The 112,565-nt window shown below is 73.6% G+C and carries 102 protein-coding genes and 2 pseudogenes (2 of these 104 cut by a window edge); 57 read left to right on the top strand and 47 right to left on the bottom strand.

Features of this window, described 5'->3' with window-relative positions; genetic code table 11:
• Positions 1-337 carry the 3' portion of a DUF2637 domain-containing protein gene (locus tag ACIQFU_RS26005; RefSeq protein WP_402554580.1) on the top strand. Its footprint begins 728 nt before the window's first position, so the window shows 337 of its 1,065 coding nt (coding positions 729-1,065); its start codon lies beyond the left edge, outside the window; the stop codon is at positions 335-337.
• 46 nt (positions 338-383) lie between these two features.
• On the opposite strand, the gene ACIQFU_RS26000 is transcribed toward ACIQFU_RS26005, so the two are convergent.
• From ACIQFU_RS26000 to ACIQFU_RS25990, 3 genes and pseudogenes are all read right to left on the bottom strand, one after another.
• The gene (locus ACIQFU_RS26000; RefSeq protein ID WP_402554579.1) at positions 384-797 is read right to left on the bottom strand and encodes an ATP-binding protein; all 414 of its coding nucleotides are present in this window, start codon (positions 795-797) and stop codon (positions 384-386) included.
• A gap of 128 nt (positions 798-925) precedes the next feature.
• On the bottom strand, positions 926-2,668 hold the full coding sequence (locus ACIQFU_RS25995; RefSeq protein WP_402554578.1) for a pyruvate dehydrogenase: 1,743 nt from the start codon (positions 2,666-2,668) through the stop codon (positions 926-928).
• A 142-nt stretch (positions 2,669-2,810) separates the two neighbouring features.
• Positions 2,811-4,121, bottom strand: a pseudogene (locus ACIQFU_RS25990) (protein phosphatase 2C domain-containing protein); the annotation flags it as partial.
• A 1,472-nt stretch (positions 4,122-5,593) separates the two neighbouring features.
• Here ACIQFU_RS25990 and ACIQFU_RS25985 point away from each other — a divergent pair.
• Positions 5,594-6,577 (top strand): helix-turn-helix domain-containing protein, encoded by a 984-nt coding sequence (locus ACIQFU_RS25985; protein ID WP_402554577.1) that lies wholly within the window; start codon positions 5,594-5,596, stop codon positions 6,575-6,577.
• 61 nt (positions 6,578-6,638) lie between these two features.
• Positions 6,639-7,121: a DUF456 domain-containing protein gene (locus tag ACIQFU_RS25980; RefSeq protein ID WP_402554576.1), complete on the top strand. Its 483-nt coding sequence runs from the start codon at positions 6,639-6,641 to the stop codon at positions 7,119-7,121.
• On the opposite strand, the gene ACIQFU_RS25975 is transcribed toward ACIQFU_RS25980, so the two are convergent.
• The 4 genes from ACIQFU_RS25975 to ACIQFU_RS25960 all read right to left on the bottom strand — a co-directional run bounded on the left by ACIQFU_RS25975 (position 7,084) and on the right by ACIQFU_RS25960 (position 11,779).
• On the bottom strand, positions 7,084-7,611 hold the full coding sequence (locus ACIQFU_RS25975; RefSeq protein ID WP_402554575.1) for a methylated-DNA--[protein]-cysteine S-methyltransferase: 528 nt from the start codon (positions 7,609-7,611) through the stop codon (positions 7,084-7,086). The two genes, ACIQFU_RS25980 and ACIQFU_RS25975, sit on opposite strands and share 38 nt — an antisense overlap.
• Entirely contained in the window at positions 7,608-9,089 is a 1,482-nt protein-coding gene (locus ACIQFU_RS25970) for a bifunctional transcriptional activator/DNA repair enzyme AdaA (RefSeq protein WP_402554574.1), read from the bottom strand. Before ACIQFU_RS25970 ends, ACIQFU_RS25975 begins: the two co-directional genes overlap by 4 nt.
• A 21-nt stretch (positions 9,090-9,110) precedes the next feature.
• Entirely contained in the window at positions 9,111-10,214 is a 1,104-nt protein-coding gene (gene rsgA / locus ACIQFU_RS25965; protein WP_402554573.1) for a ribosome small subunit-dependent GTPase A, read from the bottom strand.
• A 245-nt stretch (positions 10,215-10,459) separates the two neighbouring features.
• Positions 10,460-11,779, bottom strand: coding sequence for a radical SAM protein (locus ACIQFU_RS25960; RefSeq protein ID WP_402554572.1), 1,320 nt, complete (start codon positions 11,777-11,779; stop codon positions 10,460-10,462).
• Positions 11,780-11,886: 107 nt separating this feature from the next.
• Here ACIQFU_RS25960 and ACIQFU_RS25955 point away from each other — a divergent pair, with 107 nt between their 5' ends.
• The gene (locus tag ACIQFU_RS25955) at positions 11,887-13,143 is read left to right on the top strand and encodes an FAD-binding protein (protein WP_402554571.1); all 1,257 of its coding nucleotides are present in this window, start codon (positions 11,887-11,889) and stop codon (positions 13,141-13,143) included.
• A gap of 225 nt (positions 13,144-13,368) precedes the next feature.
• Positions 13,369-13,947, top strand: coding sequence for a TetR-like C-terminal domain-containing protein (locus tag ACIQFU_RS25950; protein WP_402554570.1), 579 nt, complete (start codon positions 13,369-13,371; stop codon positions 13,945-13,947).
• Here ACIQFU_RS25950 and ACIQFU_RS25945 read toward each other — a convergent pair.
• Together ACIQFU_RS25945 and ACIQFU_RS25940 are read right to left on the bottom strand one after the other, a co-directional pair.
• Positions 13,944-14,720, bottom strand: a complete 777-nt coding sequence (locus ACIQFU_RS25945) for an isocitrate lyase/phosphoenolpyruvate mutase family protein (RefSeq protein ID WP_402554569.1) — start codon at positions 14,718-14,720, stop codon at positions 13,944-13,946. The genes ACIQFU_RS25950 and ACIQFU_RS25945 overlap by 4 nt on opposite strands.
• Positions 14,717-15,187, bottom strand: a complete 471-nt coding sequence (locus ACIQFU_RS25940) for a hypothetical protein (RefSeq protein ID WP_402554568.1) — start codon at positions 15,185-15,187, stop codon at positions 14,717-14,719. The genes ACIQFU_RS25945 and ACIQFU_RS25940 overlap by 4 nt, the downstream gene beginning before the upstream one ends.
• Positions 15,188-15,294: 107 nt before the next feature.
• On the opposite strand from ACIQFU_RS25940, the gene ACIQFU_RS25935 reads away from it, so the two are divergent.
• A complete protein-coding gene (locus ACIQFU_RS25935; RefSeq protein WP_402554567.1) occupies positions 15,295-15,831 on the top strand; it encodes a hypothetical protein in 537 nt (178 codons plus the stop codon).
• Positions 15,832-15,857: 26 nt separating this feature from the next.
• On the opposite strand, the gene ACIQFU_RS25930 is transcribed toward ACIQFU_RS25935, so the two are convergent.
• The 3 genes from ACIQFU_RS25930 to ACIQFU_RS25920 are packed head-to-tail and all read right to left on the bottom strand — an operon-like array spanning position 15,858 to position 18,513.
• A complete protein-coding gene (locus tag ACIQFU_RS25930; protein ID WP_402554566.1) occupies positions 15,858-16,520 on the bottom strand; it encodes a response regulator in 663 nt (220 codons plus the stop codon).
• On the bottom strand, positions 16,517-17,674 hold the full coding sequence (locus ACIQFU_RS25925; RefSeq protein ID WP_402554565.1) for a sensor histidine kinase: 1,158 nt from the start codon (positions 17,672-17,674) through the stop codon (positions 16,517-16,519). The genes ACIQFU_RS25930 and ACIQFU_RS25925 overlap by 4 nt, the downstream gene beginning before the upstream one ends.
• Complete coding sequence (locus tag ACIQFU_RS25920) at positions 17,671-18,513, bottom strand: lysostaphin resistance A-like protein (protein ID WP_402554564.1); 843 nt, start codon at positions 18,511-18,513, stop codon at positions 17,671-17,673. The genes ACIQFU_RS25925 and ACIQFU_RS25920 overlap by 4 nt, the downstream gene beginning before the upstream one ends.
• A 163-nt stretch (positions 18,514-18,676) precedes the next feature.
• On the opposite strand from ACIQFU_RS25920, the gene mmuM reads away from it, so the two are divergent.
• The 7 genes from mmuM to dacB all read left to right on the top strand — a co-directional run bounded on the left by mmuM (position 18,677) and on the right by dacB (position 26,298).
• Positions 18,677-19,597, top strand: a complete 921-nt coding sequence (gene mmuM, locus ACIQFU_RS25915; RefSeq protein WP_402554563.1) for a homocysteine S-methyltransferase — start codon at positions 18,677-18,679, stop codon at positions 19,595-19,597.
• 647 nt (positions 19,598-20,244) lie between these two features.
• Positions 20,245-21,210, top strand: a complete 966-nt coding sequence (locus ACIQFU_RS25910; protein ID WP_402554562.1) for a DUF4129 domain-containing protein — start codon at positions 20,245-20,247, stop codon at positions 21,208-21,210.
• Positions 21,207-21,803 carry a hypothetical protein gene (locus tag ACIQFU_RS25905; RefSeq protein WP_402554561.1) on the top strand — a complete coding sequence of 199 codons (597 nt, stop codon included), beginning with the start codon at positions 21,207-21,209 and terminating at the stop codon, positions 21,801-21,803. Before ACIQFU_RS25910 ends, ACIQFU_RS25905 begins: the two co-directional genes overlap by 4 nt.
• Positions 21,800-22,798: an AAA family ATPase gene (locus ACIQFU_RS25900; protein WP_402554560.1), complete on the top strand. Its 999-nt coding sequence runs from the start codon at positions 21,800-21,802 to the stop codon at positions 22,796-22,798. The genes ACIQFU_RS25905 and ACIQFU_RS25900 overlap by 4 nt, the downstream gene beginning before the upstream one ends.
• A complete protein-coding gene (locus ACIQFU_RS25895; RefSeq protein WP_402554559.1) occupies positions 22,795-24,159 on the top strand; it encodes a DUF58 domain-containing protein in 1,365 nt (454 codons plus the stop codon). Before ACIQFU_RS25900 ends, ACIQFU_RS25895 begins: the two co-directional genes overlap by 4 nt.
• Positions 24,156-24,749: a hypothetical protein gene (locus ACIQFU_RS25890; protein WP_402554558.1), complete on the top strand. Its 594-nt coding sequence runs from the start codon at positions 24,156-24,158 to the stop codon at positions 24,747-24,749. The genes ACIQFU_RS25895 and ACIQFU_RS25890 overlap by 4 nt, the downstream gene beginning before the upstream one ends.
• A 193-nt stretch (positions 24,750-24,942) precedes the next feature.
• Complete coding sequence (gene dacB / locus ACIQFU_RS25885) at positions 24,943-26,298, top strand: D-alanyl-D-alanine carboxypeptidase/D-alanyl-D-alanine-endopeptidase (RefSeq protein ID WP_402554557.1); 1,356 nt, start codon at positions 24,943-24,945, stop codon at positions 26,296-26,298.
• Between the two features lie 111 nt (positions 26,299-26,409).
• On the opposite strand, the gene ACIQFU_RS25880 is transcribed toward dacB, so the two are convergent.
• Positions 26,410-27,915 carry a carboxylesterase/lipase family protein gene (locus tag ACIQFU_RS25880; protein WP_402554556.1) on the bottom strand — a complete coding sequence of 502 codons (1,506 nt, stop codon included), beginning with the start codon at positions 27,913-27,915 and terminating at the stop codon, positions 26,410-26,412.
• A 144-nt stretch (positions 27,916-28,059) separates the two neighbouring features.
• Between ACIQFU_RS25880 and ACIQFU_RS25875 the strand changes: the two genes are divergently transcribed.
• Positions 28,060-28,377 (top strand): STAS domain-containing protein, encoded by a 318-nt coding sequence (locus ACIQFU_RS25875; RefSeq protein ID WP_402554555.1) that lies wholly within the window; start codon positions 28,060-28,062, stop codon positions 28,375-28,377.
• A gap of 5 nt (positions 28,378-28,382) precedes the next feature.
• Here the strand turns inward: ACIQFU_RS25875 and ACIQFU_RS25870 are convergent, their stop codons facing one another.
• Complete coding sequence (locus ACIQFU_RS25870; protein WP_402554554.1) at positions 28,383-29,036, bottom strand: hypothetical protein; 654 nt, start codon at positions 29,034-29,036, stop codon at positions 28,383-28,385.
• A gap of 65 nt (positions 29,037-29,101) precedes the next feature.
• Between ACIQFU_RS25870 and ACIQFU_RS25865 the strand changes: the two genes are divergently transcribed.
• On the top strand, positions 29,102-29,686 hold the full coding sequence (locus tag ACIQFU_RS25865) for a GNAT family N-acetyltransferase (protein ID WP_402554553.1): 585 nt from the start codon (positions 29,102-29,104) through the stop codon (positions 29,684-29,686).
• Here the strand turns inward: ACIQFU_RS25865 and ACIQFU_RS25860 are convergent.
• The gene (locus tag ACIQFU_RS25860) at positions 29,683-30,021 is read right to left on the bottom strand and encodes a hypothetical protein (RefSeq protein WP_402554552.1); all 339 of its coding nucleotides are present in this window, start codon (positions 30,019-30,021) and stop codon (positions 29,683-29,685) included. The genes ACIQFU_RS25865 and ACIQFU_RS25860 overlap by 4 nt on opposite strands.
• A 133-nt stretch (positions 30,022-30,154) precedes the next feature.
• Here ACIQFU_RS25860 and ACIQFU_RS25855 point away from each other — a divergent pair, with 133 nt between their 5' ends.
• Positions 30,155-30,553, top strand: coding sequence for a VOC family protein (locus ACIQFU_RS25855; RefSeq protein WP_402554551.1), 399 nt, complete (start codon positions 30,155-30,157; stop codon positions 30,551-30,553).
• Here the strand turns inward: ACIQFU_RS25855 and ACIQFU_RS25850 are convergent.
• The 5 genes from ACIQFU_RS25850 to ACIQFU_RS25830 form a co-directional block, all read right to left on the bottom strand.
• The gene (locus ACIQFU_RS25850; protein ID WP_402554550.1) at positions 30,539-31,222 is read right to left on the bottom strand and encodes a helix-turn-helix domain-containing protein; all 684 of its coding nucleotides are present in this window, start codon (positions 31,220-31,222) and stop codon (positions 30,539-30,541) included. The two genes, ACIQFU_RS25855 and ACIQFU_RS25850, sit on opposite strands and share 15 nt — an antisense overlap.
• A 10-nt stretch (positions 31,223-31,232) precedes the next feature.
• The gene (locus tag ACIQFU_RS25845) at positions 31,233-32,183 is read right to left on the bottom strand and encodes an AraC family transcriptional regulator (RefSeq protein WP_402554549.1); all 951 of its coding nucleotides are present in this window, start codon (positions 32,181-32,183) and stop codon (positions 31,233-31,235) included.
• 34 nt (positions 32,184-32,217) lie between these two features.
• A complete protein-coding gene (locus tag ACIQFU_RS25840) occupies positions 32,218-33,006 on the bottom strand; it encodes a copper homeostasis protein CutC (protein ID WP_402554548.1) in 789 nt (262 codons plus the stop codon).
• Positions 33,003-34,526: a M81 family metallopeptidase gene (locus tag ACIQFU_RS25835; RefSeq protein ID WP_402554547.1), complete on the bottom strand. Its 1,524-nt coding sequence runs from the start codon at positions 34,524-34,526 to the stop codon at positions 33,003-33,005. The genes ACIQFU_RS25840 and ACIQFU_RS25835 overlap by 4 nt, the downstream gene beginning before the upstream one ends.
• Positions 34,527-34,627: 101 nt before the next feature.
• Complete coding sequence (locus ACIQFU_RS25830) at positions 34,628-35,848, bottom strand: ROK family protein (RefSeq protein ID WP_402554546.1); 1,221 nt, start codon at positions 35,846-35,848, stop codon at positions 34,628-34,630.
• A gap of 209 nt (positions 35,849-36,057) precedes the next feature.
• Between ACIQFU_RS25830 and ACIQFU_RS25825 the strand changes: the two genes are divergently transcribed.
• Genes ACIQFU_RS25825 through ACIQFU_RS25805 form a run of 5 tightly spaced genes read left to right on the top strand, consistent with a single transcriptional unit; the run spans position 36,058 to position 42,421 of the window.
• A complete protein-coding gene (locus ACIQFU_RS25825) occupies positions 36,058-37,866 on the top strand; it encodes a peptide ABC transporter substrate-binding protein (RefSeq protein WP_402554545.1) in 1,809 nt (602 codons plus the stop codon).
• A 55-nt stretch (positions 37,867-37,921) separates the two neighbouring features.
• A complete protein-coding gene (locus ACIQFU_RS25820; protein WP_402554544.1) occupies positions 37,922-38,881 on the top strand; it encodes an ABC transporter permease in 960 nt (319 codons plus the stop codon).
• Positions 38,878-39,771, top strand: a complete 894-nt coding sequence (locus tag ACIQFU_RS25815) for an ABC transporter permease (protein WP_402554543.1) — start codon at positions 38,878-38,880, stop codon at positions 39,769-39,771. The genes ACIQFU_RS25820 and ACIQFU_RS25815 overlap by 4 nt, the downstream gene beginning before the upstream one ends.
• Positions 39,768-41,498 carry a dipeptide ABC transporter ATP-binding protein gene (locus ACIQFU_RS25810; protein ID WP_402554542.1) on the top strand — a complete coding sequence of 577 codons (1,731 nt, stop codon included), beginning with the start codon at positions 39,768-39,770 and terminating at the stop codon, positions 41,496-41,498. Before ACIQFU_RS25815 ends, ACIQFU_RS25810 begins: the two co-directional genes overlap by 4 nt.
• A complete protein-coding gene (locus ACIQFU_RS25805; protein WP_402554541.1) occupies positions 41,495-42,421 on the top strand; it encodes an ROK family protein in 927 nt (308 codons plus the stop codon). The genes ACIQFU_RS25810 and ACIQFU_RS25805 overlap by 4 nt, the downstream gene beginning before the upstream one ends.
• 21 nt (positions 42,422-42,442) lie before the next feature.
• Here ACIQFU_RS25805 and ACIQFU_RS25800 read toward each other — a convergent pair whose 3' ends face one another.
• Entirely contained in the window at positions 42,443-43,606 is a 1,164-nt protein-coding gene (locus ACIQFU_RS25800) for a YihY/virulence factor BrkB family protein (RefSeq protein WP_402554540.1), read from the bottom strand.
• Between the two features lie 101 nt (positions 43,607-43,707).
• On the opposite strand from ACIQFU_RS25800, the gene ACIQFU_RS25795 reads away from it, so the two are divergent.
• The 15 genes from ACIQFU_RS25795 to ACIQFU_RS25725 all read left to right on the top strand — a co-directional run bounded on the left by ACIQFU_RS25795 (position 43,708) and on the right by ACIQFU_RS25725 (position 59,522).
• Positions 43,708-45,351, top strand: coding sequence for an acyl-CoA dehydrogenase family protein (locus tag ACIQFU_RS25795; RefSeq protein ID WP_402554539.1), 1,644 nt, complete (start codon positions 43,708-43,710; stop codon positions 45,349-45,351).
• A 242-nt stretch (positions 45,352-45,593) separates the two neighbouring features.
• Positions 45,594-46,886 (top strand): GAF domain-containing protein, encoded by a 1,293-nt coding sequence (locus ACIQFU_RS25790; protein WP_402554538.1) that lies wholly within the window; start codon positions 45,594-45,596, stop codon positions 46,884-46,886.
• 980 nt (positions 46,887-47,866) lie between these two features.
• Positions 47,867-49,180, top strand: coding sequence for a hypothetical protein (locus ACIQFU_RS25785; protein ID WP_402554537.1), 1,314 nt, complete (start codon positions 47,867-47,869; stop codon positions 49,178-49,180).
• A 77-nt stretch (positions 49,181-49,257) separates the two neighbouring features.
• Complete coding sequence (locus ACIQFU_RS25780) at positions 49,258-49,830, top strand: GNAT family N-acetyltransferase (RefSeq protein WP_402554536.1); 573 nt, start codon at positions 49,258-49,260, stop codon at positions 49,828-49,830.
• 68 nt (positions 49,831-49,898) lie between these two features.
• Positions 49,899-50,063, top strand: coding sequence for a putative leader peptide (locus ACIQFU_RS25775; protein ID WP_402554535.1), 165 nt, complete (start codon positions 49,899-49,901; stop codon positions 50,061-50,063).
• Between the two features lie 151 nt (positions 50,064-50,214).
• Complete coding sequence (locus ACIQFU_RS25770; RefSeq protein WP_402554534.1) at positions 50,215-51,912, top strand: nitrite/sulfite reductase; 1,698 nt, start codon at positions 50,215-50,217, stop codon at positions 51,910-51,912.
• On the top strand, positions 51,909-52,088 hold the full coding sequence (locus tag ACIQFU_RS25765) for a hypothetical protein (RefSeq protein ID WP_061441935.1): 180 nt from the start codon (positions 51,909-51,911) through the stop codon (positions 52,086-52,088). The genes ACIQFU_RS25770 and ACIQFU_RS25765 overlap by 4 nt, the downstream gene beginning before the upstream one ends.
• Positions 52,085-52,795: a phosphoadenylyl-sulfate reductase gene (locus ACIQFU_RS25760; protein WP_402554533.1), complete on the top strand. Its 711-nt coding sequence runs from the start codon at positions 52,085-52,087 to the stop codon at positions 52,793-52,795. The genes ACIQFU_RS25765 and ACIQFU_RS25760 overlap by 4 nt, the downstream gene beginning before the upstream one ends.
• A 43-nt stretch (positions 52,796-52,838) precedes the next feature.
• The gene (cysC, locus tag ACIQFU_RS25755) at positions 52,839-53,375 is read left to right on the top strand and encodes an adenylyl-sulfate kinase (protein ID WP_402554532.1); all 537 of its coding nucleotides are present in this window, start codon (positions 52,839-52,841) and stop codon (positions 53,373-53,375) included.
• Positions 53,372-54,319: a sulfate adenylyltransferase subunit CysD gene (gene cysD, locus ACIQFU_RS25750; protein WP_402554531.1), complete on the top strand. Its 948-nt coding sequence runs from the start codon at positions 53,372-53,374 to the stop codon at positions 54,317-54,319. Before cysC ends, cysD begins: the two co-directional genes overlap by 4 nt.
• 2 nt (positions 54,320-54,321) lie before the next feature.
• Entirely contained in the window at positions 54,322-55,704 is a 1,383-nt protein-coding gene (locus tag ACIQFU_RS25745; protein ID WP_402554530.1) for a sulfate adenylyltransferase subunit 1, read from the top strand.
• A gap of 233 nt (positions 55,705-55,937) precedes the next feature.
• Positions 55,938-57,041: an aliphatic sulfonate ABC transporter substrate-binding protein gene (locus ACIQFU_RS25740; RefSeq protein ID WP_402554529.1), complete on the top strand. Its 1,104-nt coding sequence runs from the start codon at positions 55,938-55,940 to the stop codon at positions 57,039-57,041.
• 33 nt (positions 57,042-57,074) lie between these two features.
• The gene (locus ACIQFU_RS25735) at positions 57,075-57,869 is read left to right on the top strand and encodes an ABC transporter ATP-binding protein (RefSeq protein ID WP_402554528.1); all 795 of its coding nucleotides are present in this window, start codon (positions 57,075-57,077) and stop codon (positions 57,867-57,869) included.
• A complete protein-coding gene (locus ACIQFU_RS25730; RefSeq protein ID WP_402554527.1) occupies positions 57,856-58,767 on the top strand; it encodes an ABC transporter permease in 912 nt (303 codons plus the stop codon). Before ACIQFU_RS25735 ends, ACIQFU_RS25730 begins: the two co-directional genes overlap by 14 nt.
• A gap of 8 nt (positions 58,768-58,775) precedes the next feature.
• Entirely contained in the window at positions 58,776-59,522 is a 747-nt protein-coding gene (locus tag ACIQFU_RS25725) for a sirohydrochlorin chelatase (protein WP_402554526.1), read from the top strand.
• A 2-nt stretch (positions 59,523-59,524) separates the two neighbouring features.
• Here the strand turns inward: ACIQFU_RS25725 and ACIQFU_RS25720 are convergent, their stop codons facing one another.
• Positions 59,525-60,073 (bottom strand): DUF1697 domain-containing protein, encoded by a 549-nt coding sequence (locus tag ACIQFU_RS25720; protein WP_402554525.1) that lies wholly within the window; start codon positions 60,071-60,073, stop codon positions 59,525-59,527.
• 409 nt (positions 60,074-60,482) lie between these two features.
• Here ACIQFU_RS25720 and ACIQFU_RS25715 point away from each other — a divergent pair, with 409 nt between their 5' ends.
• Positions 60,483-62,753 (top strand): MMPL family transporter, encoded by a 2,271-nt coding sequence (locus ACIQFU_RS25715; protein ID WP_402554524.1) that lies wholly within the window; start codon positions 60,483-60,485, stop codon positions 62,751-62,753.
• Between the two features lie 79 nt (positions 62,754-62,832).
• On the opposite strand, the gene ACIQFU_RS25710 is transcribed toward ACIQFU_RS25715, so the two are convergent.
• From ACIQFU_RS25710 to ACIQFU_RS25690, 5 genes are all read right to left on the bottom strand, one after another.
• Positions 62,833-64,086 carry a glycosyltransferase gene (locus ACIQFU_RS25710; protein WP_402554523.1) on the bottom strand — a complete coding sequence of 418 codons (1,254 nt, stop codon included), beginning with the start codon at positions 64,084-64,086 and terminating at the stop codon, positions 62,833-62,835.
• Positions 64,083-64,862, bottom strand: coding sequence for a 23S rRNA (adenine(2058)-N(6))-methyltransferase Erm(O) (gene erm(O), locus ACIQFU_RS25705; protein ID WP_402554522.1), 780 nt, complete (start codon positions 64,860-64,862; stop codon positions 64,083-64,085). The genes ACIQFU_RS25710 and erm(O) overlap by 4 nt, the downstream gene beginning before the upstream one ends.
• A 344-nt stretch (positions 64,863-65,206) precedes the next feature.
• Positions 65,207-66,499: an ABC transporter substrate-binding protein gene (locus ACIQFU_RS25700; RefSeq protein ID WP_402554521.1), complete on the bottom strand. Its 1,293-nt coding sequence runs from the start codon at positions 66,497-66,499 to the stop codon at positions 65,207-65,209.
• Positions 66,499-67,332 (bottom strand): carbohydrate ABC transporter permease, encoded by an 834-nt coding sequence (locus ACIQFU_RS25695; RefSeq protein ID WP_402554520.1) that lies wholly within the window; start codon positions 67,330-67,332, stop codon positions 66,499-66,501. Before ACIQFU_RS25695 ends, ACIQFU_RS25700 begins: the two co-directional genes overlap by 1 nt.
• Complete coding sequence (locus ACIQFU_RS25690; protein ID WP_402554519.1) at positions 67,329-68,276, bottom strand: carbohydrate ABC transporter permease; 948 nt, start codon at positions 68,274-68,276, stop codon at positions 67,329-67,331. The genes ACIQFU_RS25695 and ACIQFU_RS25690 overlap by 4 nt, the downstream gene beginning before the upstream one ends.
• Positions 68,277-68,463: 187 nt before the next feature.
• Here ACIQFU_RS25690 and ACIQFU_RS25685 point away from each other — a divergent pair, with 187 nt between their 5' ends.
• Entirely contained in the window at positions 68,464-69,330 is an 867-nt protein-coding gene (locus tag ACIQFU_RS25685; protein ID WP_402554518.1) for a phosphotransferase enzyme family protein, read from the top strand.
• Between the two features lie 41 nt (positions 69,331-69,371).
• Here ACIQFU_RS25685 and ACIQFU_RS25680 read toward each other — a convergent pair whose 3' ends face one another.
• Both ACIQFU_RS25680 and ACIQFU_RS25675 read right to left on the bottom strand, forming a co-directional pair.
• A complete protein-coding gene (locus ACIQFU_RS25680) occupies positions 69,372-70,106 on the bottom strand; it encodes a 3'-5' exonuclease (RefSeq protein ID WP_402554517.1) in 735 nt (244 codons plus the stop codon).
• A gap of 114 nt (positions 70,107-70,220) precedes the next feature.
• Positions 70,221-71,468, bottom strand: a complete 1,248-nt coding sequence (locus ACIQFU_RS25675; protein WP_402554516.1) for an SAV2148 family HEPN domain-containing protein — start codon at positions 71,466-71,468, stop codon at positions 70,221-70,223.
• Positions 71,469-71,833: 365 nt separating this feature from the next.
• Here ACIQFU_RS25675 and glgX point away from each other — a divergent pair, with 365 nt between their 5' ends.
• Together glgX and treY are read left to right on the top strand one after the other, a co-directional pair.
• A complete protein-coding gene (gene glgX, locus ACIQFU_RS25670) occupies positions 71,834-73,939 on the top strand; it encodes a glycogen debranching protein GlgX (RefSeq protein ID WP_402554515.1) in 2,106 nt (701 codons plus the stop codon).
• 94 nt (positions 73,940-74,033) lie between these two features.
• Positions 74,034-76,469 (top strand): malto-oligosyltrehalose synthase, encoded by a 2,436-nt coding sequence (gene treY / locus ACIQFU_RS25665; protein ID WP_402554514.1) that lies wholly within the window; start codon positions 74,034-74,036, stop codon positions 76,467-76,469.
• Positions 76,470-76,497: 28 nt separating this feature from the next.
• Here treY and ACIQFU_RS25660 read toward each other — a convergent pair whose 3' ends face one another.
• Together ACIQFU_RS25660 and ACIQFU_RS25655 are read right to left on the bottom strand one after the other, a co-directional pair.
• The gene (locus ACIQFU_RS25660) at positions 76,498-77,823 is read right to left on the bottom strand and encodes a M14 family zinc carboxypeptidase (protein WP_402554513.1); all 1,326 of its coding nucleotides are present in this window, start codon (positions 77,821-77,823) and stop codon (positions 76,498-76,500) included.
• 142 nt (positions 77,824-77,965) lie between these two features.
• Positions 77,966-78,517, bottom strand: a complete 552-nt coding sequence (locus ACIQFU_RS25655) for an FHA domain-containing protein (protein WP_402554512.1) — start codon at positions 78,515-78,517, stop codon at positions 77,966-77,968.
• A 178-nt stretch (positions 78,518-78,695) separates the two neighbouring features.
• Between ACIQFU_RS25655 and treZ the strand changes: the two genes are divergently transcribed.
• Complete coding sequence (gene treZ, locus ACIQFU_RS25650; protein ID WP_402554511.1) at positions 78,696-80,441, top strand: malto-oligosyltrehalose trehalohydrolase; 1,746 nt, start codon at positions 78,696-78,698, stop codon at positions 80,439-80,441.
• A 22-nt stretch (positions 80,442-80,463) separates the two neighbouring features.
• Here treZ and ACIQFU_RS25645 read toward each other — a convergent pair whose 3' ends face one another.
• Together ACIQFU_RS25645 and ACIQFU_RS25640 are read right to left on the bottom strand one after the other, a co-directional pair.
• Positions 80,464-81,408 (bottom strand): aminoglycoside phosphotransferase family protein, encoded by a 945-nt coding sequence (locus ACIQFU_RS25645; protein WP_402554510.1) that lies wholly within the window; start codon positions 81,406-81,408, stop codon positions 80,464-80,466.
• 62 nt (positions 81,409-81,470) lie between these two features.
• Positions 81,471-82,601, bottom strand: a complete 1,131-nt coding sequence (locus ACIQFU_RS25640) for an aminopeptidase P family protein (RefSeq protein WP_402554509.1) — start codon at positions 82,599-82,601, stop codon at positions 81,471-81,473.
• Positions 82,602-82,773: 172 nt separating this feature from the next.
• Between ACIQFU_RS25640 and ACIQFU_RS25635 the strand changes: the two genes are divergently transcribed.
• Positions 82,774-83,529, top strand: a complete 756-nt coding sequence (locus ACIQFU_RS25635; RefSeq protein ID WP_402554508.1) for a metallophosphoesterase — start codon at positions 82,774-82,776, stop codon at positions 83,527-83,529.
• Here ACIQFU_RS25635 and ACIQFU_RS25630 read toward each other — a convergent pair.
• From ACIQFU_RS25630 to ACIQFU_RS25615, 4 genes are all read right to left on the bottom strand, one after another.
• A complete protein-coding gene (locus ACIQFU_RS25630; RefSeq protein WP_402554507.1) occupies positions 83,522-84,142 on the bottom strand; it encodes a PDZ domain-containing protein in 621 nt (206 codons plus the stop codon). The two genes, ACIQFU_RS25635 and ACIQFU_RS25630, sit on opposite strands and share 8 nt — an antisense overlap.
• Positions 84,143-84,217: 75 nt before the next feature.
• Entirely contained in the window at positions 84,218-86,428 is a 2,211-nt protein-coding gene (cyc2, locus tag ACIQFU_RS25625; RefSeq protein WP_402554506.1) for a germacradienol/geosmin synthase Cyc2, read from the bottom strand.
• Between the two features lie 140 nt (positions 86,429-86,568).
• Entirely contained in the window at positions 86,569-87,786 is a 1,218-nt protein-coding gene (locus ACIQFU_RS25620) for a damage-control phosphatase ARMT1 family protein (RefSeq protein WP_402554505.1), read from the bottom strand.
• Between the two features lie 109 nt (positions 87,787-87,895).
• Positions 87,896-88,543 (bottom strand): ScbR family autoregulator-binding transcription factor, encoded by a 648-nt coding sequence (locus ACIQFU_RS25615; RefSeq protein ID WP_402554504.1) that lies wholly within the window; start codon positions 88,541-88,543, stop codon positions 87,896-87,898.
• Positions 88,544-88,945: 402 nt separating this feature from the next.
• On the opposite strand from ACIQFU_RS25615, the gene ACIQFU_RS25610 reads away from it, so the two are divergent.
• From ACIQFU_RS25610 to ACIQFU_RS25590, 5 genes are all read left to right on the top strand, one after another.
• Positions 88,946-89,959, top strand: a complete 1,014-nt coding sequence (locus ACIQFU_RS25610; protein ID WP_402554503.1) for a substrate-binding domain-containing protein — start codon at positions 88,946-88,948, stop codon at positions 89,957-89,959.
• Positions 89,960-90,028: 69 nt separating this feature from the next.
• The gene (locus tag ACIQFU_RS25605; RefSeq protein ID WP_402554502.1) at positions 90,029-92,641 is read left to right on the top strand and encodes a nitrate- and nitrite sensing domain-containing protein; all 2,613 of its coding nucleotides are present in this window, start codon (positions 90,029-90,031) and stop codon (positions 92,639-92,641) included.
• A complete protein-coding gene (locus ACIQFU_RS25600) occupies positions 92,638-93,057 on the top strand; it encodes a roadblock/LC7 domain-containing protein (protein ID WP_402554501.1) in 420 nt (139 codons plus the stop codon). Before ACIQFU_RS25605 ends, ACIQFU_RS25600 begins: the two co-directional genes overlap by 4 nt.
• Before the next feature lies 1 nt (position 93,058).
• Entirely contained in the window at positions 93,059-93,418 is a 360-nt protein-coding gene (locus tag ACIQFU_RS25595) for a DUF742 domain-containing protein (protein WP_402554500.1), read from the top strand.
• Positions 93,405-94,025, top strand: coding sequence for a GTP-binding protein (locus ACIQFU_RS25590; protein WP_402554499.1), 621 nt, complete (start codon positions 93,405-93,407; stop codon positions 94,023-94,025). Before ACIQFU_RS25595 ends, ACIQFU_RS25590 begins: the two co-directional genes overlap by 14 nt.
• A 24-nt stretch (positions 94,026-94,049) precedes the next feature.
• Here the strand turns inward: ACIQFU_RS25590 and ACIQFU_RS25585 are convergent, their stop codons facing one another.
• The 4 genes from ACIQFU_RS25585 to ACIQFU_RS25570 form a co-directional block, all read right to left on the bottom strand.
• Positions 94,050-95,012 (bottom strand): ABC transporter substrate-binding protein, encoded by a 963-nt coding sequence (locus tag ACIQFU_RS25585; protein WP_402554498.1) that lies wholly within the window; start codon positions 95,010-95,012, stop codon positions 94,050-94,052.
• Positions 95,013-95,089: 77 nt separating this feature from the next.
• The gene (locus ACIQFU_RS25580; RefSeq protein ID WP_402554497.1) at positions 95,090-95,755 is read right to left on the bottom strand and encodes an ABC transporter permease; all 666 of its coding nucleotides are present in this window, start codon (positions 95,753-95,755) and stop codon (positions 95,090-95,092) included.
• Positions 95,752-96,453: an ABC transporter permease gene (locus ACIQFU_RS25575; RefSeq protein WP_402554496.1), complete on the bottom strand. Its 702-nt coding sequence runs from the start codon at positions 96,451-96,453 to the stop codon at positions 95,752-95,754. The genes ACIQFU_RS25580 and ACIQFU_RS25575 overlap by 4 nt, the downstream gene beginning before the upstream one ends.
• On the bottom strand, positions 96,450-97,604 hold the full coding sequence (locus ACIQFU_RS25570; RefSeq protein ID WP_402554495.1) for an ABC transporter ATP-binding protein: 1,155 nt from the start codon (positions 97,602-97,604) through the stop codon (positions 96,450-96,452). The genes ACIQFU_RS25575 and ACIQFU_RS25570 overlap by 4 nt, the downstream gene beginning before the upstream one ends.
• A 250-nt stretch (positions 97,605-97,854) precedes the next feature.
• Here ACIQFU_RS25570 and ACIQFU_RS25565 point away from each other — a divergent pair, with 250 nt between their 5' ends.
• On the top strand, positions 97,855-98,562 hold the full coding sequence (locus ACIQFU_RS25565; RefSeq protein ID WP_402554494.1) for a response regulator transcription factor: 708 nt from the start codon (positions 97,855-97,857) through the stop codon (positions 98,560-98,562).
• Positions 98,559-100,031, top strand: coding sequence for an ATP-binding protein (locus ACIQFU_RS25560; RefSeq protein ID WP_402554493.1), 1,473 nt, complete (start codon positions 98,559-98,561; stop codon positions 100,029-100,031). Before ACIQFU_RS25565 ends, ACIQFU_RS25560 begins: the two co-directional genes overlap by 4 nt.
• Positions 100,032-100,055: 24 nt before the next feature.
• Here the strand turns inward: ACIQFU_RS25560 and msrB are convergent, their stop codons facing one another.
• From msrB to ACIQFU_RS25540, 4 genes are all read right to left on the bottom strand, one after another.
• Positions 100,056-100,472, bottom strand: coding sequence for a peptide-methionine (R)-S-oxide reductase MsrB (msrB, locus tag ACIQFU_RS25555; protein WP_402554492.1), 417 nt, complete (start codon positions 100,470-100,472; stop codon positions 100,056-100,058).
• Between the two features lie 14 nt (positions 100,473-100,486).
• On the bottom strand, positions 100,487-101,875 hold the full coding sequence (gene murC / locus ACIQFU_RS25550) for a UDP-N-acetylmuramate--L-alanine ligase (RefSeq protein WP_402554491.1): 1,389 nt from the start codon (positions 101,873-101,875) through the stop codon (positions 100,487-100,489).
• 64 nt (positions 101,876-101,939) lie between these two features.
• A complete protein-coding gene (locus tag ACIQFU_RS25545) occupies positions 101,940-102,413 on the bottom strand; it encodes an indole-3-glycerol phosphate synthase (protein WP_402554490.1) in 474 nt (157 codons plus the stop codon).
• A gap of 216 nt (positions 102,414-102,629) precedes the next feature.
• Positions 102,630-103,424 carry a pyrimidine reductase family protein gene (locus ACIQFU_RS25540; RefSeq protein WP_402554489.1) on the bottom strand — a complete coding sequence of 265 codons (795 nt, stop codon included), beginning with the start codon at positions 103,422-103,424 and terminating at the stop codon, positions 102,630-102,632.
• A gap of 906 nt (positions 103,425-104,330) precedes the next feature.
• On the opposite strand from ACIQFU_RS25540, the gene zapE reads away from it, so the two are divergent.
• The 6 genes and pseudogenes from zapE to ACIQFU_RS25510 all read left to right on the top strand — a co-directional run bounded on the left by zapE (position 104,331) and on the right by ACIQFU_RS25510 (position 110,016).
• The gene (gene zapE, locus ACIQFU_RS25535; protein ID WP_402554488.1) at positions 104,331-105,446 is read left to right on the top strand and encodes a cell division protein ZapE; all 1,116 of its coding nucleotides are present in this window, start codon (positions 104,331-104,333) and stop codon (positions 105,444-105,446) included.
• Between the two features lie 52 nt (positions 105,447-105,498).
• Positions 105,499-105,753, top strand: a pseudogene (locus ACIQFU_RS25530) (slipin family protein); the annotation flags it as partial.
• Positions 105,754-105,843: 90 nt separating this feature from the next.
• Complete coding sequence (locus ACIQFU_RS25525; RefSeq protein WP_402554487.1) at positions 105,844-107,226, top strand: PhoX family protein; 1,383 nt, start codon at positions 105,844-105,846, stop codon at positions 107,224-107,226.
• Positions 107,227-107,292: 66 nt separating this feature from the next.
• Positions 107,293-108,816, top strand: coding sequence for an FAD-dependent oxidoreductase (locus tag ACIQFU_RS25520; RefSeq protein ID WP_402554486.1), 1,524 nt, complete (start codon positions 107,293-107,295; stop codon positions 108,814-108,816).
• Positions 108,817-108,906: 90 nt separating this feature from the next.
• The gene (locus ACIQFU_RS25515) at positions 108,907-109,779 is read left to right on the top strand and encodes a polysaccharide deacetylase family protein (RefSeq protein ID WP_402554485.1); all 873 of its coding nucleotides are present in this window, start codon (positions 108,907-108,909) and stop codon (positions 109,777-109,779) included.
• Between the two features lie 18 nt (positions 109,780-109,797).
• Positions 109,798-110,016, top strand: coding sequence for a hypothetical protein (locus tag ACIQFU_RS25510; RefSeq protein ID WP_402554484.1), 219 nt, complete (start codon positions 109,798-109,800; stop codon positions 110,014-110,016).
• On the opposite strand, the gene ACIQFU_RS25505 is transcribed toward ACIQFU_RS25510, so the two are convergent.
• Both ACIQFU_RS25505 and ACIQFU_RS25500 read right to left on the bottom strand, forming a co-directional pair.
• Positions 110,008-110,682 (bottom strand): ABC transporter, encoded by a 675-nt coding sequence (locus ACIQFU_RS25505; protein ID WP_402554483.1) that lies wholly within the window; start codon positions 110,680-110,682, stop codon positions 110,008-110,010. The genes ACIQFU_RS25510 and ACIQFU_RS25505 overlap by 9 nt on opposite strands.
• Positions 110,679-111,533: an ATP-binding cassette domain-containing protein gene (locus ACIQFU_RS25500; RefSeq protein WP_402554482.1), complete on the bottom strand. Its 855-nt coding sequence runs from the start codon at positions 111,531-111,533 to the stop codon at positions 110,679-110,681. The genes ACIQFU_RS25505 and ACIQFU_RS25500 overlap by 4 nt, the downstream gene beginning before the upstream one ends.
• 66 nt (positions 111,534-111,599) lie before the next feature.
• On the opposite strand from ACIQFU_RS25500, the gene ACIQFU_RS25495 reads away from it, so the two are divergent.
• Together ACIQFU_RS25495 and ACIQFU_RS25490 are read left to right on the top strand one after the other, a co-directional pair.
• Positions 111,600-112,349 carry a peptidyl-tRNA hydrolase gene (locus tag ACIQFU_RS25495; protein ID WP_402554481.1) on the top strand — a complete coding sequence of 250 codons (750 nt, stop codon included), beginning with the start codon at positions 111,600-111,602 and terminating at the stop codon, positions 112,347-112,349.
• A gap of 136 nt (positions 112,350-112,485) precedes the next feature.
• Positions 112,486-112,565: the beginning of a DUF692 domain-containing protein gene (locus ACIQFU_RS25490; protein WP_402554480.1), read on the top strand. 1,282 nt of this gene lie beyond the right edge of the window; 80 of the gene's 1,362 nt are visible here — the first part of the coding sequence; the start codon lies at positions 112,486-112,488; the stop codon falls past the right edge of the window.

The raw sequence follows: 112,565 nt of genomic DNA, 5'->3' as shown, positions 1-112,565 counted from the left end.
GCGGCGCGAGCAGGAGCGGCTGGAGCGGGCGCAGCTCAAGGCGATCAGCCGGGGCCACGGCCACCGCGGCTTCCCGGGCCGCGGCGGCCGCCCGGTCGAGGTCGAGGTGCAGCAGGTCGAGCGGGGCTCGGAGCGTGCCACCGCGGAGCCTGCCATATCGACCCCGGAGCAGCTGCCCGCGGCGAGCCCGCGTCCCTCCCTTCAGCCCGTGCGGAGCGGATCTGAGCACAGGACCGTGGAGACCGTGGACCTCACCGCGGAGGACGACACCCAGGCCCTGCCCCGCCTGGACTCCCTGGAGCGCAAGCTCAAGGACCTGGAGCAGCAGTTCGGTTAGGCCGGGTCGGGGCACGGACGATCCGAGGCGCCGGTTCTCCGGCGCCTCAGGCCGCTTCCGCCTCCGCTTCCGTGCCCAGTTCGAACCAGACCGACTTGCCCACCTCGCAGGGCCGTACGCCCCAGTCGTCGGCGAGCGACTCGACCAGGACCAGCCCTCTGCCGTTGGTGCTCTCCTCCCGCGGGGCACGCGGCCGGGGCTGTCCGACCCGGCCCACGAAGTCCCGTACCTCCACCCGCAGGGCGTGCGGCCCGACCGTCGCCGTCAGGACGGCGCCCTCGTCGGTGTGCACGAGCGCGTTGGTGACCAGCTCGCTGGTGAGCAGTTCCGCGACCTCGGACTGTCCGGGCCCGCCCCAGTGCCGCAGCAGCTCACGCAGGGCCCGCCGGGCCTCGGGCACCGCCCGCAGGTCGGCCCGGCCGAGCCGTCGCCTGAGCTGTGACACCGCCTCCTCCTTCATGTCCCCCGTCGGCGCGCTGATGTCGCTTCCCCCCGTCTGTCGCGCTTGGGTCGAACAACTTCACGGGGAAAGCCTTGCCCGTTCGGGCCCCCGGCAGTCATCGAGTTTCCTGCCGGCGGTCCGTTCGGTCACGGCCGGGGGACGTTGCGCAGGTTGGAGCGGGCCATCTGGAGCATGCGTCCGACGCCGCCGTCCAGGACGATCTTCGAGGCGGACAGGGCGAAGCCGGTGACCATGTCGGCGCTGATCTTCGGCGGGATGGACAGGGCGTTGGGGTCGGTGACGATGTCGACGAGGGCGGGGCCCTTGTGCTTGAACGCCGCCTTCAGCGCCCCCGGCAGGTCCTTGGGCTTCTCCACCCGTACGCCGAAGACGCCGCAGGCCTCGGCGACGGCGGCGAAGTCGGGGTTCTTGTTGGCCACCCCGTGCGAGGGCAGGCCCGCGACGAGCATCTCCAACTCGACCATGCCGAGCGAGGAGTTGTTGAAGAGGACGACCTTCACCGGCAGGTCGTGCTGGACGAGGGTGAGGAAGTCGCCCATCAGCATGGTGAAGCCGCCGTCGCCGGACATCGAGACGACCTGCCGGCGCCGGTCGGTGAACTGGGCGCCGATCGCCATCGGCAGCGCGTTGGCCATCGAGCCGTGGGAGAAGGAACCGATGATGCGGCGGCGTCCGTTGGGCGAGATGTAACGAGCCGCCCAGACATTGCACATACCGGTGTCGACGGTGAACACGGCGTCGTCGTCGGCCATTTCGTCGAGCACGGCGGCGACGTACTCGGGATGGATCGGGACGTGCTTGTCGACCTTGCGGGTGTACGCCTTGACGACGCCCTCCAGGGCGTCCGCGTGCTTCTTCAGCATCCGGTCGAGGAAGCGGCGGTTCTTCTTCTCCTTCACCCGCGGGATCAGGCAGCGCAGCGTCTCCCGGGCGTCGCCCCACACCGCGAGGTCCAGCTTGGAACGCCGGCCCAGGTGCTCGGGCCGGACGTCGATCTGCGCGATCTTCACGTCGTCCGGCAGGAAGGCGTTGTACGGGAAGTCGGTGCCGACCAGGAGCAGCAGGTCGCACTCGTGGGTGGCCTCGTAGGCGGCGCCGTAGCCGAGGAGCCCGCTCATGCCGACGTCGTAGGGGTTGTCGTACTGGATGAACTCCTTGCCGCGCAGCGCGTGCCCCACCGGTGCCTTGAGCTTCCCGGCGAACTCCATGACCTCGGCGTGCGCGCCCGCGGTGCCGCTGCCGCAGAACAGGGTGACCTTGTCGGCGTCGTCGATCATCCGCACCAGCCGGTCGATCTCCTCGTCGCCGGGCCGGACGGTGGGCCGGGAGGTGACGAGCGCCGTCTCGGCGACCCCCTGCGGGGCGGGCTCGTCCGCGATGTCGCCGGGCAGCGAGACGACGCTGACGCCGCCCTGGCCGACGGCGTGCTGGATCGCGGTCTGGAGCAGCCTCGGCATCTGCTTCGGGCTGGAGATCAGCTCGCTGTAGTGACTGCACTCGCGGAACAGCTGGTCGGGGTGGGTCTCCTGGAAGAAGCCCAGGCCGATCTCGCTGGAGGGGATCTGCGAGGCGAGGGCGAGGACGGGGGCCATGGAGCGGTGGGCGTCGTAGAGCCCGTTGATGAGATGGAGGTTGCCGGGTCCGCAGGAGCCCGCGCACGCGGCCAGCTTCCCGGTGATCTGGGCCTCCGCGCCGGCGGCGAAGGCGGCGGTCTCCTCGTGCCGGACGTGCACCCATTCGATGCCGGAGTGGCGGCGCACGGCGTCCACGACCGGGTTGAGGCTGTCCCCGACCACTCCGTAGAGGCGCTTCACCCCGGCGCGGGTGAGGATGTCGACGAACTGTTCCGCGACGTTCTGTTTGGCCATGGCTCCAGCTATGCCACAGCGAGCGGCCTCACGCCTCCCAAACGGCGGCGGCCGTACGGTCGTCCGCGTACCCCTTGACCCGGACGCCGCTGTCGGTGAGGAACTCCCCGAGTCCCGGCGCCGGACGGCCCGTCCATCTGCGGGCGAGGAGTTCGCCCAGCTCGGGCTCGGTCAGCAGCGGCTCGGCGAGGCCCGCGGTGCACATCAGGAGCACGTCACCCGGGCGGGCTACGGAGGCCCGGAAGCGGAAGGGCTCGCGGGGCGGCCCGACGGGCGGTCCGTCGTACGGCCCCGGGGCCGTGGTGATGCCGAGGTCCATGGTGAGCCGGTCGCCGTCGGGCGTCTCGCCCGGCGCGTCGTCGGGCGTGCTCCTCGGATCGGAGCCGAAGCCGAGGACGGGCTCACCGGTGACGTCGCCGACGTCCGGCTCCATGTCCCGCCAGGTGCCGTCGCGCAGCCGGAGCAGTCCGCCCGCGCCGACACCGAAGAACACCCGGGTGCGGCACTCCGGGTCGGCGGGCAGCAGCAGGCAGCGCAGGGTGGCCGCGTACTCGTCCGGGGCGAGGCCCTGTTCGGCGGCGCCGGCGCGGAGCCGGCCGAGGCTGCGGTCGGTGAGGCGGTGCAGGCCGGACTTCAGGTCGCCGCGCCGGGCCGCCCGCAGGTCCTCGGCGAGCCGCGCATGACTGCGCCCCACGGCCCGCCCCATCCACCGGCACACCTCGGCCGCCGCCCGGTGTGCCCCGGCGGTCGCGCGGGCGCCGGTCGCCATCGCCACCAGGACCAGCGCCTGCTCGCCTGCGCCGAACCGGGCGACGAGCAGCGCGTCGCGCCGCGGTTCGCCCCGGTAGCGCGCGGAGTCCCCGCGCACGGAGACGGCCCGCAGCGTGCACGTCCCGTACCGGGCGCCCTCCAGCACGGTGTCGGGGACCAGCCCGTCGAGGCCGTCGGGATCAGCGGGCGGCAACGCGGTGGGCTCGGCGTCGTAGGTGGGCGGCCCGGAGCCGACGTAGCCCCGGTCGGCGCCGTCCGGTCCGGCGGGCGTCGAGGGCAGGAACTGCGGCGGAAGCGGGGGCAGGCCGGACCCGGTCCGGGGCGGCGGAACGTCGGCGGGCGGTTCGGTGAGGTCGGCGGCTCCGATCCCCGAGGTGGTGAGTCCCCGCGGATCACCACCTCCACCCCGGCCACCGGACACCGCGGACGGCGGCGGAACCGACGCCTCCGGGACGACCGAGGACGGCCCGGAGCCGAGCCACCCGGCACCCGCCGGCGACACGGCACCGGGGCACCCACTCCCCGGCGGCACAGTACCGCGACGCTCAGCCCCCGGCGGGGCAGTGCCGGCGCGCTCACCCCCCGGCGGCACACTGCCGGGCCACTCACCCCTCGGCGGGGCAGTGCCGGCGCGCTCGGGACCCGGCGCCACGGTGCCGGACCACTCACCCCCCGGCGACATCGTCCCGAACCGCTCGGGACCCGACGGCGGCACAGCACCGGCGCGCTCACTCCCCGGCGAGGCAGCGCCGGGCCACTCACCCCCCGGCGGCACAGTGCCGGACCGCTCACCCCCCGGCGGCACCGTGCCGGACCGCTCACCCCCCGGCGGCACAGTGCCGGACCGCTCGTCGCCCGGCGGCACGGTGCCGAACCGTTCGGGACCCGACGGCGGCACAGCACCGGCGCGCTCACTCCCCGGCGGGGCAGTGTCGCGGCGCTCGTCGCCCGGCGACACCGTCCCGAACCGCTCGGGACCCGACGGCGGCACGACACCGGCGCGCTCACTCCCCGGCGAGGCAGCGCCGGGCCACTCACTCCCCGGCGGCACAGTGCCGGACCGCTCACCCCCCGGCGGCACCGTGCCGGACCGCTCACCCCCCGGCGGCACGGTGCCGAACCGTTCGGGACCCGGCGGGAAGTTCGCCGGGCCGGTGGGAAACGCGGAGGGGGGTTCCCACGGGGCTGTCGGGCGGGGTGGGGCCGGGGGGTGCGGGGGTGCGCTGTCGCGGGGGTCGATGTTTTCGTCTCGCCGCACAGGTGCCGGGGGGCGCGGCGGGACGGAGGCACCCCGGGGCCCGCCGGATTCGTCGCCGACCCGCGAGGGGTCTGCCGCGCCCGTCGACCCGCTGCCGCGGGAGGCGTCGCCGCCGACGTGCGGCGCGGACTCGGGGCCCGACGCTCGCACGTCACGCGGGGCATCGTCACCGACCCCAGGTGGGCCCGTGGGGCGCGGCGGCCCGCCGACCCGCGTGGGATCGTCACCCGCCCGCGTCGGTCCCGGCGTAAGCGGCGGCCCGCCGGCACGCGAAGGCTCGTCACCGGCGCGCAGGGGCCCGGTGCCGCCCGCCGGCCCCGCGGTGCGGGGGCCGGGGACGCCCGGGGGACGGGCCGTGGCCCACCAAGGGGCCCCGGGGTCGGGCGGGGTGGGGACCGACGCGGGCCCCGTCGCCTGGTCCTCGGTGCCGGGACCGGGGCGGCCGCTCACCGTGCCGGACGCCGAGGCGAAGCGGTCGTCCAGGGAATCGGGTGCGGCCGTGGGGCCGGTGTCGTCGGTGGAGTCGTCGTACAGCTGCCCCCACCAGTCGTCCTCAGGACCGGTGGGACCGGTGGGACCGGTGGGCCTTCCCCCCTGCTGACTCATGCTCCTGATTGTCCACCGACGGGCCCGGATGAGAACGGGGCATCGGAAAATTCGGGCGGTCCGGCGCGCGCCGGGCGGCGTGTCGGGGGACGCGTCGAACGGTTCTCCGAGGTGGGGTGGCCGAGCGGCCCCACCCCCCACGGGAGGACCGCTCGGCGACGCCACCTTGGCAGAGTGACCGGCGGTACGGCGATGATGTCCACGGGCGGGTTTACGCCGTGGCCGTTTTCCGCCACATGCGGGCCCCCGCCGCTGGTGATGACCATGGTTCCAGGGAGGGGCGACGCCTGATGCTGGGAGTGCTGGGGCTGGAGGGCACGCAGGAGGCGGCGTACCGGGCGCTGGTGTCGGTGGGCGCGGCCGACGTGCCCGACCTGGCGCGGCGGTTGGAGCTCGGCGAGCAGGACACCGAGCGCGTGCTGCGCCGGCTGGAGCAGAACGGGCTGGCCGCCCAGTCCTCGGCCCGCCCGGGCCGCTGGGTCGCGGCCCCGCCGGGCGTCGCACTGGGCGCGCTGCTCACCCAGCAGCGGCACGAACTGGACCGGGCGGAGCTGGCGGCGGCCCTGCTGGCGCAGGAGTACCGGGCGGCTGCCGCCGAACCCGCCGTGCACGACCTGGTGGAGGTGGTGACCGGCGCCGCGGCCGTCGCCCGGCGCTTCCTCCAGCTGCAGCTCGGCGCGAGCGACGAGGTCTGCGCGCTGGTCACCGACCGGCCGGTGGCCGTGACCGGCATGGAGAACGACGCGGAGGAGCAGGCCACCGGACGCGGTGTCCGCTACCGCGTGGTGGTCGAGCGCTCGGTGCTCGACCTGCCGAGCGGCATCACCGAGCTGACCGCCGCGCTGGGCCGCGACGAGCAGGTCCGGGTCGTGGACCGGGTGCCGACCAAGCTGGTCGTCGCCGACCGGTCCCTGGCCCTGGTGCCGCTCACCGCGCGCTCCTCGGAGCCCGCCGCGCTGGTCGTGCACGCCAGCGGCCTCCTCGAGCTGCTGTCGGGCCTCTTCGAGGCCGTGTGGCGGGACGCCCTCCCGCTGCGTCTGGGCGCCTCCGGCGTGACCGAGCACGGCCCGGACGGCCCCGACGGCACCGACCTGGAGATCCTCTCGCTGCTGCTCGCCGGGCTGACCGACGCGAGCGTCGCCAAGCAGCTCGACCTGGGCCTGCGGACCGTACAGCGGCGGGTGAAGCGGCTGATGGAGCTGACCGGGGTCACCACCCGGCTCCAGCTGGGCTGGCACGCCTACGAGCGGGACTGGGTGGCCAGGAAACCCTGAGGGCCACCACCCGCCGCGCCGTACTTCTGCGGACCGCGCCGGACTCCTGCACCCTGGACAGATGGGAGCGTGGGACCTCCTGCTGACCGGCCTGGTCGTTCTGCTCGGGCTGTGCGGCGTCCTGCTCCCCGGCGTGCCCGGATCGTGGCTGGTGTGGGCCGGGGTCCTGTGGTGGGCGTTGAAGGATCCGCAGCCGCTCGCGTGGGCCGTCCTCGTCGGCGCCACCGTCGCCCTGCTGCTGTCCCGGGCGGTGCGCTGGGCGCTGCCGAACCGCAGGAGACGCCGGGACGAGGCCATGCGCCGGCTGACGGCGTACGGGGGCGCCGGCGCCGTCCTCGGCTTCGTGGTCGTCCCGGTACTGGGCGCGATCCCCGGCTTCATGGGCGGCATCTACCTCGCAGAGCGGCTGCGGCTCGGGCGGCACGGCGAGGCGATGGCGTCGCTGCGGACGGCGATGCGGCACGGCGGCGCCGACCTGCTGACGGAGCTGTTCGCGTGCCTGCTGATCACCGGGGCGTGGCTGGGAGCGGTGCTGGCCGGCTGACCGTGGCGCCCTCCAGGGCCAGCAGCCGCGTCTTGCGTTCCAGACCGCCCGCGTACCCGGTCAGGGAGCCGTCGGCGCCGACCACCCGGTGGCAGGGGCGCAGGATCAGCAGGGGGTTGGCGCCGATCGCGCCGCCGACCGCGCGTACCGCCGGGCGCGAGGCCCCGATGCGGGCGGCGATCCGGCCGTACGTCGTCGTCGCCCCGTAGGGCACGTCGTCCAGGGCGGCCCACACGCGCTCCCGGAAGGCGGTGCCCTCGGCGCGCAGCGGCAGCCGGAACTCCGTCAGCTCCCCGGCGAAGTAGGCGGCGAGCTGCTCCTCGACGGCCCGGAAGGGCCCGGCGTCGTGCAGCCAGCCGTCCTGGACGCTCCGGCCGCCCTTCTGCCCGGGGACGGACAGGGAGGTGATCGCGCCGTCGGGGCCGGCGGTGAGCAGCAGCCGCCCGACGGGACTGTCGGTCTCGTGCCAATAGGTGGCGGGGGTGGTCATCGGTCGTTCTCCCACTCTCCTGCTGCGCGCAGGTGGTTCAGTGCGTACGAGCGCCAGGGGCGCCAGGTGTCGGGGACGGCGGGGCCGGGCGGGGCGACGTCCGGGTCGCCGAGGGCGCGGGTGCGCACGACGGCGACGGTACGGGCGTCCAGGCCGGGCACGGCGAGCAGGGCGCGCTCGGCGTCGTCCCGGTCGGCGCCGGGGTCCAGCCGTACGGCGCCGTCGGCGAGGGCGGCGGCGAGCGCCCCCGGGGTGCCGTCCGGCAGGGCCTCGGCGAGGGCGGCCGGTTCGGGGAAGAGGTGGGTGAGGGTGCCGCAGGGCGCGTCGAGCGCCTTGCCGTACCGCCGGACGAGCCGCTCGGCCTCCGCGCGCCCCACCAGGGCCCGCACCGCGAGTTCGTCGGGGTCGGCGGTGCCCGGTGAGCGCAGCCCGGGTCGGGCGGCGACCAGTGGGGCGAGCCGGGGGTCGGCGCCGAGCCGCTCGTCGACGGCGTACGGGTCGGCGTCGAGGTCGAACAGCCGCCGCAGCCGCTGGACGGACGTGGTCAGGTCGCGCAGGTCGGTCAGGTGGAGGCGGGCGTCCAGCCAGCCCCCGCCCCCGGTGCCCGCCCGGTCCGGCCGGCCCGGCCGTTCCCGGACGGCGACGATCCCGGTGCCGTGGGGCAGGCGCAGGGTGCGCCGGTGGACGCGCCGGCCGGGTGCGCCGCTCACCTCCTCGATCCCGGCGACGGCCTCCCGCTGGAGCAGGTCGAAGACGGGGCCGGGCTGGTAGGGGCCGCGGTGGGCGAGGCGCAGCGGGACGCCGGCGGAGGGGGTGGCCGTGTGCCGGGCGGCCCGGTCGCGGGCCGGGGCGGCGGCGCGCAGCCCGCTCGGGGTGGTCGCGTACACGGCCCGGACCGTGTCGTTGAACTGCCGCACGCTGGCGAACCCGGACGCGAAGGCGATCTCCGTGACCGGCAGGCCGGTGGTCTGCAGCAGGACGCGCGCGGTGTGCGCCCGCTGGGCGCGGGCGAGGGCGACGGGTCCGGCGCCCACCTCGGCGGTGAGCTGGCGCTGCACCTGCCGGGCGCTGTAGCCGAGCCGTCCGGCGAGTCCGGCGACGCCCTCCCGGTCGACGACGCCGTCGCCGATCAGCCGCATGGCGCGGCCGACGACGTCGGCGCGGACGTTCCAGTCCGCGGAGCCCGGCACGGCGTCGGGACGGCACCGCCGGCAGGCCCGGAAACCCGAGCCCTGCGCGGCGGCGGCCGTCGCGAAGAACCGCACGTTGTGCCGCTTCGGGGTGACCGCGGGGCAGCTGGGCCGGCAGTAGATGCCGGTCGTCTCGACGGCGAAGAAGAACGCGCCGTCGAACCGGGCGTCCCGGCTCCGCACGGCCTCGTACCTGCCGTCGTCGCGTGTCTTCTCGTGCTCCGCTGTCCGTGTCACGCCGTCCAGTCTCCGCCAGACCGGAGGACCGGGCTGGCGGAAATCGGACATCACGCTGGAGGGACCGCCGGACTACCGCAGGCCGCCCCGCTTGGCCTCCATCGCCGCCTTGCCGATGGCGCCCCGGCGCTTCCACTCCTTGCGGATCTCGGCGCGCAGCCGGGCGTCGGTCTTGGCGACGATGCGCTGGTTCTCCCGCACGAGCTTGCGGTAGCTCTCCAGCCGCCGCTCGGGCAGCACACCGCTGCCGACGGCGTCGAGGACGGCGCAGCCGGGCTCGCTCTCGTGGGCGCAGTCGTGGAACCGGCACTCCTCGGCCAGCTCCGCGATCTCGGCGAACACCTGGTCCACGCCGCTGCCCGCGTCGAACAGCCCGACGCCCCGCAGCCCGGGGGTGTCGATCAGCACTCCCCCGCCGGGCAGGGCGAGGAGGTTGCGGGTGGTGGTGGTGTGCCGTCCCTTGCCGTCGACGTCGCGGATGGCCTGGACATCCATGACGTCGTCGCCGAGCAGCGCGTTGGCGAGGGTGGACTTGCCGGCGCCGGACTGCCCGAGCAGCACGGCGGTGCCGCCGGAGACGACGGCGGCGAGCACGTCGAGCCCTTCACCCTGCTCGGCGCTGACGGACAGCACCGGCACGCCGGGCGCGGCGGTCTCCACGTCCTGGACGAGGTACGCGAGCGTCACCGGGTCGGGGACCAGGTCGGCCTTGGTGAGGACGACCAGGGGCTGCGCCCCCGACTCCCAGGCGAGGGCGAGGAACCGTTCGATCCGGGCGAGGTCCAGCTCGGCCGCGAGCGACACGGCGACGACGGCGTGGTCGACGTTGGCCGCGAGGATCTGCCCCTCGGACCGTTTGGAGGAGGTGGAGCGCACGAAGGCGGTACGGCGCGGCAGACACGTCCGTACGTAGCGCGGGTTGCCGCCCTCGGGGTCGACGGCGACCCAGTCGCCGGTGCAGACGACGCGCAGGGGGTCGTTGGGGGTGACGAACGCGGTGTCGGCCCGCAGCACACCGGCCGCGGTGACGACGTCGCACTGCCCGCGGTCGACCCGGACGACCCGGCCGGGCAGCAGCCCTTCGGCGGCGTACGGCGCGAACGCGTCGGCCCAGGTGTCGTCCCAACCGTAGGAGGACAGGGCGGAGTAGGGGGAGGTGGAAAACGTGGAAGTCAAGGGGTGACCCTTCAGGGTGCGGCCCCGGCGCGAGAACTCAGGGAGCGGCTGGGATCAGCCGGTGGCCGCGGAGGTGGACTCGATGGACTCCTGGATGCGGGCAGCGCCCGTCACAGTGACAGCCATTGGTCGACACCTCCTCAGCAAGACCCCTGTCGGCGGCCGCTGGGGCCGCCGCTCGGACTTCGGTCACCTTAGTCGCGCGCTCGGAGGCCGCGCCACCGAATAACCACGACCCCGTCCGCTCACACCTCCACGGGCGCGTCCTCCGGCAGGCTGTCCATGAAGGAGCTGACCGAGAAGACCGCGTTGCCGGCGCCGGGCGGGCCGTAGCCGGGGGGCGAGGAGAGGCCGAAGTCCTCCATGGTCTGGCGGTAGGCCTGGAGCAGGCGGATGTGGTACTCCAGCGGGGCGCCGTCGGGGTTGGTCTTGCCGAGCGGGGTGGTGGGCTCGGGGCACCAGGTGGTGAAGCGGGGCGTGATGCCGTGCGACATGAAGAAGCGCAGGCCCTCGGTGGTGGACGCGATGGCCTCGTCGACGGTCTTGAAGCCGAAGGGCTCGGCCATCTCCACGCCCGCGACGAAGTTGGGGATGACGTTGCGCGCGCCGAAGACCTCGGTGGAGTCGAGGATGCGCTTGTGCCACTCGTCGCGGCCGACGTACCGCTCCTTGCCGGGGCAGTACATCTTGAACAGATACTCGTCCCACACCTCGAAGTTGGGGTGGTAGATCTGCACGCCGTAGTCCTTGAAGCGCTGGACGTCCGGCTTGGGCAGGGCCTGGGCCACGACCTTGCCGATCCAGCGGCCGGGGAAGTGCTCCTCGATGGCCTTGGCGTACCGCCCATAGAAGTCGGCCTCGTCCAGGCCCTGGACCTTCGTCGTGATCGCGCCGCCGGTGAGGGTGTACGCGGTGGAGATCTTGGCGGTGTCGTACTTGTCGATGATCTCCAGCGCCTCAAGGACCTCGTCGACGTCCTTCACGCCGGTGTACGGCCGTCCCGCCGCCTTGTGCTGGCGCCAGTTGTGGTTGATGTCGCAGTACTGGCACTCCTCCTTGGCGCCGAAGTACTGGCAGACGCGGAACGCGGTCAGGTAGATCAGGTAGCCCCACTGGATGGTCGGGGCCACCTCCATGACCGACTTCCCGTTGGAGAGCTTGTGCCGGTAGTACTCCGGCATCGGCGGCACGCCGACGTCGGAGATCCGCCTGCCGTCCAGGTAGAGGCCGAGGACACCGTCCTCGTTCGCGGCGACCCGGTAGGGGGAGGCCGGGTTCACGCGGACCGAGACGACGGTGCGGCGCAGGTCGTAGGGGCCGCCGGTGAGGATGATCTCCTCGGGCGGGCGGCGCAGGGCGGCCTCGCCCAGCTCGGGCAGGGTGCCGTGGTCGAAGGAGAAGATGAAGTACGACTTCGGCTTGACCTCGCCGTCCTCGTTGTCACTCAGCGCGGAGGGGTCGAAGGCGACACCGCCGCGCAGGAGGTCCTCCTTGAAGACGGCCTCGCGCGGTACGTTCGGGAACCGCTCCATCAGATCCTCGACCAGCGCGGTACGGCTGTCCATCCCGTGTCTCCTCCCAGCTCCGGCGTTCGACTTCTCACGGTATGCCCCCGCGACAGCGGCTTCCCGCCCGGGGCCCCTCCCAGGCGCGCCGGGTAGGTTTCCGCGGTATGAGCGACGTCACGGTCACCAACTGGGCCGGAAACATCACGTACACGGCCAAGGAACTGCTGCGGCCGCACTCCCTGGACGCCCTGCGGGCCCTGGTGGCCGACGGCGACCGGGTGCGGGTGCTGGGCAGCGGGCACTCCTTCAACGAGATCGCGGAGCCGGGCGACGGGGGCGTCCTGCTGTCGCTGGCGGACCTGCCGTCCGAGGTGGACGTCGACACCGCGGCCCGTACGGTGCGGGTCGGTGGCGGCGTGCGGTACGCCGAGCTGGCCCGGCTGGTGCACGCGCGGGGGCTCGCGCTGGCGAACATGGCGTCGCTGCCGCACATCTCCGTCGCCGGGTCCGTGGCGACCGGCACGCACGGCTCCGGGGTGGGCAACGGTCCGCTGGGGTCGGTGGTGCGCGAGGTGGAGCTGGTCACGGCGGACGGTTCGACCGTGGTGATCGCCCGCGGCGACGAGCGGTTCGGCGGGGCGGTGACCTCGCTCGGCGCGCTGGGCGTGGTGACCTCGCTCACCCTCGGCCTGGAGCCGGCCTACGAGGTGGAGCAGCACGTCTTCACCGAGCTGCCGCTGGCCGGCCTCGACCCGGCGACGTTCGAGACGGTGATGGCGGCGGCGTACAGCGTGAGCCTGTTCACGGACTGGCGGGCGCCCGGCTTCCGGCAGGTGTGGCTGAAGCGGCGCTCCGACCGGCCGCTGCCCGACTTCCCGTACGCGGCACCGGCCGTCGAGAAGATGCACCCGGTGCCGGGCATGCCCGCGGTCAACTGCACGGAGCAGTTCGGCGTGCCGGGGCCCTGGCACGAGCGGCTGCCGCACTTCCGGGCCGAGTTCACGCCCAGCAGCGGCGCCGAGCTGCAGTCGGAGTACCTGATGCCCCGCGAGCACGCACTGGAGGCCCTGCACGCGATGGACGCGATACGCGACGTACTCGCGCCGGTGCTGCAGACCTGCGAGATCCGTACGGTCGCCGCCGACGAGCAGTGGCTGAGCCCGGCCTACGGGCGGGACACCGCGGCGGCGCACTTCACCTGGGTCGAGGACACGGCGGCGGTGCTGCCGGTGGTGCGGCGGCTGGAGGAGGCGCTCGCGCCCTTCGCGGCCCGCCCGCACTGGGGGAAGGTGTTCACGACCCCGGCGGACGAGCTGCGCGCGCTGTATCCGCGGCTCGGCGACTTCCGGGCGCTGGCCGGGGAGCTGGACCCGGCGGGGAAGTTCACCAACGCGTTCGTGCGGGGGGTGCTGGCGGGCTGACGGACGGCAGGCGGGCAGGGCGCCGGTGGCCGGCGCGGGCGGCACGGTGCGGCAACCCGGGTCGAGGTGAGACGCGTTGGGCGGCCGCCCTTCGGAACATCCGTGTCCGCGATGACGTGTCCGGACGCGACCGGCCGGGGGCCCGACGGCCCTGCGGTGGCCGTTCCCCGCCGGGCCCGGCATTAGGCTTGCGCAGGAAGATCCCGGGTTGCGGAAGGTGGTCCCATGCCCCGACTCGGCCTCACGACCGAGCGTGTCGTCGCGGCTGCCGCCGACCTCGCGGACGAGCAGGGCCTCGACGGCGTCACCGTCTCCGCCCTCGCCCGGCGTTTCGGAGTAAGGGACGCCAGCCTGTACACGCACGTCAGGAACCTCCAGGACCTGCGGGTCCGGGTCGCGCTGCTGGCCGGCGGCGAGCTGATCGAGGAGATCGCGCAGGCGGTGGCCGGCCGGGCCGGGAAGGAGGCGCTGGCCGCCTTCGCGGGCGCCTACCGGGCGTACGCCCTGCGCCATCCGGGGCGCTACGCCGCCACCCAGATCCGTGTCGACCAGGCCCTGGTGGCCGACTCCCCCGCCATGCGCCGCACCGCCGAGATCACCTACGGCATGCTGCGCGCCTACGGCCTGACCGAACCCGACCTCACCGACGCCGTACGCCTGCTGCGCTCCACCTTCCACGGGTACTGCGCGCTGGAGGCCGCCGGGGGCTTCGGCGCCCCGCGCGACGTACAGGCGTCCTGGGACAAGGCGGTCGACGCCCTCCACGTGGCGCTGGAGCACTGGCCGCGGGCAAGCGTGGGCTAAGGCCGTGGAGGTGCGGGCGCTGGGCCGGTCAGCGCGCGCACCTCGTCGTACGTCGGTGCCGGGCCGCCCGTGTCCCGGCCCGCCCGGAGGTCCGCGGCCGTCTCCAGGGCGGCGCCCAGGGCCCGCCGGTAGAGCAGTGAGCCGAGGCTGACCCGGGCCACGCCGAGGTCGGCGAGGTGTGCGAGGGAGGGTCCTGCGGGCGAGTACAGGACGTTGAGGGGGACGTCGAAGCGGGCGGTGAGGGACGCGATGCGGGCGGGGTCGGTGAGGCCGGGGACGAAGACGCCGTCGGCGCCGGCCTCGCGGTAGGCATCCAGGCGCCGCAGGGTGTCGGGCCAGTCGCCGTCGCCCGACCAGTACGTGTCCGTACGGGCGTTGACGAACAGGCCGGGAGCGGCCCGGCGGACCGCGGCGATCTTCGCGGCGTGCCGGCCGGCGGACCCGAGGGCGTCCTCCAGGTTGATGCCGACGGCGCCGACCGCCGCCAGCTGCCGCGCCAGCTCGCCCACCTCGTCGGGGTCTTCACTGAAGCCGCCCTCCGCGTCGACGGAGAGAAGGAAGGGGGCCGAGCCGAGCGTGAGGGCCAGCCGCAGGGTCTCGTCGCGGGTCGCCGAGGCTCCGTCGGGCAGCCCGGCCGCCGCCGCGACGCCGAGGCTGGTCGTGCCGACGGCGCGGAAGCCCTGTCCGGCGAGGGCGAACGCGGAGGCGTGGTCCCAGGCGCACGGCAGGAGCAGGGGCTCGCCGGCGCGGTGCAGGTCGGTGAAGGCGGTCACGACAGGTCACCCACGGCGTCGGCGTAGTACACGGATTCCTTCAGGTGGGCGGCGAGTTCGCGGAAGCTCCAACCCTCGCCGGGCGAGTGGTCGAGCTGCTCGTCGGTGAGCGCGTCGAGGCGGTTGGCCCAGATCCGGGCGAGCCGGGTGAGCCGGCTGCGTGCCTCGTCGAGGTCCTCGTCGGTGAAGCGTGCGCGGTCGGCGTCCGTGGTGACCGCGGAGGCGTGCCAGTGGTCGGGCTGCGTCTCCTCCCCCGCCAGCCGTGCCTCCAGTTCCGCGAGGTGGTCGACCATGTGGTCGGCCACGCGGCGGATCGCCTTGTGCGGGGTGTGCACGCGGCCGTCGGCGTGTGCGGGCCGTCCGTCCCAGTGGGTCCAGGTGGCGGCGAGGGCGAGGACGTGGTCGACCATGCCGGTGACGGCCGCGGCGGGCGTGAGGGTGCTCGTGGCGGTTCGCGTGTCGTTCATGTCCCGCACGCTATGGGCCGGTTGGTTCGGCGCCGGCCGAAGTGTCCCGGGCGAACGCGGGTACCCGGTGTGCACCGTTCTTCCACGTCTTCCACAGCAGAGGTGACATGTCCCGCACGGAGAGAAGCGACGACCGTCCGCGGCCTCGGTGGCGGGACAGCCTGTGGGGCGTCGGTGTGATCGCCCTGGTCGTGGGTGCCGGGGTCCGCCTGGTCCTGCACGGCGCGTCGGCGTGGCCGTCGGCCGTGGTGGGCTCGGTGCCGGTCGCCGTCCTGCTCGTGTGGTGGACCCGCCGCCGGCGGCGGCAGGACGCGGAGGCGGTGGGCACCGAACCGGACGACGTGCCCGGCATGGACCGGCGGATCCTGAGGGGCGGGCCGGTGCCCCGGGACCCGGAACGGCGGCGGGCGATGGCGGCGCTGGTCGACTCGCGCCAGGAGCGGCTGCGGCGCAACCGCTGGTGGGCGTTCCCGACGCTGTTCCTCGTCTTCTTCGGCACGTCGGCCCTGTGGTTCGCCTCCGGATCGGTCGGCGCCGGAAGCATGATGCTCGGCCTCGCGATCGTCTTCATGAGCTGGCTGACCTGGTACAACCTGCGCTTCGACCGGCGCCTGTCGCAGATGCGCGGCCGGCTGCGGGACTGAGGACCGCCCGTCCGGCACCGCGCGCGTCAGGTCACCAGCCCGTGGCGGTAGGCGAAGACGACCGCCTGGACGCGGTCGCGCAGGTCGAGCTTGGTCAGGATGCGGGAGACGAAGGTCTTGACGGTCTCGGGGCTGATCACGAGGGCCGCGGCGATCTCGCTGTTGGAGAGCCCGTCCGCGATCAGGCGCAGGACCTCCGTCTCCCGGGGGGTGAGCGGGATGTCGCGGGTGGTGCCGCCCTCGGCCGGCCGGATGCGGGCGGCGTAGCGGCCCACGAGGCGGCGTGTCACGTCGGGGTCGAGGAGCGCCGCGCCCATGGCCACGGTGCGGATGCCGTGCAGCAGCCGGTCCGGCGGCGCGTCCTTGAGCAGGAAGCCGCTCGCACCGGCGCGCAGCGCCTCGTAGACGTACTCGTCGAGGTTGAACGTCGTGACCACGAGCACCTTGACGGGGTGCTCCACCCCGGCGCCGGCCAGCAGGCGGGTGGCTTCGAGGCCGTCGAGCACCGGCATGCGGATGTCCATCACCACGACGTCCGGGAGCAGTTCGCGGGCCAGGTCGACCCCGGCCCGCCCGTCCCCGCACTCGCCGACCACCTCCAGGTCGGGCTGGGCGTCGACGATGGTCGCCAGACCGGTGCGGATCAGTGCCTGGTCGTCGCAGATCACGACCCGGACCGGCGCGCTCATGCCGTGCTCCCCCCGGGTATCCGGGCCCGGACGACGAACCCGCCGCCCGCCGGGCGGTCCGTGCTGAACTCGCCGCCCAGTACGTCGACGCGTTCGCGCAGGCCGGCCAGGCCCCGCCCGCTTCCGCCGGGGGACGCCGCCCCCGTGCCGGAGCCGTCCGTGCCCACTTCCACCGTGATCTCTCTTTCTCCGTGGCGTACCAGGACCGAGGTCTTGGCGCCGTGGTCGTACTTGAGGGCGTTGGTCAGGGCCTCCTGCACGACGCGGTAGGCCACGAGGTCGGAGCTGCCGGTGGCCGTCGCCGGGGTGCCCTGCTCGGTGAACTCCACCGGCTGCCCGGCCCGGCGCGTCTGCTCGACCAGCGTGAGCACCCGGCCGACGGGGGGCGTCCTGGGCTCGGCGGTGCCGTGGTCAGGGTTGAGGAGGTCGAGCAGGTGCCGCAGGTCGGTGATGGCGCGGCGGCCGGTGTCGCTGACGGCGGCCAGCGTCTCGTCGAGCCGGTCGGGTGCGGCGGTCAGATAGCGGGCCGCCTCGGACTGGACGACCATCGCCGTGACGTGGTGGGTCACGACGTCGTGCAACTCGCGGGCGATCCGCGCGCGTTCGGCATTGCGGGCGTCCTCGGCGACCCGGCTGCGGCGCTCGGCCTCGGCGGCGCGCGCGGAGCGCATCCAGGCGCCGATGCCCCAGGTGAGGGCGAGGATCAGGTAGAAGCTCACGAACTCGACCGCCGGTTCGCCCGGTCCGCGCCGGTACAGCTCGGCCGACAGGGCCGCGAAGGCCACCGAGGCGGCGATCAGGGTGGTGCGCCGGTACTTCTCCAGGTACGACCCCGCGCTGATCAGTGCGATGGGCAGTGCGGTGCCCGCGAACAGGTGGTAGCCGCGGAGCTGGTCGACGGCGAAGCCCAGCGAGACCAGGGCGAGGCAGACGATCGTCCACCGCCGGCGCAGGGCCAGCGGGAGGGTCTGGAGGACCGCCGCCACGCCGGCCAGTGCGTCGGCGGGGCGGGTCGCCAGGCCGCCGACCTCCGTGCCCTGACCGCGCAGCGCGGGCAGGAGCGACGCCACGAGGAGCAGCACCCCGAAGGGGAGGTCCCGGACCGTGACGTCGAGCCGGTGCCACCGCTCCACGATCCCTCGGCGATCGATCATCGGGGCAGTGTAGCGGCGGAGTTGGCGCCCGCGGCACGCCGTCGCGAGCCGAACGGCACGATGTTCCCCCGCCGGTGCGCCAGCCACAGGAAGACCAGGGTGAGCAGCGCCCCGAAGCCCACCGAGTACACGCTGCCCTCCGGGCCGAAGTCGCCGCCGGTGAGCAGCTTGGGACCCGACATCGTGGCGTCCAGCAGGCCCTCGCTGCTGCCGTTGCCCGAGACGACGGTGCTGAAGACGCCGCCCGCGGCGAAGTTCCAGCCGAAGTGCACGCCGATGGTCAGCCACAGGTTGCGGGTGGCGGCGTAGGCGGCGGCGAGCATGAACCCGGCCTCGATGGCGATGGCGACGGCTCCCCACAGGGTGGCGTCCTCGTTGAGCAGGTGCGAGAGCCCGAAGACGAGGCCGGTCAGCGCCAGTGCGAGGTAGGTGCCGATGTGTTCCTCGATGATCCGGAACAGCACCCCGCGGTAGACGACCTCCTCCGTCGCGGCGGCCCCGGCCATGAAGCCGACCAGTCCGATCGCGCCCTGCACCGAGCCCAGTCCGTTCACCTCGTAGTGCCCGGAGGTGAAGAGGTTCACGATGACGGCCGAGAACATCCCGACGCCGATCAGCGTCCCCCAGCCGAACTTGGTGCCGGCGCCCTCCAGGGCCACGTCCAGGGCCTGCCGGCGCTCGGTCCGCCGCACCACCCACCCGTACACGAACAGCACCAGCGCGGCCGCCGTGAGTCCGACGACCAGGGTGAGCCAGTCGTTGTCCTTCACCGCCTGGATGGCGGCACCACCGGCGGCGTAGGCCGCCAGCACGGCCAGGAACTGCCAGACAAACCTCACGTGAACTCCTCGGTCGGGCCCGTGACTTCGGCGCCTCGGGCTGATGCACCGGACGCTACGGATCCGGCGGCCGGAGATCGTCCCCTCACGGTGGACACCTGGCCGTAGCTCGCACGGGGGACAAGGTCCGGGAGCCGGGTGGGCACGTCGTAGTCTCGGAGGCGTGACCAGCGACTTCGCCGACGCCCTCGCCTCGGGCCCGCTCGTGCTCGACGGCGGGCTGTCCAACCAGCTGGAGGCCGCCGGGCACGACCTGGGGGACGCGCTGTGGTCGGCCCGGTTGCTCGCCGACGACCCGGAGGCGATCACACGGGCCCACCTCGCCTACTTCGAGGCGGGCGCGGACGTGGTGATCACCTCCAGCTACCAGGCCACCTTCGAGGGCTTCGCCCGGCGCGGCATCGGCCGCAAGCGGGCCGCCGGACTGCTCGCGCTCAGCGTGGAGTCGGCCCGGGAGGCCGCCCGCCGGGCGCGCGCGGGCCGCCCGGAGCGTCGCCTGTGGGTGGCGGCGTCGGCGGGTCCGTACGGGGCGATGCCGGCGGACGGTTCCGAGTACCGGGGACGGTACGGCCTCGGCGTGGGCGCGCTGGAGCGTTTCCACCGGCCCCGCCTGGAGGTCCTGGCCGCCGCACGGCCCGACGTCCTCGCGCTGGAGACGGTCCCGGACACCGACGAGGCGGCGGCGCTGCTGCGGGCGGTGCGCGGACTGGGCGTGCCCGCCTGGCTGTCGTACACCGTCGACGGGGACCGCACCCGCGCCGGTCAGCCGCTGGAGGAGGCCTTCGCCCTGGCCGCCGAAGCCGACGAGGTCGTCGCGGTGGGCGTCAACTGCTGTGCCCCCGGGGACGTGTCCGGCGCGGTCCGGACCGCCGCCCGCGTCACCGGGAAGCCGGTCGTCGCCTATCCCAACAGCGGGGAGAGGTGGGACGCGCGGGCCCGGGCATGGCGAGGGCGTTCCCTGTTCGCCCCCCGGCTGGTGCGGGAGTGGCGGGCGGCCGGGGCCCGGCTGGTCGGGGGGTGCTGCCGGGTGGGGCCCGACGCGATCAGGTCGATCGCGTCGCCCTCGGCGTCCTCGTCGCCCTGACCGGTGACGCGGTCCGCTCCCGTCTCGTCGCGAACCACGACGATGCGGCGCGGCGGGTCTTCGGCTGTGCCGCGGCCGACCGGTCGGTGCCCGCGCCGGTGGCCTGCGCCCTGCTGCTCGGCGGCGGCCGGCCGTTCATGCACTCCGCGATCCGGTCCTGGGCCACCGCCCTGTCCCCGGCGGTCCGTGCGACCGGGGTCGCGATGTCCGGGGGCGGCCCTCCATGCCGGTAGTGGGGGGGGGGGGGGGGGGGGGGGGGGGGGGCGGCGGCCGGGCCCCCCGCCCGGCCCCCCCCCCCCCCGGGCCCGGGGGGCGGGGGGGGGGGGGGGGGGGGGGGGGGGGGGGGGGGGGGCGGCCCCGGGCGGGGGGGGGGGGGGGGGGGGGGGGGCCCCCCCCCCCCCCCCCCCCCCCCCCACGCCTGCCACAGCCTGCTCCTCACCGCCGCGGTTCTCACCTCCCGCTGACGGTGGCCGCCGCCGTGGGCCGCGCCCGCTACCGGGGGTGAACGCCCGTGCCGCCGCCGGGCGTGCCCGCCGGCGATCACGTCGGCCACCGAGGCGACGTCCCCCGGGCGGCCGGAGCGGCATGTGCCAAGATGGCGCTGAACAGGCGTTCGGGGACGACGGGTTCGGCGGGGGGCGAACGGCATGGACGCGGAGGAGCGGACCGGACACCGCGCGGCGCCGGGGGCGGTGATCGCCGTCGGAGTCGTCGGGGCGCTGGCGGTCGCCGCGCTCGCGCTGCGGCCCGCCCAGGGGCTGCTGCACTCCGGCAGGGGGCCGCTCGGCCAGTGGGGCATCGTGGCGATCGGGGCGTCCGCCGCCTGGACGATCGGCGCCTGGACGGCCGTCCGGCGCCTTCGCCCCCGGTTCGGCGCCGAGCGCATGGATCTGCCGCCGGTCGAGGAACGGCTGCGGGAGGTCGCCGCGCCCCTGCTGCTCGCCGCGACGGGCGTCATCGGCGTACTGGCCCTGGTCCTGCACCGCTTCTCCACCGGTGACGACGCGTCCGGCCCACCGCCGCCCCCCGCCACGGAACCGGCCCCGGAACCGACGTTCGCCACTCCCCCGCTCCAGGAGCGCCCGCCCGGTTCGACGGGTCACTCCTCCCTGCCGCTGCTTCTCGTGCTCGCCGTGTCGGCCGCGGTCGTCGTCGTGCTCGTCGTGGTGGCCGTCGTACGGCGGCTGCGACGCTTCGGGCTGAGCGTGCCGCACCGTCCCGGCACGCCGGGCGCGGCGCCGCAGGACGACGACGCGCGGCTGCTCCTGTCAGCCGTGCACTCGGGCCGGCGCGCCCTGGCCGGCACCGATGACGACGCCCGCGCCGCCGTCATCGCCTGCTACGCCGCGATGGAGGACGCCCTCGCGGCGTCCGGCATACCGCGGCACGCCTCCGACAGCCCCGCCGACCTGCTCACCCGCGCCGCCGCCGCGGGCTTCGCCCCGGGCCCGGCCGCGCCGCGCCTCACCGCCCTCTTCCGCGAGGCCCGTTACTCCTCGCACCCGATGGACCGCTCGCACCGGTCGGCCGCGGCCGCCGCCCTGGAGGAGATCGCGTCCCTGCTCGGGGACCGGGAAGCGGACGCGGTCGGGGACGGGGAGGCCGAGCGGTGAACCGGTCCCTGGAGGCCCGCGGGCAGGAGATGCTCCCACTGCGCCGGCTCGGGCTGCTCGCCGGCGCGGTCGTCGGCTCGGGTGTCCTGCTCGTCCTGCTCCTCGACGGCCCCGGGGCGGCCGGCGCCCTGGTGGCCCTGGCCGTCGCCGCGGCCCTGCTCGTCGCCCGGTACGCCATCGGGGCGGGCGCCGTCGACTCCGTGTACCGGGACGAGGTGCGGCTGTTGCGGACGCGGGCCCCGGGCATGGGCGAGTGGCGCCGCAACGTGAAGACCTCCACCGGTCCCGACGGCGCCCTGTACTACCGCGCGGTGCTCCGGGTCGAGCTGCGCCGCCTGTACGCCGCCGCGCTCGCCGAGCACCACCACGTGTCCCTGGAGCACCAGCCCGAGCGGGCCGCCGAGTTGGTCGGCCCCGAGCTGTGGCCGTGGCTGGGGCCCGTACCGCCGGACACCGGGCCAGCGGGCGAGGTGCCGGTCGACGTGCTGCGCCGCCTCGTCGACCGCCTCGAAGCACTCGGTGCGCCCCGCGACAGCGACGGCGCCCCGACCCGCACCCGCACATCCCGCACCGGTAAGGACCAAGCGAAGTGACGACTACCTCCACGCCCCCGCTGCGCACCGCCGAGCAGGTCGGCGAGCAGGCCGGTGCCGTACTGCGCGAGATCGGCCGTGCCGTCGTCGGCAAGCAGGAAGCCCTCCAGCACGTGATGCTGAGCGTGCTCGCCGGCGGCCACGTGCTCGTCGAGGACCTGCCCGGTCTCGGCAAGACGCTCCTCGCCCGCTCCTTCGCCACCACCCTCGGACTGGACTTCCGCCGCATCCAGTTCACCCCCGACCTGCTGCCCTCCGACGTCACCGGGACGCCGCTGTTCGACCAGCGCACCGGCGAGATGGTGTTCCACCCCGGCCCGGTCTTCACCCACCTCCTGCTGGCCGACGAGATCAACCGGACGCCGCCCAAGACGCAGGCCGCGCTGCTGGAGGCGATGGCCGAGTCGCAGGTGACCGTGGACGGCGAGACACGGCCGCTGGCCGACCCGTTCCTGGTGATCGCGACCGCCAACCCGGTGGAGTACGAGGGCACTTACTCCCTGCCCGAGGCCCAGCTCGACCGATTCCAGCTGCGGGTGCGGATGGGGTACCTGGCCGCCTCGGAGGAGCTGGCGATGCTGCGGGCCCGCATCGACCGGGCCGCGCCCGAGGCCGTGCTCGAAAGGCTCGCCGGGCCGGACGACGTGCTGGCGTGGCGGGCCGTCGTCGAGCGGGTGGAGATCGACGACGACCTGCTGGAGTACGCCGTCGCGCTCGTCGGCGCGACCCGTGAGCACCCCCAGATCAGCATCGGTTCCTCGCCGCGCGGCGGACTCGCCCTGGTCCAGCTCGCGCGCGCCCGCGCCGTGCTGGACGGGCGCGACTACGTCGTCCCGGAGGACGTCAAGGACCTCGCGGTGCCCGCGCTGGCCCACCGGGTGTCACTGCGGCCGGAGTTGTGGGTGCGCGAGATGTCCACGGACGACGTGCTGCGCGAGGTGGTGGCCGGCGTCCGTACGCCGACGACGCGGCGTACGGACGCGGTGCCGTCGTGACCCGGCCCGCACCGGCGGCGCCACCGGCACCCGAGCCCCGGCCGGACGCGGCGGTGGTCCGCGCCCTGGAGGGCCGCACCGCCCCGGCTCAGCCGCCGCCCCCGCCGCCCGGCGGCCCGCGTCCGGGCGAGCGCACGCTGCGTCTGCTGACCGTGTCCGCCGTGGCGCTGGCCGCCGCGCTGCTCACCGGCCGCGGGTGGCTGCTCGCCCTCGCGGCGGCGCCGCTGGTGCTGCTCGCCCTGGCGCTGCCCCGCGCCCCCGCCCGCCGTATCGAGACGTCGGTGACCGTCGAGCCGGGGCGCTGCTTCGAGGGCGACACGGTCACCGTCCGCGTCGAGGTGGCCCACGACGGCGACGTCGTACGCCTGGACCCGGGCGTCACGCTCGGCCCCGGCCTGCGTCTCGACGAGGTGGTCACCGGCCGGTCCGCCGTGACGCTGCGCCACACGGCGCTGCACTGGGGCCGCTGGTCGCTCGGTCCGGTGGACCTGGACGTGTACGACTCCGGCGGCACCGTGCGCCGCACCGTGCGGGTCGGGGCGCCCGAGGTGTCGGTGTTCCCGCACGCCGCGCAGGCGAGGTTCACTCCGATCCCGGTACGGCTGCCGCAGCGGCTCGGCGAGCACGCCTCGCCGCAGTCCGGGGAGGGCGTCGAGGTCGTCGGGGTGGGGCCGTGGGTCCCCGGGGAGCGGCAGCGGCGCATCCACTGGCCGTCGACGACCCGGCGCGGCACCGTGCAACTGCACCGGTTCGCCGCCGAGCGGGCCGCCGACACCGTGATGCTGCTCGACGCGTTCGCGGACGTCGTCGACCCGGTGACCGGGCTGTCCTCCCTGGACGAGACGGTACGCGCCGCCGCCGGGCTCACCCGGGCCTACCTGCGCACCCACGACCGGGTGGGGGTCGTCTCGACCGGCGGCACCACCCGCTGGCTGGCGCCGGGCACCGGGGACGCGGCGTTCTACCGCATCGTCGAGAGCGTCCTCGACGTCCGCAAGGACCGCACCTTCGGCGGCGACGGGCTGCAGCGGGTCCCGCCGCCCGCGCTGCCGGAGGGTGCCCTGGTGTACGTGTTCACCCCGCTGAGCGACGCCCGGATCCTGGCGGTGCTCCGGGACCTCCGGGCCCGGGGGCGCCGCCCGGTCGTGGTGGAGATCCCCGGCGGAGACCCCCGGGTGCAACCCGGCGACGAGGCGGGCGATCTCGCCCTGCGCCTGTGGCGCGCGGAGCGCGACGCGATGCGGTTCGCGCTGCGGGACAGCGGGGTGCCGGTGCTTCGGCACACCGCGGGCGAGTCACTGGATCTGGCGCTGGCGCCGCTGCTGTCGGGACGGGTCGGCGGAAGGGGGCGGGCCGGATGACGACGCGGACGCGGGTCGGGCTCCGGGAGTACCTGGGGTACTGGGCCGGCACCCTGCCGGTACGGGTGATCGCGGTGGCGGCCGTCGTGCTGGCGTGGCGGCCGTGGGCCGCGGTGGGCACGGCGGGGGAAGCGGTGCCGCTCGCCGGGGCGGTCGCCGTCGCGGCGTGGGCGGCACCCTCGCCGGACCGGCGGCCGTCGGTGGCGTCCGACTGGTCCGCCCGGCTGCTGCGCCACCGGACGACGCTGCTCGCGGCGGGCGTGGTGGTGATCGCGGCGTTCGGCGACCCGGCCTGGTGGGAGGCCGCCTGTGTGGTCGTACTGCTGGTCGCCTACCTGGTGACGAGTGAGACGTGGCCGTGGCGGTGGGGGCGCGGCACTGCACGTGCGTGGGGTGAGGCACTCGCGGCCTGCGCGGGAGCGGGCGTCGTGGCGGCCGCCGCCGCGGTTCCGGTGAGCGGAGCCGGCTCCGGGCTCGGGCGGGTGATCGCCGCCGGGGCGCCGGCGGCCGTGGCGGTGGCCGGCGGCTGGACGGTGCGCGCCCGGTGGCGGGGCGACGATGCCCCGGAATCCCGTGTCCCGGCGCCCTGAAGGGCAGCAGGAATTGCCCGTTCGGTGCCGGGAGAACCCTCTTCACGAAAGCGCTGGGACAGCGATTCCCCAGTTCCGTCGCAAGACATTCACACCCCGTCAATTTCCGTCCCGGCCCTTCATATGACGGCTGGTAGCGTGCCCAGCGCTTCACCCCCACAGAACGAAGTAACCGATCTTTGGACTTCACTTCATGACTGGTACGCCAGACGGAACCCCCACCAACACGTTCACGCCGGGCGGACGGCGCCGGCACCGCAGGGCGAGAGTGAGCCGCGTCGGCGCGCGACGTGCCCTCGTGCTCGCGATGGCCGTGCCCGTGGCCTCCGCCACGCTGGCCGGGACCTCTGCCTTCGCCGCCGACGACAACACCCCGCAGGCGCAGGGCATCTCGGTCGACGACCTCGCCGCCGACGACGCGCGGCTGGTCGAGAACCTCAACGAGCGCCTCGCCGACGAACGGCTGGGCACCGACGTCAGCGGCGTCGTGCTCGACGCGGACTCGGACACCGCCCTGTGGGACCACAACGGCTCCACCGCCCTCATGCCCGCCTCCAACGCCAAGCTGGCCACGGCCACCACGGCCCTGACGCTGCTGGGCGCGAACCACGAGTTCACCACCAGGGTCGTGTACGGCGAGGGCACCCTCACCCTCGTCGGCGGCGGTGACCGCACCCTCACGAGCGAGGACGTCGCCGCGCTGGCCAAGACCGCCGCCGACGGGCTCAAGGCGGCGGGCCGCACGGACGTCGGGGTCCGGGTGGACGACAGCCTGTTCGCCGACCCGAGCCTCGCCGAGGGCTGGAACGAGGGCTACTACCCCACCGAGGTCGCGCCGGTCCGTTCGCTCGTCGTCGACGGGGCGGCGGTCGAGGACACGTCGATCGACGCGGGCAAGGTCTTCGCGGAGAAGCTCGCCGCGCAGGGCATCACCGTCGGCGGCGAGGTGGGCCGCGCGACGGCCAAGCAGTCCGACGTGCCGGTGGCGCAGCACAAGTCGGCGCCGCTGTCGGACATCGTCAAGACGATGCTCAAGACGAGCGACAACAACATCGCCGAGACCCTGCTGCGGATGACCGCGGTGGAGCTGGGCAAGCCGGCCACCTTCGAGGGCGGCGTCGAACTCGTCCGCCAGGTGCTCAGCTCGTACGGCATCTCCCTCGACAACTTCGAGATGCACGACGGCAGCGGCCTGTCCCGGGCCGACCGCATCCCGGCCGCGACCCTCGCCCAGATCCTCGACGCGATCACGGAGTCCCCGGCCCTGGGATCGATCCTGGAGGGCCTGCCCGTCGCCGGCGAGGCCGGTTCCAGCCTCGGCCCGGAGTGGGGACGCTTCGACGACCCCGACTCCGAGTGCGCGGTCGGCAAGGTGCACGCGAAGACCGGCACGCTCACCGGTGCGATCGCCCTGAGCGGTGTCACGCGGACCGACGACGGAGACTGGCGGATCTTCTCCTTCATCGAGAACAACTCGACGGCCGACCCGAGCGACATCAAGGACGCCATGGACGGCCTCGCGGCGACCGTGAACGGCTGCTGGGCCTGACGGCCCGCACACCGGCGGGTGTCCGCGCGTCGCCCACCGGCGGCGCGCGGACGGTCGCAGGGGGAGATTCGGTGAAGGCCCCTCCGGGCAGCCGGCGGGGCCGCCCGCACCTCACCGTCGCACCAGCCGCCTGGCCCGCGCTCCCCGCTCGGTGACGTCGGCCTTCCACAGGTCGTACTCGGCGTCGAGCGGGCCGTGGTCCGTACGCGGGGCTCCGTCGCCGAAGACCCGGACGGGATGCGCGGCGTCCCAGGGAGCCCAGCCGGGGTCGCCGGACTCCGCGAACCGCACCCACGCCCCGTGCATCGCGTCGGCCAGGTCCTGCGGGGCGCCCTCGCCCGCGAGTCTGCGCGCGTCGGGGCCGTCGCCGGAGTCGAAGACGAAGCCCAGTTCCAGGGCGTGGCAGGCGCCGAGGCCGGGCAGGCCGGACGGCCAGGCGAACTCGTAGAGGTACGAGGAACCGGGCCGCGCGTCGGCCAGGCGGTGCATCGGGACGCGCAGCAGGTGGTCGGTGACCAGCTGGCCCACGGTTTCGGCGGCTCCCGCGCCGGGACGCAGCGCGCGGTAGCCGCGGACGACCTCGTTGCCGCAGTGGCAGCGGGCGCGGGCTCCCGCGAGGGCCACCGCGCCGAGCCGGTCCACGCGTTCGAGGAGGCCGCCGGGGACCAGCCAGAGCCGGTACTCGTCGCGGGTCCAGCCCATCATGAGGTCGACGTCCGGTGCCGCGTCGCCGTCGAGGAGTGCCTCCAGCGGATCGCGGGGCAGCACGTCGCCGTCGACGACCAGCCCGAAGCCGGGGCCGCCGAGTACGGGGCTGCTGAAGCGCCCCACCTCGGCCTGGGCCCGCAGCAGCTGGTCGCGGTCGGCGGCGGCGAAGGCCTCGGCGGTGGCGGGGATCTTGAGGCGGGCGGCCATGCGGCGGACCATGCGCCGCACCTTGTCGCGGTCGGTGGCCTCGGGTGCGCCGCTCTGGAGCACGGCCCGCCGGAACAGCCCCCGGGCCGCGGGTGCGGCGAGGAGCGCGCCGGTGCTGATGGCGCCCGCGGACTGGCCGGCGACGGTGACCCGGTCGGGGTCGCCGCCGAAGGCCGCGATGGAGTCCCGCACCCACTGGAGGGCGGCGATCTGGTCGCGCAGGCCGGCGTTGGCGGGGGCGTCCGGGAACAGGCCGTAGCCCTCCACACCCAGTCGGTAGTTGATCGACACGCACACCACGCCGTCCCGGGCGAAGGTGTGGCCGTCGTAGACCGGCACGGCGGAGGAACCCCTGGTCAGCGCGCCGCCGTGTAGCCAGACCAGCACCGGCAGACGGGCGCCGGGGCCCGGCTCGGGGGTCCAGACGTTGAGGTTGAGGCAGTCGTGGCCCGGGATCGTCGGGTCGGAGAGGTACCGGGCGAAGGCCTCGGAGTATGGCGGTTTCGGTGCCGTGGGGCCGTAGGAGCCCGCGTCGCGGACGCCGTCCCAGGGCTCGGGCGGCAGCGGCGGACGGAACCGGCCCGGCCCGAAGGGGGGTGCGGCGTAGGGGATGCCCCGGAAGACCGCGACTCCGTGTTCGTACCTGCCGCGCACCGCGCCGTGGACCGTTGTGACCACGGGGTTCGTCCGGCCTGACCGCATGCGCCCACCAGCCCTTCGCCGCACCGATGTACCGCGCAAGGCACAGCGCCGCACCGGCCGGATCTATTCCGGACTCCCCCGTCGCCGGGGTTGCGGGACAATGGAGGCCACGCATGCCCGCACCGTGCCATCGAGGAGGTTGTCGTGACGGACGACGTACCCGTGAGGATCGCCGAGGCCGACGGGCGGCACGCGGTACTGGCCTTCTCCGGGACCCTGGACGCGCCCGCGCTGGGCGTGCTGGAGGAGCTGCTGCTCGACCCGCGGCTGCGGGAGCCGGGGGAATGGACCCTGGAGATGAGCGGCCTGGAGCACATCGACCTGGCCTGCGCCTACGCGCTGCTGCGGACGGTGACCCGGACGCCGGAGCCGGTGGCCCTCACGGTCCGGGGTGCCCGCCCCGCCGTGCACCGGACGCTGCGGCAGGCGGGGCTCGACACGGTGGCCGCCTTCACGGCGTAGGCGGGTCAGCCGCCCATGTCCACGCGGTTGTCGGGCGCCCCGTCGCCGTACCGGGGCAGGTCGCCGCGCTCGACCGGTGTGGCGGGCGCCGGGTCGGCGGAGGGCAGGAGGCGGTCGGTCTCGGCGGCGTCGGGGCGGTGGGCGGCGAGGGCGGCGGCGCGCAGGACGTCGCGCGGGACGGCGTCCGTCTCGGCGGAGACCCGGACGACGTGGCCCTTCTCGGGCAGGGCGTACTCGTGGCGTCCGGCACCGGTGCGGTACCAGGTGCTGCCGTCGCGCTCGCAGGTGGTGTGCTCGCCGGACATGTCGCCGACGGGCTGCTCGGGGCAGGTGCCGGCGGTGATGGTGCCCCGGTCTACGGCGAGGAGTAGCAGCGCGTTGGTCTCGCCGTCGACCCAGGTGGCGGAGAAGCCCTCGTCACCGAGGACGCCGACGGACTGCTGGGCCAGGGTGAACCCGGGTGCCTCGGTGACGTAGACCAGTTCCGGGGCCACGCCCATCGCCCGGGCGCGGGCCGTGAGTTCGCTCCCACCGGTGTCCGGGGCGGCGGCCGACGGGGAGCCGGACGGGCGGTCGGCGCCCGCCTTCTCGGAACCGCAGGCGGTGAGCAGCAGCGGGGCCAGCAACAGCGCCGGCAGGACGCGCGCGTGACGGATCATGCGGCCATCCTGCCGCACGGGAGTTCTACGGCTTCGGCGGTTTCGTGATCGATTAGAGTTGCGCGATGCTCGAAGAGAAGTTCGAAGGAAAGCTGGTCGGGCTGCGCGCGCTGCGCTCCGAGGACGCGGAGCACCATCTGCGGTGGCGCAACGACCCGGAAGTGGTGCGCTGGGCCACGGCCGGCGACCCGTGCTTCGGCCCGGTCACGGCGGAGGCGGTCGCTCTCGGCTTCGACACCATGCTGCGTCTGAACCCGAGGGAGTCGGCCGTGTTCACGGTCGAGGACCTGGCGGGCGGCGCCGTGATCGGCATGGCCGACTACCGGGACCTGGACCCGTACGCCGGGGTGGCCACGCTCGGGGTCACCATCGGCGAGCGGGAGTTCTGGGGCCTCGGTCACGGCAGTGACGCGCTGCGGCTCCTCGTGGACCACCTGTTCGGCGCGTATCCCCTCAACCGGCTGGAGCTGGACACCTGGAGCGGCAACGAGCGGGCCGTGCGCGCCTTCACCCGGCTGGGCTTCCGCGAGGAGGGCCGCCGTCGGTCGGCCGTGCTGCTGGACGGGAATCGCTACGACAGCGTGCTCTTCGGGATGCTCCGCGAGGAGTGGCCGAACGGCACGCGCGACGCGGTGAACGCGGCCGTCTAGGTCCCCTCGGGGCGGTGGGCCGCGGCCGCCTTCGTCAGCTGGACGGCCTGGCGCAGGCCGAGCCCGGGGGCCGATTCGCGCAGGACCTTCACCGCGCGGACGGAGTCGACGGGGCCTTCGTAACCGGCCGAGGCGAGCCGTTCGTGGACCCAGCGGGCGAACAGTGCCGCGTCGGGGGCCGCGGCGGCCCGCTCGACCAGGGCGGCGGCGCGTTCGAGTCCGGGCCGCTCCTCGGGCGTCGCCTCGGCGAGCGCCCGACGCAGGTCGTGGGCGACGACGTCCGCGTCGCGCAGGACGAGGACGTTGAGTTCCGGTGGGGCGAGTCGTCCGAACATACGGCCATGATCGGCTCGACGCCCCATGGTGTTCAACGGACTTGAGGAGCTTCTGAGGGACGGCGCGGCGGTGGCCACCCCCCGTGTCCGTTTCCTTCAAGACGAGGAAGCGCGGCCCGCCTACGGTGGCCCCATGACCGCACGATTCAACGCCATCGGCCTCGTCGTCTCCGACATGGCCGCGTCCGTGACCTTCTACCGCCGGCTCGGTTTCGCCTTTCCCGAGGGAGCCGGGGACGAGCCGCACGCCGAGGCGGAGTTGCCGGGCGGGATCCGGCTGCTGCTCGACACCGAGGACTCCGTCCGTTCGTTCACGCCCGGATGGCAGCCGCCGGCCGGGGGCGGGCGGCACTCGCTGGCCCTGCTGTGCGACACACCCGCCGAGGTGGACGCCTTCTACGCCGAACTGACCGGTGCCGGGTGCAAGGGCGAGCGCGAGCCCTGGGACGCCCCGTGGGGGCAGCGGTACGCCGTCGTCGAGGACCCCGACGGGCACGGCGTCGACCTGTTCGCGCCGCTAGCCGCGCAGTAGTTCGCCGGGCGTCGCGCCTGCCAACTCGCGTACGTCCCGCGTCAGATGGGCCTGGTCCGCGAAGCCGGTCCGGGCCGCCGTCTCGGCGAGGGGCGTGCCGTCCCCGGCCAGGGCGAGGGCGCGTTGCAGCCGCAGGACGCGGGCCAGCGTCTTGGGGCCGTAGCCGAAGGCGGCGAGTGAACGGCGGTGCAGCCGGCGGGCCGGGATGCCCAGTCCGTCGGCGGTCTCGGCGACCGGGCGGCCCGCGTCGAGGGCGGCGACGATCCGGGCGAGGAGCGGGTCGGGCGGACCGGTCTCGGCGGCGCGGGACAGCGCGGCCTCCTCCAGGCCGCTCGCCGGGTCGGGGGCCGCGTTGACCCGGTCGGCCAGGCGCCGCGCGCGGCCGGCCGGCCAGAGGTCGGTGAGGTCGACGCGGCGGTCGCGCAGGGCGTCGGCGGGGACGCCGAGGAGGGTGGGTGCGGTGCCGGGGTAGAAGCGGACTCCGGCCCAGGGCCCCTCGCCGTCCCCGGTGACGTGGGCGCGGGTGTCGGGGCCCGCGACCAGGAGCCGGCCGTCGTGCCAGAGCAGGTCCATGCAGCCGTCGGGGAGGACCCGCCCGGGACCGGGCCCGGCCGGGGTGCTGGTCCACACCACCGCGCCGGTCAGCCGGGACGCCCGTTCCGCGTACACGCGTGCCAGGTTACGCCCGGGCCGCAGCGGCAGCCGGGGTCCGGTACTCCTGCGGGCTGACGCCGTACACCCGCTTGAAGGCGGTGGACAGGGCGAAGGCGCTGCCGTAGCCGACCCGACGGGCGATCGCGCCGAGGGTGTCCTCGCTGTCGCGCAGCCGGTCGGCGGCCAGGGCGAGCCGCCAGCCGGTGAGGTAGCCCATGGGCGGTTCGCCGACCAGGTCGGTGAAGCGGCGGGCGAGCGCGGCGCGGGACACCCCGGTCCTGGCGGCGAGGTCCGCGACGGTCCAGGGGTGGGCCGGGTCGTCCTGGAGCAGCCGCAGCGCCCGGCCGACGACCGGGTCGCCCAGGGCCAGGTACCAGGCGGGTGCCTCGGCCGACGGCCCGGCGAACCAGGCCCGCAGCGCGGCGATGACCAGCAGGTCCAGGAGCCGGTCCAGGACGACCTCCTGGCCCGGCTCGTCCCGCGTGACCTCGGTCGTCAGCAGCGGTGTGAGGGGGTTGTCCCACGTGTCGGAGGTGAGGGACAGCAGCGGGGGCAGGGCGTCGAGGAGCCGCCCGCCGATCTCGCCGCGGACCAGGTAGGTGCCGATGAGCAGGACCGCCTCGCCGTCGGCGCGGTCGCCCCAGGTGCGGACGCCGAGGTCCATGGAGCCGTTGAGGGGGCGTCCGTCGGGGTAGCTGCACGCGCCGCCCGGCAGGATCACCGCCTGCGGGTCGGTGGCGGGGTCGTCGGCGCAGACGTACGGGTCGGGGCCGCGCGCGATGGCCAGGTCCCCGGCCCGCAGTCGCAGCCGCTCCCCCGTGTCGGGCACGACCCAGGCGTCGCCGCGGACCATCAGCATCACGGTCAGCGGCGCCCGGTCCTCGACCCGCACCGCCCAGGGCGGATCGAAGCAGGCGCGGATCATGAAGGCGCCACGGGCCCGGGGGCCCTCCAGCAGTCCGGCGAGTGCGTCCACGCCCGCCAGTGTCCCGGTTCGGCCCACGGGCCGTTCACCGAGGGGTGCCCCGGGCCTCCTCCCCGCGTCCGACGGCCGCGTCGAGGGCTCTCCTGGCCGCCGTGACGACGGTGCCGTCGGTGCGGAAGTGGGTGTCGTCGTCGGCGGAGGTGCCGCCGGCGCCGAGGGGCACCCAGCCGGCCGCGCGCCGGGGCGTCGCCCGGGTCTTGGCGGACAGGTGCACCGAGGTGGCGCCCGCCGCCAGCAGCCCGGCGATGTCGCCCGGCCGCACTCCCCCGCCGGCGGCCACGTCGATCCCGGGGGCCGCGGCGGCCATCGCGGTGAGCGCGGCGCCTCCGTCGGCGGCGGTGGGCGCGCCGCCGGAGGTGAGGACGCGGGTGATGCCGAGCCCCGGCAGAGCCGCGACGGCGGCCACGGGGTCGCTCGCCTGGTCAACGGCCCGGTGGAGCGTGATCTGCGCCGCGGGGTCGGTCTCCCGCGCGGCGCCGACGAACGCGGCGAGGGCGTTCGTGTCCAGGGCGCCGTCCGGGGTCAGCGCCCCGACGACGACGCCGCGGGCGCCGGCGCGCACGGCGGTGCGCACCTCGGCGGCCATCAGGGCGACCTCCTCGGCGTCGTACACGAAGTCGCCCGGGCGGCAGCGGACGAGGACGTGGACGGGCGGCCCGGCCCCGACGGCCGCCTCGACGGTCGCGGTCGAGGGGGTCAGGCCGCCGAGTTCCAGTCCGGTGCACAGTTCGACGCGGTCCGCCCCGTTCTCACGGGCGGTGCGGGCGCCGGCCGGGGACACGACGGCGATCTCCAGGCTGGGGCGGGGGCTCATTCGTCGGCCCCGGTCAGCGGCTGGTCGGCGGCCGGGATCAGGCGGGCGGTCAGGTCCGGGTCGGCCATGGCGGGGTCGAAGGGGAACATGGGCCGGCGGATGCGGTGGTGGCCGAGGCGGACGAGGTCCTGGTCGACGCCGCCCGGGGTGAGGGCCATCTTCCAGTCGGCGGCCATCGCGAACAGTTCGGGTTCCAGGTAGCCGATCTTCACGACGACGACGTCGGCGCCGCGCGGGTCGAGGTCCAGGTCGGTGAAGTCGTGCTCGTGGTGGTAGGGCTTGCGCAGTTCGGTGAGGATCACGTAGGCGCTGCCGACGCGTACGACGACCTCGGTGCGGGCGTCGCGGTCCCCGTGCCGGACGGCGTGCACGACGCCGGTGAGGGTGACGGGGCCGGCGTGCCGGTCGTCGACCTCGGCGCCCGCCGTCACCGTCACCGTGGCCCCGACGCCCGCCTCGGCGGCCTGCCGGACGGCCTCCGGTCCCGGCACCGAGGCGTACAGGACGGTCGGCCCGTCCTCCTTCTGGAACTCGGGGCGGGCGAGCAGCCGTGTCAGTCCCCAGGTCACGTCGCCGGCGCCGCCCGCGGTCGGGTTGTCGCCGGTGTCGCTGACGTAGTACGGGCGCCGCTCGCCGGCCAGGGCCTCGTCGAGGATGGCGTCGAAGGTGCCGGTGGGGGCGACGAAGTCGAAGTCGTGGCGGGCGTCCCAGAAGCCGCGGGCGAGCCGTTCGGCGCCCTCGGCGACGGCCCGCTCGTCGTGCCCGGTGACGACGACCGCGGCGCGGTTGCGGGGTTCGTCGGCCCAGGCGTAGCCGACCCAGATCGCCGCGTCGATCACGCCCTCCCGCGCCTCGACCCCGGGAACGGCTCCGTACACGCTCTTCGCCGGCTCGATCCGGGTGGAGGTCTGCTCCCCGGCCAGCAGGACGGGGACCGGCACCCATGCCTTCAGCGGGCGGGGGGCGCCGGAGGCGAGGTGCGCCAGCAGGTTGCGGACGGCGCGTTCCTTGGTCTCCATGTGGTCCTCGTGCGGGGCCATCCGGTAGCAGGTGATCAGGTCGCTGCGGTGGACGAGGGCGCGGGAGACGTTTCCGTGCAGGTCCATGGAGGTGGAGACGATCACGTCGTCGCCGACGGCGGAGCGCACCCGCTCCAGGAGCACTGCCTCGGCGTCGTCGACGCCCTCGACGGTCATGGCGCCGTGGATGTCGAACCAGAGGCCGTCCAGCGGCGGGAGGGCGGCGAGCCGGGTGAGGAGCTCACCGGTGAGTTCCTCCCAGGCGGCTGCGGTGACGGTGCCGCCCGGCAGCGACTTGCCGACCAGGGCGCCGTGCCAGTCGGCCGCCTCGCGCAGTTCCTCACCGGCGGCGAGGAAGGGGTAGCGGTCCAGGACCTCCTGGCCGCGGGAGGGGTGGAAGGCGGGGGCCTCGGTGCGGGCGGGCGAGAAGGTGGACGACTCGATGCCGAGTCCGGCGACGGCGACGACGGGGCGGCGGGAAGGGGTGCTGGGGTGCGACATGGCTCCTCGTTCGTGCGGGTGGTGCGGAGGTGCGTGGTGCGGGGGTGCGTGGTGCGGGGGTGGCGCGGAAGGTGCCTGGTGGGGGGGTGCGTGGTGCGGGTTCAGGGGGTGGGGGTCCGGAAGCGGTCCGGGTCCAGTTGGGCTCCGCCGACCTCGCGCAGGGCCTGCGAGAGCGCCCGCTGGAGGGCGAACTGTCCGGCGCCCAGGAGCCCGGCGTCGGCGCCGAGGACGGCGCGTTCGATGGCGAGGTGTTCGGTGACCAGCGGGTGGCAGCTCTCGTAGAGCTGGCTGCGGACGGCGGCGACGAACGGCTCGACGGTGGAGAGGATGCCGCCGAGGTAGACGGCGTCCGGGTTGAAGAAGTTGACGTTGGCGGCGAGCACCTGGCCGAGGTAGTCCCCGGCCCTGCGCACCGCCCGGTTGGCCTCCGGGTGCGCGTCGGTGGCCAGCCGCACCACGTCCTCGGCGCTGGTGACGTCGACCCCCTCCTCCCGCAGCACCCGGACGAGGGCGGCGCCCGAGGCGACCGTCTCCAGGCAGTCGGTGTTGCCGCAGGAACAGGGCACATTGTCGCCGCGGGCGATGCGGATGTGGGTGATCTCCCCGGCCGCTCCCGTGCCGCCGCGGTAGAGCCGGCCGTCGACGAGGGCGGCGGCGCCGATCGCGGTGCCCGTCTTCACCATGATCACCTGCTGGTGGCGTCCCTTGCGGGCGGTGTGCTCGCCCACGGCCATGCAGTTGGCGTCGTTGTCGGCGACGGCGGGGACGGCAAAGCGCTCCCGGAGCCAGGACTCGGCGGGGAAGCGGTTCCATCCCGGCATGCGGGAGGGCTGCACGACGCGCCCCGTGGCGGTGTCGACCGGGCCGGGCAGGGAGAGGCCGACACCGCGCAGCCGTGCCCTGCCGTGGCGTTCCACCAGCTCGTCCAGGGTGGCGGCGAGGCCGGAGAGGGCCGCCTGCGGGCCCTCGGCGACGACCAGCGGCACGGTGGAGACGTCACGCAGCTCGCCGCCCGGCAGGACCACTCCGACGCGGGCGTGTCTGCCGCCCAGGTCGGCGGCTACGGCGAACTCGTCCTGCCCACCGAGTCTGAGCACCTTGCGCGGGCGGCCGCCGGTGGAGGACTGAGTGCCCTCCTCGGCGACGAGGCCGTGCTCCACGAGCTGGGCCACGGCCACCGAGACGCTGGAGGCCGCGGCGCCGAGCAGCTCGCCGAGCTGGGCCCGGGAGGTCGCCCGGCCGGAGGCGATGAGTTCGAGCGCTCGCGCCGCCAGCGCCGAGGTGCCGGCCGTCTTCCGGCCCCGGGTACTTATTTCGTTCATCTCCGTGCTTACTTCCGCATGACTGGTCCGGTGCCGACAGTACGCCTGAAAAGCCGTTCCGTGAATGGCGGTTCGCCCGGCAATTCGGGGATTCGGTGGCGCCCGGACTTTTTTCAGAAACGGAGATACTTATTTGTTACGCAACTTTGTTTGTACCTGCACCGAGTCAGGCGTTAGCTGACTCCACGCCATTCACCTGGAGGAGATACATGTCCCCTGCTCGCACAGCGACACGCCGACGCCGGGCGCTCGTCGTCGGCGCATGCGCGGCCGTGGGCGTGCTGCTCAGCGGCTGCGCGGGCGGTGTCTCCGCCCCCTCCGGCTCGAAGAACGAGATCAACTACGCCCTCCCGGCCAACTTCACCCCCAACTGGATCGTCCCGATCGGAACGCCGGGGCACCTCAACACCAACAACTCCTCCATATCCCAGGCCATGTGGGAGCCGTTGATCGCCTACGACGGCTCCGCCGGCGAGATCGGCTGGAACAAGGACAACTCGCTGGCGACGGACGCGGTGTTCGCCGCGGACAACAAGAGCGTCACCATCACCCTCGGCGACCGCCACTGGAGCGACGGCGAACCGGTCACCTCACGGGACGTCGAGTTCTGGTACAACCTGGTCAGGGAGAACAAGAAGGCCTGGGCCAGCTACAGTCCGGGCAAGGCCCCGGACGTCTGGACCTCCTTCAAGACCCTCGACGACCGGCACTTCACGCTCGACTTCGACCGCGCCTACAACCGGCAGTGGATGCTCGCCAACGAGCTGAGCATGATCCGCCCGATGCCGCAGCACGTGTGGGACAAGACCGGCGACTCGGGGACGGTCTCGGACCTCGACCGCACCGCGGCCGGCGCCAAGAAGGTCTGGACATACCTGATCGACGCCGGCAAGAAGATCTCCCACTACGCGAGCGACCCGCTGTGGAAGACGGTCAGCGGACCGTACCGGATCAAGTCCTTCTCCACCTCGGGCCGGGTCGAGCTCGTCGAGAACGAGAAGTACGACGGCCGGGGCGCGGCCCACGTCCGGCAGATCAACCTGCTCTCCTTCACCACGGTGGCCGCCGAGGAGAACGCGCTGCGGGCCGGCACCGTCGACTACGGCTACATCAGGGCCTCCGACCTCGGCATCAAGAAGTCCTTCACGGACCTCGGCTACCACGTCGAGCGCTGGTCCGGCTGGGCCGTCACCTACATGCCCTACAACTTCAACAACCCGGAGATGGGCGCGGTCTTCCGGCAGTCCTACGCGCGGCAGGCCATCCAGAAGTCCGTCGACCAGAAGACGCTGGCCAAGGTGCTCTACAACGGCACCGCGGTACCCACCTACGGCCCCGTCCCGCAGGGGCAACCGTCCGGCTTCCTCTCCGGCGAGCAGAAGGCGGAGCCGTACCCGTTCTCCAACTCCGAGGCGCGCAAGCTGCTGACGGACCACGGCTGGAGCGAGCGGGACGGCACCATGGTGTGCACCTCGCCGGGCGAGGGCGAGGGGCACTGCGGCGAGGGCGTGGACAAGGGCACCGAGTTCAGGATGCGGGTGCTGTCCCAGTCCGGCTCCACGGAGACGGACAACATGATGAGCGCCCTGCAGTCCTCCTTCGAGGAGACCGGCATCGACTTCGACATCAAGACGGCCCCGGTCAACTCGGTCCTCTCGCAGACCGGGCAGTGCGAGGCGGACGACCCCGCCTGCGACTGGCAGCTCTCCTTCTTCGGCAGCGCGGGCAGCTGGTACTTCCCCGCCTACCCCAGCGGTGACGCGCTCTTCGCGAGCGGCGGCGGCTCCAACTTCGGCAGCTACTCCGACCCGGAGGTGGACGAGCTGATCGACCGGACCACCACCTCCTCGTCCTCCGACGCCATGCTCGCCTACAGCAAGGCCCTCGCCGAGGACCTGCCCGTGGTCTGGCTCCCCGAGCCCGACTACCAGGTCTCCGTGATCAGGGACGGGCTCGGCGGGTTCGCCCAGGACTCCCTCGCCAACTTCCACCCCGCCATGTGGGCGTGGACCGAGTGAGCCCGGGCCCGACCCGCCTCACCCGCCCCGTCCCCACCCAGCCACCCGGAAAACCATGAGCACTTACTCCTTCCTGATCAGGCGGGTCCTGCAGGCCCTGGCGGTGGTCCTCCTCGTGACCGTCGTGGTGTTCTGCCTGCTGCACGCCCTGCCCGGTGGTCCCGCCCGCGGCATCCTCGGCCCCCAGGCCACCGCCTCGCAGATCGCCGCCTTCAACCACGAACAGGGTCTCGACAAGCCGATGCCGGTTCAGTACGTCTACTACCTGAACCAGCTGATCCACGGCGACCTCGGCATGTCCTACACCCTCAACGAGCCCGTCTCCCAGCTGATCACCGAACGGCTGCCGAAGACGCTGCTGCTGACCGTCCTCTCGGCCGCCGTCGGCCTGCTGTTCGCGGTGCCGCTCGGCGTGTGGCAGGCCGTCCGCCGCAACAAGCCGGTCGACTACGCCATCACCACGCTCAGCTTCATCGCCTACTCCACCCCGGTGTACTTCCTCGGGCTGATCCTGGTCCTCGTCTTCAGCCAGGTCCTGCCCTGGTTCCCGGCCCAGGCGCCCCAGGGCAACGATGTCGCGGACATCCTCGCCCAACCCCAGGGCCTGGTACTGCCGGTGGTGGCCGGCGCGGCCACGATGGTCGCCGTGTTCAGCCGCTACATGCGCTCGGCCACGCTGGAGAACCTCACCGAGGACTACGTGCGCACGGCGCGGGCCGGCGGCTCCCGCCCCCGGGCCGTCCTGACGCGGCACGTCTTCCGCAACTCGCTGACCCCCGTGGTGGCCATGCTCGGCTACTACGTACCGGTCCTCTTCGGCGGCGCGCTGGTGGTGGAGCAGCTCTTCAACTACCCCGGAATGGGTCTGCTGTTCTGGACCGCCGCCCAGTCCTCCGACTATCCCGTGCTGCTGGGATGCGTCCTGGTCATCTCGATCGCCACGGTGACCGGGACCCTCCTGGCCGACATCCTGCAGCGCGTCATCGACCCCCGAGTGAAGGCAGGTCGGGCATGAGCTCCCTCACCTCCCTGGACACGCTCGCCCCGAAGCCCCCGGCCGCCGCGTCCGGCACCCGGCTCGCGGTCCGCCGCTTCCTGCGCAACCGCCTGGCCGTGGTGGGGCTCGGCGTGGTGGTGTTCTTCGTGCTGTTCTGCTTCGTGGGCCCGCTGGTCCACTCGACCGACCAGACGCACACGCTGCTCCAGCAGGTCAACCAGTCGCCGAGCGGCGCCCACTGGCTCGGCACCGACGCGGTCGGCCACGACGAGCTGGGCCGGCTGATGTACGGCGGCAAGGTCTCCCTGATCGTCGGTCTGTCGGCCGGTGTCCTCGCCACGGTCATCGGCACCCTGTGGGGCGCCGCGGCCGGATACGCGGGCGGCTGGATCGACGCGGTGATGATGCGCGTGGTGGACGCGGGCATCGCCATCCCCGCCCTGTTCATCCTGCTGGTGGTCTCCGCGATCACCACTCCCGACCTGACCGGCCTCGTCCTCATCCTCGGCCTCATCTCCTGGCTCGTGCCCTCACGGCTGGTGCGGGCGGAGACCCTGACGCTGAAGAACCGGGACTTCGTCCTCACCCTCCGCGCGATCGGCGGCACCCACGCGCGCGCCATCGTCCGGCACATCCTGCCGAACTCGGTGTCGACCGTCATCGTGGCGGCCACCTTCCAGATCGCCGACGCGATCCTGCTGGTGGCCTACGTCTCCTACCTCGGCCTGGGCGTCCAGCCCCCGTCCACCGACTGGGGCGGCATGCTCTCCACCGGGATGACCGCCGCCTACTCGGGCCACTGGTGGCTGATCCTGCCGCCGGGCCTCGCCATCATCCTGGTGGTGTGGGCGTTCAACGCGATCGGAGACGGACTCCGTGACGCATTCGACGTGAGGGGCCGCGCATGAGCGCCGTTCGACGACCGGCCGCTCCCGCCGCCGGAGAGCACATCCTCGACCTCGACGGCCTGGGCGTCGTCTTCACCACGGAGACCGGCACGGTGCACGCGGTGCGCGGCGTGTCCCTGCACGTCGCGCCCGGCGAGACGCTCGCCCTGGTCGGCGAGTCGGGCTCGGGCAAGTCCACCGTCGCGCTGGCGGCCATGGGACTGCTCGCCGGCAACGCCCGCGCCACCGGAAGGGCCGTCGTCGACGGCACCGACGTCGTCGGCGCCGACGAGGAGCGGCTGTCGGGGCTGCGCGGCTCGACCGTCTCCATGGTCTTCCAGGAACCGGCCACCGCACTCGACCCGCTCACCCGGGTCGGCAAGCAGATCGCCGAGGTGATCCGCAACCACCGGCGGGTCTCCGCCGCGGACGCCGCCGCGCGCGCCGTCGAACTGCTCCGCCGCGTCGGCATCCCCGAGCCCGAGCAGCGGGCCCGCTCCTACCCGTTCCAGCTCTCCGGCGGCCAGCGCCAGCGCGTCGTCATCGCCATGGCCATCGCCAACGAACCGGCGCTGCTGATCGCCGACGAGCCCACCACCGCGCTCGACGTGACCGTGCAGGCCGAGATCCTCGACCTGCTGCGGCGCCTCGCCTCGGAGACCGGCACGGGTGTCCTGCTGGTCACCCACAACATGGGCGTCGTCGCGGACTTCGCCGACCGGGTCGCGGTGATGTACCAGGGCGCCGTCGTGGAGACCGGCCCCGTCGAGGACGTACTGCTGCGCCCCTCGCACGACTACACCAAGCGGCTGCTGTCCGCCGTACCGAGGCTCTCGGTCGCCGAGGCCGGTGAGGCCCGCGCGGCCGGTGAGCGGGGGGCCGAGGCGCCCGGGGCCGTGTCCGAGGGACAGCCCGCGGTGGAACTGAAGGACGTCTCGGTGGTCTTCGGCCGCGGGAAGCGGGCGGTGCACGCCCTGAAGGGTGTCTCCTTCGCCGTCCACCCCGGGGAGACGCTCGGTCTGGTGGGCGAGTCGGGCTCCGGCAAGTCCACCGCCTCCCGCGTGGCACTCGGCCTGATCGCCCCCGCGGCGGGCTCCGTCACCCTCTTCGGTGCCGGCCTGGCCGCCACCCGTGCGCGGGCCCGGCGTGCGCTGCGCGCCGGCATCGGCGTCGTCCTCCAGGACCCGGTCGCCTCGCTCGACCCCCGGATGACGGTCGGCGAATGCGTCGCGGAACCGCTGCGGATCCACCGCCGAAACCTGTCCGGGAAGCAGCGGGAGGCCCTGGTCGCCGACGTGCTGGACCGGGTCCGGCTGCCGCGGGAAGTGGCCCGGCGCGCTCCGCGCGAACTGTCCGGCGGCCAGCGCCAGCGCGTGAGCCTCGCGCGTGCCCTGGTCCTCGAACCGCGCCTGCTGGTGGCGGACGAACCCACCAGCGCCCTGGACGTGAGCGTGCAGGAGGCGGTCCTCGAAGTGATCCGCGAGCTGCAGGAGGAGCTGGGCTTCGCCTGCCTCTTCGTCTCCCACGACCTGGCCGTCGTGCAGCGGTTCGCGCGCCGGGTGGTGGTGATGCGGGCCGGCCGGGCCGAGGAGCAGGGGCTCACGTCGGACACCCTGCTGCACCCGGAGACCGACTACACGCGGCGCCTGCTGGCGGCGGTGCCCGTGCCCGACCCCGTCGTCCAGCGCGCCCGCCGGGCCGAGCGGCTGGCGACCCTCGCCGCCGGGCGGACGGAGGAGCAGGCGTGAGCGGTCGCGACACGCCGGTCTTCGCCGGCGTCGACATCGGCGGCACCACCACCCAGGTGGTGCTCTGCGACGAGGGCCTGAAGGTGCTCGACCGCGCGGAGACGGCCACTCCGGCCGGTTCCGGCGGCCGGGCGATGATCGCCGCGGCGCTCGACGCGCTCGCCGAGGTGCGGGCACGCACACCCGGCAGGCTGGCCGCCGTGGGGGTGGGCGCGGCCGGGGTGGTCGACACCGCCTCCGGCCGCGTCCTGGTCGCGAGCGACTCCTTCACCGACTGGGCCGGCTTCCCCGTGACCGCCGCCCTGCGCACCGCGCTGGGCGTCCCCGCCTTCCTCGACAACGACGTCAACGCCTTCCTGCGCGGCGAGGTCGCGTGCGGAGCGGCGGCCGGCGAGACGGACGTCCTCGGCATGACCCTGGGCACCGGTGTCGGCGGGGCGCTGTGGACGGGCGGCGCGCTGCGCGCCGGAGCCCACGGCGCGGCCGGCGAGATCGGCCACATCCCCGGCTTCGGCGACCTGCCGTGCACCTGCGGCGGCCGCGGCCACCTGGAGACGCTGGCCTCGGCCCGCTCCCTGCGGGCCCGCTACTTCGAGCGCACCGGTCGGGAGCTGACCGCACGCGAGGTGGCCGAGGCGGCCCGGCACGGGGACGGCGACGCCCACGCCGTGTACGCGGCGGCGGGCGCCGGTGTCGCCCGCGCGATCGTGATGACCGCCGGCCTCGTCGACATCGGCACGGTCGTGGTCGGGGGCGGCGTCAGCGGCGCCTGGACGCTGCTCGAACCGCTGATCCAGGAGCGGCTCGCCGCCGAACCGCCGATCAGCGGGCACCCCGTCGAACTGCTGCGGGCGGCCCTGGGCACCGACGCCGTGCCGCTGGGCGCGGCGGCCCGGGCGCGCCACGAGCTGACCGCCCGCTGAGCCCGGGCCACGGCCGGCCGGTCAGGAGGCCTCCGGCTTGTCGTGCCCGGGGCCGTGGCCGCCCTCCTGGTGGTGGTTCGCGGACGGCGGGTTCTTCGGGTGGGTGCGCAGGCGGGCCGTGACGTCCTCGGGGGGCAGGAAGCGGGACCAGCGCTCCGGGAACTCGGAGGGCATGTCGGGGTCGCCCTCGTCGCTCACGGAGGTGCGGGCCACGTACTCGGCGACCTGGGCCTGGCGCAGCCGCTCGTTGGCCTCGCGGGCGGCGGCGGTGGCCGCGGCCGGCCACACCCGGTCGATGGCCGCGTTGACCGCCGCGCCGACGAGCACCGCGAACGCCGACACACCGATCCACAGGAGTACGGCGACGGGCGCGGCCAGGGAGCCGTAGATGGTGGGGCCCTCGACGGTGCTGGTGAGGTAGATGCGCAGCAGGAAGCTGCCCAGCACCCACATCGCGAGGGCGACCAGCGCGCCGGGGACGTCCTCGATCCACGGGGAGCGCACCGGTACGGAGACGTGGTACAGCGTGGTCAGGAAGGCCACGGACAGGACGATGACGACCGGCCAGTACAGGACCTGTACGACCGTCGTCGACCAGGGCACGACCCGCACCACGGCGTCCGGCCCGGCCACCATCAGCGGCAGCGCGATCGACCCGATCAGCAGGGCCACGATGAAGAGCAGGAAGGCCATCAGCCGGGTCCTGACGATGCCCCGGACGCCGTCGAGGCCGTACATCACGGTGATGGTGTCGATGAAGACGTTCACCGCGCGGGAGCCCGACCACAGGGCGAACAGGAAGCCGATGGAGATGACGTCGGGCCTGCCGCCCTTCATCACGTCGTCCAGGATCGGCTCGGTGATCTGCTTGACGCCCTTCTCGGAGAGCACCGCGCGGGAGGCGTCCAGGATGTTGTTGCGCAGGCTCTCGGTGGTGTCGGCGCCGATCCAGGAGTCGACGTAGCCGAGCAGGCCGAGGAGGCTCAGCAGCAGGGGCGGCACCGAGAGCAGGGTGAAGAACGCGGCCTCGGCGGCGAGGCCGAGGATGCGGTACTCCATGCACGAGTTGACCGTGTCCTTGAGCAGCAGCCAGGCGGTCCTGCGTTTGGAGACGTTCCGGTACAGAACTCGGGCACGGTGGAGCCGGCCCGAGGGCCGTTCGGGGGAGTCACTTGCTGGCTGCACGCCCTAAAGGTATCCGGCACTCGGGGCGGCACTCATCCGCGGACGCCCGGTGATCGCGGACCGGGCCCGTCGGGGCCCCGCGGCAGGGTAGGTTCACGTCCATGGCAGGCAGTACCCACACCGTGACGAATCAGGCGCCGCCGCTGACCGGCTACGACGTCTTCGCCGCCGACCGGGCCCTGACGGAGGCCGTCGAGCGGCACCTGGCGGCGGAGCTGCGCGAGGAGGCGGCCGCGGAGCTGTCCGGGACGGGCCGCGGCTGCGGGGCGCTCCAGACCCAGGAGTGGGGCGCGCAGGCCGACGCGAATCCACCGGTGCTGCGCACCCACGACCGGTACGGCCACCGCGTCGACGAGGTCGAATTCCATCCCGCCTGGCACCGGCTCCTCGGCAAGGGCGTCTCGGCGGGTCTGACCGACGCCTGGTCGCGGCCGGGCGGGCACGTGCGGCGTGCGGCGGCGTTCGTCCTGTGGACCCAGGTGGAGGCGGGCATCTGCTGTCCGCTGACGACGACCCACGCGGCGGTGCCCGCCCTGCGCGCCGACCCTGAGCTGGCCGCCGACTGGGAGCCCCGGCTGACCTCCCGGGTCTACGACCGGGAGCTGCGGCCGGCCCGTCTGAAGGCCGGGGTGCTGTTCGGGACGGACGTGACGGAGAAGCAGGGCGGCAGCGACGTACGGGCCGGCAGCACGTCGGCGCGGCCGCTGGCCGAGGCCGGGGCGTACGAGCTGACCGGGCACAAGTGGTTCTGCTCGGCGCCGATGTCGGACGCCTTCCTGGTGCTGGCGCGGGCTCCCGGGGGACCGACCTGCTTCCTGGTGCCGCGCGTGCTGGCGGACGGCACCCGCAACGTGTTCCTGATCCAGCGGCTCAAGGACAAGCTGGGCAACCGGTCCAACGCCTCGGCGGAGGTCGAGTTCGCCGGGACCTGGGCGCGCCGGGTCGGCGAGGAGGGGCGCGGGGTGGCCACGGTCGCCGAGACGGTGGCGGCGACGCGGCTGGACTGCGTGCTGGGCTCGGCGGGTCTGATGCGGCAGGCGGTGGCGCAGGCGGTGCACCACTGCACGTACCGGGAGGCGTCCGGCGGGAAGCTGGCCGACAAGCCGCTGATGCGCAACGTCCTCGCGGACCTCGCGATCGAGTCGGAGGCGGCGACCGTCCTCGGGATGCGGCTGGCGGCGGCCTGCGACGCCGCCGGCGAGGGCGACGAGCGGGAACGGGCGCTGCTGCGCCTCGCGGTGCCGGCGGCCAAGTACTGGGTGGCCAAGCGGTGCGCGCCGGTGGCGGTGGAGGCGGCCGAGTGCCTGGGCGGCAACGGGTACGTCGAGGAGTCCGGTCTGCCCCGGCTGGTGCGCGAGTCGCCGCTGAACTCGATCCGGGAGGGCGCCGGGAACGTGCAGGCACTGGACGTGCTGCGGACGCTGGGGCGGGAGCCGGCGGTGCTGGACGCGTACCTGACGGAGGTGGGCGCGGCGCGCGGGGCCGATCACCGGCTGGACTCGGCGATCCGGGGTCTGCTGACGGATCTGGCCGACCTCGCGGCCGCCGAGGGGCGGGCGCGGCTGCTGGCGGAACGGCTGGCGCTGGTGCTCCAGGGCGCGCTGCTGGTGCGGTACGCGCCGCCGGAGGTCGCCGACGCGTTCTGCGCCTCGCGGCTGGGCGGCGACGGGGGCGCGGCCTTCGGCACGCTGCCGCCGACGCTGGATCTGGCGGCGGTGGTGGAGCGGGCCCGGCCGGTGGCCTGATTCCGGCCGCGTGGCGCGGGGGTGGTGCTGCGCCGACACGGCACCACCCCCGCCACACGGGCCCGTTCAGGCCGCGTACGCCGCTCGGGACGGCGCGGTTCAAGTTTGGACACGCTCAGTGTCGTCCACCAGGGTTGCAGGGGGTTGCAACTTGCGGTCGGCTGTGTGCGGACTGTGCCCGCCCGGGGTGGGCAACCGGTCACTATGAGACGAACATTCGGCTTCCGGAAGGACGAGGTCCCGTGGCGCTCTCGCCCATGGACGTGACGCAGTTCGCCGCCGTCGACACGGCACGTGCGGCCCGGATGCTCAGCGAGATCCGCTCCGCGAGACTCTCGGGCGGTCGGGTTCCGGTGGCGCCGCGTCCGGTGATCGAGCAGTCCTGGGACCGGATGCTGCGCAGCGGCGTCGATCCGGAACACGACTTCCGCTCCGGGCTGCTGGCGCCGGAGGAGGTACGGCGGCGGCGCGAGGCCTCGGAGTTGCGGCATGTCGTGCCGGTGCTGCGGGAGGCGCTGCTGTCGGTCGCGGACGTGGCGCACCACATCATGGTGGTCGCGGACGAGGACGGCCGGGTGCTGTGGCGGGAGGGCAGCGCGCGGGTGCTGCGCCGGGCCGACGGGCTCGGGTTCGAACTCGGGGCGGACTGGCGGGAGGAGGTGGTCGGCACCAACGGCGTGGGGACGCCGGCGGTCACCCGGCGACCCGTACAGGTCTTCGCCTCCGAGCACTTCGTGCGGTCCCAGGCGACCTGGACCTGCGCCGGCGCGCCGATCACCGACCCGCGCAGCGGACGGCTGCTCGGTGTGGTCGACGTGAGCGGGCCGCTGGAGACGATGCATCCGGCGACGCTGGCCTGGGTGGACTCGGTGGCCAAGCTGGCGGAGGCCCGTCTGCGGGAGTTGCACACGCGGTCGCTGGAGCGGTTGCGGGCGGTGGCGGCACCGGTGCTGGCCCGGCTGGAGGGGCGGGCGCTGGTGGCGGACCGGGACGGCTGGACGGCGGCGGTGACGGGGATGCCGTACCTGGACCGGGTGGTGCTGCCCAAGTCTCCGGAGGCGGGGGCGCGGTGGCTGCCGGCGTTCGGGGCGTGCACGGTGGAGCCGCTGGCGGAGGGCTGGCTGGTGCGGGCCGCGGCGGGGCCGGTGCCGCAGGGTGCCGTCCGGATCGTCCTCGACCTCGGGCAGCCGCGCCGCTGGTCGGTACGGGTGCTGGGGGGAGCGGAGGACTGGGCGCGGGAACTGAGCCCGCGGCACGCGGAGTTGCTGTACCTGCTGGCGGTGCACCGGGGCGGGCGCAGCGCCGCCGGGCTGGCCGAGGACATGTTCGGCGACCCCGCCCGCACGGTGACGGTACGGGCGGAGATGTCGCGGGTGCGGCGGTACCTGGGGGCCTACCTGGAACACCGGCCGTATCGTTTCTGCGAGGACGCGGAGGTCGAGGTCCTGCTCCCGGCCGACCCCCGCGACCTGCTCCCCCACTCCACGGCACCGGCGGTACTGAAGGGGCGGACATCGGCGGACGCACTGCCGTAACGGCCACCGCCCCCGAACACCGACACCCACCCACGGCGACACCCCCCCCGTCGGGCCGCACCCCGAGCCGGCAACCGGGCCTGCGCCGACGGTCGGAGCCCGATCCCGCACTGGCGGTCGGAGCCCGGTCCGTACTCGCCACCCGCGGCCGACCCGCCGGGCCACCACCCGCCAGCCCCGCGCCCGGCCTCCTTGAGCAGCCTGCGTACGGCCTTGTCGTCGTCCGGCAGGGTGTTGACGCCCCGCAGCCGCAGTCCCGTGGCGGCGTCCCGGTCCCACGTGACGTCCGGGTCGTCCGGCCAGAACACGGTGGCGGGAGAGGACCAGGCCGGGTCCCAGGCGTCCTCGGCCTCCGCGAGCAGCGTCCACTCCTGCCCGCCCGCCGAGGCCGGCTCCAGGATCAGCCTGGCCGAGACAGCAACCGGCCCCGCACCGGCGAGTGGAGCCCGATCCGTACCGACAACGCCAACCGGCGACCGACCCGCCGCACCACCACCCGCCAGCCCCAGCTGCCGTGCCCCAAGACGGCAAACGGGCGGCCCGCGCCGACGGTCGGAGCCCGATCCCGCAACGGCGACGGCGCCCGAAAACCGACCGCCGGACCACCACCCGCCGACCCCGGCCGCCGAGCCCCGAGACGGCAACCCGCCCCGCACCAACGGTCGGAGCCCGATCCCGCACCCGCGGACGGAGTCCCGGCGACGGCACCCGGCGGACGACCTGCCGGGGCGCTGCCCGCCTTTGCCGGGGGACTCGCCCCGCGACTCTGCTCCCGGCGCCCCCACGGCGTGCCCGTCGCCCCCAGAGCGTCGTACAGGCGGGTCGATTGGTCGTAAAGGCGGGTTGATTTCGCATATTTGCAGCGTCCGCGTCCGCCGGGCCGTCCGTCTGCCGTAGCATCCTCTACGGACCGCCTCATCCGCTCCTCGGTCAACGCGACCACCGTCGAGCACAGTTGGTCCGGTGTCCGTGGAGGTTCTATGAAGCAGCGCGGCAGACACCGCCGGCGCAGACGGGGCAGGGCGCTGCGCGCGGCCCTGACCGGCGCGGCTCTCGCGCTGACCGGCGCGGCGACGCTGATCAGCGCCTCGCAGGCCACGGTCGCCGACGACCCCGGCACCCTCAAGCCCCTCACCTCCGCCGCCGACGCCGAGGCACTGCGGCTGACCGAGCACCGGGTGCCGACCGCCTGGCTCGACCGGCTCTCCACGGCGATGGGCGACCCGGTGGGCGTCGACACCGTCCTCGACTCCGCCGACCGCACCCTGCGCGACGCCGCCGACTGCACGGCCGGGGAGCGCGAGTCGCTGCCGGTCTCCCCCGCCGCCACCCGCGCCTACTGCTGGGACGACGCCGACACCGACGGCTGGCGCCCCGGTGCCGTCACCACCTCGGGAGAGGCCGAGGAGGACGGCCGCTGGGGCGGCCACCACGTCATCCTCTCCGCCTGGTCCCGCGACGACGGCACTCCTCAGGGCGGTCTCGCCCGGGTCTCCTTCGTCAACGCCGACGACCCCGGCCGGCTCGGCTACACCTCGGCCCTCCTCGCCGTACCGGTCGCCGGCGGCCACGACTACCGGGGGCTCGCCTCCCCCGTCACCGGCATGGTCTGGTACCAGGACAAGCTGCTCGTCACCACGGCCGCCGGGGACCGCGACGCGCTGTACGTGTACGACGTGGACCGGGTCCAGCGCGCCACCACCGCGGCGGACGCCGTCGGACGGGTGCCCGGCGGCTGGGCGGCGGGCGGCCACCGGTACGTACTGCCCGCCGTCGCCTCCTACCGGCTCCCCGACACCGACGACGCGGCCCGTCCCGGCGCGATCTCGCTGGACCGTGGTACGTCCCCCGCCAGCCTGGTGGCGAGTGAGCACGTGGAGGAGGACGGCGACCGGCCCACCCGGCTGTGGCGCTACCCGCTGCGCACCACCGCGGACCCCGAGCGCGGCGGACTGCCCGTCACGGACTCCGCCGGGCGCGTGAACGCGGTCGAGGCGTACGAGACCGGGGCGGCCGAGGTCGGCGGTGTGCTGTCGTACCGCCCGCCCGGCACGGCACGGACCGACTGGTACCTGGGACGCGCGGCCGGCGGACAGGACGGACGCGGGACGCTGTGGCGCCAGGACACGGAGGGCGCCCGGGTCTCGGAGTGCGGGGCGGACCAGTCCCAGCAGTGCTGGAGCGGCCGGGCGGGCTCGCTGTCGTACTCGGTGGCGACCGGCGAGGTCTGGTCCCAGTCCGGCCGGATGCTGTTCGCGCTGCCGCTGTCCTCGATCGAGGACGCGCTGGACTGACACGCCGTCGCGGGCACCGCCCGGGCCGCGCGGGCGGGGATCGACAGATCCGCGGAGCGGATGATTCCCTGACCGGCATGACCAACATCGCCGTGACCACATGGTCCCTGGAGCAGACGGCGCCCGCCGATCTGCTGCCGGCCGCCGCACCGGAGGGGGACGTCCGGATCGTCCGCTCCGAGGTGCCCTCCCCCGAGTTCAGCCGTTTCCTGTACGCCTCGGTCGGCGGCGACATCCGCTGGACGGACCGGCTCGGCTGGAGCCACGCGCGGTGGCGGGAGCACCTGGAGCGGCCGGGCGTGGAGACCTGGGTCGCCTACGACCGGGGCACGCCCGCCGGGTACGTGGAGCTGACGCCCGGGGACGACGGGGTCGTGGAGATCGAGTACTTCGGCCTGATCGCGGCCTTCCGCGGACGGCGCATCGGCGGCCACCTCCTCTCGTACGGCACCGCCCGCGCCTGGGACCTGGCGGATCGCTGGCCGGGGCTGGCCGGCACCAAGCGGGTGTGGCTGCACACGTGCAGCAAGGACGGCGAGTACGCCATGGACAACTACCAGCGCCGCGGCTTCCGTCTGTTCGACACCAAGGTGGAGGAGGAGGCGGACGTGGCCACCCCGGGACCGTGGCCCGGGGCTTTCCCCGCCTGACCTGCGCCGACACATCTGTTTTCGGCCGTCCGCCCAGCAGGTCACCGCGCATGTGACCAACGACACCCATGTCTCGCGCTACGAGACAAGGGTGTCCACATTTTGGATTAAGCTGGACCTGGTCCAGATCGCCGTGCCAGTCTTCCGTCATGCCTGGAACTGGAATTGCCTTGGTGAGTCGGCGGCACGTCGACCTCGGCCGCATGTCCAGCGCCATCTGTCCGGGCCGCTGAGAGCACCCTCCAGCACCTCCGGATTCCCCGCATTCGCCTCGCTCCCGCGCAATGACGCGCACGCGTGTCTCACGTACGCCCACGTAGTGCCATGCGCCATGCGCGCAGGTCAGAGCCGCATTCCGCCTGTTTCCAAAGGACGTGTCAAACCATGGCCGCCACTTCGCCCAAGCCTGCTGCCGCGAGCCCCCGCCGCAAGGTGAGCCGTCACCGCGGCGAGGGCCAGTGGGCGGCCGGGCACTTCACCCCGCTCAACGGCGCCGAGCAGTTCAAGAAGGACGACGACGGTCTCAACGTTCGGACACGTATTGAGACGATCTACTCCAAGCGCGGCTTCGACTCGATCGACCCCAACGACCTGCGCGGACGCTTCCGCTGGTGGGGCCTGTACACCCAGCGCCGCCCCGGCATCGACGGCGGCCGCACGGGTCTGCTGGAGCCGGAGGAGCTCGAGGACGAGTACTTCATGATGCGCGTGCGCATCACGGGCGGGCGCCTCACCACCGAGCAGCTGCGGACCGTCGGCGAGCTGTCCGAGTCCTACGCCCGCGGCACCGCCGACATCACCGACCGGCAGAACATCCAGTTCCACTGGGTCCGCATCGAGGACGTGCCCAGCATCTGGGAGCGGCTGGAGGCCGTGGGCCTGTCCACCACCGAGGCATGCGGCGACTGCCCGCGCGGCATGCTCGGCTCCCCGGTGGCCGGCGTCGCCGAGGACGAGATCATCGACGGCACGGCCGCCCTGGACGAGATCGCCCGCCGCTACCTGGGCGACCCGCGTTTCTCCAACCTGCCGCGCAAGTACAAGACCGCGGTCTCCGGCTCTCCGCTGCTCGACGTCGCCCACGAGATCAACGACATCTCCTTCGTCGGCGTGGTCCACCCCGAGCACGGCCCGGGCTTCGACCTGTGGGTCGGCGGCGGCCTGTCCACCAACCCCAAGTTCGGTGTGCGGCTGGGCGCCTGGGTGCCCGAGGCCGAGGTCCCGGACGTGTGGGAGGGCGTCACCTCGATCTTCCGCGACCACGGCTACCGGCGGCTGCGCAACCGCGCCCGCCTGAAGTTCCTGGTCGCCGACTGGGGCCCGGAGAAGTTCCGCCAGGTCCTCGAGGACGACTACCTGGGCCGCAAGCTGATCGACGGCCCGGCGCCCGAGATGCCGGCGCAGCAGTGGCGCGACCACATCGGAGTGCACCGCCAGAAGGACGGCCGCTTCTACGTGGGCTTCGCGCCGCGCGTGGGGCGCATGGACGGTTCGCTGCTCACCAAGGTCGCCGAGGTGGCCGAGAACCACGGCTCGGGCCGGGTCTCCACCACCGTCGAGCAGAAGATGATCGTCCTCGACGTGCCCGGCGACCGGGTCGACTCGCTCGTGGAGTCGCTGGAGGCGCTCGACCTGCGGGTCAAGCCCTCGCCGTTCCGGCGCGGCACGATGGCCTGCACCGGCATCGAGTTCTGCAAGCTCGCCATCGTCGAGACCAAGGAGCGCGGCAGCGACCTGATGGACGAGCTGGAGCGCCGGATGCCGGACTTCGACGAGCCCCTCACCATCAACATCAACGGCTGCCCGAACGCCTGCGCCCGCATCCAGACCGCGGACATCGGTCTCAAGGGCCAGCTGATGACCGACTCGGAGGGCCGTCAGGTCGGCGGCTACCAGGTCCACCTGGGCGGCGCCCTCGGCCTGGAGCCGAGCTTCGGCCGCAAGGTGCGCGGACTGAAGGTGACCTCCGACGACCTGCCGGACTACATCGAGCGCGTCCTCACCCGCTTCCAGGCCGAGCGCGAGGACGGCGAGCGCTTCGCCGCCTGGGCGGCCCGGGCCTCCGAGGAGGCCCTGTCGTGAGCGAGCGCGCCGCGCCCTTCTACTGCCCCTACTGCGGCGACGAGGATCTGCGTCCCGGTGAGCAGGGCCACGGGGCCTGGGAATGCGGGGCCTGCAACCGCGCATTCCAGCTGAAGTTCCTCGGGCTGCTCGCCCGGGGTCTTCAGCCCGACTCCACGGGAGGGGAACCGACATGACCGCGGTTCAGGAAGAACGTACGACCGAGGACCTCAGGGCACTCGCCGAGCGGGCGGGCCGCGAGCTGGAGGACGCCTCCGCGCTGGAGATCCTGCAGTGGGCGGCCGAGACGTTCGGCGACCGGTTCTGCGTGACCTCCTCCATGGAGGACGCGGTCGTCGCCCACCTCGCCTCGCGCGCCCTGCCCGGGGTGGACGTGGTGTTCCTCGACACCGGCTACCACTTCCCGGAGACCATCGGCACCCGCGACGCGGTCGAGGCCGTGATGGACGTGAACGTCGTCACGCTCACCCCGCGGCAGACGGTCGCCGAGCAGGACGCCGAGTACGGTCCGCGGCTGCACGAGCGCGACCCCGACCTGTGCTGCGCGCTGCGCAAGGTGAAGCCGCTGGAGGAGGGGCTGGCGGGCTACCGGGCCTGGGCGACCGGGCTGCGCCGCGACGAGTCCGAGACGCGGGCGAACACGCCGGTCGTCGGCTGGGACGAGAAGCGGGGCAAGGTGAAGATCTCGCCCATCGCCAAGTGGTCACAGGAAGATGTGCAAACGTACGTCACCGAGCACGGCGTCCTCACCAACCCGCTGCTCATGGACGGCTATGCCTCCGTGGGCTGCGCGCCCTGCACCCGTCGTGTGCTGGAGGGCGAGGACGCCCGCGCCGGACGCTGGGCGGGCCGCTCCAAGACCGAGTGCGGACTGCACGGCTGACATGACGACCATCACCGGACCATCGAGATCCAGGGAGAACCACGTGACGACCGGAGCCACCGTCTGGCTCACGGGGCTGCCCAGCGCCGGCAAGACCACCATCGCCCGCGAGCTGGCCGACCGCCTGCGTGAGGAGGGCCGGCGCGTCGAGCTGCTCGACGGCGACGAGATCCGCGAGTTCCTCTCCGCGGGCCTCGGCTTCGACCGCGCGGACCGGCACACCAACGTGCAGCGCATCGGCTTCGTCGCCGAACTGCTCGCCCGCAACGGCGTCACGGCCCTCGTCCCGGTGATCGCGCCGTACGCGGACAGCCGCGACGCGGTGCGCGGGCGTCACGAGGCGAACGGCACGGCTTACGTGGAGGTGCACGTGGCCACGCCCGTCGAGGTGTGCTCGGTACGTGACGTGAAGGGCCTGTACGCCAAGCAGGCCGCGGGCGAGCTGACGGGCCTCACCGGGGTGGACGACCCCTACGAGGAGCCCGTCAAGCCCGACCTGCGCATCGAGTCGCAGGACCAGACCGTGCGGGAGTCCGCCGCGGCGGTCCACGCCCTGCTCACCGAAAGGGGACTGGCATGACGACGTCCGTGACGTCCGCGGCCGCGGTGGAGGAGGGCAAGGGCAGCCCGTACGCCCTCTCCCACCTGGACGCGCTCGAGTCGGAGGCGGTGCACATCTTCCGTGAGGTGGCGGGCGAGTTCGAGCGGCCGGTGATCCTCTTCTCCGGCGGCAAGGACTCGATCCTGATGCTCCACCTGGCGCTGAAGGCCTTCGCCCCGGCGGCGGTGCCGTTCTCCCTGCTGCACGTGGACACCGGGCACAACTTCCCCGAGGTCCTGGACTACCGCGACCGCACCGTCGCCGAGCACGGGCTGCGCCTGCACGTGGCCTCCGTGCAGGACTACATCGACCGGGGTGTGCTGCGCGAGCGTCCCGACGGGACCCGTAACCCGCTGCAGACACTGCCGTTGACCGAGAAGATCCAGGCGGAGAGGTTCGACGCCGTCTTCGGCGGCGGACGCCGCGACGAGGAGAAGGCGCGGGCGAAGGAACGGGTGTTCTCGCTGCGGGACGAGTTCTCCCAGTGGGACCCGCGCCGCCAGCGCCCCGAGCTGTGGAACCTGTACAACGGCCGGCACGCCCCCGGCGAGCACGTGCGCGTCTTCCCGCTGTCCAACTGGACCGAGCTGGACGTGTGGCAGTACATCGCCCGCGAGGGCATCGAACTGCCCGGCATCTACTACGCCCACGAGCGCGAGGTCTTCGCCCGGGGCGGCATGTGGCTGACCGCCGGCGAGTGGGGCGGCCCCAAGGACGGCGAGACGGTCGAGAAGCGCAAGGTGCGTTACCGCACCGTCGGTGACATGTCCTGCACCGGGGCCGTCGACTCGGACGCCGACGGCATCGAGAAGGTGATCGCGGAGATCGCCGTCTCCCGCCTCACCGAGCGCGGCGCGACGCGCGCCGACGACAGGATGTCCGAGGCCGCGATGGAAGACCGCAAGCGCGAGGGGTACTTCTAACCATGACCAGCACCACCGAACCCGTCGAGCCCGCCCGGTCGGCCGAGTCCGCCGAGGCGCTGTCGGTGTGGCAGCTGTCGGAGACGACCCTGCTGCGCTTCGCCACCGCCGGATCCGTCGACGACGGCAAGTCCACACTGGTCGGCCGTCTCCTGCACGACTCCAAGTCGGTCCTCACCGACCAGCTGGAGGCCGTCGAGCGCGCCTCGGCGAGCCGCGGCCAGGAGGCGCCGGACCTCGCGCTGCTCACCGACGGCCTGCGCGCCGAGCGTGAGCAGGGCATCACCATCGACGTGGCCTACCGCTACTTCGCCACCCCGCGCCGCCGCTTCATCCTCGCCGACACCCCCGGGCACGTGCAGTACACCCGGAACATGGTCACCGGTGCCTCCACGGCCGAGCTGACGGTGATCCTCGTCGACGCCCGCAACGGCGTCGTGGAGCAGACCCGCCGGCACGCCGCGATCGCCGCCCTGCTGCGAGTCCCGCACGTCGTCCTCGCCGTCAACAAGATGGACCTGGTCGACTACAAGGAGTCCGTGTTCGCGAGGATCGCCGAGGAGTTCACGGCGTACGCCACCGAGCTGGGCGTCCCGGAGGTCACCGCCATCCCCATCTCGGCGCTCGCCGGGGACAACGTGGTCGAGGCCTCCGCGGTCATGGACTGGTACGGCGGCCCGACCGTCCTCGAACACCTGGAGACCGTGCCGGTCAGCCACGACCTGGCGCACTGCCACGCCCGGCTGCCCGTGCAGTACGTGATCCGGCCCCGCACCGCCGAGCACCCCGACTACCGCGGCTACGCCGGCCAGATCGCCGCGGGCACCTTCCGCGTCGGCGACGAGGTCACCGTGCTCCCCTCCGGGCGCACCTCGAAGGTCTCCGGCATCGACCTGCTGGGCGAGCCCGTCGACGCCGCCTGGACGCCGCAGTCGGTGACGCTGCTGCTGGAGGACGACATCGACGTCTCCCGCGGCGACCTGATCGTGCCCCGCCAGGACGCCCCGGCCACCAGCCAGGACGTCGAGGCCACCGTCTGCCACGTCGCCGACGCACCGCTCACCGTGGGCCACCGGGTGCTGCTCAAGCACGGCACTCGCACCGTCAAGGCCGTCGTCAAGGACATCCCGGCCCGGCTCACGCTGGACGACCTGTCCCTGCACCCGCACCCCGGGCAGCTCGCCGCCAACGACATCGGCCGCGTGAAGATCCGCACCGCCGAGCCGCTGCCCGCCGACTCCTACGCCGACTCGCGGCGCACCGGCTCGTTCATCCTCATCGACCCCGGCGACGGCACCACGCTCACCGCTGGCATGGTCGGCGAGTCCTTCGCCGCGCCGGAGCCGGTCAAGGACGCCGCCGACGACGACGGGTGGGACTTCTGAACATGGGCTCTCCCGATTTCTACTCCACGTTCGCCAAGGAGGGCGGCCGCGTCGGCAGCGGTGCCCTCGGCAGCGGGCAGGGCGGAGTGGCGCGATGTGCGCGGTGACGTACGCGCACTGCCCGCGCGCCCTCACCCCCCACAGCCGAAGACCTGCCGACCTCCCGGCCACGACCTGAGACATCGGACCAACCGACAGGCGTGAGAGCCGGGCCAACGAGAGGAACACCTCCCGTGCCTGCCACCACCGCCCTGCGCCGCACCCTCGCGGTCATAGCCGCCCTTCCCCTGCTCACCCTGGCCGCCTGCGGGTACGGCTCCGAGTCGAAGGACGACGACACCGCCAAGGTCGCCGACGGCGCCGAGAAGATCGACGGTCTCGACTCCGTGCGGATCGGCTACTTCGGCAACATCACGCACGCCACGCCCCTGGTCGCCAACCAGAAGGGCTTCTTCCAGAAGGCGCTGGGCGGCACGGAGGCCAAGTACGCGGTCTTCAACGCGGGTCCGTCGGAGATCGAGGCGCTGAACTCCGGCTCCATCGACATCGGCTGGATCGGCCCGTCCCCGTCGATCAACGGCTACACCAAGTCCGGTGGCAAGAACCTGCGCATCATCGGCGGTTCGGCCTCGGGCGGCGTGAAGCTCGTGGTGAACCCGGACAAGATCAAGACCCTGAAGGACGTCAAGGGCAAGCGCATCGCCACCCCGCAGCTGGGCAACACGCAGGACGTGGCGTTCCTCAACTGGATCGCCGAGCAGGGCTGGAAGGCCGACGCCCAGAGCGGCAAGGGCGACGTGACGGTCGTCCGCAGCGACAACAAGGTCACCCCCGACGCCTACAAGTCCGGTTCCCTGGACGGCGCCTGGGTGCCCGAGCCCACCGCCTCCAAGCTGGTCGCCGAGGGCGGCAAGGTGCTGCTGGACGAGTCGGACCTGTGGCCCGACAAGAAGTTCGTGATCACGAACATCATCGTGTCGCAGAAGTTCCTCAAGGAGCACCCGAAGGCCGTGGAGGCCGTCCTCGGGGCGTCGGTCGACACCAACGAGTGGATCGCGGCCAACCCGGACGAGGCGAAGACCGCGGCGAACAAGCAGCTGGAGAAGGACTCCGGCAAGGCGCTGCCCGCCGAGGTGCTGGATCCGGCCTGGGAGTCGATCAAGCTCACCGACGACCCGCTGGCCTCCACCCTCGACGCCCAGGCGGAGCACGCCGTCAAGGCCGGCCTGCTGGAGAAGCCCGACCTGAACGGCATCTACGACCTGACGCTGCTCAACAAGGTCCTCAAGGCCAAGGGCAAGCCCGCGGTCGACGACGCCGGGCTCGGCGTCGAGTAAAGCCCGGATCCGACCACCCAGGAGGTGACGACCATGGCCACGACCACGACCCTCGCCAAGGCCGCCGACGGCACCGAGCCGGCCACGTACGCCGCCCGGATCGAGCACGTCTCGAAGTCCTTCGCGGGCCCCGCCGGGCAGCAGCTCGTCCTGGACGACATCACCCTCGATGTCGCGCCCGGCGAGTTCGTCACCCTCCTGGGCGCCTCCGGCTGCGGCAAGTCCACGCTGCTGAACCTGGTGGCGGGCCTGGACAAGCCCAGCGCGGGCGGCATCAGCACGGACGGGCGGCCGGCCCTGATGTTCCAGGAGCACGCCCTGTTCCCGTGGCTGACCGCGGGAAGGAACATCGAACTCGCCCTGCGGCTGCGGGGCGTGCCCAAGTCCGAGCGCCGGGACAAGGCCGAGGAGCTGCTCGAACTCGTCCGCCTCAAGGGCGCGTACGGCAAGCGGGTGCACGAGCTGTCCGGCGGTATGCGCCAGCGGGTCGCGATGGCCCGCGCGCTCGCCCAGGAGAGCAAACTGCTGCTGATGGACGAGCCGTTCGCCGCACTCGACGCCATCACCCGCGACGTGCTGCACGACGAACTGACCCGCATCTGGCGCGAGACGAAGCTGTCCGTCCTCTTCGTGACCCACAACGTCCGCGAGGCCGTGCGCCTGGCCGAGCGGGTCGTCCTGCTGTCCTCCCGCCCCGGGCGCGTGGCACACGAGTGGACGGTCGGCATCCCGCAGCCGCGCCGCATCGAGGACACCGCCGTGGCGGAGCTGTCCGTCGAGATCACCGAAGAACTGCGTGGGGAGATCCGCCGACATGGCCAGCACTGACACGACGCGTCCCGCCGGGGACGCAGCCGCGAAGGACGCGGGCGACCTCGCCGGTCTGGAGGCGGGCCTGGACGCACTGGAGTCGGTGCAGCAGGGACGCACGCCGCTGCGGCAGACCTTCGTCGAGAAGATCCTGCCGCCCACCGTCGCGGTCCTGCTGGTGCTGGCCGTGTGGCAGGCGCTGGTCTCCTTCGAGGTCGTCGACGATCCGACCAAGCTGCCCGCCCCCTCCGACGTGTGGGACGTGGTCCAGCGGGCCTGGCTCGAGGGCGAACTGCTCGGCTACATCTGGACCAGCGTCTCGCGCGGCCTGCTCGGCTTCTGCTTCGCGCTGGTGATCGGCACCCCGCTGGGGCTGCTGGTGGCGCGGGTGAAGTTCGTGCGCGCGGCGATCGGCCCGATCCTGTCCGGCCTCCAGTCGCTGCCGTCGGTCGCCTGGGTGCCCCCCGCCGTGATCTGGCTGGGCCTGAACAACTCCATGATGTACGCCGTCATCCTCCTCGGCGCGGTGCCCTCCATCGCCAACGGCCTGGTGTCCGGCGTCGACCAGGTGTCCCCGATCTTCCTGCGCGCGGGCCGCACCCTGGGCGCGACCGGACTGAAGGGCACCTGGCACATCGTGCTGCCCGCCGCGCTGCCGGGCTACGTCGCCGGCCTCAAGCAGGGCTGGGCGTTCTCCTGGCGCTCCCTGATGGCCGCCGAGATCATCGCCTCCTTCCCCGACCTCGGCGTGGGCCTCGGGCAGTTGCTGGAGAACGGCCGCAACGCCAGCGACATGGCCATGGTCTTCGAGGCCATCCTGCTCATCCTGATCGTCGGCATCGCCATCGACCTGCTGATCTTCAGCCCGCTGGAGCGCCGGGTGCTGCGCAGCCGCGGTCTGCTGGTGAAGGGCTGAGGCACGTCATGAGCGCGCCGGTCCGCCCCGTACTCCTGGTCGTCGCCCACGGCAGCCGCGACCCGCGGCACGCCGCGACCGTGCACTCCCTGGTCCGCCGGGTCAGGGCGCTGCGTCCGGACGTACGGGTGGAGACCGGCTTCCTGGACTTCAACGTCCCCTCCGTACAGGGCGTGCTGGAGTCCCTGGAGACGGAGGGCGTGCGGGAGGTCGTGGCCCTTCCGCTGCTGCTGACCCGCGCCTTCCACGCCAAGGCGGACATCCCCGCGGTCCTGGCGGCGGCGCCGCCGCGGCTCAGGATCCGGCAGGCCGAGGTGCTCGGACCCTCGCCGCTGCTGGTCTCGGCGCTGGAGCGGCGCCTGTACGAGGCGGGCCTCACGCCCGCCGACAAGTCCTCGACCGGGGTCGTGCTGGCCTCGGCGGGGTCCTCCGACCCGGAGGCGATCGCAGTGATCGCTGAAATCGCGCGGGAGTGGCGGCACACCGGTTGGTGCGCCGTGCGGCCTGCGTTCGCCTCCGCATCCCTTCCGCGCACCGAGGACGCGGTACGGCAGTTGCGCGAGCTGGGCTGTGCCCGCGTCGCCGTCGCTCCGTACGTCCTGGCGCCCGGTTTCCTGCCGGACCGTATCGCCCGGGGCGCGGCCGGCGCGGACGTGCTGGCGGACGTCCTGGGCCCCGCGCCCGAGGTGGCGCGGGTCCTGCTGGAGCGGTACGACGCGGCGCGGATGCCGGTGGCTCTGGCGGTCGGGGCCTGAGGTCAGGCGCCCGTCAGCGCCACGAGCCTGGTGACGGTGTTCCAGTTGCGGCTGGTGGCGATCAGGCCCTTGTTCACGCGGGGTCTGGCTAGGGCCTCGGCGAGCTTGGAGCGGCCCAGGCCGTCCGGCGCGTAGAGGTACAGGGCGCGGTCGCCGAGGCGGAACTCCTCGGGGCGGAAGGCCGGGGCGTCGATCCCGGTGAAGCGGTCCGCGTCGACGGGGGCGGAGAAGTAGGTGACGTGCAACTGCTTGGCCTCCAGCTCGGCGGCCGGGAAGGGGCAGGCCTCGACGACCCCCTTCAGATAGGCGTGGTCGCGCACGATCACGTCCACCGGGAATCCGAACCGCTGCTCGATCGCCGCCCGCAACTCCGCGGCCAGGGAGTCCTCGTCGCCGTGGGCGGAGGCGAAGACGGCCTGTCCGCTCTGCAGATGGGTGCGTACGGCGTCGTGGCCGAGGGAGGTCAGCAGCGCGCGCAGGTCGGCCATCGGGACCTTCCGGCTGCCGCCCACATTGATCCCGCGCAGCAGCGCCGCGTACATCGTCGTCATCCGCACACCATAGAACGGCCGTCGTGCCCCGTGGGGGCGGGCACGACGGCCGGGTCCGCGCGCGGGGCGCACGTGCGCGTCACTCTCGCCGATGCGGTGTACGGGGTTCAACCGCTACACACACCTGTGACTCAACCAACAAGTCTTCGAAAGGGTTCCGTCGCACCCCCGGTGCGGCCCGGTGCCGGTCCGGTGTGACCCCGGACCCTGATGCAACACCCTTGGTGTCCCCGGTAGATGTAAGGGGCCGGGATCCTCCTCAGCGGTGACCGCGGCGGTACGGAGGGATGAGGCCGGCGCCGCCGCACGTCACCGGAGAGCACGACGCGACGGCCTTATGCGGGCCATACCTTCGAAACGCAAGGTGGCGGCAGGGGGCCGGCACCGCTCACAAGGGGGCAGGCCGGTCATGCGGAACCGAGAGACACGGGTGCGGGGCATAGCAGCCCGGGCGGGCGGCTGGAGCGCCCGGCACCGATGGGCCGCCGTCGGGATCTGGGTGCTCTTCGTCGTCCTGGCGACGGGGCTCGGTTCGGCGGCGGGCCGGGTCGACGTCAAGGACAGCGACCAGATAAGCGGCGAGACGCACACCGCCGCCAGGATCGTCGAGGACGCCGGGATCGACGAGCCGGCCAGTGAGACCGTCCTGATCCAGGCGAAGGACGGCGGCGTCAAGGCCACGGACGCCGAGTTCCGGTCGGCGGTCGACGCGGTCGTCGCGGCGGTGGAGGGCACCGGGAAGGTCACGGGCGTCACCTCGCCGTACGACGCGAAGACGATCTCGAAGGACGGCCGCAGCGCGCTGGTGCAGTTCGACATGCGCGGCGAGGCGGACACCGCGGGCGAGCGGGTCGAGCCGGTGCTGAAGGCGGTCGAGGGCGTCCAGAAGGAGCACGGGTCGCTGCGGATCGAGGAGATCGGCGGCGCCAGCATGATGAAGACGTTCGACGACGCGTTCGGCGACGACTTCAAGAAGGCCGAGTACTCGGCGGTGCCGGTGGCGCTGGGCATCCTGCTCGTCGCGTTCGGCGCGCTGGTGGCGGCGCTGGTCCCGGTGGCCCTGGCGATCACCGCGATCGTCGCGACGATGGGTCTGATGGGTCTGGTCAGCCACCTCCAGCCGATGAGCGAGACCGCGAACTCCGTGATGCTGCTGGTCGGTCTGGCCGTCGGCGTCGACTACTGCCTGTTCTACCTGCGCCGCGAGCGCGAGGAGCGCGCCGCGGGCAGGGACGCGCAGACGGCGCTGCGGATCGCCGCCGCCACCAGTGGCCGGGCGATCGTCGTCTCCGGTGTCACGGTGTGCGTGGCGATGGCGGGCATGCTGTTCACCGGCATCGCCGAGTTCGAGGCGATGGGCCTGGCCTCGCTGATGGTGGTCGCGGTCGCCATGGTCGGCTCGGTGACGGTGCTGCCGGCGCTGCTGTCCCTGCTGGGCGAGCGGGTGGAGAAGGGCCGCGTGCCGTTCCTGCGCCGCCGCCGGCCGAGCGGTTCCGCGGGTGAGGGCAGCCGGTTCTGGACGGCCGTGCTCAAGCGCGTACTGGCCAGGCCGGTGCTGTCCGCCGCGGTCGCCGTCGGCGCGCTGCTGGCCGTCGCCGCGCCCGCGCTGGGCATGAAGACGCAGAACCTCACGCTGGACCAGGAGTTCGGCGACTCGCTGCCCATCGTGCAGACGTACAACCGGGTCAACGAGGCCTTCCCGGGCGGTTCCGACCCGGCCGAGGTGGTCGTGAAGGCCGACGACATCAACGCGCCCGAGGTGCGGGCCGCGCTCGCCGACTTCCGGGAGCGGGCGATCAGTTCGGGTGCCTCGCGCGGTCCGGTGGACATCACGACGCACGACGAGCAGAACGTCGCGCTGGTGTACGTCCCGCTGGTCGGCGGCTCCGACCAGGACAAGGCGGGCGAGAGCCTGGACAAGCTGCGGGACGACGTGCGTCCCGCGACGCTGGGCAAGGTCGAGGGCGTCGAGGCGCCGATCACCGGTCAGGTGGCCGGCAACAAGGACTTCAACGACCAGCTCGTCGGTTCGGTCCTGCCGGTCTTCGCGTTCGTCGTGGTCTTCGCCTTCCTGCTGATGCTGCTGTCCTTCCGCTCGCTGACGGTCGCGGTCACCTCGATCGTGCTCAACCTGCTGTCGGTGGGCGCGGCGTACGGCATCCTGGTCGCCGTCTTCCAGCACGGCTGGGGCGCGTCGCTGGTGGGCGCGGAGGGCGTGGGCGCCATCATCACGTGGCTGCCGCTGTTCCTCTTCGTGATCCTTTTCGGCCTGTCGATGGACTACCACGTGTTCGTGGTCTCCCGGATCCGCGAGGCGCGGCTGCGCGGACGCTCCACCCGGGACGCGATCCAGCACGGCGTGGTCACCACGGCCGGGGTCGTCACCAGCGCCGCCGTCATCATGGTCGCGGTGTTCGCCATCTTCGGCACGCTGTCCATGCAGTCGATGAAGCAGATGGGCGTGGGCCTGGCGGCGGCGGTGCTGATCGACGCGACGGTCATCCGGGGTGTCCTGCTGCCGGCCGTGATGTCGCTGCTCGGCGAGCGCAACTGGTACCTGCCGAAGTGGCTGCACCGGCTGCCCGACCTGACCCACGACGAGTCGCCCGAGGCGATCGCGCCGACGGTCCGGGACGGCCAGGGCGAGCGCGGGGAGCGGGGTGAACCGGTCGGCGTCTGACCGGCTCCGGCCGGAGCGCCACCACGGTCGAAGGGCCCGTCGGTTCCGGGGGAACCGACGGGCCCTTCACCGTGCCGGGTCAGGCGCGCGCGGCGGCCAGCTCCGCCTCGATGAGGTCGGCCGCCCGGCGGGTGCCGCCCTCCTGGGCCATCTGCGCCCGGATCTCCTTCAGACGCCCGGCCGCCTCCGGATCGCCGACCAGGGCGAGGGCGGCGGTGCGCAGCGCCTCGGCGGTGGCCTCCTCGGTCGGAAGCGTACGGGCGACGCCCAGGCCCCGGAGCATCTCGGCGTTGCCGAACTGGTCCGCGGCCTGCGGTACGGCGATCATCGGGGTGGCGGTCGCCAGGCCCTCCTGGCTGCCGCCCGCGCCCGCGTGGGTGACGAACAGGTCGGCCTGCTGGAGGATCGCCAACTGCGGCACCCAGGTGCGCACTTCCACGTTGTCCGGTACGTCTCCCAGCTCGGCGGGGTCGACGTGCCGGCCGACCTGGAGCACGGTGTGCCAGCCGGGCAGCTCGCCGAAGGCCCTGACGCACTCCCGGTAGAACGCGGGCTGCTTGGTGAAGGCCGACCCGAGGGACACGAGGACGACCTTCTCAGCGCCCTCGGGACGCGTCCAGTCGCCCTCGGCGGTGCGGTCCCCCTGGCAGGCGCCGACGAAGGTGTACGCCTTCTCGTCGACCCTCTCGGCGTTGGGCTGGAGCGCCTTGGGGATCAGCACCAGGGAGCGGGCGGGGCGGCCGAGGAACGGGTCGGGGTGGTCGGTGATCCCGTTCTCCTCCAGCCAGGCGTGGAAGCGGGCGTAGTACGCCTGCCCGCGCTCGGTCTTCAGCGGCTCCTCCCACATCGGCTCGGCGACCTCCTGCTCATAGCCCTCCCAGGCGACCATGCACGGCGACAGGGAGACCGCGGGCACCTGCCAGCGGCGGCCGAGGACGCGGGCGGTGTAGGAGGCGATGTCGTGCAGGATCAGGTCCGGCTCGTCCCCCTCGTAGGCCTCGGCGAGCTGCGGGAGCGACTGGATCGCGTCGTCGAGGAAGGGCTCGACGTTGTCCAGGAGGGTGCTCCCCCACGCCTCCGGGTCGGCGTCGGGGCCGGGCAGCGTGCTGTTCCAGAGCTTGGGTTCGGCGCCCGTCTCGGCGACCTTGTCCGCGAGGAGGGGCGGGATCGCGTACGTCACCCGGTGCCCCCGCGCCACGAGCTCGCGGATCACCTCCAGGCTGGGGTTCACGTGGCCGTGGGCGGCGATGGAGAACATGGCGATGTGCGCGGGACTGGTCATGTCCGCACCGTACGCGAGACGAGACGTCTCGTGCAACTCTTTTCCCTTCATGCCGCCAGCTCCTCGTGCAGCCGCAGCCACCGCTCGGGCGCGACCTCGCCGACGAGCACGCCGGGATCGAGCCGCGCGGCCCGGAACGCCGCGTCCACCCGGCGCCGGGGGTGAGCACGGCGCAGGGACGCGTGCAGCGAACCGCCGACGCCCGAGAAGCCCAGCTCGACCAGGTCCGCCCAGCCGCGGCGGCCGGCGGCGGTGAGCAGCGGGGCGGGGCGGCGTTCGATGCGGAGGATGCCGGCGTCGACGCGCGGCGCCGGCCGGAAGCGGAGGCGGCCCACCCTGCCCGCCAGCCGCCATTCGTGGCGCGGCCAGGTCAGGACCGTGAGCAGGGTCCAGCGGCCGTAGTCTCCGGTGCGTCTGCGGGCGTACTCGAGCTGGGTGATGAGGGTGGCGTCGGTGAGGCCGGGTGCGGTCAGGCACCAGTCGACGATGTCGGCCGTGCGCGAGAAGGGCACGTTCCCGGCGACCGCGAAGGCCCCGCCCGGGGGCCGGGCGGCGAGGAAGTCGCCGGGGACGACGCGGACGTGCGGGCTGCGCGCGAACCGGGCACGGAGTCCGGGGACGAGCCGGGAGTCGATCTCGTAGGCGTGCAGCTCGCGGCTGCGGCGGGCGAGCGGCTCGGTGAGGGCGCCCTTGCCGGCCCCCACTTCGAGCACGAGGGGCGGGCGCCCCCGGTCGGGGGCGGCGAGCCGCGCGACCCGTTCGGCGGTGGCGCGGTCGGCGAGGAAGTTCTGCGAGAGCGTGCGGGCACGCTGGGCGGGGCGGGCCATGGCCTCTGGTCCTTGTCTTCCGTGACAGGAGGGGAAAAGGGCAGCCGAAGGCCCTGACCGGAAGACGAAGGCAAAAGGGAACGCGGAGGCTCAGCCCCGCCGCGCGTGCGTGGTGCGCGTCGGACGCGTCGGACGCGTCAGCGGCGGGGGGACCCCGGGCCGGTCAGGGCTCCGGGGCCACGACGCATCCTGATGGAGTACGCGCAGCCCCGGCCGAGACCGGAGTTGTTGATCGCGTTGAAAGCTGCCACGGAGGCGACGCTAGGCGGGCGCGTGCCGGGCGGGCAACGGGTTTTCGCCCGGCCGCCGCGGAAGGCCCGCCCCCGGGGCCTTCCGCGGGGGCGTCAGCGCTGGTAACGGGCGAGTACGAGGTTGCCGTCGTCCTCCAGTCTGTGGCGCAGTTCGTCCATGCCGATCGCCCCGCTGTAGTACTCCTGGAGCGCCGGTGTCGCCACCTTGTCCTTCCACTCGGCGTAGCCCCGCACGGACTGCGCGGGCGCGGAGCGCAGGTGCCCGGCGAGCGCGGTGCCCGTGGCCCAGCCCCGCTCGGCCGTGTGCAGGGCGGGGTCCTCGAGGGCCTGCTCACCGGTGGGCAGCATCCAGTCGCCGAGCGCGAGGCGCACCATGTTGTCCGGCTGGAGGAGGAAGTCGACGAACGCGGCGGCCTCCTTCTTGTGCGGGCTGTCCTCGGCGACCGACAGGGTCTGCGGGCTCACTCCCTGGGCGAGCCCGTCGGCACCGGCGGGGGCGGGCAGCACCTGCCAGTCGAAGCCCTCGGGCGCCTGCTGCTCGATCTGCTGGCGGTAGGAGAAGCCGAGCGGCACCATCGCGTACTTGCCCGCGAAGAAGCCGGGCAGCGTGTCGGAGCCGCCGCTGCCCAGGGTGGTGGGCGAGGCGCTGCGGTCGGTGCCGACCTGGTCGTGGATGGTGCGCGGCACCACCTGGTCGCCCTCCTCGAAGCGGACGGTCACCTTGCCGTCGGCGCCGCGGTGGAAGAGCCGGCCGCCGCTGGACAGGGAGAGGTTGAGCGTGGCGGAGACGGGCTCCTTGAGCGGCCAGGCCACCCCGTACTTGCCGTCGCCGCTCAGCTCCTTCGTCACCTGCCGGAACTCCGCCCAGGTCCAGGGGTGTCCGGGTGTCGGGATCCGGACGCCGGACTTCTTCAGCAGGGCCGCGTTGGCGATCAGCACCCGCGGCTCCTGGAGGAACGGCACGCCGTAGACGCCGTCGCCGAAGGCGACCGTCTCCCAGCTGTGGCGAGGTATGTCCGACTTCAGCCGCGCGGGCAGCAGCTCGGTGAGGTCGGCGAGGTAGCCGCCGTAGGCGAAGTCGGCGAGGTCGTCGGAGGCGTCGTGGATGATGTCGGGCGCCTCGCCGCCCTCGAAGGAGGTGAGCAGCTGGTCGTGGACGCTGTCCCAGCTGCCCTGGACGTACTCGACGCGCACGTCCGGGTGGGTGGCGTTCCACTCCCGCACCAGGTCCTTGTTGGCCTTCACCGACTCGTCCTGCCAGGCCAGGGACTGGAAGCGGAGGGTGATCCGGCCGCCGTCCGCCCCGTCGCCGCCACCCGAGCAGCCCGCGAGCAGCAGGACAGCGGAGAGGAACAGGGCCGTGATCCTCGAAGTACGCGTGCGCATCAGCTCTTCACCGCCCCGGCGAGCATGCCGCCCGTGATCCGCCTCTGGATGAGGGCGAAGACCAGCAGCGAGGGCAGCGTGGCGAGGAAGGCCGCCGCGGCGAGCGGTCCGAGGTCGGCGACGCCCTCGGCGCCGATGAAGTGGGTGAGGATCACGGGCAGGGTCTGTTTCTCCGGTGTCTTCAGCAGCACCAGCGCGAAGAAGAACTCGTTCCACGCGGTGATGAACGCGAACAGGGCCGTCGCCACGATCCCCGGGGCGAGCAGCGGCGCGGTCACCGAGACCAGGGTCCGCAGCCGCCCGGCGCCGTCGACGGCGGCCGCCTCCTCCAGCTCGCGCGGCACGGCGCGGACGTATCCGGCGAGCATCCACAGCGCGAACGGCAGGGACCAGACGACGTACACCATCACCAGGCCGGGCACGGAGTTGATCAGGCCGAGGTTCTTGAGGACCAGGAACAGCGGGATGATCAGCAGGACGAAGGGGAAGGCCTGGCTGACCACGACCCACCCGGTGGCCGCCTTGGTGAGCCGGCCGCGCCTGCGGGCCATGACGTATGCCATCGGGGTCGCGATCAGCACCGCGATCACGGCGGCGCCGAGGGCGGCGAGCAGGGAGTTGAGCCCGGCGTGCAGCAGCGGCTGCTCGTCGAAGGCCTGCCGGAAGTTGTCGAGGGTGGGGTCCTTCGGGATCCAGGTGGGGTGCAGACTGGCCAGCTCGCGCGGCGGTTTGAAGGCGATGGAGATGAGCCAGAGGAACGGGAAGGCCAGGAAGACCAGATACCCGAGCAGTGCCGCGTACTGGCCCGTGCGGGCCGCGGTCGAGGTCCTCACGCCTCGTCACCTCCCTTGTCCGCGCCGCGGAGCCGGCCGACGAGGAAGACGGCCAGCAGGATCGAGATCACGGCGACCATGACGCAGCCCATGGCCGCCGCATAGCCGAACTGCCCGTAGCGGAAAGCCTCTTCGTAGGCGAAGAGCATGGGCAGCCGGGTGCGGCCGCCGGGCCCGCCGTTGGTCAGCACGTAGACCAGGGCGAAGGAGTTGAAGTTCCAGATGAGGTTGAGCGCGGTGATGGCGAGCGCTACGGGTCTGAGTGCGGGCCAGGTGACCGTGCGGAAGCGGCGCCAGGCTCCGGCGCCGTCCACCGCGGCCGCCTCGTGCAGCTCGCGCGGGGTGTTCTGCAGTCCGGCGAGCAGGGCGACCGTGGTCTGCGGCATGCCGGCCCAGACGCCGACGACGATGACGGCGGGCAGCGCGGTGCCGAGTCCGCTGAGCCAGTCGTGGCCGTCGCCGAGGCCGAGGTCGCGCAGGGTCTCGTTGAGGATGCCCGCGTCGGTGTTGTAGACCAGCCGCCACATGATGCCGACGACGACCTCGGGCATCGCCCAGGGGATGATCGCGAGGGCGCGGGCCAGCCAGCGCAGCCTGAGGTTCTGGTTGAGCAGCAGGGCGAGACCGAGCGCGAGCAGGAACTGCGGGACCGTCACCCCGACGGCCCACACCAGGCCGATCCGGAACGACTCCCAGAACAGCGTGTCGTGCAGCAGGTCCCGGAAGTTCAGGGCGCCGATCCACTCGGTGGGCTCCGTGCGGCCCGACTGGGCGTCGGTGAACGCCAGCAGGATGCCGTAGAGCAGCGGTCCGACGCTGAGGACCAGAATCGGGATCAGCGCGGGCAGCACCAGGAACCAGGCGCCGTGGTCCGGCCCGCCCCGCGGACGGTCCGTGCCGGGCGCACGGCGCGCCGGTCTTCTCGGCTCGGCCACCAATGTCACGTAATCAACCCCTTTGCACGGCTCGGACGGGCCAGGTCATGGTCGTGAAGTGACCGCGTCCCGTCAAGAGCCCGTGTACACGCTCCCACCTGTGCGAATGCGACACTGACCGACGAACGGCGAGAACACAGAGCACGCAGAGCCGCAGGGTACGCGGTGCACACCGAAGGCACGGAGGCGCGAGACGATGGACGAGGCACGGGCGCGGGAGGTGCTGGCCGCGGCGGACGTACTGCCCGGCCCGGCGTCGGAGGCGCGGCTGCTGGCCCTCGGCGAGAACGCGGTGTTCGCCGCCGGCGACCTGGCGGTCAAGGTGGGCCGCGACGCCGAACTCCTCGCGCGGGCCCGCCGGGAACTGGCCGTCGCCCTCTGGCTGGAGGAGGCGGGCGTGCCGGCGGTACGGGCGGCCGCCCCGGACCCGCTGACCGTCGACGGGCACCCGGTGACCGTGTGGCGGCGGCTGCCCGACCCCGTGCGGCCCACCGAGCCGCGGGACGTGGCCGCACTGCTCCGGCTGGTCCACGAACTCCCCCTCCCCTCCTCCTTCTGCCTGCCGCCCCGCGAGCTGCTGGGCGGTGTGGAACGCTGGCTGCGCCTGGCGGGCGACGTGATCGACCCGGCGGACGCGGCGTATCTGCGCGAGCGCAGGGACGGCTTCGCGTCGGCCGCCGCCGCGCTCACCCCGCACCTGACGCCGGGGCCCGTCCACGGGGACGCGCTGCCCCGCAACGTGCACGTCGGCCCCGACGGGCCGGTCCTGATCGACCTGGAGACCTTCTCCGCCGACCTTCGCGAGCACGACCTCGTGGTGATGGCGCTGAGCCGGGACCGCTACGGGCTGCCCGCCGAGGCCTACGACGCCTTCACCGCGACCTACGGCTGGGACGTGCGCGAATGGGACGGCTGTGCCGTGCTGCGCGGCGCCCGGGAGACCGCCAGCTGTGCGTGGGTGGCCCAGCACGCGCCGAGCAACCCGAAGGCGCTGGCCGAGTTCGAACGCAGGGTGGCGTCGCTGCGGGACGAGGACCCCGAGGTGCGCTGGTACCCCTTCTGACCCGGGGGCGTGCGATGGCGCCGGGCGGGTGACGGCCCGGGTCAGACCCGCTGGTCGGCCGGCTCCCCGGCCGACTCCCTCAGCGGCCAGGCCCCGTCGACGACGGCCGTGGCGTCGCCCTTGCGGCGCAGGAAGTTCTGGAAGTCCGCCGCCCACTCGGCGTACCACTCGATCTGGCGGCGGTGCAGGTCCGCCGGGCCGAGGGCCGCGACCTTGGGGTGGCGGCCGGCTATCGCGCAGGCCAGCCGGGCGGCGGCGAGGGCGTCGGCCGTGGCGTCGTGGGCGGCGTCGAGCGGAACGCCGTACTCCCGGCAGACCGCTTCCAGATTGCGCTTGCCCCTGCGGTAGCGGTCGACGGAACGGTCGATGGTGTACGGGTCGATGACCGGGGCGGGATCCAGGCCGCCCAGGCGCTCGCGCAGGGACGGCAGTCCGTGGCGCCGCAGCTCGGCGGAGAGCAGGGTGAGGTCGAAGGCCGCGTTGTAGGCGACGACCGGGACGCCGGCCTTCCAGTGGTCCGTGAGGACGCCGGCGATGGCGTCCGCGACCTGGTCGGCGGGGCGGCCCTCACCGGCCGCGCGTTCGTTGCTGATGCCGTGGACGGCGACCGCGTCCGCCGGGATCTCCACGCCGGGGTCGGCCAGCCACTCCCGCCTGCCGAGCGGCTCCGAGCCCCTGACCTCGATCACGGCCCCCGTGACGATGCGCGCCTCGTGCGGATCGGTGCCCGTCGTCTCCAGGTCGAAGCCGATCAGCAGCTCCCGGTGCCAGCCCATGGGCGGTCCCCCTTCTTGGTGGTGCTTTCCCCCAGTGGTCTTCACCTTCCCACGGACCACTGACAATCAGAGGATCGCATTCCGCTTACTCCCGCGCCGACGCCGGGCCCGCCGTCACGACACCGGCCTGGAATCCGCCCACATCAGCTCGAATTCCTCACGGTAGGTGGGGAAGAGTCCGCCCTCGTCGACCCGGTCCGACTTCACGACCTTTGCCCCGTTGCGCCCGTTGCGCAGGACCAGGACCGGTGCCTCCATGCCCCGCGTGCGGCGCAGGTAGGACTGCACGACCGCGATGCCGTCGGCGCCGTCCCCGTCGACGAGGTAGGCCGTGAAGCGGGGCGTCTCGTCGAAGACCTGGATCTCGAAGGCGCCCGGGTCCCGCAGCCGGGCCCGCACCCTCCGCATGTGCAGGATGTTCATCTCCACGGCGCGGCTCAGCTCGCCCCGCTTGATGCCCAGTTCGCGCTCGCGGCGTTTGATGGCGCTGGAGGCCGGGTTCAGGAAGAGCAGCCGCACCCGGCCGCCGGCCTCGGCCATCCGCAGCAGGCGGCGGCCGGAGAAGTTCTGCACGAGCAGGTTGAGGCCGATGCCGAGGGCGTCCACCCGGCGGGCGCTGCCGAACAGGTCCTCGGCGGGGAACTGGCGCAGCAGCCGCACCCGGTCGGAGTGCACGGCGACCACGTCGGCGTAGCGGTCCCCGACCAGGTCCTCCACCGCGTCCACCGGGAGCCGGCGCGCGGACGGCACGTCGCTGCCCGCGCCGAGCACTTCGAGCAGCCGCGCCGAGGCCCGTTCGGCCTGGTTCAGGACCGCCTCGGACAGGGCCCGGTTGCGGGAGACGACGTTGCGGGTGACCTCCAGCTCGTCCAGGGCCAGTTCGACGTCGCGGCGCTCGTCCACGTACGGCTCGAAGCAGGGCCAGTGCTGCACCATCAGCTCGCGCAGCTGGGGCAGGGTGAGGAAACTGAGGACGTTGTCGTCGGCCGGGTCGAGCAGGTAGCCCTTGCGGCGGCTGACCTCGCGCACCGCGACCGCGCGCTGCACCCACTCCTGGCCGGCGGGTCCGGCGGCGGCGACCACCCAGTCGTCGCCGTGGACCGGTTCGTAGACCGGCCGCAGGACGGCGGCCACGACCGCGCGCAGCCGCTGCTCGACGAGGTTCAGCCATATGTAGGCCCGGCCGGCCCGCTGCGCACGGGTGCGCACCTCGTGCCAGGCGTCGGCGTCCCAGTCCAGCTCCGGACCGATCGCGCCCGCGTTCATCGGCCGCGCCAGGGACACCGCACCGGGCGGGACGTCCGTGGAGTCCCCCTGATGACCCTCGTCACCAGGAGGCAGCTCCAGCCCTCCCGAGCCCACCCGAGTACCGCCTTCCGCTCCCCCGGTCACTGCCGGGGACACCCCGTCCCAACGATCAAGGAAGGGTACTCCGCCCGCGGTCCGCGGTGCAGCCCGATGGACGGGCCGGTTTTCACCAACCTCCTTGATCCACAGGCGTGTTCTCCTCGTGCTCACACCGGGGAGTGAGCGGATTCATAGCGGTGACGTGGGCGGGGTACGGCACAGGGGGCCGGGCACCCGCCCGAACCCGGACGGAGCAGAACGCCCACGGGTGGGTAGGAGGACGTACGTGCTAGGTGGTCACCTCACTTTCGGGGAGACTTCCGGGGGACTCGGAGCCAAGGCGTCCGCACCGGCGCCCCACACCTGAAAGAGTCGTGTTCATGCAGGTCTGGCCTGGAGAGGCGTATCCACTGGGTGCCACGTACGACGGCGCCGGCACCAACTTCGCGGTCTTCACGGAGGCCGCCGACCGAGTAGAGCTGTGTCTGCTGCACGACGACGGCTCGGAGACGGCGATCGAGCTGCGGGAGAGCGACGCCTTCGTGCGGCACGCGTACGTGCCGGGGGTGATGCCGGGGCAGCGGTACGGATACCGCGTGCACGGCCCGTACGCCCCGGAGCGCGGGCTGCGCTGCAACAGCGCCAAGCTGCTCCTCGATCCGTACGCGCGTGCGATCAGTGGGGCGGTCCAGTGGGGCGAGGAGGTGTACGGCTACCACTTCGGCGCACCCGAACGGCGCAACGACCTCGACTCGGCCCCGCACACGATGACGTCGGTCGTGGTCAACCCGTACTTCGACTGGGGCGACGACCGCCGCCCCCGGACGGAGTACCACCACACGGTGATCTACGAGGCCCACGTGAAGGGCCTGACCATGCGCCACCCAGGCCTGCCGGAGGAGCTGCGCGGCACCTACGCGGCCCTCGCGCACCCGGCGCTCATCGAGCACCTCACGGGGCTCGGGGTGACCGCGCTGGAGCTGATGCCGGTCCATCAGTTCGTCAACGACCACCGCCTGGTGGACATGGGCCTGAACAACTACTGGGGCTACAACACGGTCGGCTTCTTCGCCCCGCACAACGCGTACGCCTCCTGGGGCGACCGCGGCCAGCAGGTGCTGGAGTTCAAGTCGGCGGTCAAGGCGCTGCACGAGGCGGGGATCGAGGTGATCCTGGACGTCGTCTACAACCACACGGCCGAGGGCAACCACCTGGGCCCCACGCTGTCCTTCAAGGGCCTCGACAACCCCTCGTACTACCGGCTGGCCGACGACCCCCGCTACTACACGGACACCACGGGGACCGGCAACTCGCTGCTCATGCGCTCCCCGCACGTACTCCAGATGATCATGGACTCATTGCGGTACTGGGTCACCGAGATGCACGTCGACGGGTTCCGTTTCGACCTCGCGGCCACCCTGGCCCGGCAGTTCCACGAGGTGGACCGGCTGTCGTCGTTCTTCGACCTGGTGCAGCAGGACCCGGTGGTCTCGCAGGTGAAGCTGATCGCCGAGCCGTGGGACGTGGGCGAGGGCGGCTACCAGGTGGGCAACTTCCCGCCGCTGTGGACCGAGTGGAACGGCAAGTACCGGGACACGGTGCGGGACCTGTGGCGCGGCGAGCCGCGCACCCTGGCGGAGTTCGCCTCCCGGCTGACCGGGTCGTCCGACCTCTACCAGGACGACGGGCGCCGTCCACTGGCCTCGATCAACTTCGTGACCTGCCACGACGGCTTCACCCTGCACGACATGGTGGCCTACAACGACAAGCACAACCACGCCAACGGCGAGGACAACCGGGACGGCGAGAGCCACAACCGCTCCTGGAACTGCGGCGTCGAGGGCGACACCGACGACCCGGCGGTGCTGGAGCTGCGGGCGCGGCAGATGCGCAACTTCACGGCGACCCTGCTGCTCTCGCAGGGTGTCCCGATGATCAGCCACGGCGACGAGTTCGCCCGCACCCAGCACGGCAACAACAACGCCTACTGCCAGGACAACGAGCTGGCGTGGGTGGCGTGGCCCGACGACCACGACCTGCTGCGTTTCACCCGCGCGATGGTGTGGCTGCGCAAGGACCACCCGGTCCTGCGCAGGCGCCGCTTCTTCCACGGGCGTCCCGTGCAGGGCACGCACGACGAGCTGTCGGACATCGCCTGGTTCACCCCGGAGGGCGCGGAGATGACCCAGCGGGACTGGAACTCGGCGCGGGCCTCGGCGCTCACCGTGTTCCTGAACGGCAACGCGATCTCCGAGCCCGGCACCCGCGGGGAGCGCATCGCCGACGACTCGTTCCTGCTGATGTTCAACGCCTCGCCGAAGCCGCTCGACTTCGTGGTGCCGGTCGACCACGGCCGGCAGTGGGAGGTGGTCGTCGACACCGCGCTGACGGAGGGGGTGCCCGCGGGCACGGGCCCGAAGGTGCAGGCCGGGGACCGGCTGACCCTGCTGGACCGGAGCCTGACGGTGCTGCAGCGACCCGTGTAGGGGCCCGGACCCGGCCCCGGACCCGCACCGGCCCCCTGCACCCGTGCAGGGGGCCGGTGACAGGAAAGGCAGCGGGGCGGGTACGTAGGGTTCCATGACACCTGAGCGACCCGACCCGGTGCCGTCCCCGGCCTCTCCCGCCTCCGCCGTCACTCCCCCCGCCCCCGTCCCCTCGGCCACCTACCGGCTCCAGCTCCAGCCGGACTTTCCCTTCGGTGCCGCCGCGGCGGCCGTGCCGTATCTGGCCTCGCTCGGCGTGTCGCACCTGCACCTGTCCCCCGTCCTGGAGGCGGTCCCGGGCTCGCGGCACGGGTACGACGTCGTCGACCACGCACGCGTGCGCGCCGAGCTGGGCGGCGAGGAGGGGCTGAGGGCGCTGTCGCGCACCGCGCGGGAGCACGGTCTGGGTCTGGTGGTGGACATCGTGCCCAACCACATGGCGATGTCGCCGCGCCACAACCGCGCCCTGTGGGAGGTGCTGCGCGAGGGGCCCGAGTCGCCGTACGCGCGGTGGTTCGACATCGACTGGCGGGCACAGGGCGGCCGGCTGCTGCTGCCGGTGCTGGGCGCCCCGGTCGGCGAGGTGCTGGGCGACCTCCGGGTCGACGGCGACGTGCTGCGCTACCACGAGCACGCCTTCCCGCTGCGGGAGGGCACCGCGGACCTGCCGCTGCCACGGCTGCTGGACGCGCAGTGGTACCGCCCGGTGTGGTGGCGGCTGGCCCGGACGGAACTGAACTACCGGCGCTTCTTCAGCATCTCCGAGCTGATCGGCGTCCGCGTGGAGGACCCGGAGGTGTTCGACGCCACCCACGGCACGGTCCTGCGGCTGCTGCGCGAGGGCGTGATCCACGGACTGCGCGTCGACCACCCCGACGGCCTCGCCGACCCCGACGCGTACCTGGAGCGGCTGCACGAGGCCAGTGGCGGCCGGTGGACGGTGGTGGAGAAGATCCTCGCGGACGGCGAGCGGCTGCCCGCCGCCTGGCCCGTCGCCGGCACCACCGGGTACGACGCCCTGCGGCACGTCGACGGGCTCTTCACGGACCCCGAGGGGTACGGGCAACTGCTCGAACGGTACCGCGGGTTCGCCGCCCCGCCGGCGGACCGGGGCGGGGACTGGGCGGCGACGGTGCGGAGCGCGGCGTACGAGGTGCTCGCGCACGAACTGGCCGCAGAGACGGACCGGCTGACCCGGGTGGCGCACCGTCTGTGCGTCACCGCGCCCGACGTCACACTGCGCGACCGGGCGCCCTGGGCGCTGCGCACGGCGCTGCGGGAACTACTGGTCCGTATGGAGGTGTACCGGCCCTACGCGTCGGTGGACGCGGCGACGGTCGTCACCGAGGAGGCGGCGGCCGAGGCACGGCTCGCCTTCGCGGTGCCCGAGGAGGCCGGCGCGGTGGACGTCGTACGGGACCTGGTGCTGGGGCGGTACGGGGACGGTCCCGATCACGTGGAGTTCCGGACCCGGTTCGCGCAGACCGCGTCGGCGCTGCGTGCCAAGTCCGTCGAGGACACGGCCTTCTACCGCTACGTGCCGCTGCTGTCGGCGACCGAGGTGGGCGGCACCCCCGGCCGTCCGGCCGTGTCCGTGCGGGAGTTCCACGAGTACTGCGCGCGCGTGCAGCGCGACTGGCCCGCGACGGGCACGGTCGTCTCGACCCACGACACCAAACGCAGCGCCGACGTGCGCGCCGCGCTCGCGGTGCTCACCGAGTGCCCCGCGCGGTGGGCGTACGTCCTCACGGAGGTCACCCGGGCGGGTGCGGGCCTGCCGGACGGCCAGGCGGCGTGGGCGGCCTGGCAGACGGTGTTCGGGCTGGGCCCGGCGGACGAGGAGCGGGTGCGGGAGGCGCTGCTGAAGCATGTGCGCGAGGCGGGCACGCACACCAGCTGGACGGAGCAGGACCCCTCCTACGAGGAGGCGGTGGCCCGGTTCGTGGCGTCGGGACCGTGCGGCGCGCCGGGCGAACGGGTGGCCGCCCTGCGCAAGGCGCTCGAACCGCACGTCCGGGCCAACGTCCTCGGCACCGCCCTGGTCCATCTGACGATGCCGGGCGTGCCGGACCTCTACCAGGGCACCGAGCACGAGTACCTGGCGCTGGTGGACCCGGACAACCGCCGCGCGGTGGACTTCCCCGCCGCCGGGGCGCAGGGCGCGGCCGGGGGCGCCGGGGAGCGGGGGGAGAAGGCGGCGGTGACCCGGGCGGCGCTGGCGCTGCGGGCGCGGCGGCCCGGTGCCTTCGGTGGCACGGCGACGTACGAGCCGCTGCCCGCCGAGGGCCCGGCGGCGGCGCACTGCGTGGCGTTCGTCCGCTCCGGTGAGACCGTGACGGCCGTGACCCGGCTGTCGCTGCGGCTTGCGGAGGCGGGTGGCTGGCGCGGTACGACGCTGCCGCTGCCGCCGGGCCGGTGGGCGGACGCGCTGGCGCCGGGGCGCGAGTTCGCGGGGCACGCGCGCGTGGAGGACCTCTTCGCGGACACGCCGGTGGCGCTGCTGGAGCGGGTGGACACGGCGGCCGGGTAGCGGTGGAGGCGGGGCGGGGCCGCGGGTGTCAGTCCCGGTGCACCGGCACCGTGGCCTCGGCCCCCCGGCCGGGCTCGCCCGAGCGGGAGCCCGCGCCGGAGCGCCGCCCGGCCAGTTCGAACGCGGCCAGTACGACCCGGGTCTGGTACTCCACCTGGCGTCCGACCGGTATCCAGTGCGCCGCGCAGCCGTCGCGGTAGTCGGCGCAGCCCTCGTCCACGAGCCGGTCCAGCTCGGGCAGGACCCCTGCCGGATCGCCCCCGGTGCGGGTGACCAGCTGGTGCAGCAGTCCCGCGGTCCGCAGGGACAGGCGCCTCCCGGCCAGCCGCAGCGCGACGAGGTGGGACGTGTTCATCGGCGGCAGTGAGCGGCCGGTCCCGTCGTCGGTGTCGGGGTCCCAGGCGTCGGCGAGCCGGGGGCAGACCAGCAGGTAGTCGTCGACCGGTGCGAGCAGGTGGGCGGCCTCGGGCACGGTGGCGAGGTGGGGCCGCAGGCGGGCGAGGACGCGGTGCAGGCGCCGGGTGTCGTGGCGCAGGGTGCGGCTCACGGTGCGCAGCACGGTGTCGCGGTCGGCCGGGGGCGAGCCGTCCGCCACACCCGCCACGCCCCACATGGGTGCCTCGACGACCGCGGTGACGGTGCCGTAGCGGCGCGGGTGGCACCAGGTCGAGTCGACGGCGGCCTCGGTGATGGCGGCGGTGAAGTCGCCGCGGCGGGGCGGCGGGATGCGGTAGACGGCGGGTCCGAGGTCGGGCCAGTACAGGGTGTCGTAGGCGCCGAGTTCGCGGGGTATGCCGAGCCGGGCGGCGGTGTGGGAGACGCGTTGGGCGAGGCCCGGCAGGTCGTGGGTCAGCTCGACGAAGCCGCCGCCGACGTCCACGCCGTGCAGGGAGCACTGCAGGAAGGGGCGCAGCTCCTCCTGGAGCGCCAGCAGGGTGCGGGTCTCCGGCAGCGTGGCGCGGTCCGGGCCGTCGGGCAGCCACTCGGGCTGTTCCAGGAAGCCGGGCCGGAAGAAGTTCCGCGCGTAGCGGCCGAGGGTGTAGGGGCCGGTCAGCCAGCCCTCGTTGCGGCGCAGCCCGTCGGGGTCGACGCACAGCAGCAGGTTCCAGGTGGCGTCGGCGCCCTCGGTGAGCCGGGGGTCTGCCACGGCCCGCTCGGCCAGCCGCAGGGCGGTGGCGCCGCCCACGGGTTCGTTCGCGTGCGGTCCGGCGACGACGAGGACCTGCCGGCTGCCGTGGCCGACGGAGAGCAGCAGCAGCGGGTCTCCCGCGCGGGAGGTGCCGACACGGCGCAGCCGGGCGTGCCGGGGATGCCGGGCGACGAACGCGGCGGCCCGGGCCCCCAGCTCGTCCACGGTCGGGTAGCGCAGGAGGGGTGGCAGGGCACACCTCCACGAAGCGGGCCGTCGGTTCACCTGGAGTGCGCGGTGTACGCACAGTCAGTCACGAGTTGGGGGGTACGTCAACACCGCGAAAAGCAAAGAGGATCCGGGCGTGTCAGTTCGCCGCCAGGCGGAAGGCCATCCGGCCGAAGCCGATCTGGTCGCCCTCGCGGACGACGGCCGCGCCGATGACCCGGCGCCCGTTGACCGTGGTGCCGTTGGTGGATCCCAGGTCGCGCAGCACCCACATGCCGCCCTGGCGGCTCAGCTCGGCGTGCACCCGGGAGACCGTCTCGTGGCTCAGCCGCAGCCCGCTCGCGGGGTCGCGCCCTATGCGCAGGGGGTGCCCGGCGCCGGGGTGGGGCAGCAGCAGCTTGGGCAGCCGCTCGGCCCGCCACGCCCGGCCGAGCCGGGCACCGAACCCGGACACCGCCTCGACGGTGCCGAACACCATTCGCGACAGCCGGCCCTCGGTGTGCAGGTCCGCGGTGAGCACGGCCAGCTCCTCCAGGCGGCGGGCGGCGAGCGCCAGCTCCATCCGGCGGATGAACGTGTCGTGCGACAGGCGCCCCATGGCAACGCCGTCCCGGAGCACGCTCAGCGCCTTGTCGCGCTCCGCGTCCGACAACCGGGCGGGGTACGTGTGGAACTCGAAGGACGACGTCACGCAGCTGATTGTCGGTCAGCGGGGCCGGGGTGTCCAGGAAACGGGAAAACGGCGGGACGCCCCGCGCGCGTGCGGCACGACACTCGCCGCGAGCCGGGGCAATCCCCAGCGGAACGATCTCTTTTGCAGGACCATGAGTGCGGCTACATCACGGTGAGCAGACGAAGGGGAACCGTCCGTGCAGTTCGAGGTGTGGGCACCGCAGGCCGGCCGAGTGACGTTGCAGTGCGACGGCGCCACGCGCGCGCTGGAGCGTGATCCGGAACGGCCCGGGTGGTGGTGCGGCGAGGCCGAGGCGCGGGACGGCTCGCGGTACGGATTCGCGGTGGACGACGGGCCGGTACTGCCGGACCCGCGCTCGCGCCGCCAGCCGGACGGTCCGGACGGGCTCAGCGCGGTCGTCGACCACGGCGGGTACGGGTGGCGCGTCCCGTGGGCCGGGCGTCCGCTGCCCGGCGGTGTGCTGTACGAGCTGCACGTGGGGACGTACACGCCCGAGGGCACGCTCGACGCCGCCGCCGAACGCCTCGACCACCTGGTACGGCTGGGCGTCACGCACGTCGAGCTGATGCCGCTGTGCCCCTTTCCCGGACGGCACGGCTGGGGGTACGAGGGGGTCTCGCTGTGGGCGGTGCACGAGCCGTACGGCGGGCCCGAGGCACTGAAACGGTTCGTCGACCGGGCGCACGGGCTCGGCCTCGGTGTGGTCCTGGACGTGGTGCACAACCACCTGGGCCCGTCCGGCAACTACCTGCCCGCCTTCGGCCCGTACTTCACCGACACCCATCACACGCCCTGGGGCGTCGCCGTGAACCTGGACGCGCCCGGCTCCGACGAGGTGCGGGCGTATCTCGTGGACAGCGCGCTGGCGTGGCTGCGGGACTACCGGATCGACGGGCTGCGCCTGGACGCGGTGCACGCGCTGGTCGACACGCGCGCGTGCCACTTCCTGGAGCAGCTGTCGGCCGCCGTGGACGACCTCGCGGCCGACCTGGACCGGCCGCTCTTCCTGATCGCCGAGTCCGACCTGAACGACCCGCGGATCATCACCCCGCGCGCGGAGGGCGGCCTGGGCGTCCACGCGCAGTGGAACGACGACTTCCACCACGCGCTGCACGCCGCGCTGACCGGGGAGTCGCAGGGCTACTACGCCGACTTCGCGCGCGATCCGCTGGCGGCGCTCGCCAAGACGCTGACCCGGGGGTACTTCCACGACGGCACGTACTCCAGTTTCCGGGGCCGCTCGCACGGCCGTGCGCTGGACCGCGGCCGGGTTGCAGCGCACCGGCTGACCGGCTACGGCCAGACCCACGACCAGGTCGGCAACCGTGCCCAGGGCGACCGCCTGGCCTCGCTGGTCTCCCCCGGTCTGGCCGCCTGCGCGGCCACGCTGACCCTGACGGCACCTTTCACGCCGATGCTGTTCATGGGCGAGGAGTGGGCGGCCGGCACCCCGTGGCAGTTCTTCACCGACCACACGGATCCGCAGCTCGCCGAGGCGGTACGCAGCGGCAGGCGGCGGGAGTTCGCCGCGCACGGCTGGCGGGAGGAGGACGTGCCCGACCCGCAGGACCCGGCGACGCGCGAGCGCTCCTGCCTCGACTGGTCGGAGCCGGAGAGCGAACCGCACGCGCGCGTACTGGACTGGTACCGGCGGCTGATCGCCCTGCGGGCCGAACAGCCGGACCTGACCGACCCGGACCTGGCCGACACCAGGGTGGCGTACGACGGCGCGGCGCGCTGGCTGGCCTTCCGGCGCGGCGACATCCGGGTGGCGGTCAACCTGGGCACGGAACCGGCGGCGATCCCGCTGGGCAACCGCCCCGCTCGCGTGCTCGCGGCGTGGGAACCGGTGGAGGGCCCGGGCACGAACGGGATACTGCGCGTGCCGGGCGAGTCGAGCGTGGTGCTGGTGCAGGAGTGAAGGCCCGTCAGGACCGATGCGGTCAGGACCGGCCGTGGTCGGCGTCGTCGTCGGCGGCGTCGCGCAGTTCCGTCACGCGTTCCAGGAGGATCGGTTCCCAGGCGTGCCGCAGCCGGGTCCTGAGCAGGGGCAGCGGTACGCCGGAGCGGCCCGCGAGGGCCTCCGCGAGGTGGACGACCGCGTCGCACCGGGCCAGCCACAGGCCGCGCAGGCAGGGCCGGGCGCCGTAACCGGCGAGGGTGGCGGCGCGGACGGCGGCCGGTGAGCCGACGGACAGGGCGAGCCCGGCGATGTCCTCGGCCGGGTCGCCGAGGACCGCGTCGCTCCAGCCGAGGACCCCGCGCACCCGGCCGTCGGCGCCGACCACGAGGTGGGCGCCGGTCAGCCCGTGGTGGACGAGGACCGCCGCGCCCTGCTGGACGCCGAGCTGGGCCGCCGCCTCCCGGGTCAGCCGCTCCGGGCGCGCGGCGTCGAACTCGTCGGCGGGGGCGAGGCGGCGGGCGGCACGCTCGGCGGACTGCCGCAGGGTCTCCAGGGAGCGCGGGGCCACCCGCGGCACCCCGAGCGTCTCGGCCTGCCGGACCGGCACCTCCCGCAGGCCGGTGAGCAGCGCCGCCAGGTCCGCCTCGCCCAGGGCGGACACGTCGTGGTCCTCGCCCGAACCGCCGGCCACCTTCGCGTCCAGCGTGTAGGCGAGGCCCGGTGACCACTCGCCGTGCGCCACGCTGGCCGGCAGCGTGACCGGCACGTGGGGCCGGACCAGTTCGCGCAGACGCAGTTCGCGGCGTGTGCGCACCGCGGTCTCCCGGTCGCCGGCCAGCCGCAGGACGTGCCGGGTGCCGACCCACCAGGTGTCGGGTTCGGCGCCGTCGGTGACCGGCCGGACGTCGGGGTCCGTGCTCCCGCCCAGCAGGGAGCGGACGAGTCGGCGGACGGTGTCCGCGGTGGGTGTCGGTGCCTGGGTCATCTCGCGCCGTCCGCCGTCGTCTTCCGGGTCTGCCGGGGCGTTCAGGGTCCGTCGGTCGCCGGTCACTCGACCATGACCATCTCCCGGGTGGTGTCGTTGAGCCGCCGGCCACCGTCCCCGGTGACGGTGACGATGTCCTCGATGCGTACCCCGAACCGTCCGGGCAGATAGACGCCGGGCTCGACGGAGAAGCACATGCCGGGCACCAGGGGCTGCTCCTCGCCCTCGATCATGTAGGGCGGTTCGTGCGTGGTGACGCCGATGCCGTGCCCGGTGCGGTGGATGAAGTACTCGCCGTACCCGGCGTCGGCGATGACCGCGCGGGCGGCCCGGTCGACGTCCTGGCAGGCGGCGCCGGGCCGCACCGCCCGGAACCCGGCCTCCTGCGCCTCGCGGACCAGGTCGTGCACCCGGCGTTCCTCGTCCGTGGGTTCACCCACGTGGACGGTGCGGGAGGTGTCGGAGCCGTAGCCGTCCTTCAGGCCGCCGAAGTCGAGGACGATCATGTCGCCGTCCTCGATGACACGGTCGCCGACCTCGTGGTGCGGGTTGGCGCCGTTGGGTCCCGAGGCGACGATGGTGAAGTCGACCCGGGAGTGCCCGAACCGGCGCAGCAGGCCGGCGAGGTCGGTGGCCACCTGGGACTCCCGGCGTCCGCCGAAGCGGACCTTCCGGATCTCCTCGAAGGCGGCGTCCGCGGCCGCGCCCGCCGCCGCCAGCAGCTCCAGCTCCGCCGTGTCCTTGACCGCGCGGAGCATCGGCAGCGCCTCGGTGAGGGAGGCGTAGGACGTGCCGGGCAGGATGCGCTGAAGGGCCAGCAGATGCATCGCCCAGGCGTTGTCGCTGATCCCGAACCGTCCGGACCCGTCGAGGAGGGTGGCGGCGGCCGCGTAGGGGTCCTTGCCGTCGGTCCAGTCGCGCAGGGTCAGGGCGGGCGCGCCGGCCGCATTCTCGGCGTCGGGGGCCTCAAGCGTCGGGACGACGAGCACCGGGTCGCGGCCGGGGGCGAGGACGAGCAGCGTGAGCCGCTCGGTGTCCGCCGTCGGCGCGTAACCGGTGAGCCACACCAGGTCGGGGCCGGGGGCCACCAGCAGCCCGGCCAGTCCGGCATCGGCGGCCGCACGCGCGGCGCGCTCCATGCGGGCCCGGTAGTCGTCGGCGGTGAAGGAAGCGGCGGGCCTGCTGTCGGTCATCCGGGCCTCCCGGGGCGGAAGAGTGAAGGGACCACGGGCAGCATCCTGCCCCCAGGACGGGGGCGACGCGAGCCCATTGGCATTGCCCGGTCCTCACTACTAATGGTTGGATGCCGTGCAAGCATTAACATCGGGGGCGTCGCGGTCCGGGCGCCCGGAGGAGGCCGACACCGTGCTCGTACTCGCACACATCAGCGATCTGCATCTGGACGGAAGCCCGCGGGCCACGGAGCGCGCCGAGCGGGTGCGCGACCGGCTGTGGCGGCTGCCGGGGCGGGTGGACGCGCTCCTGGTCACCGGGGACATCGCGGACCACGGCACGGAGACGGAGTACGAAGAGGCGGCCCGCGTTCTGGGGCTGCGCGAGGGCTCCGCGCCGTTTCCCGTACTCACCTGCCCGGGCAACCACGACAGCCGCGCTCCCTACCGCAAGGCGCTGCTCGGCCGCCCCGCCGCCGACGGCCCGGTCAACGGCTTGCACGTCTTCGACGGCGGTGCGGTCCTGATGTGCGACTCCAGCGTCCCGGGCAGCGACGAGGGCGAGCTGGACGAGGAGACGTACGGCTGGATCGAGGCGTCGCTCGACGGGCTCGACGACGGCCTGCCGGCCCTGCTCGCCTTCCACCACCCGCCCGCGCCGCTGCACCACCCCCTGCCCGACTCCTGCCGGCTGCGCGGCCCCGAGCGCCTGGCCGCACTGCTGGAACGCCGGCCCGCGGTGGCCGGGCTGATCACGGGTCACGCCCACACCCCCGCCGCCACCGTGTTCGCCGGACGGCCACTGGTGGTGGGCCCCGGGGTGACGTGGACGCTGCGGCTGCCCTGGGAGGGCGAGCAGGTCGCGGACCGGGACGCTCCGGTCGGGCTGGCCTACCACGTGCTGGACGACACCGGCCGACTCACGAGCCACTTCCGCACGGTCACGTGACGACGCCCGGTACGGCCGTCAGCTGCTGGTAGCCGCCGCTCCGGTGGCGCACGGTGAGCTTGACCTTCTTGCCGGGCTCGGCGCGGGCCACGGCGCGGGCCAGGTCGGCGGCCGAGTCGACGCGGGTCGTGCCGACCGCCAGCAGTACGTCGCCCCGGACCAGGCCCGCCGCGTACCCGGGGCCCGGCACGTGGACGCCCACCACCCGGGCCCCGGGCCTCTCGTCGTCCACGGCCTCCACGCCGAGGGTCGCGCCGGCCGGTGCAGGCGAGGGGGACGCGCCGTCGGGCTCACCGGCCGACGGGTTCGCCGGGGCGGCCCGCGTGTCCGTCCCCGTCCCGGCTCCCCCCGCGCCTGCTCCCGGCCCGCCCGGGCCCGGTGCCCCGGCCTGCTGCCGCAGTTCGGCCAGCTTGCTCATGCCGATCACCGTGGCGCCCACCGTGCCGAGCCCCACGCCCGTGAGGACGAGGGCGCTCGCGGCGAGCACGCCGAGCAGCAGGGTGACCACGCGTCGCCGGCGCCCGGCACGGGGAGGCCCGGCGGTGCCGGGCCCGGTGCCTGGTCCCGGGTCCCGGCCGGGCATCGGCTTGGGACGCAACGCTGTCTGTTCCATGGATCGCCTCCGGGAGGTGCTCTACCCGGCGCACCGGCGCGTGACGAGCCACGAAAGAGTGAGACTGAACGCCGGTCAGGGCGTCGGAACCGGGCTGCTCCTCGGCACGGGGACCGGCACGGACGGCATGAACGGCACGGGCGCGGCCGGGATCCGGTCCGGGAGGAAGCCGTGGGTGCGCCCCGCCAGGTACTCGGCCTTGTAGCGCGGGACGCTCCGGTGCCAGTTGAGGATGCCGGCCATCCAGTTCTGCAGGTCGGTGACATAGCCGTGCATGACGGCGCGTGCCTCCTCGGAGAGCTGGAAGTCGTCGTACACGACGGGCAGTTCGTGCGCGACCACGTGCTCGAACTGGCGCATGCGCTGGTTCATCAGGTCCTGCACGACGCCCAGGGCGGCCGGGTAGTCGACGCCGAAGAAGTTCTGCACGACGAGGACCGCGTTGTGGATCTCGCCCTCGTACTCGATCTCCTTCTGGTAGGAGAAGACGTCGTTGAGCAGGCAGGCGTAGTCGATCGCCGCGTTCTCCAGGGAGCGGACGGGACCGCTGCGGTAGACCTCGGGCGGCACCGCCGGGCCGTGTCCGGCGCGGCACAGGCCGAGGGTGAGGTCGGAGCCGAAGGTGGCGCGCCGCATCTCCAGGTAGTCCACCGGGTCGGGGACGCGGTTCTGGATCTGGTTGGACAGCTCCCACACCCAGGACTCGGTCATGGTGTCGACGGCCGTCTTCAGCGGGCGCCGCTCCTCGGGCGTCATACCGGCCGTCGTGCGCACCCACAGGTCGACCAGGGAGCGTTCCATGGCGTTGGCGGGCGGCGGGACCGGCTCGCCGTCGAGCGGCATGCAGGCCGACAGGCGGGCGGTGGTCAGCCGGGCGGCGGCGAGGTCCCGGCGGTGGCCGTAGACGAGCGGGTAGTAGTCGTCGCCGTAGGTGCCGAAGGCCAGCCAGCCGGAGGCGAGGTCGAGCTGGTCCTGGGTGGCGTCCGGGTCGAGGCCCGCGGCGCACAGGGGCAGGTCGCAGCTCTCGAGCTTGTCCTCGTCCCAGACGCCCTCGCTGAGGATGCCCATGCGCAGGCACCACTCGGACAGGTGCCGCCGGGAGCCCTCCAGGGCGGGGCTCAGCTCCAGCGGGTAGGGCATGCGGATGTCGGGGATGACTGCGGGGCCGACCTTCTGGAAGGGCACGTGGGTGTAGGAGCGGGCGCGCCGGGCGACCGCGTCGGCGAGCAGCGCGCCGACGTCCGCGGCGGAGGTGCCGGGACCGGTCAGCGCCTGCCAGCCCGCCACCGGACGCTCGCCCTTGTTCATGTAGCGGCTGGAGCGCATGTGCCATTCGTGGCCGCCGGACTGCCAGTCCTGCAGGCCCTTCGTGTACGCGGCGACGGCGGCCGCCTCGGGCGGGGTCAGGCCGTTCTCCAGGGCCACGGCGGGCACTTCGGTGAACGCGGTGTGCTCGAACTGGTGCAGCCGGGAGGTGAGGACGTCGTTGACCAGCTCGGCGGCCTCCTGCGTGGTGCAGCCGAAGAAGGTCTCCAGGACCAGCACCCCGTTGCTGAGCTCGCCCTCGTCCTCGACCTCCCGCTGGTAGGAGAAGAGGTCGTTGCGCAGGTGCACGGCGTCGGAGAACGTCTCCATGAGCACCCTGAGCGGCCGGGACCCGGCGACGGCGGCGGGCACCTCGGCGGTCGCGTACTCCACGAGCCCGGCCGACCAGGGGGCGCCGCCGACCTTGCGGCGCATCTCGATGTACTCGACGGGGTTGGCGACCCGCCCCTCGTTGATGTTGGACAGCTCCCACATGGACTCGTTGAGCAGGTGCTCGGTGGCGACGGCGAAGCGGCGGCGCCAGTCGGCCGACATCGCGGGCACGGTGCGGGTCCACAGGTCGGCGAGGCCGGCCTCGACCGGGTTCTCCGGCTCGGGCATCTCGGCTGCCGGGTCCAGCGGCATGAACAGGGGGAGCCGGTCGAGGTGGGCCTTGCCGGCGAGGCGGTCCTGGCTGCGTTTGTACTTCTCCAGGAAGTGGTCGTCGAAGAAGAAGACCCACACGTACCAGTCGGTGATGAGGGAGAGCGCCGGCCCGTCGCAGTCGGGGTGGGTGTAGGCGCAGAGCAGGCCGTAGTCGTGGGCGTCGAGGTCGGACTGCTCCCAGACCCCGGAGCCCTCCAGCATGCCCATGTCGCGCGCCCACGTCGTCGAGTGGGCGCGGGCCTCGTCGAGATGCGGGTTGAGCCGCGCGGGATGCGGCAGGTAGAAGTGCGGGAGTTGGAAGGGCTGTTGCGTCATGGCCGGGCACTACCCGCGGCCCTCCGGGAGCATCCACCGGGCGGCACATGATCACACCATCGCGTGAATCAGCCCGAAATGCGGGAACTTCTCCCGCGGTAGTCCCTCAGCACTCCCCCAACACTCCCCCCAGTACTCCTTCAGCGTCTGACCTGGATCAGCGCGTGCGTTCCGCTCGTCCGCCAGCGCCGCTCGCCGCTCGCCTCCAGCGCGGCCTCGGTCTTCGCGTCGAGTCCGGTGACGACGTCGGACTTCAGGGTGCGCAGCGCGGCGACCGGGCCGGGGAAGTAGGCGGTGACGTCGGCGAAGGAGGTGGTCGGCGGCCACCACCGGTCACCCACCAGACGCCGGTAGTTCAGGTCGCCCTTGAGGACGGTGAGGGTGGCCGCGGCGAAGTCCTCGCGCAGGTCGCCGGGCATGTCCGCGTACGGCAGCGGGGCGCACGAGAAGGGGTGGGCCCGGACGGTGACGCGGCCGTCGGTCAGCGCGGTCCAGAGCCGGCCGCCGTACGCGGCGGCCGTGCCGCCCGCGGCGACGAGCCGTCGCAGGGCGTCGAGCACGTCGGTGGGCGTGGCGTCGGAGACGTAGTACGGATACGGCTTGACGTGCAGGACGGCACGGTCCACCCGGCCCTCGGCGAGGAGGTGCGAGACGAGGAGCAGGTCGGGGACCAGTTCGCGGCCCGCGTTGTCGGCCACCAGGCACAGGGTGGCCGGGTCCTGCCGCGAGGCTCCTCTCCCGGGGGCCGGGAGCAGGGACCACAGGGTGTCGCTGTCGTCGGCGACCAGTGGTTCCGTCTCGCGCCCGGTGCCGGCGCCCCGGCCGGAGAGGCGGAAGCCGAGGTCGGCGCGGTTGCCCCAGAGCGAGCCGTGCAGCAGGGCCCGGCTCCGCTCGTCGGCGGGCAGTTCGTCGAGGCCGTCGAGCGCGGCGAGTTCCTCGTCCGTCTCCGGCGCGTCCAGTTCGGCGAGCTTGGCGGGCCGGAAGGGGTCGACGCCCTGCCAGGGGCCGGGGCCGAAGTAGCCGACGGCGTCGAGCAGCCGGCGGTAGAAGTGGCTCTCGGCCCACAGCCAGGGCACGTCGTACCAGGAGCGGCCGGCGTACGCTTCCATCCCCCATCGCGCCCAGCGGTCCCGGTCCCGGCCGGTGGGGTCGGCGTCGGCGGGCAGCGGCTCGACCACGCCGTCGGCGCAGCTCGCGAGCAGCGCGTCGAGCGCGTGGCGCCGTTCCGGGTCGAGGGGGAAGGCGTCCCGCACCTGCCGCACGATGGCGGGGTGCCGCTCGGCGAGCACGCCGTGCGGGAAGGACCCGGGTTCGTTGCCGAGGACGACGGGGGCGGGCACGGACGGGGTGTCGGACATGCGTGTCACCGTACCGGTCGGGCCCCGCAGATCCCCCGCTCCGGGCGGTCGGGCCGTACGCGTCCCCGCCTCACGCGCTCGGACCGCACCCGTCTCCCGTTCCGGGCCGTCAGGCCGTGCCCGTCTCCCGTTCCAGGCGGGAGGCGAGGGTGAGGTAGCGGGCGCGCCGGGTCACCGGGACCATGCCCCGGATCAGGATGTACCACATCTCGGCGAGGCGGCGGGGCTGCCGCCCGGCCGGTTCGAGGGTGCTGCTCACGACGCGGGTGCCGACGACGGAGCAGACGAGGGTGTGGGCGACGGAGTCGACGTCTATGTCCGGGTGCACGTCGGACTGCCGCACGGCGTTCAGCAGCCGGGACGTGGCGATCTCCCGCCACTCGGTGAAGGGGTGCGGCAGCGGCGGGCGCACCGGTACCCCGGCGGTGGCGAGCCGCAGCCCGGCCCGCAGCACCGGCCCCTCCTCGCAGAGCCGGGCCATCCCGAACGTGAGGCGCATCAGCGCCTCCAGCGAGGAGCAGTCCCGCCCGTCGAGGTCCCGCGCCAGCCGGCGGGAGGTGCGGGACTGTATCTCCATGATGGCGTGCGCGAGGTCTTCCTTCGCCGCGAAGTGGAAGTACAGAGCGCCCTTGGTGACCCCGGCGTGGGCGACGATCTCGCTGAGGCTGGTCGACTCGTAGCCGTGACGGTCGAACAGGTCGGCCGCGGCACCGATGATCGTCGCGCGGGTCTGCTCGGCGCGTAGCTGCCTCGCCATCGGCTGAACTCTCCTGGGCTGGAACTCGACAGACCGTGCCGCCTGTTTTTACCCCCTGTACACGATAACTCACTGCCTAACTGCCCATCAGATCAGCCCCCGTGGAACCGGTGCGCACCGCGCCCACCACCGCGCACGTTGCCGCGCGCGTCCACCCGCACACCCCTCGTACGCCCTCGGGCATACCGCCCGGGATTCCGCTTCCGCCCGCTTTCGCCGCTCCGATCATCACGATGCGGCACCGACAACTGACAGCGGTTCGCTGGTCACTTGACTACCAGCGGTCACACACGGTTTGCTCCGGCCAGGCGAGTTTCACCCGGTTGGCGCACCGACCCGCGGCTCCGGGGCACCTCGTCCCGTTCCTCCTGCTCGGCCGCACAGCGAGGTGCCCCCGCCCCCATGAGTACAACTCCTCCGCCCACCCACTCCCCCGGCCCTCTGCGCACCGCGGCCCTGGCGGCCGTCGTCTGCCTGCTGGCGGCCGGCTGCTCCGCCCTCGGCGGGGACGACGACGGCTCGGCGGCTGACGCCGCCGGCGGCCCCGGCGGCGACCGGATGAAGATCGTCATGGTCACCCACGGCGGTGAGGGCGACGCCTTCTGGGACCGGGTGCGCAAGGGTGCCGAGGCGGCGGCCGCCAAGGACGGCGTGGATCTGACCTACGCCGGGGACGCCGACACCGCCGACCAGGCCGACCTGGTGCGGGACGCCGTCCGGGACAAGGCCGACGGCATCGCCGTGACCCTGGCCAAACCGCAGGCGATGAAGGCGGTGGTCGCCGAGGCCAAGGCGGCCGGGATTCCCGTGGTCGGCCTCAACTCCGGTATCGACGCCTGGCGTTCCACGGGGCTCCTGGAGTACTTCGGGCAGGACGAGAGCGTCGCGGGCCGGGCCGTCGGCGACAAGCTGAACGATCTCAAGGCCAAGCACGCCCTGTGCGTCATCCACGAGCGCGGCAACGTCGCCCTGGAGGCCCGCTGCGCCGGGGTGAAGAAGACCTTCGGGGGCGAGACCGAGATGCTCTACGTCGAGGGCACCGACATGAAGGCGGTCGGCGCGGCCGTCACGGCGCGGCTGCGGCAGAACCCGAGCATCGACGAAGTCGTCATGAACGGCGCGGCGTTCGCCCTCTCTGCGGTCGAGTCGGTGGACGAGGCGGGCAGCAAGGCGCACGTCGCCACCTTCGACCTCGACAACGACCTGGTCGCCGCCGTCAAACGCGGGGACGTCCAGTTCGCGGTGGACCAGCAGCCGTACCTCCAGGGCTACCTCGCCGTCGACGCGCTCTGGCTGTACCGCACCAACGGCAACGTCAGCGGCGGCGGGGTGGCCCCCGTACTGACCGGCCCCGCGTTCGTGACCCGCACCAACGCCGACTCGGTCGCGAAGTTCGCCGCGGGCGGCACCAGGTGACCGGGTACCGCGGCCGACGGCACGCTCCCGCCTCCGTTCCCCCTCTCCCACTGACCGCCTAGGACGACGATGTCTGCACGCAAGACACGGAAGACTCGGGAGACGCGGAGGAAGGGTGCCCGGCGCCGCCTCGGCTCCATACGTCTGTCCCTGATCCTCCTGGCCCTGGTGCCCGGCGTGACCCTCGCGGCCGTGTGGGGCGTCACGACGATCCAGATGTTCTCGGAGGGTCTGCGGCTGCGTGCGCAGACCGAGCTGAGCCGCGACACCGGCGCCATGGGCACCGAGGCAACCCTGGCCCTGCAGAAGGAGCGCAGTCTGTCGGCCGCCTGGCTGGCCTCGCCGGACGACGGCCGGGCGGAACTGGACGCGCAGCGCAAGAAGGCGGACGAGGCGGTCGCCCAGCTCGTGGGCCAGTCGGACGCGATCGAGAGCGCTCCCGACCGGATCTCGGACCGGCTGTACTCGGTGCTCGGCTCGGTGGGCAGCCTGGAGTACTACCGCAACCAGGTGGACGACCCCAGCGACATCACCGCCGAGCAGGCACTCGACCAGTACACCTCGATCGTCGACGAGCAGATCCACGCCTTCCAGGAACTCTCCCAGGTCGACGACGGAGACCTCACCTCCCAGGCGGGCCCGCTGGTCGCCCTGGAGCACGCCGCCGAGCTGGTCTCCCAGGAGGACGCCCGCCTCACGCTGGCCTGGCCGTCCGACCGGATGGACGGGGAGCAGTGGTCCCGGTTCGCCCAGCTGGTGCACACCCGCCGCTGGCTGGTGCAGGACCAGATCGTCCCCTCCCTGACCGGCAGCGCGAAGACGCAGACCGAACGCATCCTCGCCAGCTCCGACTGGAAGTCCCTGCAGGACGTCGAGGACCAGGTGCTGGAGGCCCGTTCCGCGGGCGGGAACGGACGGATCGAACTGCCGGACGCACGGCAGCGCTGGAACAGCGCCTTCGAGGCGATCTCCACCCAGTACGCCAAGCTCGTCCAGCAGCAGACGGACGGCCTCCTCGACCGCAGCGCCGCGGAGGCCCGGGGCCTGCTGATCAAGGCCGGCATCCTCAGCGCGGGCGGACTGATCGCGCTGCTGCTCTGCATCGTCATGTCCTGGCGCATCACGCGCTCGCTGTCCCGGCGGCTGCGCGGCCTGCGGCTGGCCACCCTGAGCCTGGCCCAGGAACGGCTGCCCGACGTGGTGGCCCGCCTGGAGCGGGGCGAGAAGGTCGACGTGGAGTCGGCGACGCCGCCGCTGGACTACGGGCGGGACGAACTCGGGCAGGTCGCACAGGCGTTCAACACCGCGCAGCGCACCGCCGTGCACACCGCCGTCGAACTCGCCGACACCCGGCGCGGCTTCCAGAAGGTGATCCTGGGCATCGCGCGGCAGAGCCAGAACCTGGTCAACATGCAGCTCGGCAAGCTGGACGCCCTGGAGCGCGAGCACACGGACCCCGACATCCTCAAGGGCCTGTACGAACTGGACTCCACGGCCAGCCAGTTGCGACGCTACGAGGAGAACCTCGTCATCATCAGCGGTGAGCAGCCGCGGCGCACGTGGCGCGAGCCCGTGTCGGTGGTGGACATCCTGCGCAGCGCCGTGGGCGAGGTCGCCGAGTACCAGCGGGTGGAACTGCACGCCGACGAGGAGGTCGCCGTCGCGCCGCCCGCCGTGGCCGACGTGATCCACCTGCTGGCCGAGCTGATCGACAACGCCACCTCCTACTCCCCCGCGCCCCACCCGGTCGGGGTGCGCGCGGCGCTGGTGGCCAAGGGCCTGGCCGTCGAGATCGAGGACCGCGGGCTCGGTCTGTCGGAGGAGGACTACGCCTCGTTCAACGCCCAGTTGGCGGTGGCTCCCCAGTTCGACGTGGTGGCGCTCGCCGACGACCTGCGGCTCGGCATGTTCGTCGTCGCCCGCCTCGCCCACCGGCACGGCATCACCGTCACGCTGCGCCCCTCCCCGTACGGCGGGACCACGGCGATCGTGCTGATCCCGCACGAGGTCGTGGTGCGCGGGGCGGCGGGCCGGACGGACTCCGGCCCTGCGGCGGACGGCGCCGGGGCGCCCCGGGCCGCCGGGTTCCCGCAGGTTCCCGCACCCGGCCCGGCCGGCGCGCCTCCCTCGCCCGCCGCGTCCTCGCCGCTGCCCGGAGCGGGCTCGGTGCTTGGAGCGGACTCGGTGCCGGGAGCGGTCCCGGCCGGCGGTGAGCGGCCCCTGCGGTCGTCCCGGCCGACGCCACCGAGCCGGTCCGCGGTCGTGGCGGGCGCCCCGGGCGGCCCCCGCGACGGCTCGCCGGACGGCACCGCCGACGAACGCGGCGGCCTGGCGCCGTTGCCCCGGCGGGTGCCGCAGACCAGCCTCGCCGCCGAGTTGCGCGACGAGGAGGAGCACGGTGGCCGGCCGGACGGCGCGTCCGGTGACGACTACGCCGACTTCACGGCCGAGCGCGCCGCCTCGTCCCTCGCGGGTTTCCAGCGCGGCACGCTGCGGGCCCAGACCGACGACGACGGGGACGCCACGGGGACGGACCCGGACACGGCCACCTACATCTACAACGACACCGACACCGACACCGACACCGACACCGACACCGACGGGCCCGTGCCCTCCTCCGCCTCCGCCGCCCCCTCGACTCCCACCGCCGACCGCCGACCGCCGACGAAGGACACGCGATGACCCGACCCTCTCCCGCCACGCACACCGAGCTGGACCAGTTGCTCACCGGACTCGTGGAGCGGGTCGCCGAGGTGAACCAGGCCGTGGTGCTCTCCGAGGACGGACTGGTCGTCAGCAAGTCCACCGGGTTCCTGCGCGACGACGCGGAGCGGCTGGCGGCGACCGCGTCCGGCCTGATGAGCCTCAGCAAGGGCGTCAGCATGGACTTCCGGGGCGGGCCGGTGCGCCAGGCACTCATCGAGATGGCCAACAGCTTCCTGATACTCACCTCCGCCGGCCCGGGCGCGCACCTGGTCGTGCTCACCGGGCCGAACGCCGACGTCGGCGTGGTGGCGTACCAGATGAACATGCTGGTGAAGAAGATCGGCGAGCACCTGAGCGCGGCACCGCGGGCCGCCGCCGGCCCCGGCGAGTGACGTGACCGGAGGCGACGCGGCGGGCCGGCTCGTGCGGCCGTTCACCCTGACCGGCGGCCGGACCCGCCCCAGCCGCGCCGACTTCACCCTCATCACGACGGTGACCGCCGTCGATCCGCAGCCGATCCGGGCGGCACGGCCGCAGCCCGAGCACCTGCGGATCCTGCGGCTGTGTGCCGAGCCGGTCGCGGTGGCGGAGGTCGCGGCCCGTCTCGACCTGCCGGTGAGCGTGGTGGTCATCCTGCTCTCGGACCTGCTGGAGGCCGGCCGGATCACCGCCCGGCCGCCGCACCTCGTCTCCCGCGCCAATCCCGACCTGGACCTGCTGCAGAAAGTGAGGGACGGCCTTGGCCGGCTCTGAGCACGCCGCCGAGACGCGCACGGCATCCGCGCGCCCGACCGCACCGGGCGCTCCCGACGCGGTGAAGATCCTCATCGCGGGCGGTTTCGGTGTCGGGAAGACCACCATGGTCGGGTCGGTCAGCGAGATCGCCCCGCTGCGCACCGAGGAACCGCTGACCGCGGCGGGGCTGGGTGTCGACGACCTGGCGGGCATAGAGGAGAAGCGGGCCACGACCGTGGCGCTGGACTTCGGCCGGATCTCGATGGGCCGGGACCTGGTGCTGTACCTCTTCGGTACGCCGGGTCAGCAGCGGTTCTGGTTCATGTGGAACGACCTGGCGATCGGGGCGCTCGGTGCGGTGGTCCTGGTGGACGTGCGCAGGCCGGAGTCGAGTTTCGCGGCGATCGACTTCTTCGAGCGGCGGGGCATCCCGTTCGTCGTCGCGGTCAACGGCTTCCACGGCCGGCACCCGTACCCGGCCGCGGAGATCCGCGAGGCCCTCGCGCTGCCGGAGCACGTGCAGGTGCTGCTGTGCGACGCGCGGGAGCGGAGCTCCAGCCGGGACGTCCTCATCGCCCTGATCGACCAGCTGATCGACGCCGCGGCCGGGGCCGCGGCGTCGTGACGGCGGCCCCCAGCGCGGGTCCCGTCAGCCGAGGCCGGCGGTCTTGAGCCACTCCTTGGCCACGTCCAGGGGGTCCTTCTTGTCGAGCTGGACCTTGGCGTCGAGGTCGAGGAGCGTCTTGGTGTCCAGCTTGGCGGAGACCGCGTTGAGCGTGGCCGCGCCCTCCTTCGACAGCCCGTCCTTGGCGACCAGCGGGGTGACGTTCGCGTAGCCGAAGAGGTTCTCCGGGTCCTTCAGGACGACGAACTTCTCCTTGATGATGGTCGGGTCGGTGGTGAAGACGTCCGCCGCCTGCACGGTGTTCTTGGTCAGCGCCGACTGGGTCAGCGGACCGCCCGCGTCGAGCGCCTTGAACGACTTGAACTTCAGCCCGTACACCGATTCGAGGCCCTTGAGGCCCTGCTGCCGGGTCTGGAACTCGGGCGAGCCGCCGATCGTCAGGTCCGGGGCGACGTCCTTGAGGTCGGCGAGGGTCGACTCGGCGGTCAGGCCGTGCTTCTTCGCCGTCTCGGCGTTGACGCTCACCGAGTCCTTGTTCTCGGCCGGCGAGGACTCCAGCAGCGTCAGCTTCTTGTCCAGCTTCGCCTTCGCCGCTTCGTTCACCGCGTCGGCGGACTCCTGCCCGGCCTTCGGGTCGAGGTAGGCCAGCAGCGAGCCGTTGTACTCCGGCAGCACCGTGACGGACCCGTTCTTCATCAGGCCGTACGTCGTCTCGCGGCTGCCTATGTTGTGCTTGTAGGCGACCTTGAGGCCCTTGGCCTTGAGTGCCTCTCCGTAGATGTCGGCGAGCAGGGTGCTCTCGGCGAAGTTGTTCGAGCCGACGACGACGGTGCCGGCCTCCGCCTTGTCGCCCGCCAGGGGATTGTCGGACGTGTCGTCGGAGTCGGAGGAACAGCCCGCGAGCAGCGCCGCCGCGGCGGTGAGCGCGACGGCGGCCGCGCCGGTGTGCCTCGTCCTGGACCTGCTGCTCTTGGCGGTGGAAGTCATCCGTCGATCCAAACGAGCCACTTGCCGGTCAGTCAAGAACGGCCTGGTTACGGTTTCTCCGCCGCCGGGGTGCGCCGTCAACGCCTGCGCACCCCCGGCGACACGGCCAGCCGCCCGGCCCCCCAGAAAACGGCGAGGGTGACGAGCGCCAGCAGGGCGACCAGCGTGGCGCCGCCGACCACCTTCTCGTAGTCGCGCTGGTAGAGCCCGTCGATGATGTACCGGCCGATTCCGCCGAGACTGACGTAGGCGGCGATGGTCGCCGTCGACACGACCTGGATGGCGGCCGAGCGCAGTCCGCTGAGGACCAGCGGGAGGGCGACGGGCAGTTCGACGCGGAAGAGGATGCCGGTCTCGGTCATGCCCATGCCCCGCGCGGCGTCCACCGGAGCGGGGTCGACGGAGCGGACCGCCTCGTAGGTGGTCACCAGGATGGGCGGGACCGCGAGCACGACCAGGGGGATCATCACGGGCAGCAGGCCGATGCCGACGACGACGGCGATCAGCACCAGCAGACCGAAGCTGGGCAGGGCGCGGGCGGCGGTGGCGACGAAGGCGACGGCGTTGCCGCCGCGCCCGGTGTGCCCGGTCAGCAGCCCGACCGGCAGTCCGATCGCGGCGGCGAGCCCGAGGGCCATCAGCGTGTACTGGACGTGCTCCACGAGGCGCGTGGGGATGCCGTCGTAGCCGTGCCAATGGGCGCCGTCGCTGAAGAAGGCGTTGACGAAGTTCAGGACGTTCACCGGGCGGCCGCCTCCTGGGGCTCGGGCCGCGCGGCGGCCTCCTTGGGGCGTTGCCGCCTGCCCCGCGGCATCCACGGGGTCAGCAGGTTGCGGACCAGGACGAGGACCGCGTCGCACAGGACGGCCAGTACGGCGGTGGTGAGGACGGAGTTGACCGCCAGTTCCGGCCGCCCGTACTTCTGGGCGTCCGCGAGCAGGTTGCCGAGGGCGCCCTGGTTGCCGATGAGGGCGCCGACGCTGACCAGTGAGATGCTCGCCGAGACGGCCACCCGCAGACCGGCGAGGATGGCGGGCACCGCGATGGGCAACTGCACCTGGAGATAGCGGCGCAGCGGACCGAAGCCCATGGCCGTGGACGCGGCGAGGGTCTCCTCGGGCACCGACCGCACTCCGTCGACGATCGCCGGGACCAGCACCACCAGGCTGTACACGGCCAGCGGGATCATCACGGTCAGCTCGGTCTGGCCGGTGTAGTCGATGAGGACCACGAAGACGGCCAGCGACGGGATGGCGTAGAAGACGGTCGTCACGCCGAGCACGGGCGGGTACAGCCAGCGGAAGCGCACACAGAGCTGGGCGAGGGGCAGCGCGGCGAGCAGGCCGGCCAGGACCGGCAGCAGCGCCTCGCGCAGGTGCAGGCCGATCAGGCCGAACCAGGTGTTGTCGAGGTCGCTCGGGATGTCGAAGAAGCCGTTCACGGGGCGACCTTCGTGATGCCGGCGGGCTCCTCGGCCCGCGCGTCGCCGGGGCTCTCCGCGTCGTGGGCGGTGCGGATCGCCTCACCGACGGCCTGCTGGGAGACGACACCGGTGACCCGCCCGTCGGCGTCCACGGCGACGGCCCAGCCGGTCGGCGAGAGCACCGCGCAGTCGAGGGCGGCCCGCAGCGAGTCGGTGCCGGGCACGAACGGCCGCCCGTGGGAGAGCAGTCTCCCGGCCGCGAGGTCCCCGGCCCGCAGGCCGTCCGGCTCGGCCCAGCCCAGCGGCCGGCCGTCCGCGTCGGTCACCAGCAGGTGCGGGGCACCGCCGGCGGCGGCGAGCTGCTCGGCGGTGGCATCGGCGCGCACGACCGGGCCGGTGGCCGGCTCCAGGACGGCGGAGGAGAAGAAGGAGAGCCGCCGGATGCCGCGGTCGGCGCCGAGGAAGTCCTCGACGAAGTCGTCCGCGGGGTCGGACAGCAACTCGGCGGGCGGTGCGAACTGGGCGAGCCGGCCGCCGGTGCGCATCACCGCGACCATGGTGCCCAGTTTGATGGCCTCGTCGATGTCGTGCGTGACGAAGACGATGGTCTTGCCCAGTTCGTCCTGAATGCGCAGGAGTTCGTCCTGCAGCCCCTTGCGGACCACGGGGTCCACGGCGGAGAACGGTTCGTCCATGAGCAGCACGGGCGGATCGGCGGCGAGCGCACGGGCCACGCCGACGCGCTGCTGCTGGCCGCCGGAGAGCTGGTACGGGTAGCGCTTGGCGAGGGAGGCGTCGAGCCCGACCCGTTCCATCAGCTCCGCCGCCCGCTCGCGCGACTTCTGCTTGCCCCAGCCGATCATGCGGGGCACGGTGGCGATGTTGTCGAGGACCGTGCGGTGCTGGAAGAGCCCGGCGTTCTGGATGACGTACCCCATCGACCGGCGCAGCGTGGTGACGGACTGCCGCTGGAGGTCCTCGCCGTCGAGCAGGATCGTTCCCTCTGTGGGTTCGACCATCCTGTTGATCATCCGCAGGGTCGTGGTCTTGCCGCAGCCCGAGGGGCCGACGAGGACCGTGATCGAGCGGTCGGGTATCTCCAGCGTCAGCCGGTCGACCGCCACGGTGCCGTCCGGGTACCGCTTGGTGACTGAGTCAATCCGTATCAAAACGCCGAATACCCTTCGGGACTGGCAGAAGCTGTCCGCTCCGGCCGCGGTCGGTGAGGCCGTCGCCGGTCGAGTGTAGACGGCTGATCCGCGGGGCCCCCGTTGCTCCGGGGCCACTCCTTCCCGCTGCTCGGGGGTTCACACCGCAAACCCCTGCCGACCTGTCGGCCACCTGTCGGTCTGCTGTCGATCCGGCGACGGCGGCCCCCGCGCCCTGGGGTGCGGGCGGCCGGTGGAGCAGTATGGGCGGGTGGAGAAAGTACGCCTGCTGGTGGTGGACGACGACCCGCCCATCGCCGATCTCGTGGCCACCGTCGCCCGCTACGAGGGCTGGGAGGCGGTCACGGCGGGCTCGGGTGAGCAGGCGCTGCGCCTGGCCGCCGGGTTCCGTCCGGACATCGTGGTGCTCGACCTGATGCTGCCCGACGTCGACGGGTTCGGGGTCCTGGACCGGCTGCGCGGCGCCGGCACGATGGTGCCGGTGGTGTTCCTCACCGCGCGCGACGGGGTGGCCGACCGGGTCGCGGGGCTGACCCGGGGCGGTGACGACTACCTGGTCAAGCCGTTCGCCGTGGAGGAGTTGATGGCCCGGCTGCGCACCGTGCTGCGGCGCAGCGCCGGGCCGGGCTTCCAGCCGTCGGTGCTGCGGGTGGCGGACCTGGTGATGGACGAGGACTCCCGTGAGGTGCGCCGCGGCGAGCGGCGGCTGTCGCTGACGCCGACCGAGTACGAGGTGCTGCGCTACCTGATGCGCAAGTCACCGGCCGTGCTGACCAAGGCCCAGATACTCGACCACGTGTGGGAGTACGGCTTCGGCGGCCGGTCCAACGTCGTCGAGCTGGTCGTCAGCCGGCTGCGCCGCAAGCTGGACGGCGCGAACGGCGCCGACGGCACGGGCGAGCCGCTGATCCGGACGGTGCGGGGCTTCGGCTACGTGATCCGGCAGGCGGCCGGGTGATACGCCGGTGGCGGCGCGCCTACCGCGGCTCGCGGCTCGGCACCCGGCTGGCGCTGGGGCTCGGGGTGCTGTCGCTGGTGGTGTTCGCCGTGGTCGGCACGGCGCTGACCGCGTACATGCGGGAGTACCTGGAACGGCAGCTCGCCGACCAGATGAAGCTGGTGCAGGTGGTGCAGTCCAAGGACGCGGCGGCGCACGGCACGGTCGAGCGCAAGCCGTACTACGGCTGGTACACGGCCGTGTACGACGTGAGCGGTGGCTCGGCCGACCTGCGCACGCCCGCCGAGGTGCCGGCGGACAGCCGGGCGCTGACCGCGCTGGCGCAGACCATGGCCCGCTCGGACCGGGACCTCACCCGTACCGTGCGCATCGGCGGGCACGGCCCCTATCTGCTGCGGGCCTGCGAGGTCGAGCCCGGGGTGGTGCTGGTGAGCGCGGCTCCCCTGGGCGACGTCGAGGACACCGTGGAGCAGCTGATCACGGTGCAGGTCGTCGTCTTCGGGCTGGCGCTGGCGGCCCTGGTGGTGTTCGGGCGGCGGATGCTGCGGCGCGGTCTGAAGCCGCTGAGCGACATGGCCGGCACGGCGCACGGCATCGCCTCGCACGACCTGACCGAGTCGGCCGCGCGGCTGCCGCTGCGGGCCGACGGGCGGGACGGCGGCCAGGAGGTGGCGGAGCTGCGCACCGCGTTCAACACGATGCTGGAGCACATCGACGCCTCGCTGGCGGTGCGCGCGGAGGCCGAGCGGCGGCTGCGCCGGTTCGTCGCGGACGCCTCCCACGAGCTGCGCACCCCGCTGATGTCCGTACGGGGCTACGCCGATCTCTTCCAGTACGCGGCGGCCGACGCCCCCGGCGAACGGGAGCGGCACCTGGCCCGGCTGCGCGCCGAGGCGGCACGGATGGGGGTGCTCCTGGACGACCTGCTGCTCCTCGCCCGGCTGGACGCGGACGAGGTGGAGGCGCCCCTGCGGTGGGAGGAGACGGATCTGACCGAGCTGGTGCGGCAGGCGGCCGAGGCCTTCCGCGCCGCCCGTCCCGGTCGTCCGCTGACGGTGACGGCCGGGCCGGAGGAGGTGCGGCTGCGCCTGGACCCGCAGCGGATCCGGCAGGTGCTGGACAACCTGCTCGCCAACGCGGCCGTGCACACCCCGCCCGGCACCGAGGTCTCGGTCACGGTCTCGGCCACGCCCGGTGCGGCCCGGGTGTCGGTCGCCGACACGGGCCCCGGCGTCCCGGCGGCCGACCGGGACCGGATCTTCGACCGCTTCTACCGCGTCGACAAGGCCCGCAGCCGCGACCGGGGCGGCAGCGGCCTGGGCCTGTCGGTCGCCGCCGCGCTGGTGCGGGCGCACGGCGGCACGATCGAGCTGGGCGGCGAGCCGGGGGCGACGGTGTTCACCGTGACGCTCCCGGCCCACCGCTGCCCGGTGAACGATGACCGGCGACCGATGGCCGGTGACCGATGACCGGCGTCCCGGCCCGCGGTGCTCTCAGCCCTCGGCGTTCCCCGTGGGCGCCAGCCGCAGCGAGACGCTGTTGATGCAGTACCGCTGGTCGGTCGGGGTCGCGTAGCCCTCGCCCTTGAAGACGTGTCCGAGGTGCGACCCGCACCGGGCGCAGCGCACCTCCGTGCGGACCATCCCGTGGGAGCGGTCCTCGATCAGTTCGACCGCGTCGGTGTCCTTCGGGTCGTAGAAGGACGGCCAGCCGCAGTGCGACTCGAACTTGGTGGTGGAGGTGAACAGCTCCGCACCGCAGGCGCGGCAGGAGTAGACCCCCTCCGTCTTGGTGTCCGTGTACTCACCGGTGAAGGCCGGCTCCGTGGCGGCCTCGCGGAGCACGGCGTACTCGGCCGGGGCCAGCTCCGCCCGCCACTGCTCGTCCGGCTTCTCGACGTCGTACGACATGAGTCCTCAGCCCCTTACTTCGACAGCTCGTCCAGGATGCGCGGTCCGAGGTCGGTGACGTCGCCCGCGCCCATGGTGAGAACGAGATCACCGGCCTTCGCCATTCCCGCGACCAGCGCGGGCGCCGCGTCCTTGTCGTGGACCGGCGTGACGTCGGCGCCGGCGGCGCGGGCCGCCTCGATGATCAGGTCGCTGGTGATGCCGGGGATCGGGTCCTCGCGGGCCGGGTAGATGTCGAGGACGACCGAGGCGTCCGCGAGGGCCAGCGCCTGGCCCATCTCCTTGCCCAGCTCCTGGGTGCGGGAGAAGAGGTGCGGCTGGAAGAGGACCAGGATGCGGGCGTCGCCGACCGCGGCGCGCATGGCCTCGAGGTCGGCGGTCATCTCGGTGGGGTGGTGCGCGTAGGAGTCGACGACCTGGACGCCGGCCGCCTCGCCCTTGAGCTGGAGCCGCCGCTTGACGCCGGTGTAGGCGGCCAGCGCGGGGGCCAGCTCGGCGGCGGGGATGCCGAGGGCGGCACCCGCGGCGAGGGCGGCGACGGCGTTGTGGGCGTAGTGGCGTCCCGGGACGGAGACGGCGAAGGTCAGCTCGTCGCCGTCGACGACGACGGTGACCTCGCTCTTGAGTCCCTGCGGGACGACGGACCGGATGCGCACGTCCGCGTCCTCGGACTCGCCGTACGTCACCGTCCGCACCTTGCCGGCCAGCCGCCGGGTCAGCTCCCGGGCGCCGTCGTGGTCGGCGGCGATCACCAGGGTGCCACCGGGGACGATCCGGTCGGCGAAGGTCTCGAAGGACTCGTAGATCTCGTCCATCGAGGCGTAGTTGGCGTGGTGGTCCAGCTCGACGTTGAGGACGACGGCGACCTCGGGGGCGTACTTGTGGAAGCTGCGGTCGCTTTCGTCCGCCTCGGCGACGAAGATCTCCCCGTCGCCGTGCAGGGCGTTGGAGCCGGGGGCGTCCAGGTCGCCGCCGATCGCGTACGACGGGTCCAGGCCCAGCTCGGCCAGGGAGACCGCCAGCATCGAGGTGGTGGTGGTCTTGCCGTGGGTGCCGGCCACGGCGATCGGGCGCAGGCCGTTCATCAGGGCGGCGAGGGCGTCGGAGCGGTGCACGACCGGGATGCCCAGCTCGGCGGCGCGGGCCAGCTCCGGGTTGTCCTCGCGGATGGCCGAGGACACGACGACGCAGCTCGCGTCGTCGGCGAGGTGGTCCGCCGCGTGCCCGATGTGCACGGTGGCGCCCAGCGCGCGCAGCGCCTCGGCGGTGGCGGACTCCTTGGCGTCGCTGCCCGCCACGGCGGCGCCGCGCTGGGCGAGGATCTTGGCGATGCCCGACATTCCGGCGCCGCCGATGCCGATGAAGTGCGGTCGGTCCATGGCGGTAGGAAGGCCGGGTGCCATGCGCTGTTCTCCCCAGGGTGTTCTGTCGGTGGGCGCGCCCCCTCGGAGGGGGCGCGGCACCAGCCTATGCCTTGCTGTGGGAGAAGAGTTTCAGGACCGGGACGCCGACCTTGTGCCTGGCCCGGGAGGCCCAGTCCCGGTGGAAGAACTCCTCCACGTAGTGGGGGTCGGTCAGGACGATCACCTCGTCGGCCCCGGTCTCCATGACGAGGTCCTTCAGCTCGTCCAGCGGGTGGTCCTCGATCAGCCGTCCGTCGGCCTGTGCCCCGGAGGCGTGCAGGGCCGTGAGGGACACCTCCAGCGCCCGTTCCCCGACACTCTGCGCCTCCCGGCCCTCCGGTGTCTCCCCCTCCCGTACGGCGTCGTCGAGCTCGCCGAGCGCGACGTCGTCGATGGCCCGCAGCAGCCGGTCGGCCTGATCGCCGCGCGGCTGGAGCAGTACGTGGAAGGCGACCTGCTCGTCCCCGTGCAAGGTGGTGACGAACTCCACGTCGGCGGACGTCAGGGCCTTCTCGATCATCAAAACGCTTGTGAACACCAGGCGCCCCTTCTCCTTCGGGGGCCCGTGGGCCCACCCTCCGTAGGCCGTACCGGACCCTGCGGAAACCATCCTGCCCCGCCATCGCACGGGTACTGCCGGATTCAGTGTGCCCGGCGCGGACTAAACGGAACGGAAGATTCCGCTGATTCCCGGATGTGCGGTAACGACCGAACCCCTGTCCGGTCGTCGCCGCCCCTCGTGCCCGGGATCGTCCTAGTCACGCCGGTAACGGCTGAAGAGGAAACCTTCCTCCTCCAGCAGGGACACCAGTGCGAACCGCTGCGGGACCTCGACCGCCGGCCCGCCCGCGATCCGCTGCGCGTCCCCCGCGGTCAGCATCGGGGAGACGGTCAGGCACAGCTCGTCGAGCACACCGGCCGTGACGAACTGGCCCAGCAGCCGTGGACCGCCCTCGGTCAGCAGCCGGGTGTGCCCGAGCTCGGCGAGCGCCGTGAGCGCACGGGCCGGGTCCACGCCGACGCCGTCACCGGCGATCACCACCCGGGCCCCGGCCCGCTCGGCGGCCGCGATCCGGTCCGGGGCCGCGGCGGCTCCGGTCAGGATCAGGGTGGGCACGGCCGGGGAGGTGTACAGCGGCAGGGAGAAGTCCAGCTCCAGACTCGCGCTGACCACCGCGACCGCCGGCACGGGTGCCTGGCCGGCCGCCCGCCGCGCCTCGGCGAAGTCCGCCCGCGCGCGTGCCGGGCGGTACCCCTCCTGGCGTACGGTCTCGGCGCCGGCGATCACCACGTCCGCCAGGGCGCGCAGGGTGCCGAAGACCCGCATGTCGGCCGCGCTGGAGATGGGCTGGGAGCGGCCGTCGTGCTGGGCGGCGCCGTCGAGGGTGGAGACCATGTTGGCCCGCAGCCACGTGCGACGCCGCCCGTCCGGCTCGGGGTAGGCGTAGGCGGCGGCCAGCTCGGCCGGGCTCCACTCCCGGTCGGTCCCGCCGGAGTCCGGGCCGGCTGTCGGGTCGGTCGCAGGGGGCACGGGGAACAGGCGTCGCATGTGGTGCAGTGTTCCACGCGCCCGACCCGCCAACCGCGCAGGCCGGCGCCCCGCCCACCGGCCCGGACCGCGCCGACGGCACCCGGACCGTGCCGGGGCCGCGACCGGTGCACGGTCCGCGCCCCGAGGACGCCCGAGGACCGGTGACGTGCCGCCTCACCCGGGACCGAGGGCGGCACGATCCACCGGGCCGACACCCGAACGGCCTGCCACCGCTTCCCGGAACCCTGACCGGCGGCGCTCCGCGCCATGCCTCGCCGGGACCGAGACAGAGGACAGCCCCCGGCCCGCGCGGCCTCCGGAACGGGGACGCCCGCGCGGGCGCAGCACGCCACCCCGCCCGGACACATCCCCACCGAAACCCCGCAGCCGCGGGCAGACCCGCACCCACCGGCCAACGCCCCCCCGGCCCAGAACGAGACCACCCGATCCCGACCGCGCCAGGCACCCGGACAGCCCCGCCCACGACCGCGCCCGAAGCCCACACCGGGCGCAGCACGCCACCCCGCCCGCGACCGCGCCCGAACACACACCCGCCGAAACCCCCCGGCCGCGGGCAGACCCGCACCCACCGGCCAACGCCCCCCCGGCCCAGAACGAGACCACCCGATCCCGACCGCACCGGGCACCCGGACAGCCCCGCCCACGACCGCGCCCGAAGCCCACACCGGGCGCAGCACGCCACCCCGCCCGCGACCGCGCCCGAACGCATCCCCGCCGAAACCCCGCAGCCGCAGGCGAAGCCGCACCCACCGGCCGACGCCGCCCGGCCCGGAACGAGGCCACCCGATCCCGGCCGCGCCGGGCACCCGACGGTCCCGCCCGCGTCCGTGCCCGGGGCGCACGAACGTGCTCGCGTGCGGACGACGACGAGGCTCCGCCGGACAGGCTCTACCATTGAGCACCGTGTCGTCCTCCTCCCCCGCCTCCAGCCCCGCCCCGATATCGGGGACGGCTCCGGGTCCGCTCTCCCTGTACGCCCGTGAGCCCCACGTCCCCGCGGACCGTCTGGTCGCCGAGATGGTGCCCCCGCCGCGTTTCGACTCGGTGCGCTTCAGCACGTACGTCCCGGATCCGAACCAGCCCAGCCAGAGCGAGGCCGTGCGGGTCCTGGAGGGCTTCGCGAGCGGACTGGGCGAGGCCCCCGGCGCCGCGTCCGGCGGCAGGCGCGGGTTCTTCGGGTTCGGCCGCGGCAAGGCGCCGAAGACCCCGGCCGGACCCCGCGGCGTGTATCTCGACGGCGGCTACGGCGTCGGCAAGACGCACCTGCTGGCCTCCCTGTGGCACGCCACCCCCGCCGAGCCCTCCCGCAAGGCCTTCGGCACCTTCGTGGAGCTGACCAACCTCGTCGGCGCCCTCGGCTTCCAGCAGACCGTGCAGACCCTCTCCGGGCACCGCCTCCTGTGCATCGACGAGTTCGAACTCGACGACCCCGGCGACACCGTCCTCGTCTCCAGCCTGCTCGCCCGGCTCGTGGAGGCGGGCGTGGCGCTCGCCGCCACCTCCAACACGCTGCCCGGCAAGCTCGGCGAGGGCCGCTTCGCCGCGGCCGACTTCCTGCGCGAGATCCAGGGCCTGTCCGCCCACTTCCGCGCCCTGCGCATCGACGGCGAGGACTACCGCCACCGCGGGCTGCCCGAGGCCCCGGCGCCGTACTCCGACGAGCAGGTCACCCGTGCCGCGCAGGCCACCGAGGGAGCGTCCCTGGACGACTTCCCCGCCCTCCTCGACCACCTCGCCCGCATGCACCCCAGCCGCTACGGCGCCCTGACCGACGGCCTCACCGCCGTGTGCCTCACCGGGGTGCGCCCGGTGCAGGACCAGTCGACGGCGCTGCGCCTCGTGGTGCTCGCGGACCGGCTCTACGACCGCGAGGTGCCCGTCCTGGCCTCCGGGCTGCCCTTCGACCGGCTCTTCGGCGAGGAGATGCTGAAGGGCGGGTACCGCAAGAAGTACTTCCGGGCGATCTCCCGGCTGACCGCGCTGGCCCGGGACGCGGCACGGCTCGTCGAGACCCTCTGACGGCGCCCCGGCACAGGCCCGGCGGCGGGCCTGTCGTGACAGTAGGATCGACAGCCCCGCACGCCAGGCCGAGGCCGACCGTGAGCGGCGCGCCCGGGTGATCGACGCCGACGCCGAGCTGCAGGCGTCGAAGGTGCTCGCGGAAGCGGCCCGGGAGATGTCCGAGACGCCCGCGGCCCTGCAACTGCGGCTGCTCCAGACGGTCGTGGCGGTGGCCGCCGAGAAGAACTCCACCCTCGTGCTGCCCTTCCCGGTGGAGCTGCTGCGCTTCCTGGAGAAGGCGCAGGACCACCCGGTCGAGCGGTGACACGAGCTACACGCGTGGTTCCCGGGGCTCCTGGCAGGTGATAGACACAGCGGGGTCACAGTCCTGTCCGCCAGCAGGAAGGTCACCCCCATGTCCATGTCCAGCCACTCGGCGACTCGACGCCAGGTGCTCGCCCGTACCGGAGCCCTGGGCGCGGGCATCGCCTTCACCGGCGCCCTCTCCGAACTCTTCGCCGGCACCGCCGCCGCCCAGCCCGTGGGCCGCACCGGCTACGGCCCCCTCGTCCCCGACCCCGACGGCCTGCTCGACCTGCCCAGGGGGTTCCGCTACCGGGTGCTGTCCCGCGAGGGCGACGAGCTGCGCTCCGGCGAGGGCAAGGTGCCGTCCAACCACGACGGCATGTCGGCCTTCCCGGGCAGGCACGGCCACACCCGCCTCGTCCGCAACCACGAGAACCGCGCCGACGGCCGCGTCCCCGTCCCCACCGTCAAGGGCCTGACGTACGACCCGGAGGGCAAGGGCGGCTGTACGGCGCTGGAGCTGGACTCCCGCAACCACGTGCTGTCCGAGCGGGTCGCCATCGCCGGCACGGCCGTCAACTGCGCGGGCGGGCACACTCCCTGGAACACCTGGCTGACCTGCGAGGAGACCGAGGACAGGGCCGGCACCAACGGCTACACCAAGGACCACGGCTTCATCTTCGAGGTCGATCCGGCCGACCCGCACCGCACCGGCGCGGTGCCGCTGACCGCGATGGGCCGCTTCCAGCACGAGGCGATCGCCGTGGATCCCCGGCGCGGGGTCGTCTACGAGACGGAGGACGCCTTCGAACGGCCGTTCGGCCTGTTCTACCGGTTCCTGCCCGAGAAGCCGCTGGGCGGCCGGGGCTCGCTGCGGGCGGGCGGCAGACTCCAGGCGATGCGCGTGCCCGGCGTACCCGACCTCTCCTCGATCCAGGAGACGGGCGCCACCTTCGACCGCATCGAGTGGGTGGACGTACCCGACCCGCTGGCGGACGGGACGCCCATCCGCTTCCAGGACTTCGGCCGGGGCGGCATCACCCACGCGCAGAAGCTGGAGGGCTGCTACTGGGGCGGGAGCAGCGTGTACTTCGTGTCGTCGTTCGCCCACAGCTCCGAGGGCTCGGCCGCCGACCACTACGGGCAGATCTGGCGCTACGACCCCGAGCGGCGCCGGCTCACCCTGGTGATCGTCTTCGGCCCGGACACCGACGTGCGGTTGCCGGGCGAGTCCCCGGACAACATCTGCCTGGCGCCCAGCGGCGGCCTCATGGTCTGCGAGGACGGCAACGGCGCCCAGCACGTCTTCGGCCTCACCCGGCGCGGCGAGGTGTACGCCATGGCCCGCGGCGCCCAGAACATCGGGACGCCGGAGGAGCCGGAGTGGGGTGAGTTCGCCGGCGTCACCTTCTCCCCCGACGGCGACACGATGTACGTCAACTGCTACACGCCCGGCACCACCTTCGCGGTCACCGGCCCCTGGCGCGGGTAGCGGCGGGGCACGGGCGGGGCCCGCCGCCCGGTCACTGAAGCCGCGGCCCCGGGGTACTCGGGCCGCATGACTGAGAACGTGCAGGTCAACGGCTCGTACTGGCTTCAGACGGCACCGGGCGGCGCGCCCCGCCCCGCGCTCGCCGAGGATCTCGACGTCGACGTCGCCGTGATCGGCGCCGGAGTCGCGGGGCTCAGCACGGCCTGGGAGCTGGTGCGGGCCGGGCGCAGCGTCGCGGTGCTGGAGGCCGGACGGGCCGCCGGCGGAGTCACCGGGTACACCAGCGCCAAGCTGACCGTCCTGCACACCCTGGTCTACGACAGGCTGCGTCGCACCCGCGGCCCCGAGGGCGCCCGGCTGTACGCCCGCTCGCAGTCCGAGGCGATCGAGCGCGCCGCCGGGATCGTCGCCGAGCTGGGCGTCGACTGCGAGTGGGAGACGCGCGACGCGTACACGTATGTGCGCGACCCGGGCCGCGTCGACGAGGTGCGGGCCGAGGCGGCCGCCGCGAAGGAGGCCGGGCTGCCGGCGTCCTTCGTGACGGAGACCGGGCTGCCGTTCCCGGTGGCGGGCGCCGTGAAGGTGACCGGACAGGCCCAGTTCCATCCCGTCAAGTACCTGCGGGCCCTCGCCGCGGACCTGGAGGCGCACGGCGGGCGGATCTTCGAGGACACCACCGTGCAGGGCCTGGACGAGGGCGAGCCGTGCCGGGTGAGGACGGCGGCGGGGGCGACGGTGACCGCCCGGGACGTCGTGGTCGCCACGCACTACCCGGTCTTCGACCGTGCCCTGCTCTTCGCCCGCCTCTCCCCGCGCCGCGAGCTGGTCGTCGCCGGGACCATCGAGGCGGACCGCGACGTCGACGGCATGTACATCACGCCGGAGGAGAACACCCGCTCGGTGCGTACGGCGCCCCTGGACGAGGCGGGCCGCCGCCTGCTCGTCGTCACCGGGGAGCACTTCACCCCCGGCACGGGCGACACCCGCGAGCGCTTCGAGACCCTGGCCGCCTGGGCGGACGAGCACTTCCCCGGCGTCGACCGCACCCACGCCTGGGCCACGCAGGACATCGACCCCACCGACACCGTGCCGATGGCCGGCCCGCTGCACCCGGGCGCCCACCACACCTACGTCGCGACCGGCTTCGGCGGCTGGGGGCTGAGCGGCGGCATGATGGCGGGCCGGCTGCTGACCGCGCAGATCACCGGCGAGGAGTGCGCGTGGAGCGGGCTGTACGACCCGCGCCGGCTGCGTACGGCGGTGCGCGAGGCGCCTGCGCTGCTCAAGACGCAGGCCGAGGTGGCCCGGCACTTCGTCGGCGACCGGCTCCGCCCCACCCCGCCGGTCGAGGCGCTGCCGCCGGGCGAGGGCGCGGTGGTCCGGGCGGGCGGCGACCGGCTCGCGGTCTACCGGGACGAGGAGGGCACCCTGCACGCCGTCTCGCCGCGCTGCACCCACCTGGGCTGCCTGGTCGACTTCAACGCGGCCGAGCGAGCCTGGGAGTGCCCCTGCCACGGCTCCCGCTTCGACACGGACGGCAAGGTGATCGAGGGCCCGGCTACGAAGCCCCTGGAGCAGCGGGACATCTGACCCGGTCGCCCTGCGCCGGGCGGGTGACCGGGGCGGCACGTCAGCCCGCATAGTCATACAAACCGACCATCTCACTCCTACGTTCGTACGGTGATCACTCTCGTACGACGCGCGACCGCGTTCTGTGTTCTGGGCGCCGCCCTCACCGCCTGCGGAACCACCGGCACCGGGCAGACACCCCGTCCGGCACCCTCGGCCCCCGCCCCGTCCTCCTCCCCCTCCCCCTCGCCGTCCCGGACGCCCACCCTCGCCCCCGGCCCGGCGGGCCTCACGCCCGTCTTCGAGCACGGTCCCCGCACGGACGGCACGAAGGACGGCAAGACGGTCGCCCTCACCTTCGACGCCGACATGACCGCCGACGAGGGGCCGCGGGCGGCGTCGGGCGAACGGTTCGACAACCCGCAGCTGATCTCGACGCTGCGGAAGCTGAAGGTGCCGGCCACGGTGTTCATGACCGGCCGCTGGGCCGAGGAGTACCCGGACCAGGCCCGCTCCATCGGCCGGGACCCGCGGTTCGAGATCGCCAACCACTCCTACAGCCACTACGCCTACACCGACGACTGCTACGGCCTGCCGACGGTGTCCAAGGACCGCATGCGCGCGGACCTGGAGCGGGCGTACACGGCGTTCGAGAAGGCCGGAGTGCCGAATCCGATGCCGTACTTCCGCTTCCCCGGCGGCTGTTACGACAAGGCGGCCCTCAAGGAGCTGTCGGCCACCGGTGTCACCGCCGTGCAGTGGGACGTGGTCAGCGGGGACGCGTTCGCGACGGACGCCGACGCGGTGACCCGGCAGGTCCTCGACGGGGTGCGGCCGGGATCGGTCGTCGTCATGCACTGCACGCGCAGCGCCGCCCCGGTGACCGAGCAGGTGGTGCGGGCGGTCGTGCCCGAGCTGCGCCGCCAGGGCTACCGCTTCGTGAAGGTCTCGGACCTGGTCGCCGCCGCCGGCGGGCGCGGCTGACGGGACTACCCTGGAGACATGAGCAGCGATCACGACCAGGACCCGGACGGCCCCGGCTGCGAGCCCGGCGGCTACTGCCTGATCGACGCTTCCCGGCCGCCCAGGGCCGACGGCCCGCCGTACGCGGAGTGCGTCGTGTGCCGGGAGCCGACGGAGTACCCGGAGTCGTACAAGGGGATCACGCTCTGCCCGGTCTGCGAGTGGCAGGAGGCCCAGCGCACCGCCTGCTCAGGCTGACGGCCTGCGCGAGCTGAGCGCACAGGCCACGGCGACGGCGGCCGCGGCGACGGCCGCCGCCCCGCCCAGCGGCAGCAACGGCGACGGGACCGCACCCGACTTCGACCCGGCGACCAGCCCGCCGACCGCCGCCCGGGCCGGGGAGCCCGACGCCATCAGCGCCGCCGGCGCCGCCAGCAGCAGCGCGGGCACCGCGCGGCCGGGCGAGCGCAGCACCGGCCAGGCGGTGAGCGCGCCGACGGCGGTGCCGAGCAGGGCGCACACCAGCGCGGCGAGCAGCCCCGCGCCGGCCGCCGGGAGCGGGGGCACGCGCGGGCCGTGACCGGCACCGGCCGGGTCGCTGATCAGCGTCACGACGACGGTCGCCGCCGCGCCGAGGACGCCCGCGACGGCCAGCGCCACGAGTACGCAGGCCAGATGGGCCCGCGCGGGCCCGCGGGCAGCCGACACGCACACCCGCGCGGCGGGCGGCTCACCGGTGACGCAGATCCGGACCAGCCAGGCCGCGACCGGCAGCAGTGCGGCCGCCGCCCAGCCCAGCGAGTCCAGCACCGGCTGCCCGCCCTGCACCCCGATGCCGAGGACTGCGGCGTACAGGACGACGGGCGGCAGCCAGCGCTGGGAACGCAGCAGGAGTGCGGCCTGATAGTGCAGGAGAGCGGTCATCGGGGGTCCTCGGGGGCGTGCACGCTCACTACGTGCCAGGGCGGCCGGGCGGTCAGCAGCGTGCGCAGCAGGACGTCGGAGTGCGAGGCGGGGACGGCGAGCGTGAGGGACCCGGGGCCGGTCTCCTGCGCCGAGGCGGCGACCCGGTGCACGTCGGCGGGCAGGGCGGCGCCGGGCGGCCCCTGCACCCGGACGACGACCCGCGGCCCGGCCGGAACCGGGGCGGGTCCGGTACGGCGGTGCAGGCTGCCGTCGCGGACGGTGTACACGGCGTCGGGCGCGCCGGCGAGGCGGCGCGGATCGTGGTCGACGAAGACCACGGCGCCGCCCGCCGCCGTGCGCTCGGCGACCGCCCGTTCCAACTCCTCCCGCGCGTCCGCGTCGAGCCCGGTCCACGCCTCGTCGAGGACCAGCAGTTCCGGCTCGGCGAGCAGCGCCTGTGCCACCGCCACCTTCTGGCTGGTGCCCTTGGACAGCCGGGAGAGCGGTGTGTCGGCGTACCCGGCGGCCCCCAGCCGCTCCAGCCACCGCCCCGCCGCCCGGGCCGCCACCCTGCGGGACAGCCCGTGGACGGTGCCGAGGTGGGTGAGGTACCGGGCGGCAGTGAACGGCAGGGCGGAGGGGAAGCGTTCGGGGACGTAGGCGGTGCGGGGGCGGCCGGTGACCCTGCCCTCGGTGGGGGCGTCGATCCCGGCGAGCAGGCGCAGCAGGGTCGACTTGCCGGTGCCGTTGGCGCCCTCGACGCGGACGAGGGTGCCGGGCGGCACGCCGAGGCCGACGCCGCGCAGCACCCAGGGGCCGCGGACGCCGTAGCGGCGTCCCACGCCGTCCAGCCGGAGCTCGCGTTGCATGGGGCCATACTCTCGCGGGCGGGCGGCCGGGCGGCCCGGGGCGGGCGACTTGGCAGACTGTAGGGCGTGAGCAACGACCCGACGACGCCCGTCCCCGCCACCGTCCCCGCCCCCGACAGTCCCTTCCGCCCCGAGCCCGGCGACCGCGACCTCGCACCGCAGTTCGTACTCCCGCTCGTCGTGCGCATCGAGCGGGCGGCGCCGCCGCCCCGTACCGACGCGCTGGAGACCGCGGCCCGGGCGGTGCTGGTGATGCTCGGCGACGAGCGGTCCACCGGTGACGGAGAGTGGGCGCGGGCGGTGCGGGACTGGCAGGACGCGCGTATCCGCAAGGTCGTGCGGCGGGCCCGCGGCGCGGAGTGGCGGCGGGCCGGGGCGCTGCCCGGCATCACGGTCACCGGCAGGACCGCCGAGGTGCGGGTCTTCCCGCCGGTCCCGCTGGACGGCTGGCCGAAGGACCTGGCCCGCCTCCAGGTCTCCGGCACCGACCTCGACGACCCCGAGCCGCCGGTCGACGCCGGCCCGGCCGCGCCGGTGCTCTGGATGAACCCCGGCCTGGACATGTCGGCGGGCAAGGCGATGGCCCAGGCCGGACACGGTGCGCAGCTCGCCTGGTGGGAGCTGTCGGACGACGAGCGGACGGCGTGGCGCGACGCGGGCTTCCCGCTGTCGGTGCGCACCGCGGACCCGGCCCGCTGGCCCGGTCTCACCACCGGCGGCCTGCCGGTGGTGCGCGACGCCGGCTTCACGGAGATCGCGCCGGGCTCGTGCACGGTGGTGGCGGACCATCCGGCACTGCGGCGGGAGATCCGGTAGGTCCCGCGCGGCCGGGCGCGGGCCGTACGGAAGCTCAAATCCTGCTCTGAAGTCGCCCGTACCGGATTCGGCCCGGATCCGGCGGGCGATAACCCCCGACATGTGCGCGGGGAAGGGGGACGCGATCATGCGGGAAATGGCGCGACTGGGCACCGGCGTCGGATGGCGGCCGGAGATCGCCGACGTCGTCGAGCGGATGCCCGGCATCGACTGGGT

It is taken from the genome of Streptomyces sp. NPDC093065 (assembly GCF_044754585.1).
Taxonomy (GTDB): Bacteria; Actinomycetota; Actinomycetes; order Streptomycetales; family Streptomycetaceae; genus Streptomyces.
The sequence above is the reverse complement of the archived record's forward strand: the minus strand, read 5'-3'. Positions and strand labels throughout refer to the sequence as shown.

Coding starts and splice junctions, on each gene's coding strand:
- ACIQFU_RS25835 (WP_402554547.1), bottom strand. CDS start 34,526: ATGTCGCACCCCAGCACCCCTTCCCGCCGCCCCGTCGTCGCCGTCGCC.
- ACIQFU_RS25730 (WP_402554527.1), top strand. CDS start 57,856: ATGGCCAGCACTGACACGACGCGTCCCGCCGGGGACGCAGCCGCGAAG.
- ACIQFU_RS25600 (WP_402554501.1), top strand. CDS start 92,638: ATGACCCGACCCTCTCCCGCCACGCACACCGAGCTGGACCAGTTGCTC.
- treY (WP_402554514.1), top strand. CDS start 74,034: ATGACACCTGAGCGACCCGACCCGGTGCCGTCCCCGGCCTCTCCCGCC.
- ACIQFU_RS25865 (WP_402554553.1), top strand. CDS start 29,102: ATGCTCGAAGAGAAGTTCGAAGGAAAGCTGGTCGGGCTGCGCGCGCTG.
- ACIQFU_RS25775 (WP_402554535.1), top strand. CDS start 49,899: ATGTCTCGCGCTACGAGACAAGGGTGTCCACATTTTGGATTAAGCTGG.
- ACIQFU_RS25760 (WP_402554533.1), top strand. CDS start 52,085: ATGACCGCGGTTCAGGAAGAACGTACGACCGAGGACCTCAGGGCACTC.
- ACIQFU_RS25855 (WP_402554551.1), top strand. CDS start 30,155: ATGACCGCACGATTCAACGCCATCGGCCTCGTCGTCTCCGACATGGCC.
- ACIQFU_RS25745 (WP_402554530.1), top strand. CDS start 54,322: ATGACCAGCACCACCGAACCCGTCGAGCCCGCCCGGTCGGCCGAGTCC.
- ACIQFU_RS25870 (WP_402554554.1), bottom strand. CDS start 29,036: ATGATCCGTCACGCGCGCGTCCTGCCGGCGCTGTTGCTGGCCCCGCTG.
- cyc2 (WP_402554506.1), bottom strand. CDS start 86,428: ATGACGCAACAGCCCTTCCAACTCCCGCACTTCTACCTGCCGCATCCC.
- ACIQFU_RS25720 (WP_402554525.1), bottom strand. CDS start 60,073: ATGACGACGATGTACGCGGCGCTGCTGCGCGGGATCAATGTGGGCGGC.
- ACIQFU_RS25605 (WP_402554502.1), top strand. CDS start 90,029: ATGTCTGCACGCAAGACACGGAAGACTCGGGAGACGCGGAGGAAGGGT.
- ACIQFU_RS25935 (WP_402554567.1), top strand. CDS start 15,295: ATGTCCCGCACGGAGAGAAGCGACGACCGTCCGCGGCCTCGGTGGCGG.
- ACIQFU_RS25715 (WP_402554524.1), top strand. CDS start 60,483: ATGCGGAACCGAGAGACACGGGTGCGGGGCATAGCAGCCCGGGCGGGC.
- ACIQFU_RS25820 (WP_402554544.1), top strand. CDS start 37,922: ATGAGCACTTACTCCTTCCTGATCAGGCGGGTCCTGCAGGCCCTGGCG.
- ACIQFU_RS25950 (WP_402554570.1), top strand. CDS start 13,369: ATGCCCCGACTCGGCCTCACGACCGAGCGTGTCGTCGCGGCTGCCGCC.
- ACIQFU_RS25685 (WP_402554518.1), top strand. CDS start 68,464: ATGGACGAGGCACGGGCGCGGGAGGTGCTGGCCGCGGCGGACGTACTG.
- ACIQFU_RS25510 (WP_402554484.1), top strand. CDS start 109,798: ATGAGCAGCGATCACGACCAGGACCCGGACGGCCCCGGCTGCGAGCCC.
- ACIQFU_RS25970 (WP_402554574.1), bottom strand. CDS start 9,089: ATGTCCGATTTCCGCCAGCCCGGTCCTCCGGTCTGGCGGAGACTGGAC.
- cysD (WP_402554531.1), top strand. CDS start 53,372: ATGACGACGTCCGTGACGTCCGCGGCCGCGGTGGAGGAGGGCAAGGGC.
- ACIQFU_RS25960 (WP_402554572.1), bottom strand. CDS start 11,779: ATGGACAGCCGTACCGCGCTGGTCGAGGATCTGATGGAGCGGTTCCCG.
- ACIQFU_RS25975 (WP_402554575.1), bottom strand. CDS start 7,611: ATGACCACCCCCGCCACCTATTGGCACGAGACCGACAGTCCCGTCGGG.
- dacB (WP_402554557.1), top strand. CDS start 24,943: ATGACTGGTACGCCAGACGGAACCCCCACCAACACGTTCACGCCGGGC.
- ACIQFU_RS25780 (WP_402554536.1), top strand. CDS start 49,258: ATGACCAACATCGCCGTGACCACATGGTCCCTGGAGCAGACGGCGCCC.
- ACIQFU_RS25620 (WP_402554505.1), bottom strand. CDS start 87,786: ATGTCCGACACCCCGTCCGTGCCCGCCCCCGTCGTCCTCGGCAACGAA.
- ACIQFU_RS25815 (WP_402554543.1), top strand. CDS start 38,878: ATGAGCTCCCTCACCTCCCTGGACACGCTCGCCCCGAAGCCCCCGGCC.
- ACIQFU_RS25830 (WP_402554546.1), bottom strand. CDS start 35,848: ATGAACGAAATAAGTACCCGGGGCCGGAAGACGGCCGGCACCTCGGCG.
- ACIQFU_RS25985 (WP_402554577.1), top strand. CDS start 5,594: ATGCTGGGAGTGCTGGGGCTGGAGGGCACGCAGGAGGCGGCGTACCGG.
- ACIQFU_RS25710 (WP_402554523.1), bottom strand. CDS start 64,086: ATGAAGGGAAAAGAGTTGCACGAGACGTCTCGTCTCGCGTACGGTGCG.
- ACIQFU_RS25860 (WP_402554552.1), bottom strand. CDS start 30,021: ATGTTCGGACGACTCGCCCCACCGGAACTCAACGTCCTCGTCCTGCGC.
- ACIQFU_RS25520 (WP_402554486.1), top strand. CDS start 107,293: ATGACTGAGAACGTGCAGGTCAACGGCTCGTACTGGCTTCAGACGGCA.
- ACIQFU_RS25610 (WP_402554503.1), top strand. CDS start 88,946: ATGAGTACAACTCCTCCGCCCACCCACTCCCCCGGCCCTCTGCGCACC.
- ACIQFU_RS25505 (WP_402554483.1), bottom strand. CDS start 110,682: ATGACCGCTCTCCTGCACTATCAGGCCGCACTCCTGCTGCGTTCCCAG.
- ACIQFU_RS25890 (WP_402554558.1), top strand. CDS start 24,156: ATGACGACGCGGACGCGGGTCGGGCTCCGGGAGTACCTGGGGTACTGG.
- ACIQFU_RS25925 (WP_402554565.1), bottom strand. CDS start 17,674: ATGATCGATCGCCGAGGGATCGTGGAGCGGTGGCACCGGCTCGACGTC.
- ACIQFU_RS25680 (WP_402554517.1), bottom strand. CDS start 70,106: ATGGGCTGGCACCGGGAGCTGCTGATCGGCTTCGACCTGGAGACGACG.
- ACIQFU_RS26000 (WP_402554579.1), bottom strand. CDS start 797: ATGAAGGAGGAGGCGGTGTCACAGCTCAGGCGACGGCTCGGCCGGGCC.
- ACIQFU_RS25910 (WP_402554562.1), top strand. CDS start 20,245: ATGGACGCGGAGGAGCGGACCGGACACCGCGCGGCGCCGGGGGCGGTG.
- ACIQFU_RS25940 (WP_402554568.1), bottom strand. CDS start 15,187: ATGAACGACACGCGAACCGCCACGAGCACCCTCACGCCCGCCGCGGCC.
- ACIQFU_RS25540 (WP_402554489.1), bottom strand. CDS start 103,424: ATGCGACGCCTGTTCCCCGTGCCCCCTGCGACCGACCCGACAGCCGGC.
- ACIQFU_RS25735 (WP_402554528.1), top strand. CDS start 57,075: ATGGCCACGACCACGACCCTCGCCAAGGCCGCCGACGGCACCGAGCCG.
- ACIQFU_RS25500 (WP_402554482.1), bottom strand. CDS start 111,533: ATGCAACGCGAGCTCCGGCTGGACGGCGTGGGACGCCGCTACGGCGTC.
- ACIQFU_RS25995 (WP_402554578.1), bottom strand. CDS start 2,668: ATGGCCAAACAGAACGTCGCGGAACAGTTCGTCGACATCCTCACCCGC.
- ACIQFU_RS25785 (WP_402554537.1), top strand. CDS start 47,867: ATGAAGCAGCGCGGCAGACACCGCCGGCGCAGACGGGGCAGGGCGCTG.
- ACIQFU_RS25980 (WP_402554576.1), top strand. CDS start 6,639: ATGGGAGCGTGGGACCTCCTGCTGACCGGCCTGGTCGTTCTGCTCGGG.
- ACIQFU_RS25615 (WP_402554504.1), bottom strand. CDS start 88,543: ATGGCGAGGCAGCTACGCGCCGAGCAGACCCGCGCGACGATCATCGGT.
- ACIQFU_RS25955 (WP_402554571.1), top strand. CDS start 11,887: ATGAGCGACGTCACGGTCACCAACTGGGCCGGAAACATCACGTACACG.
- ACIQFU_RS25630 (WP_402554507.1), bottom strand. CDS start 84,142: ATGGAACAGACAGCGTTGCGTCCCAAGCCGATGCCCGGCCGGGACCCG.
- ACIQFU_RS25645 (WP_402554510.1), bottom strand. CDS start 81,408: ATGACCCAGGCACCGACACCCACCGCGGACACCGTCCGCCGACTCGTC.
- ACIQFU_RS25840 (WP_402554548.1), bottom strand. CDS start 33,006: ATGAGCCCCCGCCCCAGCCTGGAGATCGCCGTCGTGTCCCCGGCCGGC.
- ACIQFU_RS25700 (WP_402554521.1), bottom strand. CDS start 66,499: ATGCGCACGCGTACTTCGAGGATCACGGCCCTGTTCCTCTCCGCTGTC.
- ACIQFU_RS25585 (WP_402554498.1), bottom strand. CDS start 95,012: ATGACTTCCACCGCCAAGAGCAGCAGGTCCAGGACGAGGCACACCGGC.
- murC (WP_402554491.1), bottom strand. CDS start 101,875: ATGGCACCCGGCCTTCCTACCGCCATGGACCGACCGCACTTCATCGGC.
- ACIQFU_RS25810 (WP_402554542.1), top strand. CDS start 39,768: ATGAGCGCCGTTCGACGACCGGCCGCTCCCGCCGCCGGAGAGCACATC.
- glgX (WP_402554515.1), top strand. CDS start 71,834: ATGCAGGTCTGGCCTGGAGAGGCGTATCCACTGGGTGCCACGTACGAC.
- ACIQFU_RS25880 (WP_402554556.1), bottom strand. CDS start 27,915: ATGCGGTCAGGCCGGACGAACCCCGTGGTCACAACGGTCCACGGCGCG.
- ACIQFU_RS25930 (WP_402554566.1), bottom strand. CDS start 16,520: ATGAGCGCGCCGGTCCGGGTCGTGATCTGCGACGACCAGGCACTGATC.
- ACIQFU_RS25525 (WP_402554487.1), top strand. CDS start 105,844: ATGTCCATGTCCAGCCACTCGGCGACTCGACGCCAGGTGCTCGCCCGT.
- ACIQFU_RS25640 (WP_402554509.1), bottom strand. CDS start 82,601: ATGACCGACAGCAGGCCCGCCGCTTCCTTCACCGCCGACGACTACCGG.
- ACIQFU_RS25770 (WP_402554534.1), top strand. CDS start 50,215: ATGGCCGCCACTTCGCCCAAGCCTGCTGCCGCGAGCCCCCGCCGCAAG.
- ACIQFU_RS25725 (WP_402554526.1), top strand. CDS start 58,776: ATGAGCGCGCCGGTCCGCCCCGTACTCCTGGTCGTCGCCCACGGCAGC.
- msrB (WP_402554492.1), bottom strand. CDS start 100,472: ATGTCGTACGACGTCGAGAAGCCGGACGAGCAGTGGCGGGCGGAGCTG.
- ACIQFU_RS25825 (WP_402554545.1), top strand. CDS start 36,058: ATGTCCCCTGCTCGCACAGCGACACGCCGACGCCGGGCGCTCGTCGTC.
- ACIQFU_RS25795 (WP_402554539.1), top strand. CDS start 43,708: ATGGCAGGCAGTACCCACACCGTGACGAATCAGGCGCCGCCGCTGACC.